Source organism: Microbacterium sp. NFH-22A-Y (assembly GCF_021401375.1).
GTDB lineage: Bacteria > Actinomycetota > Actinomycetes > Actinomycetales > Microbacteriaceae > Microbacterium > Microbacterium hominis.
In genome coordinates this window covers 680,847-766,880 of record NZ_JACBGF010000003.1, presented here as the reverse complement: position 1 = coordinate 766,880, position 86,034 = coordinate 680,847, and the positions used below count along the sequence as shown (strand labels likewise).

Genomic DNA, 86,034 nt, shown 5'->3' with positions numbered 1-86,034 from the left:
GCGTCGCGTGACGCGGCCGTCGTCGTCGCGGCGACTATCGTGGAGGTATGTCGATGGATGGCGACGACCAGCAGCTGCGCCGCGAGGATCTGCTCTCCGCCCTCGAGGTGATCGAGGAGCAGCCCCTTCGCGAGCGCGCCTCCGCCTACGCCGCCCTGCACGACGAGCTGGCGCGCCGCCTCGAATCCGGCCCGCGCGACGGCGGCCAGTGACGGTGCGGTTGGATGCGGCCCTCGCCGCGCGAGGGCTGTCGCGTTCTCGCACCCAGGCCGCGCGGGACATCGAGGCCGGTCTGGTCACCGTCGACGGTGTGCCGGTCGTGAAGCCGTCGACGCCGGTCGCGGACGATGCGGTCCTGGCGGTCGCCGGTGCGGACCACTACGTGAGTCGTGCCGCGCACAAGCTCATCGCGGCCCTCGACGCCTTCCCGATCCGCGTCGACGGACGGCGGTGCCTCGACCTGGGGGCGTCTACGGGCGGCTTCACGCAGGTGCTCCGCGAGCGCGGGGCGGCGCACGTCCTCGCCGTCGACGTCGGACACGGGCAGCTCGCGGCCTCCGTCGCGGCCGACCCCGGCGTGACGGTCGTCGAGGGCTTCAACGTCCGCTACATGACGCCGGCAGCGCTGGCCGCGGCATCCGGCGACGATCGTGTGCCCGAGGTGGTGGTGGCCGATCTCTCGTTCATCTCGCTGGGGCTCGTCCTCCCGGCGATCGCGACGCTGGTCAGCGCCGCCACCGACATCGTGCTGCTGATCAAGCCGCAGTTCGAGGTCGGTCGGACGGGGGTGCGAGAGGGCCTGGTCACCGACCCGGCCGCCCGCGCCGACGCCGTCGCGGGCGTGCTGTGGGCGGCGTGGGACCTGGGGCTCGGCACCGCCGGCCTCATCGCCTCGCCGCTGGCGGGCACACACGGCAACCGGGAGTACCTCGTGCACCTCCGGCCGATCGCCGCCGCCTCTGTGGACCGCCCGGCGATGCCCGGCAATCCGTCAGAATGGCTGAGGACGATCGATGAGCTGACGGGAGCGGCATGACCGACGCGACACGTACGCGCGACATCCTGGTGGTCGCCCACGCCCGGCGAGACGACACCGTCGCGGCCGCTCGTCGCGTCATCGCCGCGCTGACCTCGGCCGGTGCGCGGCCGGTGCTCGCCGTGGACGATCCCGAGCTGGTCGCGGCCCTGACCGATCTCGGTCCGCTGGCGGCCCTGGGCACGGATGTGCACGTCGCCGACGTCGACCTCGCCATCGTGCTGGGCGGTGACGGCACCATCCTGCGTGCGGCCGAACTGGTGCGCGACGGCACGGCGCCGATCCTCGGCATCAACATGGGCCATGTCGGCTTCCTCGCCGAGATCGAGCCGGACGACATCGACGACGCCATGCGCCGCATCATCGCGCGCGACTATCAGGTCGAGGAGCGGATGACCCTCGCCGTGCGCGTGAAGGATGCCGACGGCGCCGTGATCTACGACACGTGGGCGCTCAACGAGGCCACCGTCGAGAAGGCCGCGCGCGAGCGCATGATGGAGGTCGTCATCGAGATCGACCGCCGCCCGCTGTCGAGCTTCGGCTGCGACGGCGTGGTCATCGCGACTCCCACGGGCTCGACGGCGTACAACTTCTCCGCCGGAGGGCCGGTGATCTGGCCCACCGTCGAGGCGATCGCGGTGGTCCCGCTCTCGGCGCACGCCCTGTTCGCGCGCCCCCTGGTCGTCGGCCCCGAAGCGACGGTGGCGATCGAGGTCCTCGCCCGCACCGACGGCACCGGCATCCTCTGGTGCGACGGGCGGCGGTCCCACGACCTGCCGCCGGGCGCGCGCGTGGTGGTGAGCCGATCCGCTCAGCCGGTGCGGCTGGCGCGTCTGCACCCGGCACCGTTCACCGATCGGCTGGTGCGCAAGTTCCAGCTCCCCGTGACCGGCTGGCGGGGCCCCGCCGAAGGGTCGGCGGCCGTCGCGACGGGGGAGGGCTCGACGTGATCGAGCAGATGACGTTGCGCGATCTGGGCGTGATCGCTCAGGCGACCCTCCCGATGGGGCCGGGGTTCACCGCGATCACCGGTGAGACCGGTGCGGGCAAGACCATGGTGGTGACCGGACTCGGGCTGCTCCTCGGCGCCCGCTCGGACTCGGGCGTCGTGCGCGCGGGGGCCGGTCAAGCGGCCGTAGAGGGCGTGTGGGTCGTGCCGGATGCCGGTGCCGTGGCCGACCGCGTCGCGGAGGCGGGCGGCGAGGTGGAGCCGATCGGCGACGGCCTCGCCGAGCTCTACCTGGCGCGCACCGTGACGGCGGAGGGTCGCAGCCGCGCCAGCGTCGGCGGGCGTACGGCGCCGGCCGGCGTGCTCGCCGACCTCGCCGAGCAGCTTGTCGTGGTGCACGGCCAATCCGATCAGCTGCGTCTGCGCTCCGGCGCCGCCCAGCGCGACGCCCTCGACCGCTTCGGCGCCGCGGAGATCCTCCCCGCGTGGGAGGCATACCGCGAGGCATACACCGCGTTGCGCGAGCTGTCGGCGCAGATCGCGGACATCACCGGCCACGCGGCGGAGCGCGCCGCGGAGGCCGAACGGTTGCGCGCGGAACTCACGGAGATCGAGCAGGTCGATCCGCAGCCCGGCGAAGACCTCGAGCTGGCGCAGCGCGCCGAGAGACTGGCCAACGTCGAAGAGCTGCGACAGGCGGCCGCGATCGCCCACGATGCCCTCTCCGGCGGCGGCGAGGCGCCGGATGTCACGCTGCTCGTCACGGAGGCGCGGCGCGCACTCGACCGGGCCGCGCGCAGCGACACGATCCTCGCGGGTCACGCGGCGAGCCTCGACGACATCTCGTACCGCGTGGCCGACCTCGCCACCGAGCTGAGCGCGTACCTCGCCGACCTCGACGACTCGGGGCCGCACGAGCTCGCCGCGGTCGAGGAGCGCCGGGCCGCCGTCACCGCCCTGGTGCGCGCGCACGGCACCCTCGACGCCGCGCTCGAGCTGGCGCGCACCGGTGCGTTCCGTCTCGCCGAGCTCGACGACGACGGTGAGCGCATCGCCCGCCTGCGGGAGGAGGAGGCCGAGGCCGCCGCCGCCCTCGACGCCCTCGCGTCCCGCCTCACCGCCGCGCGCCGCGCCGCGGCCGTGCGCCTCGCCGACGCGGTCACGCAGGAGCTGCACGCGCTCGCCCTTCCCGACGCGCGCGTCGTCGTCGCCGTCGAGGAGGCGGCACCCACGGCATCCGGCCGCGACGACGTCACGATCCTGCTCGCGCCGCATCCGGGCGCGGAGCCCCGTCCCGTCGCCAAGACCGCCTCGGGCGGCGAGCTCAGTCGCGTCATGCTGGCGATCGAGGTCGTCATCGCGGGCTCCGGCGGGGTTCCGACGTTCGTGTTCGACGAGATCGATGCGGGCATCGGCGGCGCGGCGGCGATCGAGGTCGGTCGACGCCTCGCGCGGCTCGCCGAGACGAGCCAGGTGATCGTCGTGACCCACCTCGCGCAGGTCGCCGCGTTCGCCTCCAACCACCTGAGCGTCGTGAAGTCCGGCGACGGCTCGGTGACGGCGTCGAGCGTGCGTGCGCTCGTGGGCGCCGATCGGGAGGCCGAGATGGCGCGCCTGCTGTCCGGCCTGTCGGATTCGACCACCGCTCTCGACCACGCCCGGGAGCTTCTGAGCCTCGCCCACTCCGGGCTGATAGGATGAAAGCCCGTGACGGACACTCATTCAGCAGGTAAGACGGCGGGCAAGACTTCGAACGACACCACCAAGCACATCTTCGTGACGGGCGGTGTCGTTTCGTCGTTGGGGAAGGGCCTGACCGCCGCCTCCCTCGGGAATCTGCTGACGGCGCGCGGACTGCGCGTGGTGATGCAGAAGCTCGACCCGTATCTCAACGTCGATCCCGGGACGATGAACCCGTTCCAGCACGGTGAGGTCTTCGTCACCGACGACGGCGCGGAGACCGACCTCGACATCGGCCACTACGAGCGCTTCCTCGACATCGAGCTGAGCCAGGCGGCCAACGTCACGACGGGCCAGATCTACTCCCAGGTCATCGCGCGCGAGCGCCGCGGCGAGTACCTGGGCGACACGGTTCAGGTCATTCCCCACATCACCGATGAGATCAAGCGTCGGATGCGCCTGCAGGCCGACGAGACGCCGAAGCCCGACGTGATCATCACCGAGATCGGCGGCACCGTGGGCGACATCGAGTCGCAGCCGTTCATCGAGTCGGCGCGCCAGATCCGCCACGAGCTCGGACGCAAGAACGTCTTCTTCGTGCACGTCTCCCTCGTGCCGTTCATGGGAGCCTCGGGTGAGCAGAAGACCAAGCCCACGCAGCACTCCGTGGCGGCCCTGCGCTCCATCGGCATCCAGCCGGACGCCCTCGTGCTGCGCAGCGACCGTCCCGTCACCGAGTCGAACAAGCGCAAGATCGCGCTCATGTGCGACGTCGACGAGGATGCCGTCGTCAACGCGGTCGACGTGCCCTCGATCTACGACATCCCCACCATGCTCAACGAGCAGGGACTCGACAGCTACATCGTCGACGCGCTGGGGCTGTCGGGCAAGGCCGCCGAGGTGGACTGGACGCGCTGGAGCAAGGTGCTCGACGCCGTCCACAACCCCAAGCACGAGGTGACGATCGGCCTCGTCGGCAAGTACATCGACCTGCCCGACGCCTACCTGTCGGTCACGGAGGCGCTCAAGGCCGGAGGCTTCGCACAGGAGACGAAGGTCCAGGTGAAGTGGATCGCGTCCGACCTCTGCGAGACGCCGGAGGGTGCGGAGAAGGCACTGGGCGCCCTCGACGGCATCGTCGTGCCCGGCGGCTTCGGCATCCGCGGCATCGAGGGCAAGCTCGGTGCGCTGCGTTTCGCGCGCGAGCAGGGCATCCCCACGCTCGGCATCTGCCTGGGCCTGCAGTGCATGGTGATCGAGTACGCGCGCCACGTCGCCGGCATCGAGGGCGCCTCCTCGAGCGAGTTCGACCCCGACACCACGCACCCCGTGATCGCCACGATGGCCGAACAGGTCGACATCATCGACCGGGGCGACCTGGGCGGCACGATGCGGCTCGGCCTGTACGAGGCCGAGCTCGCCGAGGGGTCGCTGGCCGCCGAGGTCTACGGCGCGGGCCGCGCGAGCGAGCGCCACCGGCACCGCTACGAGGTCAACAACCGCTACCGCGACCAGATCGCCGAGGCGGGCATGTGGTTCTCGGGGCTGTCGCCCGACCACGGGCTCGTCGAGTACGTCGAGCTGCCGCGCGACGTGCACCCGTACTACATCGCGACCCAGGCCCACCCGGAGCTGCGCTCGCGCCCGACCGAGGCCAACCCGCTGTTCCGCGGCCTCATCGCCGCGGCGCTGGAGCGGCACCGCGCCAGCGAGCTGTTCGAGGTCGAGCGTGACTGACGCGTCACCGCTCGCGGACGACCCGGTCGAGGCCGCGGTCGTCCGCACCGAGACGCCGTTCGTCGGACGGGTGTGGAACATCCGCCGCGACGAGGTCTCCTACAACGGCGAGTCCATCGTGCGCGAGTACATGGACCACACCGGGGCCGTCGCGGTGCTCGCGCTGGACGATGAGGACCGCGTGCTGCTGATCAAGCAGTACCGGCATCCGGTGCGCCTGCGCGACTGGGAGATCCCGGCGGGCCTGCTCGACATCGCGGAGGAGTCGCCGCTGGTCGCGGCGCAACGCGAGCTGGCCGAGGAGGCCGACCTCGTGGCGGCATCCTGGCACGTGCTCGGGGAGTTCATGACCTCGCCCGGCGGCAGCGACGAGGCCATCCGCATCTACCTCGCACGCGACCTGCGCGCAGCCGACGAGACGTTCGCCCGGGAGGCCGAGGAGGCCGACATCGAGGTGCGCTGGGTCGCGCTCGACGAGGTCGTGGACGCCGTCCTCGACCGGCGCGTGCAGAACCCGTCGCTCATCGTGGCTGCCCTCGCGGCGCAGGCGTCGCGCGCGCGGGCGTGGTCGACGCTGGCGGCGGGAGACGCTCCGTGGCCGCGGCGTCCGCGGGCCATCGGCGAGAGCGGACCCGCGGTCTCGCGGTGAAGGTCGACCGCGCGATCGACGCCTACCTGAGGCACATCACGATCGAGCGCGGCCTGTCGGAGCATACCGTCGCGGCGTACCGCCGCGACCTGTCCGGCTACCGCGCGTGGCTGTCCGCGCAGGGCGTCGAGGAGACGGCGGAGGTGACGCCGGCGCTCGTGGCGGCCTTCGCCGCGGAGCGCGCGTCGGCCGTGCCCCCGCCCGCGGCGACGTCGCTGGCGAGGCTGCAGTCGTCGGTGCGTGGGCTGCATCGCTTCCTGGTGCGCGAGGGGATCGAGCAGGCTGACCCGAGCGATCGGCTGCGGCCGCCGAAGACGCCGCAGCGACTGCCGAAGGCGCTGTCCATCGACCAGATCGAGGCGCTGCTGGATGCCGCGGGCCCCGCGCCCGGAGCCACCGGCGACACCGACATCATCCGGCTGCGCGACCGGGCCTTGCTGGAGCTGCTGTACGCGACCGGCGCGCGCGTCTCGGAGGTCATGCAGCTCGACGTCGACGACGTCGCGGGCTCGGGCGGCGAGGTGATCCGCGTGCGCGGCAAGGGGCGCAAGGAGCGGATCGTGCCGGTCGGCTCGTACGCGCGGGCGGCCCTCGACGCGTATCTCGCCCGCGCCCGCCCGGAGCTGTCGCGGCGGGGTCGCGCGACCGCGCGCCTGTTCCTCGGTGCGCGCGGCGCGCCGCTGTCGCGGCAGGGGGCGTGGCTGATCATCCAGGACGCGGCGGGGCGCGCCGGTCTCACGGCGCACGTGTCGCCGCACACCTTCCGGCACTCGTTCGCGACGCACCTGCTGCAGGGCGGTGCCGACGTGCGGGTCGTCCAGGAACTCCTCGGCCACGCGTCGGTCGCCACGACCCAGATCTACACCCACGTCACGGTCGACGCACTGCGCGACGTGTATCTCACCTCCCACCCCCGCGCCCGCTGATTTTCTCCGGCGCATCGGGCGGTTCCCGCCGCGGACGGCGAGGGACGATGGCGGGATGAACCGCGAGAGCATCCCCGCCGTGCACCGTCCCGGACGCGCGCTGTCCGTCTGGTGGATCGTGGCCGGTGCGACCGGCGGCATCGTGGCGTTCCTGCTCTACCTGGAGTACATCGGCCAGCTGACGGGGGCCACGCCCCTGATCAGCTGCAGCATCAGCCCGATCGTCACGTGCGGCCCCAACCTGCTCTCGCCCGGCGGCAACCTGCTGGGGTTCAGCAACTCGATCATCGGCATCATGCTCTTCTTCGGCCCCATCTACGCGGGTGCCGCAGCGTTCGCCGCTCCGGCGGGTCTGCGGTCGTGGTTCTGGCGCGTGTACGGGCTGTTCGTGGCGGGCGCCTTCGTGTTCGTGCACGTCCTGGCGTACCGGAGCGTCTTCGAGTACGGCTCGCTGTGCCCCTGGTGCATGGTGATCTGGCTCGTCACGATCCCGCTCTTCTGGACCGTCGCCGGCTGGACGCTCCGCGACGGGGTGTGGGGGAGCGGGCCCGGTGTGCGACGCGTCGGGGCGGCGGTGCTGTCGTGGCTGCCGCTGATCGTGGTGGCGGACTACCTGGTGATCGCCGTCGCCGCCCAGCTGCGGCTGGACGTCATCGGCAGCCTCTTCTGAGGCCGGAGCCGGGTCGGCGCTCGATCTTTCACGGCGGAAGAGGCGGCGCACGGCCGGGTGGTCCGACCACAATGGGCCGCATGGATGCCGCCGGTCGCCCCGAACGCAAGGGCCTGTTCGGCAGACGCGGTCGCGGCGCCGACGCGCAGCGAGACGCCGCCGCCGAGGCCCGACCCGGGTTCGCCTATCTTCCCGAGGGCGAGGTCTACCTCGATTCCGCGTGTCAGACGCTGCGGCCGCAACCGGTCATCGACGCCGTGCAGGACTACTACCTGCACAGCAACGCGTGCGGCGGACGCGTGCGGTACGACGCCGGCCGGCGGGTGGATGCCGAGGTGGCGCGCACGCGCGAGCGGACCCTGGCCGCCCTCGGGCTCACGTCGCGGCGGCACGCCTGCGCCTTCACGCTGAACACGACGTACGGTCTCGGGCTGCTCCTGGCGAGTCTGCCCGCGGGAGGGCACGCCCGGATCGTCACGACGGCCACCGAGCACAACGCCGTGTTCCTGTCGACCATCGCGGCCGCGCGTCGCCGCGGCATCCCGCGCATCGTCCTGGAGCGCGACGACGAGGGCCGCGTGCTCACCGACGAGGAGGGCCTTCGGGACGCGATCGTCGTCGTGTCGGCGATGGACAACGTCGCGGGCGTCGTCACCCCGGACCTGCCGGAGCTGATCGCGTCGGCGCATCGCGTCGGCGGCATCGTCATCGTCGACGCCGCCCAGGCGGCCGCCCATGCCCTCGAGACCCTCCGCGGTCTCGACGCCGACGCGGTCTGCTTCTCGGCGCACAAGATGTACGGTCCCTCGCTCGGCGTCGTCGTCGCCACGCGGGAGCTGCTCACCGCGTTGGATCCCGTCATCGTCGGCGGCGGCCAGGTGAGCGCCGTCTCGGCCGACGACTTCACCCTGCTGCCCGATCCGCACACCCGCCTCGAGCCCGGCCTGCAGGCGTGGGCCGAGATCATCGGTTTCGGCGCCGCCCTCGACTGGCTGGCCGGGTTCCGCAGCGCCGCCGGCGAGTCGCTCGAGGTGCACGAGCAGCGTCTCGCGACGCGCCTGTACGACGGGCTCGCCGCCCTGCCGCGGCTGCGCATGATCGGCGACGCGCCGACGCCGGTGATCTCGATCCTGCCGGAGCGGGTCGACGGACACCGGCTGGCCGCGTTCCTGGCGCACGCCGGCATCTCCGTGCGCAGCGGGTCGTTCTGCGCCCACCACTGGTTGATCGAGCGGCGGGGGTTCGGACCCCTCGTGCGCTTCAGCCTCGGGGCGCACAACACCGACGCCGACGTCGATCGCACGCTCGAGGTCATGACCGCGATGATGGCGGGGTTGTGACGTGGTCTGCATCGTCGCCTTCATCGTCGTCCTGGTGCTGTCCGCGGTCTCCGCGAAGTACCGCCGGCTGCTCGGTAAGGCATGGGGGTGCGCGTGGCGCCGGGTGACGCTGCGCCCCTGCGACACCACGTTCCGCGACGACGTCAAGAACTCGCTGCTGGCTCCTCTGGCGGTGCGCGCGCCGCGGCTCGTGCGCCCGGCGAGCATCGCCATCGAGGTCGTCGCCTGGATCATGGTCCTGAGCCTCATCGTCAGTCTCTATCTGCTCGGCCGCAGCGGTCTCAACCTCTTCGTCTACGGGACGTGCGACAAGCAGAACGCCCAGGCGTGCACGCTCGCCGCGCAGGCCTGCTCGATCGACGCCGTCGAGCCGGGCTTCTGGGAGTCGATCGGCACCGGCGACGTCCTCGGCGCGTTCGGCCGCGAGTTCGCCTCGGTCGGAGACACGATCGCCACCGTCCCGAGCCGGCTGCGCACGTGGGATGCCGAGGACTTCGCGTCGCCCGACGCCACCTACCTCGGTGGTCGCGTCGACGGACGGCCGACGGCGCTCGACGTCCTCGACCCCGGATGCCGCTTCTGCGCCGAGCTCTTCCGCAACATGCGGGAGGCGGGCTTCGACGAGACGCACAACGTGACCTACCTCGTCTATCCGATCCGCGGCGGCTTCGGCGACAAGTTCGCCAACTCGCACCTCATCGCGACCTACCTCACGGCCGTGCGCGCCTTCGAGGCGCAGCGGACGGCGGCGGACGCCGCGGCCGACACAGCGGAGGTCGAGACGGGCGACTGGTTCATCCTCGAGCAACTGTTCACGACCGAGACCGCCGACGGTCAGCCGACGCAGGAGTGGATGAACGCCGCGTCCGCGGAGGCGGCGACCGCCCGCCTGCACGAATGGCTCGGCCTCGACGGCTACACCCCCGCGCAGATCGAGCAGATCGCGCAGCTCACCACCTCGCCCGAGGTCGCGGCATCCCTCGCGCACACCCGTGACGTCGTCGAGGACCAGATCCGCACCGTCTCGATCCCGTCGCTGATCGCGGGAGGCGGCTTGCACGCGGGCCTCATGGACGTCGACACCCTGCGGGGCCTCGGCTGAGCCGACCCCACCCTGTGCGAGAATCGAGGAGCACGGCGGCGCACGTCCGCCAGGCCCTGGGAAGGGCATCACGGAGCAGGAGTGTCGGTGGCGGAGAAGACGCGGGGGACGAAGAAGGCCCTCTCGGAGGACGTTCCGATGGGTCCGACCGGTCGGCCATACCACGGCTTCCCGACCCCGCCCGCGCTCACCGGTCACGGCCCCGCCCGCATCATCGCGCTGTGCAACCAGAAGGGCGGCGTCGGCAAGACGACGACGACCATCAACCTGGCCGCCTCCCTCGCGCAGTACGGGCGCAAGGTGCTCGCGATCGACTTCGACCCGCAGGGTGCGCTGTCGGCCGGTCTCGGCATCGCCACCCACGACATCCCGACGATCTACGACCTGCTGCTGGACACCAAGCGCGACCCGCACGAGACGATCGTGCACACCTCGGTGGACGGTCTCGACGTCATCCCCGCCAACATCGACCTGTCGGCCGCCGAGGTGCACCTCGTCAACGAGGTCGCCCGCGAGACGATCCTGGCGCGCGTGCTGCGCAAGGTCGCGGGGGAGTACGACGTCATCCTCATCGACTGCCAGCCCTCGCTCGGCCTGCTCACGGTCAACGCCCTGACGGCGAGCCACGGCGTGCTCATCCCGCTGGAGTGCGAGTTCTTCGCGCTGCGCGGAGTGGCGCTGCTCATCGAGACGATCGACAAGGTGCGCGACCGCCTCAACCCCTCGATCGAGCTGGACGGCGTGCTCGCCACGATGTACGACCCGCGCACGCTCCACTCGCGCGAGGTGCTCGAGCGTGTCGTCGAGGCGTTCGGCGACGACGTCCTGGAGACGGTGATCGGGCGCACGGTGAAGTTCCCCGACGCGTCGGTGTCGGGCGTTCCGATCACGACGTTCGCCCCCGAGCACGCCGCCGCCCAGGCCTACCTGCGCCTCGCGCGGGAGCTGGTGGCTCGTGGCGCCGTCGCCTGACGAGCCGGACGTCGCGGCGGCCGCGCCGGTCGCAGACGCGGCCGCGGAGGCCGACGACACCGGATTCCGCGTCTCGCTCAGCAACTTCGACGGTCCGTTCGACCTGCTGCTGACGCTGCTCGGCAAGCACGAGCTCGACATCACGGAGATCTCGCTCAGCAAGGTCACCGACGAGTTCATCGCGTACCTGAAGGGCCTCGACTCCGACGACGATCTCGATCAGGCCTCCGAGTTCCTGGTCGTCGCCGCGACGCTGCTGGACATGAAGGTCGCGGGGCTCCTCCCGCAGGGCGAGCTGGTGGATGCCGAGTCGGTCGCGCTCCTCGAGGCACGCGATCTGCTGTTCGCCCGTCTGCTGCAGTACCGCGCGTTCAAAGAGGTCTCGGCCTGGTTCGAGCGCAGCCTCCGGCGCGAGGACCGGCGCCACGTGCGCGCCGTGCGCCTCGACGAGAAGTACCGCCGCGCGGTGCCGGAACTGGTCTGGACGCTGTCGAAGGAGGACTTCGCGGCGCTCGCGATGCTCGCCTTCGCGCCGAAGGAGATCCCGCACGTCGGGCTCGACCATCTGCATGCGCCGCTGGTGTCCATCCGCGAGCAGGCCGCGATCGTCGTCACCCTACTGCGCGACGCGGGAACCCTCAACTTCCGGGAGCTCGTCGCCGGGGTCGCCCAGACCGGCGTCGTCGTCGCCCGCTTCCTCGCGGTGCTGGAGCTGTACCGCCACGCCGCCCTCTCGTTCGAGCAGCTGGAACCGCTCGGCGAGCTCACCCTGCGCTGGACCGCCGAACGCTGGTCCGAAGAGAACCTCGCCACCCTGGGAGCCGATTATGACCGCTGACACCGAGACCGACACGAACGCGCCGCCGCGCTCGCCGGAGCCCGCCGACGTCGCGCGCCGGATCGAGGCGATCCTGCTGATCGTGGACGAGCCGCAGAGCCTCGTCGCGCTCGCCGCCGCCGTGGGAGCGCCCGTGCCCGCCGTCCGGCAGGCGGTGGCGGGCCTGGTCGCCGACTACGACGGCGAGACCGGCGGTCCGCGTCGCGGCTTCGAGCTGCGCGAGGTCGGCGGCGGCTGGCGCCTGTACGTGCGCGATGAGCACGACGACCTGATCGCGGACTTCGTCGGTGGACAGGCGCCGTCGCGCCTGTCGCAGGCGGCGCTGGAGACCCTCGCGGTCATCGCCTACAAGCAGCCGGTCACCCGCAGCCAGGTCGCCTCGATCCGCGCGGTGAACGTCGACTCGGTCGTGCGCACCCTGCTGGCACGAGGGCTGATCACCGAGCTGTTCACCGATCCGGAGACCGGTGCCATCAACTACGGGACGACCGAGGCGTTCCTCGTGAACCTCGGCATCAACGGGCTCGACGAGCTGCCGCACATCTCGCCGCTGCTCGACGACGGATCCGACGGCTTCGACGCGGAGGTGCTCCGATGACGACGAACACCCCGGATGCCGAGGGCGTGCGGCTGCAGAAGGTGCTCGCGAACGCGGGCGTGGCCTCCCGCCGCGTCTGCGAGCAGTACATCGTCGAGGGGCGCATCCGCGTCAACGGCGAAGTGGTCACCGAGCTCGGGCGGCGCATCGACCCGGCATCCGATCTGGTCGACGTCGACGGCACCGCCATCCAGCTCGACACCACGAAGCGCTACGTGATGCTCAACAAGCCCACCGGTGTCGTGTCGTCGATGAAGGACGAGCAGGGCCGCCCCGACCTCCGCCGCTTCACGGAGGACTGGGACGAGCGGCTCTACAACGTCGGGCGACTGGATGCCGAGACGTCGGGGCTGCTGGTGCTGACCAACGACGGCGAGCTCGCGCACGTGCTCGCCCACCCGTCGTTCGGCGTCACCAAGGTGTACATCGCCAAGGTGACCGGTCGCGTGACCCCGCAGACCATCGCGCGGCTGACGAAGGATGTCGAGCTCGACGACGGCCCGATCGCCGCCGACAAGGCGCGTCTGCTCGACACCTCGGGCGACACGTCGCTGGTCGAGCTGACGCTGCACTCGGGCCGCAACCGCATCGTGCGGCGCATGATGGCCGCCGTCGGTCACCCCGTCGTCGAGCTCGTGCGCCGACAGTTCGGACCGCTCCACCTGGGAACCCTCCCGGCGGGGCGGGCGCGGGAGTTGACTACAGTGGAACGCGGCGCGCTGCTCACGGTGGCGCGTCAGGCGGCGCCCACGCCGCCCGGGGACAGCTGAGGCGGAGAACAGTGACCGAACAGGCCGTTGCCGATGCACGCGCGCGTGCGGCTCGCACCTCCGGCACGGTCCGGATCGTCGGTGCCGGGCTGCTCGGCGCCAGCATCGGCCATGCGTTGCGCGCGCTCGGCGTCGACGTCGCGCTCGCGGATGCGTCGCCGGCGCAGCTGCGGCTCGCCGTCGACTACGGCGCGGGTCGCGCGGCCGCCGACGGTGACCGCCCGCTGCTCGTGGTGGTCGCGGTTCCGCCCGACGTCGTCGCCGACGTCGTCGAGCGCGAGCTGGCCGCGTTCCCGGATGCCGTCGTCACCGATGTCGCGAGCGTGAAGCTCGACCCGCTCCGCGAACTGCGCCGTCGCGGCGTCGACCTCACGCACTACATCGGCTCGCATCCGATGGCCGGGCGCGAGCGGGGCGGCGCCATCTCGGCGCGCGCCGACATCTTCGTGGGCCGCCCCTGGGTCGTGTGCCGTGACGAGGAGACCCCGGCATCCGATCTCGCGCTCGTCGAAGGGCTCGCGCTCGATCTCGGCGCGACGCCCATCGAGATGACGCCCGACGAGCACGACCGCGCGGTCGCGCTCGTGTCGCACGTGCCCCAGCTGGTGGCGTCGCTGCTCGCGGGCCGGTTCGTCGACGCGCCCGACGGCTCGCTGCGACTGGCCGGACAGGGCGTGCGCGACACGACCCGCATCGCGGCCTCGGCACCGGAGCTGTGGGTGCAGATCCTCGGTGCGAACTCCGCACCCGTCGTCGACGTGCTCGACGCTCTCTCCGACGACCTGCGCGCCGTCGCGGACGCCCTGCGCGCCCCCGAGGCCCCCGGCGCGCGGCGTGCCCTCGCCGACACCATCCGCCGCGGCAACGACGGCGTGGAACGCCTGCCCGGCAAGCACGGCCAGAACCGGCGTTTCGAGAGCCTCGTCGTCATGGTCGACGACACCCCGGGCCAGCTCGGCCGCCTGTTCGGAGAGCTGGGGGAGCTCGGCGTCAACGTCGAGGACCTGCGGCTGGAGCACTCACCGGGCGCCCAGTTCGGCCTCGCCGAGATCAGTGTCGACCCGACGATCGTGCGCCAGGCCGAGGAGGGCCTCGTGGCGCGCGGCTGGAAGATTGCGAGCCTGCCCTCATGACCGTCACGATCGCCATCGACGGGCCCGCCGGCTCCGGCAAGTCGAGCGTCTCCAAGCAGGCCGCGCGCGCCCTCGGCTACGGCTACCTCGACACCGGGGCGGCCTACCGCGCCCTCGCGTGGCACGTGCTGGCGCGCGGCACAGGGTCGGCCCAGGACACCGCCGACGAGACGGCCGTCGTGGCCGCCGCATCCGACTTCCCCTACGCGATCTCGCTCGACCCCGACGACTACTGGGTGCGTGTGGGCGACGCCGACGTGACCGCCGCGATCCGCGAGCCGCGGGTGACCGACGCCGTGAGCGGCGTCGCACGCGTGCCCGCCGTGCGGGAACAGGTCAACGCGCTGTTCCGCCGCCTCGTGCGCGAGTCGGGTCGCCCGGGCGTCGTGGTCGAGGGCCGCGACATCACCACGGTCGTCGCGCCCGACGCCCCGGTGCGCATCCTCCTCACCGCCGCGCCCGAGGTGCGCGCCGCGCGTCGCAGCGCGGAGCTGAGCGCGCACGACGCCGACGCGGTCGCCGCGGCGCTGCACCGACGGGATGCCGCCGACAGCACCGTGGTCGACTTCCTCACCGCCGCAGACGGCGTGACGGTCGTCGACTCCACCGAACTCGATTTCACGCAGACCGTGGAGGCCGTCCTCGACGTGATCTCCGCAGTCGCCCCCACTGCACAGGAGAATCCCGATGGCCGCTGAAGACGACTACGAGGCCGGACCCGACCAGATCGAGGAGAAGCTCGCGAACCTCGATGAGGAGCTCGCCGAGCAGCGGGCCGCGGCGCTGCGCGCCTCCCTCGCCGACTACGAGCTCGACGAGGAGGACGATGAGCTGCTCGCGGGCTTCACCGCCGGCGGCGAGGTCGTCGAGATGCTGCCGGCGCTGCCGGTCGTCGCGATCGTAGGACGGCCCAACGTCGGCAAGTCCGCGCTGGTCAACCGCATCCTGGGCCGTCGCGAGGCCGTCGTGGAGGACACCCCCGGTGTCACGCGCGACCGCGTGACGTACAAGGCCGAGTGGATGGACCGTCGCTTCAGCCTCGTCGACACCGGCGGGTGGGAGCCCGACGCGCGCGGCATCGACCGCTCCGTCGCCGCGCAGGCCGAGGTCGCGATCGAGCTGTGCGACGTCGTGCTGTTCGTCGTCGACGCGATGGTCGGCGCGACCGCGACCGACGAGGCCGTCGTCAAGCTCCTGCGCACGACGAAGAAGCCGGTCTTCCTCGTCGCGAACAAGATCGACGACGCCCGGCAGGAGCCCGAGGCTGCGGCCCTGTGGAACCTCGGTCTGGGCGAGCCGCACCCCGTCTCCGCGATCCACGGCCGCGGTGTCGCCGACCTGCTCGACGAGGTCATGAAGGTGCTGCCGGAGGTCTCGGCGGTCGCCAAGGGCGAGCTCGGCGGGCCGCGTCGTGTCGCCATCCTCGGTCGCCCCAACGTCGGCAAGTCGTCGCTGCTGAACAAGGCCGCCGGCGAGGAGCGCGTGGTCGTCAACGAGCTCGCGGGCACGACCCGCGACCCCGTCGACGAAATCGTCGAGCTCGGCGGCAAGCTGTGGCGCTTCGTCGACACCGCCGGCATCCGTCGCCGCGTGCACCTGCAGCAGGGCGCCGACTTCTACGCGTCGCTGCGCACCTCCGCGGCGCTGGAGAAGGCGGAGGTCGCCGTCGTCGTGCTCGACGTGTCGCAGTCGATCAGCGTGCAGGACCTCAACATCATCGACCTCGTGCTCGAGTCGGGCCGTGCGCTCGTGCTGGCGTTCAACAAGTGGGATCGTCTCAACGACGACGACATGGAGAACGCCGACCGTCGCCGCTACCTCGAGCGTGAGATCGAGCAGGACCTCGCCCACGTCACGTGGGCGCCGCGCGTCAACATCTCGGCGCGCACCGGCCGTCACCTCGACAAGCTCGTGCCGGCGCTGGAGACGGCGCTCGAGTCGTGGGATCAGCGCATCCCGACCGGCAAGTTCAACGCGTTCCTGGCCGAGCTGGTGGCCGAGCACCCGCATCCGCTGCGCGGCGGCAAGCAGCCGCGCATCCTGTTCGGCACGCAGGCCGGCACCCGTCCGCCGACGTTCGTGCTGTTCACGACCGGCTTCCTCGACCCCGGGTACCGGCGCTTCATCCAGCGCCGTCTGCGCGAGATCTTCGGCTTCGAGGGCACGCCGATCGTCACCAACATGCGGGTGCGCGAGCGTCGCCAGCGCTGAGCCGGCTGGGCTGCTGCGGGCGGTCTGCGCCGGGGACCGAACTGCAAGGCCTCTGCGCCGACACGCGGTGTGGGGTGCGGATGCCACGGCGTGTCGCCCCGCATCCCTTGCAGTTCGGGCGGGTGGGCGGACGAGCCGCGCCCCGAGCGGGTTCGGCCGAGCCGGCTGGCCTGTCGGCTCGCGGGGGTTGATCACGACTGGTGGGTCGTACCGGTCGTCGAGTGGACGGCGCCGGCCGGTCCGACCCGAACTGCAAGGCCTCTGTGTCGACACGCGGTGTGGTGTGCGGATGCCGCGGCGTGTCGCCCCGCATCCCTTGCAGTTCGGAGGGTGGGCGGACAGGCGCGCGGGAGGACAGGCAGCCGGGCGGAGGTCAGGCAGTTCGGGCGGCCCTGACCCGCTACGCCTGCCCGCGACCGCGACCGCGCCCGGCCAGCGCGACGGCGCCACGCGCGCTCGGCCCCGGTCCCGGTCGTTGAGCGAGCGGCGCAGCCGCGAGTCGAAACGCGGTCCCGTCAGCGGATGACCAGCGAGCGGAACCGCTCCGTCGGCAGGTCGTCGAGCCGGAGCACCGGCGCCTCGGCATCCGCCACACGGGGGAGCGGCTGTCGGGCCCCTGTCTCGCGGAACCGCTGCACGGCCCAGTGGTCGACGCCCGCGTCGGCGAGCCGGCATCCGAGCTCGCGCAGCCCCGCGTCGTCGATCGCCGCGGGGTGCACCGTGGTGCGCACCTCGTAGTCGAGCGGGTGGTCGGAGCCGGCCCGCAGCAGCCGATTGCCCAGCACCAGCTCGAGCGAACGCCACGCGTGGCCGCCGCTGGGGCCGCGACCGGTGACGGCGGCGTAGTCCTCCCGCGAAGCCTTGATGTCCAGGCCCACCCAGTCCACGAACGGCAGCGCCTGCGCGAGCAGCCCGGGATACGCCCCCGCCGTGTGCAGCCCCACCCGGAACCCGAGCGCGCGCACCATCCGCATCGCCGGGACGAGCGCGCGCTGCAGCGTCGGCTCGCCGCCGGAGAACACGACGCCGTCGAGCAGCCCGATGCGTTCGCACAGCAGGTCGGTGACGTCGGCCCAGGTGACGGCGCCCTCGGCGCGCGGGTCGATGAGGGCGGGGTTGTGGCAGTAGAAGCAGTTCCACGGGCAGCCCTGCAGGAACACGGTCGCGGTCATCGTGTCGGGCCAGTCGACGGTGGAGAACGCCGTGACCCCGGCGATGTTCAGCTCACTGGCTGCAGCGGTGCGGACCATGACCCCTCCTGCGGTGTCGCGGATGCCGTCGCCGCGCCGTCGTGGGGCGCGACGAAGTACGTCCTCTCCTGAGCTTCGCCCTTCTTGCCGATGTTGAACCCGGCGATCGGCCGGAAGTAACCCATGACGCGAGTCCACACCTCGCACACGGCGCCGCAGTCGGGGCAGGTCTCGTGCTCGCCGGAGCGGTAGCCGTGGCGCGGGCAGATCGAAAAGGTCGGGGTGATCGTCAGATACGGCAGGCGGAAGCGCTCCAGCGAGCGGCGCACCAGGTCACGGCAGGCGGATGCCGAGGGCAGCGCCTCGCCGAGGTAGAGGTGCTGCACCGTGCCGCCGGTGTACTTCTGCTGCAGCGGCTCCTGCATCGCCATCGCGAGGAACGGGTCGCTCGTGTAGCCGACGGGCAGCTGCGAGGAGTTCGTGTAGTACGGGTTCGCCCGGGTGCCGGCGTGCCGGATGCCGGCGGCGGCACGGTCCGCGCTCGTCGCGGCATCCTGAGCGGAGCCGAAGCGGGCGATGTCCTCCTTGGCGAAGCGGTACGTGGCACCCTCGGCGGGGCTCGCCTCCAGGTTGTACATGTGGCCGGTCTCCTGCTGGAACGCGGTGATGCGCGCGCGTACGTGGTCGAGCAGACGCGTGGCGAGGGTGGCCCCGGCATCCGTCGTGATGTCGTGCGCGTCGCGCGTGAGGTTGCGGACGTACTCGTTCACGCCGTTGACGCCGATGGTGGAGAAGTGGTTCTCGAGGGTGCCGAGGTAGCGCTGCGTGTAGGGGAAGAGTCCGCCGGCGAGGTGATGGCCGATCACCTCGCGCTTGGCCTCGAGGCTGTCGCGGGCGATGTCGAGCAGTTCGTCGAGGCGGGCGAGCGCCGCGGTGTCGTCTCCCGTACCGGTGGAGTGCAGGAAGCCGAGGCGCGCGCAGTTGATCGTGACGACGCCAATGGAGCCGGTCTGCTCCGCCGAGCCGAAGAGGCCGTTGCCGCGCTTGAGGAGCTCGGTGAGGTCGAGCTGCAGGCGGCAGCACATGGAACGGATCATGTGCGGGTCGAGGTCGGAGTTGAGGAAGTTCTGGAAGTAGGGGAGGCCGTACTTCGCGGTCATCGCGAACAGGGCCTCGACGTTCTCACCCTCCCAGTCGAAGTCGCGGGTGATGTTGTAGGTGGGGATGGGGAAGGTGAAGGCGCGGCCGTCGGCGTCGCCCGTGGTCATGACGTCGATGAACGCGCGGTTGATCATCGCCATCTCCGGCGCCAGCTCGCCGTACGTGAACTCCTGCACCCGGCCGCCGAGGAGCGGATGCTGCTCGCGCAGGTCGTCGGGGCACACCCAGTCGAACGTGAGGTTGGTGAAGGGGGTCTGGGTGCCCCAGCGGGAGGGGACGTTGAGGTTGAAGACGAACTCCTGCATCGCCTGGTGCACGTCGTCGTAGCTCAGCGCGTCGACGCGCACGTACGGTGCGAGGTAGGTGTCGAACGAGCTGAACGCCTGCGCACCGGCCCACTCGTTCTGGAGCGTGCCGAGGAAGTTGACGAGCTGGCCGAGCGCGCTGGAGAAGTGCTTCGGCGGGGTGCTGGAGATCTTGCCCGCGACACCGTTGAAGCCCTGTTCCAGCACCATCCGCAGCGACCAGCCGGCGCAGTAGCCGGCGAAGACATCGAGGTCGTGGATGTGCAGGTCGCCCTCGCGGTGGGCCGTGCCGGCGGCGGGGTCGTAGACCTCGTCGAGCCAGTAGTTCGCGACGAGCTTTCCGGCGGAGTTGAGGATCATGCCGCCCAGCGAGTAGCCCTGGTTGGCGTTCGCGTTGATGCGCCAGTCGGAGCGGGCGAGATACTCGTCGATCGTGGCGCGGGCCGAGACGACGGTGTCGCTGGGGGAGGAGGACATGGGGATCCTGCTTTCGATATCTCGTGGGGTGGGCTTGGTCTGACCACAATATGTGGGGTCTGCGGGGGCTGTCGCGCCCAGATGTGGGCGTGTCGGAGAGTGATGCACCGTGCAAAATCTCGTCACGCGGAGGCGGCGGGATGCCGGGGGTGTGACAGGCTGAACGGGTGACGATCGTGCCTCCTGCTCCCGGCGAGCCGCGCCGACCCGACGGGCCGCGCGATCCCGGCGACGCCTGGGTCGTCGCCGACGACGGCGCGCGGTACTGGGGCCGGTTCGGGGCCGCGGGTCTGCTCGCGGTCGACGCCGAGCGAGGGGTGTTGCTGCAGCACCGGGTCGCCTGGAGTCACTTCGGCGACACCTGGGGGCTCCCGGGAGGCGCGCGGCACGAGGGCGAATCGGCGTGCAACGGGGCGTTGCGGGAGTCGGCGGAGGAAGCCGGGGTTCCCGCGTCGGCCGTGCGGCCGCGGTTGATCAGCGTGTACGACGTGGGCGTGTGGACGTACGCGACGGTGGTCGCCGACGTCGTCGAGCCGTTCACGCCGGTGATCAGCGATCCCGAGAGCCGCGAGCTCGCGTGGGTGCCGGTGCAGGCCGTGGACTCGTATCCGCTGCACCCCGGCTTCGCCGCGTCGTGGCCGATGCTGCGCGGACTGCTCGACGTGCGTCCAGCTGTGGTGGTGGATGCCGCGAACGTGGTGGGATCCGTGCCCGACGGCTGGTGGAAGGATCGTGCGGCGGCGACGGGGAGACTGCTCGAACGGTTGCGTCCGCTGGTCGTGGGGGGCATGGCTGCCGCTCGGCTGGAGCTGCCGGGAGATGTCTGGTTCCCCGAGGTGCGCGTCGTGGTCGAGGGCCAGGCGCGGGCCGTCGACGACGTTCCCGGCATCGCGGTCGTGCGCGCGGCCGGAGAGGGCGACGATGCGATCGTCGCCGAGGCGGCGGCGCTCGCCGCGGCGGGTCGGTCGGTCGTCGTGGTCACGAGCGACCGTGAGCTGCGCGAGCGTGTCGCCGTCCACGGCGCGGTCAGTCGGGGACCGTCGTGGCTGGATGCCGTCTGACCGTGCTCCGTCTGCCGCGCGCCGCGGTCAGGAGTCGCTCTCGTCGCCGGGGCCGCTGAGCCCATCCCGCCCGCGGAGGCGATCGATCTCGCGCCGTTCGCGCTTGGTGGGGCGGCCGGCACCGCGATCGCGGACGGCGAGCTGGGCGACGGGCTCGCGCGGCGGTGTGCGGTCTTCGGCGGCGAGTGCCGCGACGGGCGCGCCGACGCGCTTGGTGAGCAGCTGGCGCACCACGAGGATGCGGTCGAATCCCGCGATCCGCACCCGCAGTTCGTCTCCGACGCGCACGGCCTGCGCGGCTTTGGCCTTCTCGCCGCCGATCCGGACGTGGCCGGCGCGGCAGGCGGTCGTCGCGGCGGAGCGGGTCTTGTAGACGCGGACCGCCCAGAGCCACGAGTCCACGCGGACGGACGGTTCGCTCACCTCTCGATTCTGCCGTGTCGAAGCCGCGAGGTCACGCCACCGTCAGCGAGACGATGGGACGCGCCGGTTTCGGGCGGGCGACTTCGACGAATCCGGCATCCACGAAGCTCGAGAGGGCGCCGCGGAAGAGGCTGTTCGACGACGTCTTGCCGGCATCGGTGTCGACCGGGTAGCCCTCGATGACGCGCGCGCCGTGTGCGCGGGCGTGGTCGACGGCCGCGTCGAGCAGGCGGATCGCAAGGCCGTCGCCGCGGAACTCCCGGCGGACGACGAAGCAGGTCACCGCCCACACCGACGCATCGTCGAAGGGCTCCGGCGACTGCTGGAACGCGCGCGTCGTGGCGAGGCGGGGCTGCGCCGGCCGCGGCGACACCTTGACCCAGCCGGCCGCCTCGCCGTCGACGTAGGCGATGAGCGCGGAGGCGGGCGTGGCGGCGAGGTCGCCGCGCAGCAGCTCGCGCCGCTCGGCGGACGTCGCGGACTGGAAGTCCTTGTTGCGCAGCATCCACCACTGGCACCAGCAGGAGGCGCCGTCGCCTCCGCCGGTGAGGGCGTGCTCCACATCGGCGAAGCGATCGGCGGATGCCGGGACGATCTCGATCTGGCTCATGACCAGACCGTACTCCCGGTCACGGACACGCGTTCGCGAGCACTCCGGGAAACCGGTAGGATAGGGGAGTTGTCCGCGAGCGGACGATAGACCGGGATGTGGCGCAGCTTGGTAGCGCACTTGACTGGGGGTCAAGGGGTCGCAGGTTCAAATCCTGTCATCCCGACGGTCTGAAGCCCTGATGAGGAATCGTTTCTCGTCGGGGCTTCGTCGTGTCTGAGGGTGGGCACTGGGTTGTCCAATCGCTCGATCTGCTCGATCCGTCCGCGGATGGAATGCACCGCTCCGCTTCGGTGTCGTTGGCCACAAAGCGCACCAGAATGCGCTGAACGGGTATCGCGCTTCTGCCTGGAAGGGGAGATTTGGGGCCTCCTCCAATCTGACGTATGGTTTCCGCGGCAACACCCAGTACGCAAATCTCCACGTGATCTACCCGAGAATGTTCTGACATGGAACTAACGAATAGCTTCTGGGGTCGTCAGGGCCGAATAGGGCGCGTGACATCTGGCCCTTGGGCCGGCCGCCTTCTGTTCGTCTACCCGGACACCATGATCGAGTGGTGGACGTTGGTGGTGGACCCACCGCCCGTGGCCGGAGTTCCGGGTGACATGTATTTCAAAGGCAACGATGAGGTCGCATCGCTGCTCGATGAGTGGGGTGTCGAGTGGCTGCCCCGCGACTCCGACGAAGTTGAGTTGGAGCGAGCTCGGTTCGGGTGGAGGCCTCTCCGCGGCGGGGTGGAATGGCTACCCAGCTGAACGCGGCTCGCTGCGCATGAGTGCGGCTGATTCGGCTTGCCTTCCGGGACACCTCCGTCGAACGTGCCTGGAATGGACGAGCGCTCTCGGCCTGCCACCGGTACAGGCGGCGGCGTCGTCGTGATGCCGGAATCCGCTCACCGTTGCCGTGTACCGAGATCGATCTCCCTCCCCGTGTTGATTCACCACAAGCGTGAGAATCCACGCGACCCTCGGGCTAGAGCGGCTTGCTCGAAACTGCGTCACCTGTCCGGGCATGCGTGGGCGGTCACGGCCGGCAGGTTCGCCGAGTGATTCACCTGGAGCCAACTGCTTCCGACGCTGGTCCAGTCGACAGCGCTCCAATACACCGTCCGCTCGGACTGTCCGTCGACGAGAAGGGTGTACTCCTGACCGCTTTGTGCAGAGAGCTGCGCGGCATGGGTCAGCTGCATGCCGGCAACTGGTTCGCCGAGCTCAATCTCCTCTCCACGTGTGAACGTGTGCTTCCCTTCGTACTCGGCGACGATCATCCAATCCTTCGACGTGGTGAGGTCGCGGACGCTGAAACTCAATCTGCTTGCGTCTGTTGGGGCACATATGGCGACTCGGATTGAGCCGCCGCTTGCCTGGCGCAGAGCAGCGACTCCATAACCCGCACCCGTCTCGCACCCCGTCAGGCCAAGTGCTCCCGCGGTACAGGCCACCGCCGGGGCCAGGAATCTGCTCAGCATCGGTAGCTGCCGTACTCGACGTTCGCGGCCACCTCGAGGTCGTTGAGACACTGATTTCCTCCACCCAGAAGGTAGTTTGCCCGAGGAGGGGAGGGCAGGGCTGTACGGCACGGTGTCGGTATCATGGCGCATCTCGCTGACGTGATGGGCGACCGGCGCCGCTCGAACTGCGCGGCCTGAAACGTGTCCCGTGGATAGCGATGCGCGGGTGAGGAGGGGGAGGATGCCGGTGCCACGACCCAGTCTGTGGTTGATCGCGGTGGTCGCGTTCGTGGTCTTCGCGGCGATCTTCGTGCTCCAAGGAGTTCCCGATCAGTTCCTCGTCCTTCGCAATGCAGCGACCTTCTCCGCCAGCCAGCGGGAGTACCTGGTCGGGCAGGTTGCGCTCGTCGCCGTCTTCCAGGCTTTCGTCATCGGTGTTCTGCACTGGCATCTGCACGTTCTCGACCGACGCGTGCGCGGGGATCACGTGACCTTTCTCGTGCTCTTCGTGTGGGGCTCGTTGGTGTGGCCGGTGACGGCGTTCGCTGATGCGTACCGGGACTACGAGTATTGGGGCCAGGGGAGCTGGCGAGCTTCCTTCGATCTCGCGTTCTTTTCGGTGCCACTGAGTCTCGTGGCCCTCATCGTGATGATCGTACGAGGGTCCCTGATCGGAAGAAGGGCCCGTGCGTGACTCCTATCCTTTGGAGGATGGGAGTCACGGTCGCCTACGCGCGGACGCCGCCCTGTCTTCCCTCACAGAGGAGCACCAGATGACCACCTACGCCCAGAACCTGAACGAGATCCTCGACCGCGAGGCTCTTCCCGCGGGCGGGGTCGTCTCCGGCGACGTCGACTACGTCGCGGACGGTGTCGCTTTTCGTGGGTACCAGGCCCGTCCCGCCGGGGGCGGCCCCTACCCAGGGATTCTCGTCGTACACGATTGGCTCGGTGTGACCGACTACGTCCGGATGCGCTGCGACATGCTGGCCCGTCTCGGCTACGCGGCGTTCGCCGCGGACGTCTACGGTGCGGACATCCGCCCCGCACCTCAGGATGCCGCCGCCGTCGCCAGTGGCTTCTACCAGGATCGCGCGCTGTGGCGACAGCGGCTCGCGGCCGCGTTCGAGCGGCTGCTCGCCGAGCCGTCCGTCGATCCCGCGCGCACCGCGGCGATCGGCTACTGCTTCGGCGGAACCTCTGTGATGGAGCTGGCCCGGACGGGCGCCTCCGTCGGCGCCGTCGTGAGCTTCCACGGCGGCCTGCTCACCGGTCCGGAGGGGGAGGCGAAGCGAATCACAGCCAAGGTGCTCGTCCTCCACGGGGCGGCCGACCCCGTCGCCCCGGACGATGCGCTGCTCGCCTTCGAGAACGATCTGCGGACGGCTCCCGAGATCGACTGGCAGGTCGTCACGTACGCCAATGCGATGCACGCCTTCACCCTCCCCGACGCGAACGCACCGGAGCACGGCGCCCTCTTCGACGCCACCGCCGAGCGCCGCAGCTGGACGGCGATGAAGTCCTTCCTGGGCGAGGTCTTCGACTGAGAGGCCCGGGTTCGCGTCACTCCCGGGCGTCTTCACGTCGATCCGGCGTGACGACTGAGGTGACCATGGATCCCGGCCGCATCCGATCCTCGGCGTTCGCGATCGCGTTCATGACGGCGGTCAACGAGGCGGTGAGCACAGAACGGTCCTTGCCGGCGACCCATGCGGTACGTGAGCCGTGGCGGTATTCGATGAGGGTGAGGGCTTCGCTGTCTGCTCCGGTGCCGATGCTTGTCTGGGAGAGGCTCAGGATCTCGATCGCGAACCCGTGTCGTGCAAGCGCCGTGGTGAGTGCGTCGACGGGTCCGTTGCCGTCGTGGGTGGTGGTGTCCTCGATGCCGCCGGCGCGGAGGGTGATGCGGGTGTTCGTGTCGGTCGTCACGACGTCGACGAGCTCGATCGGAGCGTCGACGGGGGTGGTGAGGTAGGTGGAGCAGAAGACATCCCAGAGCTGTTCGGCGGTGACCTCGCCGCCGGTGGTGTCGGTGTGATGCTGCATGTGGCGGGCGAAGTCGATCTGGAGCCGGCGGGGGAGCTCGATGCCGAACTCGGTCTGGAGCAGGTAGGCGATGCCGCCCTTGCCCGACTGAGAGTTCACGCGGATGACGGCGTCGTAGCTGCGGCCGATGTCGGCCGGGTCGATGGGCAGGTAGGGAACCCGCCAGGCGATCTCGCTCTCGTCGCGCCCTTCGGCTGCAGCGCGGGCGCGATGCTCGGCGAAGCCCTTCTTGATGGCGTCCTGATGGGTGCCGCTGAACGCGATGTGCACGAGATCGCCGACATAGGGGTGTCGAGGGTGCACGTCGATGCGGTTGCAGTACTCGACGGTACGGCGGATCTCGTCGATGTCGGAGAAGTCGATCATCGGGTCGACGCCCTGCGCGTGCAGGTTGAGGGCGAGGGTGGCGAGGTCGACATTGCCCGTCCGCTCGCCGTTGCCGAAGATGCAGCCCTCGACCCGCTGGGCGCCGGCGAGGACGGCGAGCTCGGCGCAGGCGATCCCCGTGCCGCGGTCGTTGTGGGGATGGACGGAGAGGATGACGCCGTCGCGGCGGGCGAGGTGGGTGTGCATGTACTCGATCTGGTCGGCGTACACGTTGGGGGTGGCGATCTCGACGGTGGCGGGGAGATTCAGGATGACGGGGCGCTCGGGCCTGGCATCCCACAACTCTGTCATCGCGTCGCAGATCTCGATGACGTAGTCGGGCTCGGTGAGGTTGAACACCTCGGGGCTGAACTCGAACCGCACGTTCGGCAGGTCGCCGGCGAACTGGAGCACGTCCCGTCCGCCGGCGAGGATCAGCTCCCTCAGCTCATCGCGGTCCTTGCCGAGCACGGTGTCGCGCCAGGTCGGGGCGGTCGCGGTGTACATGTGGAGGACGACGTCGTTGCGGATGCCGCGGATCGATTCCACGGTCCGCTCGATCAGGTCGCGGCGCGCAGGGGTGAACACGACGATCGTGACGTCGTCGGGGGCGATGTCGGTCTCGGCGATGAGGCGGACGAAGTCGTAGTCGGTCTGCGACGCCGAGGGGTAGCCGACCTCGATCTCGGTGTAGCCCATCCGCACCATCAACTCGAAGAACCGGCGCTTGCGGGTGGGGTCCATGGGCTCCGCGAGGGCCTGGTTGCCGTCGCGCAGATCGACGGGGACCCACAACGGCGCCTGGGTGAGCCGTCGGTTCGGCCATTGCCGGTCGGCGCCCAGGGGCACGTCGACACGGGAGTAGGCGTCGGTGTAGCGGTGCGAGGGCATGCCGGAGGGGCGCTGCCGATTCCAGGAGGGGGCGATCGTGGTGGTCATGACAAGGAGTCCTTCAGGGTCTCGTGGGGAAGACCGGCGCAGTGTTCAGCCCCACGGCGGGGAGCCGGCCCGGCTACGCCCCGCCGTGGCGGCGAAGAAGAAGGAGGTTTGCGGTGAGCACGGGTAGAATCTAGCAGAAGTCCTCAGACAAGTAGAGGAGACGAGATGACTCAACTCAGACGTGTCCCCTTGGCGGATCAGGCCGCCGACGCGCTGTTCGCGCGCATCCGCGCGGGGGAGTGGGCGCTCGGCGCCAAGCTCCCCGGCGAGACGACGCTGGCGCCGCAGCTCGGAGTCGGACGGTCCACCGTACGGGAGGCGATCCGCCAGCTCGCCGGCCGCGGCATCCTCGATTCCCGTCAGGGGTCGGGGGTGTATGTGACGGCGTTGGAGGCGCCCGATGACTGGGAGCAGGTGCTGCGCCGCACCGACATCGTCACCGTGCTCGAGGCCCGCACCGCGATCGAGGTCGAGGCGGCCAGCCTCGCAGCGACGCGCCGCACGCCGTCCGATCTGCGCGCGATCCGACGGGCACTGGACCTGCGCACCGTTCCTGGGCAGAGCGTCGAGGAGCACGTGGATGCCGACATGGCGCTGCACCGCGCGATCGTGGTCGCCGCGCACAACGAGGTGCTGACCGAGCTGTTCGACGGGTTCGTGCCGCGGGTGCGGCGCGCGATGGTCGACATGCTCCGCCTCCGCCCCGTGCCCGACGCGCACGCGGACCACGACGCGCACGTCGTCGTGGTCGACGCGGTCGCCGACCGGATGCCGGATGCCGCGGCCCGCGCCAGCCGCGCCCATCTCGATGCCCTCAAGGCGGGTTTCGCGTGAGTGCGGCGGTCGTCGAGCCCGTCGTGGTGCTTGACGAGGTGACGTTCCGCAGGGCCGGGAGAAGCATCCTGAACCGCGTCTCGCTGCGGATCGCGCCGGGCGAGCACTGGGTGCTGATCGGCCCGAACGGGGCAGGCAAGAGCACGATCCTCGGCCTTCTCGGCGCGCGCGCCTTCCCCACCACCGGCACCGTCGATGTGCTCGGACATCGTGTGGGTCGTGTCGAACTGCTCGCATTGCGTCGCCGCATCGGGCACGTCGACCCGCGGCATCCGCTCGACTCGCCGCTCACCATCACCGACGTCGTCCTCACCGGGGTCACCGGCACCACCGAGCTCATGATGCGCTGGCAGCCCACCGCCGCCGAGCGCCGCCGAGCCGCCGAGCTGATCGACCTGCTCGGCCTCGGCGGGAAGACCGCGGAACGATGGCCGACCCTCTCCCAGGGCGAGCGGGGGCGGGCGCTCATCGCCCGTGCCCTGATGAGCGAGCCCGCGCTCCTGCTGCTCGACGAGCCCTCGACCGGACTCGATGTCGCCGCCAGGGAGCAGCTGCTGGAGACGGTCGACCGACTCGCCGCGAGCGATCCCGATCTCGCGTCCGTGCTGGTCACCCACCACCTCGAAGAGATCCCCGAAGCCGCCACCCACGCCCTCCTGCTCGCCCGTGGCGCCGTCGTCGCCGCCGGTCCCGTGCACGACACGCTCACCACCGACCTCGTGAGTCAGACCTTCGACCACCCCATCGCCGTCGACCACCGTGACGGGCGATGGCGTGCCCGCAGCCTCCGCACGGTTCGCAGCGACTCGCGACGGCCGGCGACGCGCACGACGCGGGAGCGCCTCACAGAGAGCGGCGACGGATGGATACTCCCTCGTGACCGATGACGACGCGCAGCCGACTGTTCTCGCCAGTGCGATGTGGTGGTCGGAAGACCACGCTGTCGTCGCCGTCGTCTCCGATGCGCTCGCCGGCAGAGTGCTCACGCGGGGTTCGTGGCAGGGGGTCGTCGTGAGGTCGGCGCGCATCGTCGAAGACGACGCGGTCGCGCGGCAGGCTGCGTTCGAAGCCTTCCTCCGCGGCGTCGCGAATGCCCTGACCAGCATCCAGGTGCCAGGGCGCCCGGGAGGCGTGCTCGGCGTCGGAGAACTTCGCCTCCATCTGGCGCTCTCGGGCCCAGAACTCGCGCGGGGAGTGCTCTTCGATCCGGACTCGCTCGCCGTGCTCCTGCCGTTCGGACTGTCGCTCTACGTGGATTGAGGCTTCGTCACGGTGAGGACGAGGCGAGCGGTGATGGTGAGTCGGTTGCCGATCATCGCCCGCTCGCCTTCTCCGGGGAGGAAGTTTCCGCCGTGGCACGGGTGGTTGACCGCTCGTCCGGCAGCGGTGCGGGCGACGGACGGCGGAACCGGCCGGTGGCGACGAGGACGATCACGAGGGCGAGGGGCACGATCCAGCCGCTCCAGCCGAGGACGGTCGCCTGCGTGGTGTCGATGCGCTCACCGGCCATCGCGAACAGGAGGTAGGTGCCGCCGGCGCCGTTGAACGCGGCGTGGGCGAGAGCGGCGGGCCAGAGGGAATCGGATCGGAGGCGCAGCCAGCCGAAGATCGCGCCGAAGACGATGCACATCCCGGTCATCGCGCTGAGACCGAGCCAGCCGAGAAGCCCGGGTAGTTGTATCCGAGAAGGATGAGCGGCGCGTGCCACAGTCCCCAGATGACGCCCGAGGTGAGGATCGCGGGGATCGCCCCGAGAGGCATGAGCTTCGGAAGAAGCCATCCGCGCCAGCCGAGCTCTTCGCCGAGCGCCGGGACCAGGTTGATGAACGCTGCCATCGGCAGTGCGAGGAGCTGCAGCAAGACGAGCACGCCGATCGGGAGCGGCAGCTCGTTTCTGCCGAGCGCCTGCAGTTGCGCGGTGATGGTCTGCTGGCCCGAGGGTTCGGGCTTTGCGCGGCGGCCGTTCGACGAAGACCTCCACGGTGAGCGCCGCAAGGGTGGGCGTCGCCATCATGGCGACCGCGATGATCGGGAACGCCGGGCTTGCGAGTCCGTCGCCGAGCCAGAGCGGAAGCGCCACGAGCCAGGCGAGGGCGAAGGCGATCACGACGAAGGTCACGATGGAACGGATGTCGGTTCCGCGGAGCCGGCCCGCTCCGCCCGTGCTCGTGATCGTGACGTCGGCGGCTCGCGTCACGACGGGATCGCCGTGGCTTTCGAAGGCGCCCGAGGTGGCCACGATCTGCGCCCAGGCTGCCGCGAGCGCGTCGTCTGACAGGTTCTCGCGCATCGTCTGGTCGAAGCGCGCGGACACGAGCTGCCATCGGCCCGCGACGAGGTCGTCGATGACGGATCGAGCCAGCTCCGCACCGTCGCTCAAAGGTGTCGTGTTCATGAGTTCTCCCGTCCTGGGGTCGATGGGCTTGCCGAACCGCTGGAACGCCGCCTGCCGGCTCACGCCCAAGGCGCCGCCGATCGCCTGCCAGGTCGCGCCGCGCTCGCGTTGCGCGACCGCGACATCCTCAGCATCCGGCCGGCTCCGACAGCGTTTTACATCACGGAAACACGGCGGTCATTGTTGCGAAAGCGCGCCCGGTATACAGTGTGCTTACTCAGCGTAAACATGCTGTTTAGTGATGAGAGGATCGCCGTGGACGACAGCAATCTCGGTGCCCGGGTGCGTGAACTGCGCATGCTGCGCCAGATGTCGACGCGCGAGCTGGCGCGGCGCGCGTCGATCAGCGCGGGCTATGTCAGTCAGATCGAGAACGGCCAGGCCAACACGAGCCTGGACGTCGTCCGACGGATCGCCGCCGCGTTCGGCGTTCCGTGGACCGAGCTCTTCAGCGCGCAACCCGCGCTGGGCACCGTCCTCCGTCGCGCCGAGCGACCGATGCTCGCGGCAGGCAACTCCGTGCGGCACTTCCGCATCACCCAACCGCCGCTCGGCAACGTCGAAGTGCTCGTGTCGGAGTATGAGCCCGGTCACGGCGAGGGGAGCGAGAGCTACACCCACGGCGACTCGCAGGAAGTCTGCGTGATCCTGCGCGGTCGCTTCCGCTTCCACCTCGGCGACCAGGACTACATCCTCGAGACGGGCGACAGCCTGGACTACCGATCCTCGACGCCGCACAGCATCGTCAACATCGGCGACGTTCCCGGCGAGGCCCTGTGGGTGGTCACCCCGCCCTCCGACGCCCCCCTTCCCGCCGTGGACTGAACCACGTCCTCAGACTCCCGGCGCCGACGCGATGTTCGCACGGCACCGGTGATCGGCGATGCCGAAAACAGCACCGCCACCCGCTTCACCTGCTCCACTACGCACCGCCCCGTCCGAGTTCCATTCCCTCCCCGGATTCCCGGATCCGCGCACCACCCGTCCCGCGCTAGGAGAACATCATGCACGTCCGCCGTACCGCCGCCCTGCTCGCCACCGCAGCCCTCGCCGCCGCCCTCGCCGGGTGCGCGAGCGCATCGCCCGGCGCCGAAAGCGCCTCCACGACGATCCAGTTCGGCCTACCCACCAACATGGGGGCCAACAACTCGCCGATGGCCGTCGCCGAGGCGATGGGATACTTCGCCGACGAGGGGCTCAAGGTCGAGATCGTCGTCACCGGCGACTCGACGTCGATCGTCCAGGGGATCGACGCCGGTTCGCTCGACATCGGCAGCACGCCTCCCGAGCCGATCCTGCAGGCCATGACCAAGGGCAGTGACCTGCAGCTGGTCTACAACTACATCCGCAAGCAGACCGGATCACTCGCGGTGCTCGACGACAGCCCCATCCAGTCGCTCGAGGACTTCCGCGGGGCCGTGATCGGCCAGGCCAGCCTCGGCACCTCGAACATGCTCCTGTCGGAGGGCATCCTCGCCTCGGTCGGGCTCGCTCCCGACGTCGACTACTCGCACCTCGCGGTCGGCACCGGCGCGGCGGCCCTGCAGGCCCTGAAGACGGGACAGGTCGACGCGCTGTCGCTCTGGGACACCGAGTACGCCGCCTTCGAGGCCCAGGGGACGCCGCTGCGCTACTACACGACGGATGAGGTGGCCTCGCTCTTCTCGACGACCTACTTCACGAGCACCGACTATGCGGGAAAGAACGCTGCGGCGATCGAAGGGTTCGGTCGCGCCATGGCCAAGGCCACCCTGTTCACCGCGACGAACCCCGAAGCAGCGCTGCGCATCATGTACGACAAGTACCCCGACACCCTCGTGGCCGGCAACTCCATCGATGACCAGCTCGCGATCGACCTGGTGGCGCTGAAGCGTCGCATCGAACTGCTCACGGCCGGCGACCCGGAGGGCTCTCGCACCTGGGGCGCCTACGACGAGTCGGCGCTGAAGGCCTGGGCGAGCTTCGCCCTCGACGCGGGGATCATCGACTCCGCCGTCGACGCCGTCGCCGCCGCGCCCAACACCTTCGTCGAGGCCTACAACGACTTCGACGGCGACGCCGTCATCGCCGACGCGAAGAACTGGAGCGCTGCCGGATGACGACCCTGACCTACACCGCGGGGGTTCCCGCGATCGACCACCACTCCCACGCCGGTTACGTCCGGCCCGGCGAGGAGCTGGAGGGGATCGACGCCCTCGAACGGGAGAACGCGATGGGACACGTGGAGGCGCAGCTTCCGGTCGACGTGTTCGACGCCTTCGTCGCCGCGCGCGGTCGCCACGACGGGGCGGAACTCGACCGGCTCGACCGGGAACACGGCATCCGGGCGCTGTTCGAGGAGAGCATCGCCTTCCAGGCCACGACCGTGCACGCGGTCGCCCTGGCCGACGGAAGCCGGGCGCTCTACGGCGACATTCCCCACGCGGAGCAGGTGCGCATGAGCGCGGAGCGCCGCCGGGCCGACTTCCCGGGGCTCTACGGGCAGGCGCTGGAGCTCTCCCACACGGCCGCGGTACTCACCGACATCCCCTGGATCGATTCCGCGCTGTGGCCTCACGCGCAGTACAAGCCGGTCGCCCGCATCGATCCCTACCTCTACCCGTTCGGGCACCCGCCCTTCCGGCGCCGCGGTTCGGACAGCCCGCGCTTCCAGCGCGTGTTCGCGTCGATCCTCGCCGATCTGCTCAGCGCACAGGGCCTCGCGTCGCCACCGGCGACGCTGGGGGAGTACGTGGCGTTCGTCCGGTCCTCGATCATCCGCCGGCAGGAGAGCGGTTTCGTCGGGCTCAAGATCGCCTCGGCCTACGTGCGCTCCCTCCACTTCGTCCGGCGGTCGCGGGAGGAGGCTACGGCGGCTTACGAGCAGCTGCGCACCGACCCGGCCGCGCTGCAGGGCGAGGCCCACACGATCGTCGCCGACTTCCTCGTCTTCGCGATCGCCGAGCTGGCCGTCGAGCGCGAGTTGCCGGTGCAGATCCACACCGGCATGGGTCACGCCGAGCCCGGACTGCTGCTCACCGGCGCCGACCCGCGCAACCTCGAGCCGCTGCTGTCCGACCCGGCGCTCAACCGGCTGCGGGTGATCCTCATCCACGGCGGTTACCCGTACACCTCCTACCTGGCGGCGATCGCGCAGGCGCACGGCAACGTGTACGTCGACTATTCGTGGATGCCGTACCTCCACCATCACGCTCTCGAGCGGATGCTGCAGGAGTGGCTGGAGCTGCTGCCCGCCAACAAGATCATGTTCGGCACCGATACCGGCCAGCCCGAGTTCCACGTCGCGGCCACCGCGCGCGGGCGGCTGCTTCTGGATCGCGCGCTCGCCGCCGGGGTGTCCGACCGCCTGTGGAGCACCACGCAGGCCGAGTGGCTGGCGGGCCGCGTGCTCAACGAGAACCTTTGTCGTGTCTATGGGTTGGAGGCTCCGTGAACGACCTCATCGAGATCGCTGATCTGTCGAAGGTCTATCAGACCCGCACCGGCACGGTCACGGCTCTCTCGCACGTCGACCTCAGCATCGGGGAGGGCGAGTTCGTCTCCATCCTCGGTCCGAGCGGATGCGGCAAGACGACGCTGCTGAGGATCCTCGCCGGGCTGGAAGGCCACACCGAGGGTGAGGCCACGATCTCCGGAACGCCCATCGGAGCGCCGCGGGGCGAGGCGGGCATGGTGTTCCAGAAGGCGACGCTGCTGCCGTGGCTGAACATCCTCGACAACGTGCTGCTTCCGCTGAGCCTGAAGCGACGCGTGACGGCATCCGATCGTCGCCATGCCACCGCGCTGCTGACGATGGTGGGGCTCGAGGACTTTCTCCGTAAGCACCCGCACGAGCTCTCCGGGGGCATGCAGCAGCGCGCCGCCATCTGTCGCGCACTCGTGCACGACCCCGCCGTGCTTCTCATGGACGAACCGTTCGGAGCACTGGACGCGATGACCCGCGACGCCCTGAACGTCGAAGTCAATCGGATCTGGCGGGAGACCGGCACCACCGCGGTGCTGATCACCCACAGCATCGCCGAGGCCGTCTTCCTCGCCGAGAGAGTGGTGGTGATGACTCCCCGGCCCGGCCGGATCGCGGAGATCGTCGAGGTGCCGTTCGGCAAGGAGCGTACCCCCGACCTGCTCGGCGACCCCGAGTTCGCCGCTCTGACCTCCCACATCCGACGCCACTTCGAGGTGAACTCATGACCGTCAACACTCAGATCGTGACGACGAGGCGTCGCGCGGTGAACACGCCGACGAAGCGCGCTGTCGGCTCGCTCGGCCTGTTGGCTCTGCTGCTCCTGGTCTGGCAGTTCGTGCCCGGCTGGACGAACACCCCCGAGTACGTGGTGCCGCCGCTGAGCGATGTGCTCTCCGCCCTCTTCGACCCGAGGGCGTTCCCCCGCTATGTGGAGAACGCCGCCTCGACGATGACGATCGTCCTGACGGGGCTCGCGATCGGCGTCGCAGCCGGCCTGGCGTTGGCGGTCGTGTTGGCGCAGTTCCCCACGGTGTACGCCGTGGTGTTCCCCTACATCGTGGCGATCGAGTCCATTCCGAAGGTCGCGATCGCTCCGCTGTTCATCATCTGGTTCGGCTTCGGGATGCCCTCGAAGGTCGTCGTGGTCGTGCTGCTCGCCTTCTTCCCCATGCTCGTCAACGCGCTGCACGGCTTCCGCGGGGTGGATCGCGACCAGGTCGACCTCTTCCGGGTGAACGGTGCCACGCGTTGGCAGATCCAGACGCGTCTCATGCTCCCCGCTGCCCTCCCGCAGATCTTCTCGGGCCTGGAGCTGGCCGTCGCCAACTCGATGATCGGCGCGATCGTCGCCGAGTTCGTCGGCGCACAGAAGGGCCTGGGCGTGCTGATTCTGCAAGCGCAGGGTCGGATGGAGACGGCGGCCGTGTTCGCGCTCCTCATCATCCTGTCGGTGCTCGGCATCGTGCTGAACCTCATCGTGCGGATGCTCCGCAAGGTCGTCGTGCGATGGGAGATCACGTCGAAATGACCTTCAGCATCGTCGCTCGAGACCCGCTGACCGGCGCGGTCGGCGTCTGCCAGGGCACGGGGTCCATCGCACTCGCATCGCGGTGCCCGCAGGTATCGGGGGAGGCGGCGGTGACGAGCCAGTGGCACTCCGACTGGAGGCTGGGGCTCCGGGCGCTGGACCGAGGGCGTGCGGGCCTGGATCCCGTGCTGATCCTCGCGGGGCTGGCCGAAACCGATCCGCACTTCCACTACCGTCAGATCGGCGTCGTCCTCGACGACGGCCGCGTCGCCGCCCACACCGGGGATCACGTCGAGCCCGGCCTGTACGCGGGTCACCGCGTGGGGGAGGGTTATGCCGTCCTCGGGAACGGGCTGGTCGGCCCCGAAGTCCTCGTGGCGATGGAGGAATCGTTCGGAGAGTGCACCGACGTGCCGTTCGAAGAGCGGCTGATGCGCGCCCTGGAGGCGGGACTCGGCGCGGGTGGGGAAGGGCGCCAACACCTGTCGTCGTCGATGATCACAGCCGTCCGCGGACAGCGTCGGCATCGTCTGGATCTCCGCGTCGATCTCGCTCCGCAGGGGCTCGATGCCGTCGCCGAGCTTCGCCGCATCCTCGACGGGTACGCGCCGTTCATCGACTACTACGGGAGCTATTGGCTCGATCATCCCGAGGTCACGGGCGAGCAATGGCTGGCGATGGGATCGCCGACGTCGTGAGCGTCGTTCGGCGCGGGCGGGGCCTCGGGGCGGACGGCGTCCGCGGTCCCGTCTCCGGATTGCGCGGAAATATATAGACCGGTCTATTATCGAGAGGTGACGACCAAAGGCACCCGCACGAGAGCCCGACTCTCGGAATCCATGCTCGAACTGATCCAGACCCACGGCTACAGCGGCACCGGCGTCAACGCCGTGATCGCACACTCCTCGGCCCCCAAAGGTTCCGTGTACTTCCACTTTCCGGACGGTAAGGAAGGGCTCGGTGCGGCGGCGATCGAACTCGCGGCCGCGCAGTTCGAGTCGTTGATCACGGATGCCGCCGCATCCGGAGCCGGAGCTGCCGAGGCCGCCCGCACCGTCATCGCGGGGGTGGCTGATCTCGTCGCAGGCAGCGACTTCCAGCTGGGGTGTCCGGTGTCGGTCGTCACCCTGGAGATGGGAGCGCACAACGAGCGACTGCGCCGCGCCTGTGCCGACGCCTTCGAATCGTGGATCGCGTCGGCGGCGGCACTCCTGGAGGCCGACGGGCTCGCCCCGACCGAGGCGCGGGGAATGGCCACCGTCGTCGTGTCGATGATCGAGGGGGCCGTGATCGTCTCGCGCGCCCTGCGCAGCACGGGGCCGCTGATGGATGCGGCGGACGGCATCGCGGCGTTCATCGCTCAGCGCGTCTCGGCGTCGACCTCGTGAGCGTCCCCGACCACGGTCGACACGCGCTGGTCCTCGGCGCATCCGGGTTCGTCGGCCGCCACCTCCTGCGTGCCCTTGCGGGTGCCGGGGGAGAGGTCACGGCGGCCGTGCGCACGCCCGCGTCGGCAGCTCGCCTGCAGCACTGGCTCCGCGAGCACGGCCTGACACGACCGGTGGCGACCGTCATCGTCGACTTCGCCTCCGCGGAGCTCGTGCCCGGTGACCGGTCGGCTCTCGCCACGGTCACCGAGATCCACAACTGCGCGGGCTCCTACCGATTCGGCATGTCCGCGCAGGAGGCGCGCGAGGCCAACGTCGGCATCGTCGAGAGGCTGATCGACGTCGCCGCGGGGCTTCCCGCGCTGCGCCGCGTCGTCCACGTGTCCGGCTACCGTGTCGGCGGCCAGGATCCCGCGACGGTGCCGTGGTCGGACGACCATCGCGCAGCGGTCTATGCACGCCTCGGCGCCTACGAAGCGTCCAAGGTCGAATCCGACGCGGTCTTCCAGGCGCGCGCGAGCGAGCGTGGGATCCCGTGGACGATCGTCAATCCCGCCAGCGTGATCGGCGACAGCGTCACGGGCGAATCCGACCAGCAGATCGGCCTCGCCGACACGATCCAGCAGCTCTGGCGCGGCAGGATGGCCGCCCTGCCGGGAGGGGACGCGATCTTCCTCCCCGTCGTCACCGTCGATCACCTCGCCGCGTTCATGGAACGCGTGGCCGTCGATCCGGCGGCGGAGAGCCGGGCCTACTGGCTCCTCGACGACGACACCCCGCCGCTCAGCGATCTGCTCTCGACGGTCGGGCGCCACCTGGGTGTGCCGATACCACGGCTCACGGTCCCGGTCGGTGTCATCCGGCGTCTCCCGGCGCGCGTGACCCGCGTCGACCCCGAGACGCTGTCCTTCATGTCTTCCGACCGCTATCCGACGGGGTCCGCCGACGCGCTCGCCGCCGCCCACGGGATCTCGACGCCCGACGTGCGGCTGTCGCTGCACCGGTGGGCGGATCACCTGGTCGCGCACCGGTTCGGCGACGCGCCCGGCGGCGACCGGCGATTCGTCGATGCCGGCGGCATCCGCACGTTCGAGATCGGACGCGCGGGTTCGCGTCGGGTGATCCTGCCGGGCCTGCCCGTGAACGCCGACACCTGGGCGCGGGTCGCCGCAGGCACGGGGGCTCGCGCGGTCGACCTTCCCGGCCTGGGCCTGTCCGGAGGTACCGGTCTTCGGGACTGGACCCGGTGGCTGGCGGGTCTGACGAGCGGGGAGCCGCTCGAGCTCATCGGCCACTCTCTGGGGGCCGCCGCCGCGCTCGCGGTCGCCCGGCGATTCCCCGAGCGTCTCCGGTCGCTCACGCTCGTGTCGCCGTTCTTCCTGCAGGTCCCGCCACACGGTGCGGCACGGATCTCACCTGTCGTGCGCGCGTTCCTGAGGCACGCCGACGCGGTGCGGCTGTCGCGCCGGCTGACCGGGACCGACGCGGGGGCGGCGGCGCTGGAGTCGAGCGTGAGCGACCTGAGGCGTACCGGCGCGAAGCACGCCGCAGCCCAGCTGTCGCGCGCGGGCTCGGCGAGGTGGCGGGCGCAGCTGCGGGACGCGCTGAGGGGGTTCGACGGGCCCGTGCGTATCGTCGTCGGCAGCGAGGATCCGCTGGATGCACGCTTCCGGGATGACCTCGGTCCCCGAGTGGAGATCGTGTCGCTTCCGGGTGCCGGTCACCACCCGCAGCTGACCCATGCGGAGGCCCTCACCGAGGTCCTGTCGCGCCCGGTCGCCTGACCTCGGCATCCGCACTCTCTGGATACCGCTACATCCGTTCCAACGGGTTGGCGGCCAGCTTGGCGACGATGCCGTTGTCGAGCAGCCGCCGCGCGGCCGTGTCGGGCTTGCGCGCGGCCTGGTCCGCGACGCACGCGCCGAACTCCGCCGCGAGTCCACCGCGGGGGTACACCGCGAGCACCTCGCGCACGAACGACTCCGGAAGGGCGTCGGGTCGCGCGCCGGAGATGTCGAGGCCGGTGGCGATCTCAAGGAGGTGGCCCTCGGCATCCATCGCCGGGTCGACCTGCGGCCAGTTGTGCCGCACGATGACCTCGAGCACCCGGGTGCGTCGCTCGGCGGGCCAGCCGGCCCCCGCGGTGAGCGCGACGCCCACGTGTCCGCCGGCGTGCTCGTATGAGACGGTGTGGTTGTCGAACGCGGTCACGGTGCCGATGTCGTGCAGCACCGCCGCGACGTAGAGCAGCTCGTGGTCGACCTCGGCGATGCCGTCGACGCGCGCGAACGCTTCGGCCCAGAGCCACGAGCGCAGCGCGTGGGCCGTGATCGCGGGGGACTGGTACTGGCGGGCGAGCTCGAGCGCTCCTCGCGCGGCGAGGGTGTCGGGTGCGCGGAAGTCGGTGAGGTGCATGCCTCCAGTCTCCGCGCGCCCGATGCGCACCGACCGCCGCGTGGGCGTCGAGCCTCGTCGCATTCCTGCCAGATCGGTGCGCGACGCGCGTGCCTCGCTCTCCGTGCCGGCGTCGGAGATATCGTCGACGCCGTGAGCGTGGGAGCGCGAGTCGGATTCATCGGCCTCGGGATCATGGGGGAGCCCATGGCGCTCAACCTGGTGCGCACTGGCGTGGCGCTGACGGTGTGGAACCGGTCGGAGCGCGCCCGAAGGGTGCTGGTGGATGCCGGGGCGACGGCCGCGGCGGAACCGGCGGAGGTGTTCGCGCGGTCGGAGATCGTCATCCTCATGCTGGCCGGCACGTCGGCGATCGACGACGTGCTGGGTCCCGACGGCGCCCGGCGCGCGGAGATGCTCACCGGGCGCACGGTGGTCAACATGGGCACCGTGCCGCCGGAGTACTCCGCCCGGCTGGCCGCCGAGATCACCGGCGCCGGCGGCGTCTTCGTGGAGGCGCCCGTGTCGGGGTCGCGACGCCCGGCGGAGGAGGGGACTCTCGTCGGCATGCTCGCCGGGCCCGAGGATGCGGTGGCCCGCGTCACACCGATCCTGGAGCCCTTGTGCGGCGCTCTCACCTTCTGCGGGGACGTCCCGTCGGCGTTGACGATGAAGCTCTCCGTCAACGTCTTCCTCATCGCGGTGGTCACGGGGCTGGCCGAGTCCTTCCATTTCGCCGCCCAGCACGGCGTGCCCGCGACCCTGTTGCGGCAGGTGCTCGATGCCGGGCAGATGTCCTCGCCCCTCTCTCGCGTGAAGACCGCCAAGCTCGCGGCGGAGGACTGGACGCCGCAGGCATCCATCCGTGACGTGCTGATGAACAACGAGCTGATCACCGAGTCCGCGCGCACCGCCGGCATCGCGAGCCCGCTCCTCGACGTGACTCGGGAGTTGTACGCCGACGCCGTCGCGCGCGGTGACGGCGACCTCGACATGGCGGCCGTCGTGCGGGCGATCTCCGATCGGTCGGCGGGCGGCGCCTCGCCGGAACTCACAGCCGGCATCCAGCCTGGCGGGACCAAATCGGGCGCATCCTCTGTTTGATCAGGTGACGCCGCAGCCAGCGGTGTCGCAGAGGAGACATCATGTCGAAGGACTACCGCAAGACCCCCGAGGCGCTCGGCCGCCTCACCGATCAGCAGTACGCCGTGACACAGGAAGAGGGCACCGAGCCCCCGTTCCGCAACGCTTACTGGGACCTGCACGACGACGGCATCTACGTCGATGTCGTCTCGGGCCAGCCCCTGTTCGCATCGACCGACAAGTTCGACAGCGGCACCGGATGGCCGAGCTTCACCCGCCCGATCGAGCCGGATGCCGTGGTCACCACGACCGACCGCACGCTGTGGATGACGCGCACCGAGGTGCGCTCGTCGGGCGCCGAGAGCCACCTCGGCCATGTGTTCGACGACGGCCCCCGCGCGGAGGGCGGCCTGCGCTACTGCATGAACTCGGCCGCGCTGAGGTTCGTGCCCGTCGAGGACCTCGCCGCCCAGGGTTACGGTGAGTACCTCGACCGTTTCCCGAACGCCCCCACCACCGACCCCACCCCTCAGGAGGATGCAGCATGACCAGCGGACCGAGCGACACCGGAGCCATCACCCAGCCGGCCGGCACCGAGACGGCCATCCTCGCGGGCGGCTGTTTCTGGGGCATGGAGGATCTGATCCGCCGTCAGCCCGGCGTGATCAGCACCCGCGTCGGCTACACGGGCGGTCAGAACGATCACGCGACCTACCGTCATCACCCGGGGCACGCCGAGGCGGTCGAGATCGTCTTCGACCCGAATGCGACCAGCTATCGCGACATCCTGGCGTTCTTCTTCCAGATCCACGACCCGTCGACGCTGAACCGCCAGGGCAACGACATCGGCACGAGCTACCGCTCCGCCATCTTCCCCGTCACGCCCGACCAGGAGCACGTCGCGCGCGAGACCATCGCCGACGTCGATGCGTCGGGGCTGTGGCCGGCGCCGGCCGTGACCACGATCGAGCCGCTGGGTGCGTTCTGGGAGGCCGAGCCGGAGCACCAGGACTACCTGCTGCGCTACCCCAACGGCTACACGTGCCACTTCCCGCGTGCGGGGTGGGTCCTGCCGTCCCGCGCCGACGCCTGAGCGACGCGCGGGAGTACGCCCCGAAGCTGTGAGGCGCACATCTTCGGGGCGTACCGTCAGGTCATGAGTACACAGAGCACGACGAAGAGCCCGTCCGACAGCGCCGCCCTCGGCCTCGGATCGGTGCTGGCGGGCTCGCTGCCGTCCGCATTGATGACAGCGGATGCCCCGGCCCGCTACACCGTCGAGGCGGTGTTCACCCGTCGGCCGCAGCGCGAGGAGATCGCCGATCTGCTGAGCGACGAGACGCGCGAGATGCTGATCCGCAACGGATACCCCGTGGTCGAGCTGACGGTGTCCGATCGCCGCCTGGAGATCGCGAACACCAACCTCGAAGAGCTGCGCGACGGTCTCGGAACGGTGCTCGCCGACCGGCTCGCGGAGATCAGCGACCGCGCCGTCGAGCGCCGCGACGCGGCCGCCCTGCGCGACGAGAAGACGGCCGAGGGAGAGCGCGAGCGCGCCGCCGCCGTCGTGGCCCTCGCCGCGTCGGTCAGCTTCGAGCGCGTCGTGCCCGCTGCCGGATGATGCCGAACACGACGGTGGCGACGGTCCGATCGACCCGGGACTGAGGCGGTCAGCACTCCCACAGTCCGGTGTGAGACGGTGGACACATGCTCCACTGCGGTGATGGCATACCGACCCGAAAGGAAGGTGCCATGCCAGCGTGGTGGGAAGAAGTGCTCCATGTCGTGACCGGTCGTGTCAGCCGGCACGACGATCTCCCCGATCTGCGCGGGCTCGAGACGCGGCGGGTCGCTCTGGAGAAGACGCACTTCCTCGTCAACGACCGTGAGCGTCGCGGTGAGGAGCGGCGCACCTACGTGATGCGCCACGTCGCCTCGACCCGGCACGACACGACCACGGTGGCCGTGACCTCCAACGGCCGCGGCGTCGGCTCGCTCCCGCGCGAGGTCGCCGCGTCCATCGCTCCGCTCCTGCGCCGTATCGGCGGCGCGGCGATCATCAACGGGGCCGGAGCGCGCCCCGGCAGCCTCCGGCTGTGGGTCGATCTGCCCACCTCCGCCGCCCTCGGCGACTTCGCGCTGCAGCGGGACGGGGCGGCCACGCAGGACTCGTGACGCGTCGCGCCGGGCGCCGGCTCCGCCGCGGAGCACAATGTCCTCATGGCCGACCCCATCTGGAAGAACGACCCCGACGAGCATGACTTCCCCGCGGCGGAGGACTACCTCCGCCTCGTCGCCGATCTCGAGCGGGCCCGTTCTCTCGTCGCGGCCCTGCGCACGCGGGCGACGGTGGTGAAGAAGGCGAAGGACATCCTGCGGGCGGCGAACCTGCCGCTGCTTCCGATCGACAACCCGCACGTCGCCGATGACCTCCGCAAGGTGCGCGCGGGCAAGCCGCTGTCGCCCGTGCTCATCGTCCACGGCGACCTCACGCGCGGGCTGCCCGCGCAGATCGCCGACGGCTATCACCGCGTCTGCGCCAGCTGGTACCTCGACGAGAACACGGAGATCCCGTGCCGCATCGTCGGGCCGGACGCCGCCGCGGCGTGAACGCATGAACCTGCAGACGCTCGCGCTGGTGGGTGCGGTCGCGCTGCTCGGTCCGCTGCTGTCCGCCGGCAGTCGGTGGCGCGTGCCGGTCGTGATCGGCGAGCTCGTCGCGGGCATGGTGATCGGCGTCTCCGGGCTGCACCTGGTCGACCCCACCGACCGCACGTTCAGCTTCCTCGCGACGCTCGGCTTCGGTCTCACGATGTTCGTCGCGGGCACCGACGTGCCGCTTCGCGACGCGCGCCTGCGCCCGGCGCTCGGCCGGGGCGCGCTGCAGGCCGTCGTGGTCGGCGTGGTCGCCGCCTTCGCCGGCTGGGGACTCGCGACGCTGTTCGACACGGGTCACGCCGCCGTCTACGCCGTGGTCATGGCGTCGTCCTCCGCCGCGCTCGTGCTGCCCGCCGTCCAGCAGACGCGTCTCGGAGGTCCGCCGCTGCTGGCCACCATCGCGCAGGTCGCGATCGCCGACACGGCCTGCATCGTCGCGCTGCCCCTCGCGATGGACCCGGAGCGTGCACCGGTCGCGGCCCTCGGCGCGCTCGGCATCGCCGCCGTGGCGCTCCTGCTGGCGCTGGGGCTGCGGTGGGGCGCGCGCGGCGACCGGTGGAAGCGCCTGCGCGAGACCAGCAAGACGCACGAGCTGGCGATCGAGCTGCGCGTCAGCCTCATCCTCGTCTGCGCACTCGGCGCCCTCGCCACCGTCTCGCACGTCTCCGTGCTGCTCGCCGGTTTCGCCGGCGGCCTGGCGGTCGCCAGCGCCGGGGAGCCGCGGCGGCTCGCCCGACAGCTGTTCGCGGTGACGGAGGGCTTCCTCTCGCCCCTCTACTTCGTGTGGCTCGGCGCGTCGCTCTCGCTCGGCAGCCTCGTAGACGCGCCCGCGTACCTCTGGCTCGGTGTGCTGCTCGGGGCGGGTGCGCTCCTCGCACACCTGTCCGGGGTGCTGCTGCGGCAGCGTCCGCTGTGGGCCGTGATCGCCGCCGCCCAACTCGGCGTCCCGATCGCCGCCGCCACGATCGGAGCCGAGACGGGAGCGCTCACCGCGGGGGAGCAGGCGGCGCTCGTGCTCGGGGCGATCGTGACGATCGCGGCGCTGGCGGCATCCACCGCGGTCGCCTCCCGGCGCACGGCGGTTCGTGCCGAGGGCGCGGATGCCGCCGACGGCACGGATTCCGCGTCGAACGTCAGCCCGCCATCGCGCTGACCGCGCCCGCGACGTAGGGGATCAGCCAGATCGCCCAGACGACGATGCTGAAGCGGTGGAACGCGCGCTTCTCGTTCTCGCGGCCCCGCACCAGCACGATGATCGCCCAGATCAGGTGGATCGCCATGAGGACGATCGCGGCGGTGCCGGTCCAGGCCATGAGCGTTCCCGCGGCCGTCTCGGCGACGCCGTCCGCGCGCCGGTCGGCCGCGATCTGCGTCATGAGCAGGGTGCCGGTGGTGTCGGCGGCGAGGCCGAGGGCGAACATGCCGGCGTGCCACCAGCGCAGCGTGCGCTGGATCCGCTCCGCCCAGACGCCGACGCTGTAGAAGACGAGGGCGGCGGTGATGATGACGATGGAAAGTGGAAGCATGCGGCCACTCTACGCCGAATCCTTCAGTTGTGTTGAAGGTTTTCGGGGGCGCGCCACAGCTGCTCGATCGGCACGCCCGTGCCGAGCACGTTCTGCGCGGCGCGGTGCCCCGAGCACAGCGCCGCCGTGACGGTCGCCGGGTCGTCGGTCCACGTCGCCTCGCCGGCCAGGTGCAGCACACCGCCGACCGGGGTGGACAGGGTGTCGTGGTCGTCGGTCGTCGACCCCGGACGCATGTAGGCGTACGAGCCGCGCGCGTAGGGGTCGTCCTGCCATGCGGTGCGCTGGACGGCCACCGGATCGGGGACGTCGCTCCCGTACAGGCGTCGCAGCTGCGCCATCACGGAGGCGACGACCTCCGCATCCGCCTCGTGCCGCGTCGCGACCGCCGCCGGTCCGGCGGCGAAGGTCAGCAGCGTCGGCTCGCCGTGCAGCGCGGTCAGGTCGTACCAGGAGTGCCACCACCGCCCCTGGGGCCCCTGCTGGCGGACGGCGTACACGTCGGCGTCCCAGAACCGCTCCGGGAAGCGCAGGAACAGCTTCTCGAACGCGTTCATGCGCAGCCGGCCGAGCGCGCCGGCCACCGGCTCGGGCAGGGGCGGCTCGATCGCGAACGAGGCCGATTGCAGCACGCCGACCGGCACGGTCACCACGACATCCCGGCTGGTGAACGCACCCCGGTCGGTCGTCACCGTCACACCCTCGGCGCCCCATCGCACGCGGGAGACGACGTGGGCGAGCCGGATGTCGAGCCCGCGCGCCAGGCCCGTGGCGAGGGCGTCGTAGCCGTCGGGGAAGACGACCTCGTCGCCGTCGATCTGGTCGTCGTCGAGGCCGTGGGCCGCGAGATCGCCGATCGCCGCGCCGTACTGCTCTTCGCTGCGGTGCGCCAGGTACTCGCGCACGCGCTCTGCCCGTTCCGCCTCCCAGCCCTGGGCGGCGAGGGCCGCCTCGGTCACGTCGCGGTAGGTGGCGTCGGGCGCGGATGCCGCGATCAGCGGCACCAGGGCGGCATCCACGGCACGGATGTCGGCCACGTACGCGGCCGCCTCGTCGGTGCGCAATCGCCGCCCGTCGGGGGAGTAGTGCGCGATCGGTCGACTGTCGGGCTGGTAGCCGCCGACCGTGAACTCCACGGTGCGCATGCCGAATGCGCTCGCCGCGGCGGCCACCGGACTGTCGGTGATCCCGTGGATCCACGAGGCGCCCCGGTCGGTGACGCGCCCGTCGGACCGATCGGTCCAGACGCGGCCGCCGATGCGATCGCGCGCCTCGAGGACGACGGTGCGCCGTCCGGCATCCGTCAGCAGGCGCGCCGCGGCGAGCCCCGAGATCCCGGCACCGATGACGATCGAATCGAATGCGGCCACGGCGCGTCCCTTCCTCCCGGCGGCGCCTCCCTCGGCGTCGTAGGAGCGACGTTAGCGCGCGGGCCCGCTCATCCGGTGCTGCGCACGTCGTCGAGGGCCGCGTCGAGGGTCGCGAGGATCGCCGCGCACCGCTCGACGTCCTCTCGCGTGCCGGACAGCTCGAACTCGAACAGCACGGGCCGGCCCGACGTCTGCGACAGCTGGCGGGCGGCGGCTTGGTAGTAGTCGCCGAAGTTGCGGTTGCCCGACCCGATGATCCCGACCATTCGTCGGCGCGTCATGGGCGAGCGCAGGAACGCCCGCACCCCCGCGGGCAGGGTCACCTCTTCGGCGTTGCCCGCCTTGTACGACGGCGTGAGCAGCACCCACGGTCCGGTCGGCTCCGTGCGACGCACGTCCGAGCGTGCGAGGTTGAGCACCCGTCGGCCGTCGATCCGCGCGAGCGCCTCGGCGAACCGGCCGGTCAGGTTCGACGACGAGGAATAGTAGTACACGGGGATCTTCCGCATGTCGACAGTCTGATCGGACGTCGTCACGCGTGCTGGCCGCATCGGCGTGACAAACCCGCTTCGTCGGCACACTCGCCTGTGCACAGTGCACAAGGGGCGGGCGGTATTGGGTCGTTTCTGCCGATGGCTGGTTTTTCACGGCGGCTTACTCTGACGTGACCACCCGCTGTCAATGTCGACGAGGAGGACGACCCATGACCGTGCACCCCCATTCGCGTCTGCCGCAGCTGCCCTGGAACGGTCCCGCGGCCGGAACCGATGCCCCGGCCGTCCGCGATGTGCGTCGTGAGCTCACCTACCGAGGCCTCGAGCGGGAGGCGGCGGGGTTTGCGGAGCAGTTGCGCTCCCTGGGTATCGGCGACGGAGCTGTCGTCGCCGTGATGCTGCCCAACTCGATCGAGCTGCTCGTCGCCATCCTCGGCGCGTGGCGCGTGGGCGCGGCCGTCACCCCCATCAACCCGACCTTCACCGCCCGCGAAGCCGGCTATCAGGTGGCCGACTCGGGAGCCCGGATCCTGGTCGGCCCCGCCCTGGACGGCATCGAGGTTCTCCGCCTCGGCGCCGACGACCTCCAGCGCGAACCGCGGTTGCCCGTCGCCGATCCGCGTATCCAGCCGAGCCGTGTCGCCCTTCTCGTCTACACGAGCGGCTCGACCGGCCAGCCCAAGGGGGTCATGCTCGACCACGAGAACCTCGAAGCGATGGCGACGCAGATGGCGACGCACTTCCAGCTGAGCCCCCGCGACCACGCGCTTCTGGTCCTCCCGCTGTTCCACGTCAACTCGATCTGTGTCACGTTCCTCGCACCACTGAGTGTCGGTGCACAGGTGACAGTGCTGGAGAGGTTCGCCCCGGCAGTTTTCATCGACGCCGTCGAGCGATACCGGCCGACGTACTTCTCGGGGGTGCCCGCGATCTTCGCCCACCTGTCGGTGCTGCCCGACGAGGTCGCTCTGGACGCGTCGAGCCTGCGCTTCGCGGTGTGCGGCGCGGCCCCGGCATCCGCCGAGCTGCTGGCGCGCTGCGAAGAACGCTTCGACATCGCGATCACGGAGGGCTACGGACTCACCGAGGGCACCTGTGCGTCCGCGTGCAATCCTCCCCAGGGCCTTCGAAAGCCCGGCACGGTCGGACCCGCCCTGCCCGGGCAGCAGATCCGCATCGTCGACGAGCAGGGCCGAGAGCTGCCGGTCGGACAGCGCGGCGAGGTGGTCATTTCTGGTCCCACGGTGATGCGGGGTTACCTCGGGCGTCTCGATGCGACGGCGCAGGCGATTCGTGACGGGTGGCTGCACACCGGCGACATCGGGGTGCTCGACGCCGACGGCTATCTGACGATCGTCGACCGCATCAAGGACATGATCATCCGCGGTGGCGAGAACATCTACCCGAAGGAGATCGAGTCGTTCCTCGCCACGCACCCCGCCGTGCTGGAGTCGGCCGTCGTCGGCAGACCCGACGCCGTCCTCGGCGAAGTGCCGGTGGCGCAGGTGGTGCTGCGTCCGGATGCCGCGGACACGACCGTCGACGAACTGCTCGCGCACTGCGCGACGGGGTTGACGAAGATCAAGATCCCGGTCGCGCTCGAGATCGTCGACGCGCTGCCGCGAAACTCCGTCGGCAAGATCGACAAACCCGCCCTCCGCCTCATGCTTCTCGCCCAGGTCTGACCTGCGCCGACGCGTCTCGGATGCCGCTGCGGCGGCACCCGATGCTCGCGCGCGCGTCACCGGGCTTCACCACATCCCTTCCATACCTCGAAACCCATCACCGAAGGAGTTGACATGGGATTCAAAACCGGCGACTTTCCGCCCGTCGATCTCGACACGTTCCTGCACCGTCCGCTGCGCGACCGTGTTCGCACCCTCGCCCTGCACTGGGCGGAGTACGGCTTCGGCTCACCCCGAATGATCGCGACCACCTATATCGCGAAGGTGGTGTTCGTCTGGGGCCTGCTCGGTGCGGTGATCATCACCGCGACCAGCGGCGTGGGGTGGTTTTGGCAGGTCGAGCTGTGGTGGAACCAGCCCATCGTCTACCAGAAGGCCATCGTCTGGACCATGCTCCTCGAGGCGATCGGTATCGCCGGATCGTGGGGCCCGATGGCGGGCAAGTTCACGCCCATGACGGGCGGGATCCTGTTCTGGGCGCGGCCGGGAACGATTCGGTTGCGGCCGTGGCGCTGGGTTCCGGGCACCGCTGGTGACACCCGCACAGTCCTCGACGTCGCGCTCTACCTCGGCTTCCTTGCCGCCCTCGCCACCGCGCTGTTCATGCCCGGCACGCCGTCTGCGTCGCTGGCGGCGATGCTTCCCGAGAACACGAGCGGTCTGGTCCAGCCTGCGCCGGTGATCGCCGCCATCGTGCTGCTGGTGCTCGTCGGAGTGCGCGACAAGACGATCGCGCTCGCCGCGCGTATCGAGCAGTACCTGCCGGCGCTCGTGATCTTCGTCGTCCTGCCGTTCACCGACATGATGATCGCGCTGAAGATGCTGATCGTCATCGTGTGGGTGGGAGCGGCGGTCTCCAAGTTCGGCAAGCACTTCGTCAACGTCATCCCGCCCATGCTCTCCAACACGCCCTTCTGGCCGCCGCTGTGGCTCAAGCGCGCGCACTACCGGGACTTCCCGCGCGATCTTCGCCCCTCGAAGCTCGCCGGCTTCATGGCGCACGTGATGGGCACCACCGTGGAGCTCGTCGTCCCCCTCGTGCTGCTGTTCTCGACCAACCGCATCGTCACCCTCGTCGCGGTGGTCATCATGGTCGGATTCTGCCTGTTCATCGTGTCGACGTTCCCCCTGGCCGTGCCCCTCGAGTGGAATCTGCTGTTCGCGTTCGGGGTGGTGACGTTGTTCCTCGGATTCCCCGCATGGCAGGGTTACGGGGTGTTCGACTTCTCGGCCGCGTGGATCGGCGCCGCCGTCGCCATCGCGCTGCTGTTCTTCCCGATTCTCGGCAACCTGCGTCCCGACAAGGTGTCGTTCCTGCCCTCGCTGCGTCAGTACGCGGGCAACTGGGCATCGGCGATCTGGGCCTTCGCGCCGGGCGCCGAGGCGAAGCTCGATGCGGTGGTGCGGCCGACCCGCAACCAGATCGATCAGCTGCAAGCGATGGGCTACCCGTACGCCGTGGCCGAGATCACGATGCAGCAGACGATCGCGTGGCGGTCGATGCACAGCCAGGGCCGCGGGCTGTTCTCGTTGGCCTACCGCACCCTTCCCGACATCGAGACGCGCACGATCCGCGAAGGCGAGTTCGCGTGCAACTCGCTCATCGGATTCAACTTCGGCGACGGTCACCTGCACAACATCGACCTCATCCGCGCTCTGCAAGCGCGCTGCCGTTTCGAGCCGGGAGAGTTCATCGTCTTCTGGGTGGAGTCGCAGCCCATCCACAAGACGACGCAGGCGTATCAGATCATCGATGCCGCTCTCGGCGTCATCGAGCGAGGAACGTGGAAGGTCGCCGATGCCGTCGCGGCGCAGCCATGGCTTCCCGATGGTCCCATCCCGATCGAGGTGCAGTGGCGCGCTCAGACCGTGCCGGCGACCTCGGCGACCAACAGCACGCACGTTCCCGCGTCCGCTGACGGTCGCGACGTCCGGGCGAGAGCCTCGCAGTCATGACCGGCGCGGTGGTGGTCGGCAGCGGGCCCAACGGGCTTGCGGCCGCCACCGTGCTCGCGCGCGCGGGCGTCGAGGTCACGGTCTTCGAAGCCGATGACGTGCTGGGCGGCGGCGCCCGTTCCGGTCCGAGCCTGGTTCCCGGACTCGTCCAGGACCACTGCTCGGCGGTGCACCCGATGGCCGCGGCGTCCTCCTACATCGCCTCCTGGCAGCTTGACGAGCGCGGCGTTCGGTGGGCGCGGGCGCCCTACGATGCGGCGCATCCCTTCGACGACGGCGATGCGGCGCTGCTCAGCCAGTCGATCGAGGAGACCGCCGACCGGCTCGGCATCGACGGGCGGGCATGGCGCACGATGTTCGCTGCACCGTCAGGTCGATTCGACGATCTGACCACCGACATCTTCCAGCCCATGATTCGGATGCCGCGCCACCCGCTGCTGCTGGCGCGCTTCGGCGCCGTCGCTGCTTTCCCCCCCACCTGGACGGCGCGGGCGCTGCGCACAGAGAGGGCCCGCGCACTCTTCACAGGTGTCGCCGCGCACGCGATCAACCGCATCGACGTGCCGCTCGTCGGCGGCATCGGAGCCGGGATCATCACGGCTGGGCATGCGGTCGGGTGGCCGGTCGTCGCCGGAGGCACCGGCGTGCTGACCGATGCCGTCATCGCGGGCCTTCGCGAGCTCGGGGTGCGCTTCGAGACCGGTGTGCGGGTGAGGAGTCTGCGCGATCTTCCCCGTCACGAGGTCGCGATGCTCGACGTTCATCCTCACGAAGCCGCGCGCCTGCTGGGCGAACGGATGCCGCGGGCCGCGCGCTCGGCGTACCTTCGCTTCCGCCCCGGGCCGGCTGCGTTCAAAGTCGACTTCGCCGTGCACGGTGCCATCCCCTGGCGCAACCCCGAGGTCGGGCGCGCGGGAACCGTGCACCTCGGCGGGACGGCACGCGAGATCGCGGACGTGGAGACGGAGATCGCGAAGGGCCGCATGCCCGAGCGCCCGTTCGTCCTCGTCGGACAGCAGTTCGTCGCCGACCCCACGCGCGCCGCCGGCGACATCGTGCCCGTGTACGCCTACGCCCACGTTCCCGCGGGATACACCGGCGACGCGACCGCGGCGATCATCGCGCAGATCGAACGGTTCGCCCCGGGGTTTCGGGAGCGCATCGTCGCCACGGGTGTGGTCACCGCCACAGAGATGGCCCAGCGCAACCCGAACTTCGTCGGGGGCGACATTCTGACCGGCGCGAAGACCCCGCTCCAGTTCCTGTGCGGGCCCCGGCTGAGCCCGTTCCCGTACGATACCGGGGTGCCCGGCAGTTACCTCTGCTCGGCGGCGACGCCGCCCGGACCCGGCATCCACGGGATGAGCGGGGTCAACGCCGCACGTCGCGCACTGCGATGGGCGCGGTCGCAGTGAGCGCGAACGCGACGGCAGCCGCGGATCGGGAAGATCTCCGGCCTTACCTCGCCCAGGTCGCGTCGCAGCTGGACGGGCGGCTCCCCGAGATCGTCCGTGAGATGCGCGACCTGCTGGCCAACAGTATCGGTCCCCTCGGCGGAGATCCGCAGCTCGTGGAGATGCTGCAGGCGAGCATCGAGGGCAACGTCTCGACGATCTGCCATGTGCTCGGCAACGACATCAGCCTGGAGAACCTGCAGCCCACGACTGCGGCCGTCGAGTATGCGGCGCGACTGGCTCAGCACGACGTGCCGGTGTCCGCTTTGACTCGTGCGTACTACCTCGGCCAGAGCATGTTCCTGCGACTCGGGATCGACGCCGTCGAGAAACTGCCCGTGCGCGACGACCAGCGGATCGAGCTGGTGCGCAACGTCGCCGACGTCGTGCACCGCTACATCGACTGGATCCTGCAGTACGTCTCCACCGTGCACGAGGCCGAGCGGCGCCGTTGGTGGAATGCGCGTGCGACCATGAACGTCGCCGCGGTCATGAAGATCCTCAACGGCGATGTGCGCACGGTCCATGCCTTCGAAGCAGAGACGGGCTACGCGCTGGATCAGACGCACGTCGCCGTTATCGCGTGGGTCGACGGCGTCGCGGACGATGCCGACCAACAGCGCATCGAGCAGACTGTGCGACGCATTGCCGCCGAAGCGGGCACGCCGCAGGCGCCGCTGTCCGTCGCCGCGGACCGGGGGACCGCATGGGCGTGGATCGCGACGCGCGCGTCGGTCGCCGAAGTGCGCGCCGCCGCAGAGCGAGTCGCGGCGCAGTGGCCGCGCCTGCGGCTCGCCATCGGCGGCGCCGGAGTCGGCGTGCGAGGCTTCGTGGCCTCGCACGAGGCCGCGGCAGCGGCACGGTTGGTGGCGCTGTCGACCGTTCAGGGCCGAGAACGCGCGGTGGTGGCCCACACCGACCCCGGTGTGGTGCTGCTGGGACTGTTCGCGGCCGACCCCGGCGCCGCGCGATCCTGGGCCGCGGGAGTCCTCGGCTCCCTCGCCGAGCCGGGAGAGCAGGCGGCGGTTCTGCGTGCGACGCTCGCCGGCTACTTCGCGAATGGTGAGAACGTCATGCGCACCGCCGACGCGCTCGGCCTCCACCGCAACACGGTTCGCGCGCGCGTCTCGCGCTGCCTCGACGACCGAGCGGAACCCTACGATTCCATCGAGATCGCGCTGGCGCTCAGACTCTTCGACGCGTTTCCCATCGATCAGCTGACTGCTCGCGCCTCATGGCAGTAGCCGCAGCTGTGACCGGCAGCAATCGGTCGCATCCGGCCCACGGCAGGGGCCTGCACTGACCGCATGCAGCGGTCCGACTCACCCGATGTCCGGCACCGCCGCGCCGGGGTGTCGCTGGGGGTCGCCCTCGTCGTCGCCGCCCTCACCGCGTGCGCGCCCGTGCCTCCCCCGCCCGCCCCTGCCCACATCAGCGTCTCGGTGCAGCAGGACAGGCTGGACATCGCGCGCGGCAAGATGTCGGTCGTCGTGCACAACGACGGCGCCGCTGCGGTGACGCTCACTTCTCTGACGTACGCCGACCCGCGTTGGGCGTCCGTGCTGGAATGGACCGGCGCGCTGCCGGTGCCGGCGGGTCGTGGCCGCTCGGTCACGGCCGATCTGTTGTCGCCCGCGTGCACAAGCCCGACGGATGCCGCGGGCACGGCGCATCTGGTCTTCCAGACCGACCGCGGCGCGGCATCCGACGACTACGCCGTCGACGACCCCTTCGGCTTCGTCGCGCGCGCCGTACAGCAGAGGTGTTTTGCGAGCCGGTTCGCCGCGACGGCCGCCGTCGATCTCGTCGACGTCGCCACCGTGACCCGCGACGGTGCCGCGGTGGCGGAGCTCACCGTGCGCATCGCCAACCACGGCGCCACGCCCGTACGGCTCGACACCGTCAAGAGCACCACGCTGCTGCAGCCGGCCGCCGGCGGATGGCTGTGGCAACCGGCCCAGGTCGTGGCGGCGGGGGAGAGCGTCACTCTTCGCATCGACGCCGCGCCCGCTCGCTGCGACATGCATGCGATCGCCGAAGACAAGGTCGGCACCCGCTTCGACGCGGCGGTGTCGGTGCTGAGCGACCCGATCGACAGCGGCACCCTCACCCTTGCCGCCAGCGACGAGCAGCGCTCCCGCCTGTACGACTTCGTCGCCTCGGCCTGCGGCTTCGCCCCCTGATCTGCGGAGCTGGGCGGCTCGCGGCGGCTCGCGGTGGCCGCCGGCGCGCCTCCATCCCGGTTATTCATGGCCGACGTGCACCGCCGGAATCACGCGGCTCTTGTGTGGTCAGACCACACGTGTCATACTGATCTCAGACAGGCCCGAGAGCCCTCGGACCCGGAAAGCGATGACGCGGACACCGTGTCCGCGCCGGGTAGGAGACCCACAATGTCCACCTCGATCGATGCTCTGGTCGAAGGCGCACAAGCCGCGCTCGCAGAGTACGCATCTTTCACCCAGGAGCAGGTCGACCAGATCGTTCGCAAGGCGAGCGTCGCGGCCCTGCACTTCCACGGCGAACTCGCCCTCATGGCTGTCGAAGAGACCGGTCGCGGTCTGTTCGAGGACAAGGCCGTGAAGAACATGTTCGCTTGCGAGCACGTGACGAACTCGATCATCAACCAGAAGACCGTCGGCGTCATCTCGCACGACGAGATCACCGGCATCACCGAGATCGCCGACCCCGTGGGCGTCATCTGCGCGCTGACGCCGGTCACCAACCCGACCTCGACCGCGATCTTCAAGTCGCTCATCGCGCTGAAGACCCGCAACCCCATCGTCTTCGGCTTCCACCCCGCCGCCCAGAAGTGTTCCGTGGCCGCGGCGAAGATCGTCCGGGACGCCGCGGTCGCCGCCGGCGCCCCCGAGAACTGCATCCAGTGGATCGAGGAGCCCTCCATGGAGGCCTCCGGCGAGCTCATGAACCACCCGGGTGTGGCGCTCATCCTCGCCACCGGCGGCAACGCGATGGTCCGCGCCGCCTACTCCTGCGGAAAGCCCGCCCTCGGCGTCGGCGCCGGCAACGTGCCCGCCTTCATCGAGCGCACCGCCAAGGTGGGTCGCGCCGTCAACGACATCGTCCTGTCGAAGTCGTTCGACATGGGCATGGTCTGCGCCAGCGAGCAGGCGGTCATCCTCGACGAGCCGATCGCCGCCGAGGCGCTCGCCGAGTTCGCCCGTCTGCACGCCTACATGGCGACCGCGGACGAGAAGCGGATGCTGGAGGAGTTCATCTTCGGCGTCACCGCCGGCAGCGAGAACTGCGCCGGCGCGAAGCTCAACCCCACCGTCGTCGGCCAGTCGCCGCAGTGGATCGCCGAGCACGCCGGCTTCACGGTGCCCGAGAACACGTCGATCATCCTCGCCGAGGTCTCCGGGGTCGGTCCCCACGAGCCCCTGACGCGGGAGAAGCTCGCACCCGTGCTCGCCGTGCTGCGCGCCTCGAGCCCCGCCGAGGGCATCGATCTGGCCCGCCAGATGGTCGACTTCGACGGTCTCGGCCACTCCGGCGCCATCCACTCCAACGACCAGGACGTCATCGCCGAGTTCGGCAAGGTCGTCAAGGCCGTCCGCATCATCGAGAACAGCCCGTCGGCACTCGGCGGCATCGGTGACATCTACAACGCCTTCATGCCGTCGCTCACCCTCGGCTGCGGCTCCTACGGTCACAACTCGGTCTCCAACAACGTCTCGGCGGTGAACCTCTTGAACGTCAAGCGCATCGGTCGTCGCAACAACAACCTGCAGTGGTTCAAGATCCCCGCGAAGACCTACTTCGAGCCGAACGCGATCCGCTACCTCGCCGACATGCGCGGCCTCGAGCGCGTCACGATCGTGACCGACGCGACCATGACCAAGCTCGGCTACGTCGACAAGATCATGGATGTGCTGAACCGTCGCGAGAACCGCGTGCAGGTGCAGCTCATCAACACGGTCAAGCCGGAGCCCAAGGTCTCCGAGGTGCGTGCCGGCGCCGACCTGATGCGTCAGTTCCAGCCCGACACGATCATCGCCCTCGGCGGCGGGTCGCCGATGGACGCCTCCAAGGTGATGTGGCTGCTCTACGAGAACCCCGAGGTGGAGTTCTCCGACATGTGCGAGAAGTTCTTCGACGTGCGCAAGCGCGCGTTCAAGTTCCCCGAGCTCGGCAAGAAGGCGAAGCTCGTCTGCATCCCGACCACGTCGGGCACGGGCAGCGAGATGACCCCGTTCGCCGTCATCACCGACGATGAGAGCGGCATGAAGTACCCGCTCGCCGACTACGCGCTGACCCCGTCGGTCGCGATCATCGACCCCGTGCTCACCAAGGTGCTGCCCGGCTTCCTGGTCGCCGACGCCGGCTTCGACGCCCTGACCCACGCCACCGAGGCGTTCGTCTCCGTCTACGCCAACGACTACACCGACGGCCTGTGCCTGCACGCGATCAAGCTCATCTTCGAGAACATCGAGCGCAGCACGAAGGCCCAGCCGAACTCGACGGATGCCGAGGACATCAAGGCCCGCGAGAAGATGCACAACGCGGCATCCATCTCGGGCATGGCCTTCGGCAACGCGTTCCTCGGGATCGTGCACGCGATGGCGCACGTCACCGGTGCGACGTACCACCTGGTGCACGGCCGCACGAACGCGGTCTACCTGCCGCACGTCATCCGCTACAACGGCACCGTCCCGACGAAGCTCACCAGCTGGCCGAAGTACGAGCGCTACATCGCCCCCGAGCGGTTCCAGGAGATCGCCAAGCACCTGGGCCTGCCGGCATCCACCCCGGAGGAGGGCGTCGAGAGCTACGCCCGCGCCGTCGAGGAGCTGCGCGACCGGGTCGGCATCGAGCGCTCGTTCCAGCAGCAGGGCGTCGACGAGACCACCTTCATCTCGGGCCTGCAGGATCTCGCCCTGGCCGCCTACCGCGACCAGTGCGCCCCGGCGAACCCGCGGATGCCGATGATCGAGGACATGAAGACCCTCATGGAGGCGGCGTACTACGGCACGTCGTTCGCCGAGGTCCGCGCCGCGCGGAAGGTCGCGCACGCGGAGAGCGAGGCCGTGACGGGAACCGTCCGCACGGCGCCCGCCAAGGGAGCGGCCAAGAAGGCCAAGGCCAGCGCCTGATCGACGCTGCGGAACGAGGGGGGTCGGGGGAGCATACCCGGCCCCCTTCTCCGTGCCCGCACGATCTCCGTACCCTGGACCCATGCACAGGCCGCGCCGCGTACGGGTCGGGGACATCGCCCCCTGGGTCGTGACGGCGCTCGCCGTGGTCGGCGGCATCGCCGTCGCGACCGCCGTCGCGGTGGCGGGGACGGCCGGCGAGGACCCGCGCCCCACCGCGGACGCCGCTCCACCCGCGGCGACGGCGCCGGCCGCGACGCCGGCGGGCACAGCGGCGACGGATGCTCCCGCGGATGCCCCGGAGAACACGACCGCCTACGACATCGCCGCCCTGCCCCAGATCGACGTGTGGTCGGTGACGCCCGGCATCCCCGTCGACGATGCGCCCTTCGCGCCGATGACCGGAGAGCTCGCGCGCCCCGTGACGGCGGCGCCGATCTTCGCCGATCCCGCCGGCGAGCCGCTGGGATACCTCCCGCGCGACGCCGCCTACGGCGGGACGACGGTGCCGGTCGTCGTCCGCCAGCAGCACTGGGTCAAGGTCCTGCTCGCGGGCCGGCAGGGCGTTCCGCCGGACGGCGACCCCGCGCAGACGGTCGGCTGGCTCCGCGCCGCGGATGTCGAGCTCACGCCCGTGACCGCGTACGTGGAGGTGCACCTGGCACAGCACACGATCGACATCGTCTCGGCATCCGGTGTCGAGCGGGTCGCCGACGACTTCGCGTGGGGCAAGCCGTCGACGCCCACGCCGGTGGGCCGCACGTTCGTGATGCTGACGCGCGTCGTGCCGGAGTTCGCGTACACCCAGGGCCATCCGCTCGTCTACCTGGGCGTGCAGTCGTCGTCGATGGCCGGATTCGACGGCGGCACGGTCGCGGTGACCGCGTTCCACTACTACCGGGAGCGCTCGGGAGCGACGTCGTTCGGCTGCATCTATCTGGACGGGGCCGCGACCGATCGGCTCGCGCAACTGCCGCCGGGAACGCCCGTCATCGTCTCCCCGTAGGACGCCTCGCGCGCGCTGCGGTGTGCGGGCCCGCGGGGTTGTGCACAGGCGGACGGAGACCCCGAGGCGAGGTCGCTACGATGACCGCGTGCGCTTCGACTTCGACGGTGAGATCTTCCGCTGGTCCACCCGGCGGGAGGACTGGTACTTCGTCGAGCTGCCCGCCGCCGTCAGCGCCGACATCCGCGAGCTCCCGCGTCCGCCGCGCGGATTCGGCGCCGTGCGCGTCGACGTGGTCATCGGCGGCTCGCAGTGGCGCACCTCCGTCTTCCCCGACGCGGAGCGCGGACGCTACGTGCTGCCGCTGAAGCGAGCGGTGCGTGAGGCGGAGGGCATCGACACCGCGGGCAGCGTGCGTGTCCGACTCGACGTGCTCCATGGCTGACGCGGCCGTGGTGCTCGTCGCGGCGGCCTACCTCGGGGCGGCAGTCGTCGGCGTGGTCCTCGCCGTCGTCGACCTGCGCACGCATCGCCTGCCGAACGCCATCGTCCTTCCCGCGCTCGCCGTCACCGTCGCGCTGCTCGCGGCATCCTGCCTGCTCGGCGCGCCCTGGAGCGCGCTCCTGCGTGCGCTCACGGCCGGCGCCGTGCTGTTCGTGCTCTTCCTCCTCCTGCGCATGCTCGGCGGCGGGGCGATGGGCGGAGGCGACGTCAAGCTCGCCGCGCTGGTCGGCGTCCTCCTCGGCTGGGCCGGGTGGTCGGCGGTCGTGCTGGGCGTCCTCGCGGCCTTCCTGCTGGGCGGCGTCGTCGCCGTCGCGCTGCTGGTGACCCGCCGGGCGAGCCGGTCGACGCGCATCCCCTTCGGGCCCTTCCTCGTCGCCGGAACCTGGATCGGGGTCCTCGCCGAAGGGGTGTGACCCCGGCCGGTCGCTGTCAAGGCCCCGCGGCCGGCGGAGGTCGCCGCCTATCCTGGCGGGATGGACATCTCCCGCGTCATCGCCCGCGCGCTGTCGCTGACGCCCGTCCGCGCGTTCCTGCGCTACGGCGAGCGGCGCGGCGCGATGCTGGCCGACAGCGTCACCTATCGGACGCTCTTCAGCGTCTTCGCGGCGGCGCTGCTGGGCTTCTCCGTCGCGGCCCTGTGGCTCTCCGGCGACCCGCAGGCGTGGCAGGCGCTCATCGCGGCGGTCGACCGGGCCATCCCCGGCCTCGTGGGCGAGAACGGCCTCATCAAGGTGGACGAGATCGACCTGTCGGTCGGCCTCTCGGTGGCCGGCGTGCTCTCGCTCATCGGTCTCGTGGGCGCGGCGATCGGTGCCATCGGGTCGCTGCGCACGGCGATGCGCGTCGTGTGCGACAAGCTCACCGATGACGTGCCCATCTGGATCGTGCTCCTCCGAAACGTCGGTCTCGCCGTGGCCGTCGGCGGCGCCCTGCTCGCCTCCGCGGTCGTCACGATGCTGGGGACCGCCGGCCTGGACGTCGTGGCGCAGTGGCTCGGCCTCACACGCGAGGACCCCGCCATCGCCTGGGGCACCCGAGTGCTCGCGATCGTGGTGACCTTCGTGCTGGATGCCGCGGCGGTGGCGGTCCTGTTCCGCGTGCTCTCGGGTGTGCGCGCCCCCGCGAAGGCGCTCTGGACGGGCGCCCTCCTGGCCGCGGTGGGGCTCACGGTCCTCCAGCAGCTGTCCGGGCTGTTCGTCGGCGGCGCCGCGTCCAACCCGCTTCTCGCGTCCTTCGCGGCGCTGATCGCGCTGCTGCTGTGGATCAACCTCTCGGCGCAGGTGATCCTGATCGCCACGGCGTACATCTTCACGCTCGTCGAGGAAGGCGACGACCGCGTACGTGCGCGCCACGGCGCCGCGACGTTCGCTCAGCGACGCGTGCGCTCCGCGGAGAACGTCCTCGCTCTCGCGGCCGCCGAACTCGAGGAGGCCCGGCGGGCGGAGCAGAAGGAACGTGACGGCGCCGGGGCGTCCTGACGGTCGCGTGTAACGGCCAGGTAAGAGCCGCGTGAAAAGACCCCCGCCGATGTGCATCGGGCGGGGGCGCACGTTAGCGTGTGAACTGTGTCAGAACCCGAATCTGTGACCGGTCCCACCTCCGCGCCCCACCCGCTCCACGCGACGCACCCGCTGGCTCTCGCGCCGGTGACCGGTCCGGCGAGCTCGGTCGACGGATTCGTCCGCCAGTTCCTGCGGAACCTCAACTACGAGCGGGGCGTGCCGCTGTCGGCATCCAGCCCGAACGACCGCTACTTCGCCTTCGCGATGACCGTGCGCGACTACCTCATGGCGCGCTGGCTGGAAGACCTGCGCCGTCAGCGCGTCGCGCAGGCGAAGGGCGTGTGCTACCTCTCGGCGGAGTACCTGCTCGGCCGCCAGCTCGACAACAACCTGCTCGCGAGCGGTCTGACCGAGATCGCCACCGAGGCGATGGCCGCCTGCGGCATCGACATCGACGAGCTGCGGGCGCAGGAGGTGGAGCCGGGCCTCGGGAACGGCGGTCTGGGACGCCTCGCCGCGTGCTTCATCGACTCGCTCGCGACGATGGGCGTGCCGAACGTCGGCTACGGCATCCGCTACGAGTACGGCATCTTCCGTCAGACCTTCGTCGGCGGTCAGCAGGTCGAGCAGCCCGACGCGTGGCTCACCCTGGGCTCCCCGTGGGAGTTCCCGCACCCCGAGGCCGCTCGCCGCATCTCCTTCGGCGGACACACCGAGACCTACGACGACGACGGCGTCATCCGCAACCGCTGGGTTCCGGGCTGGCACGTTCAGGCGGTGCCCTACAACTACATGGTGCCCGGATACCTCAACGGCCGCGTCAACACCCTGCGGCTGTGGAGCGCGAAGGCCACCGATTCGTTCGACCTGCGCGTCTTCAACTCCGGCGACTACGAGGAGGCCGTGCGCGCCCAGACGTTCGCCGAGAACATCTCCAAGGTCCTCTACCCGGAGGACTCCACCCCGCAGGGCAAGGAGCTGCGCCTCCAGCAGCAGTACTTCTTCGTCGCGGCATCCATCGGCGACTTCCTGGAGAACACGCTGCCGGACGACTTCGACCTCGAGAAGCTGCCCGATCGCGTGATCTTCCAGCTCAACGACACCCACCCCGTCATCGGCGTGCCCGAGCTCATGCGCGTGCTCATCGACGAGAGGAAGCTCGAGTGGGATGCCGCGTGGGCGATCACGCAGCAGTGCTTCGCGTACACGTGCCACACGCTGCTGCCCGAGGCGCTCGAGGTGTGGTCGGTCGACCTGCTCGGTCGCCTGCTGCCGCGGCATCTGGAGATCATCTACCGCATCAACGAGGAGTTCCTCGACGCGGTGCGCGAACGCTACGGCGACGACGAGATGCGCATCCGCAACATGTCGATCATCTCCGAGTTCCCCGAGCGGAGCGTCCGGATGGCGTACCTGGCGACCGTCGCGGGCGCCAAGGTCAACGGCGTGGCCGAGCTGCACTCGCAGCTGCTGCGCGACAAGGTGCTGCCCGACTTCAACGACTTCTTCCCGGGCAAGTTCACCAACGTCACCAACGGCATCACGCCGCGCCGTTTCGTGCGGCTCGCGAACCCGGGGCTCTCCGAGCTGATCACCGAGGCCATCGGTACCGGCTGGCTCACCGATCTCGAGCGCCTTCGTGAGCTCGAGACGTACGCGGAGGATCCGCAGTTCCGTCAGGCCTTCGCCGACGTGAAGGCGGCGAACAAGCGGCGCCTCGGCGAGGTGCTGCGCGCCCGCGACGGCTTCGAGATCAGTGACGGCCACATGCTCGACGTCATGGTCAAGCGCCTGCACGAGTACAAGCGCCAGATGCTGAAGCTGCTCCACGTCGTCACGCAGTACGAGAGCATCGTGTCGGGCCGGGTCGCGGCATCCGAGATCCTCCCGCGCACCGTGATCTTCGGGGCGAAGGCGGCTCCGGGCTACGTGATGGCCAAGCGCATCATCCACCTCATCAACGCCGTCGGCGAGGTCGTGAACGCCGACCCGCGGGTCGAGGGGCGCCTGAAGGTGCTCTTCCCGCCGAACTACAACGTCACCCTCGCCGAGCGGCTGATCCCGGCTGCCGATCTGTCCGAGCAGATCTCGCTGGCCGGCAAGGAGGCCTCGGGCACCGGCAACATGAAGTTCGCGCTCAACGGCGCGCTGACGATCGGCACCGACGACGGCGCGAACGTCGAGATCCGCGAGCTGGTCGGCGACGAGAACTTCTTCCTCTTCGGCATGAGCGAGCCCGAGGTGGAAGCGTTGTGGGCCCGCGGCTACAAGCCGGCGGACTTCTACCAGCGGGACGAGAACCTCCGCCGGGCGATGGATCTCATCGCCTCCGGCGCGTTCTCGGGCGGCGACCGCAGCGTGTTCGAGCCGATCGTGTCGAACCTGCTCTACGACGACCGCTTCATGGTGCTCGCGGACTATTCCTCCTACGTGGCCGCGCAGGCACGGGTGGATGCGGCCTACACCGATCAGGATGCCTGGACGCGCTCGGCGATCCTGAACGTCGCCCGCTGCGGGTTCTTCTCGTCCGATCGCTCGATGCGCGACTACATCGAGCGCATCTGGCACACCCCGCCGATCCTCTGACGCGGGTGCGTCTCGACTCGCTGCGCTCGCTCGACGACCGGCGTGCCCCGCGTCCCGGTCGTTGAGCAGGAGCGCAGCGATGAGTCGAAACGCCCCGCCCCCTCCCGTCCTCAACTGCAAGGCGCTCTGACCGACACGCCGTGTCCGCGGGGGATGCGGCGGCGTGTCGCCCGGCATCCCTTGCACTTCGGCTCGCGGCCGGGCCACGGCACACAGCCGCGCCACGCCCACGCCCCCCGCCCCGGTCGTTGAGCGAGGAGCGCAGCGACGAGTCGAAACGCAGTCTCAGCGGGCGTAGCGCTCGACGAACGCGCGCAGGAGGGCGCCCGTGTGCACGACGGGCAGCCGCCGCACGGCCGCGAGCGTGAGGTCGAGCTCGCCGGGGCCGAAGTAGCCGTAGTCCGCGTAGGCGCGGATGCGTGTCGAGATGCCCTCGACGTCGCATTCCGGGTGGAACTGGGTGGCGTACACGTTCCGGCCCACCCGGAACATCTGCACGGGGCACGCCTCGCCACGCACGAGCAGGGTGGCCGACTCCGGCAGTCGCGAGATCGCCTCCTTGTGCCCGACGAACGCGGTGAACCCGTCGGGCAGCGTCGCCAGCAGCGGGTCGTCGCGCCCGGCATCCGTCTTCTCCACCTCGATCACACTGATCGGCTCACGGTAGGTGCCGTCGATCACCGCTCCCTGGTGCGCGCCGACCGTGCCGACGCCGTAGCAGGCGCCGAAGAACGGGAAGTCGCGGGCCACGACCTCGTCGAGGAGCCCCGCGATCTCCGCTTCGACCCGCCGCTGCACGGGGGACTTCTTCTCGATCGGGTCGGAGGCGTTGAAGGGGCCACCGCCGACGAAGACGCCCGAATACTCGTCCAGATCGACCTCGCCGAGGGGCCCCGCCTCCATCCGCACCCGGACCAGCTCGTTCGCCGACAGTCCCGTGAAGCGGAGGAAGAGGGCGTACTCCTCGTCGGCGGGCAGATCCTCCGCCCGCGTCGCCAGCAGCAGGAACGGCTTCATCGCCGGCCCTGCTCGATGTAGGCCGTGATCGCCGCGAGCGTCGCCGCGACGGCGGGGTTGCGCGGGCCCTCGTCGCGCGCGACGGCCCAGTACGCGAGCGGGTGCGCGTAGGCGCCGTCGAGCACGCGCTCGAGACGGGGGTCCGCATCGCCGAGGAAGTCGGGCAGGATGCCGACGCCCGCCCCGGCCGCGGTCGCCTCGACATGCGCGAAGACGCTCGTCGAGCGCACCGACGCGGGGGAGTCGGGCAGCTCCTGGAGGGCGCGATCGAGCTCATCGACCTGCAGCGAGCTCTCCACGTAGTACACGAGCGGGTGGGCGGAGAGGTCGGCGACGGCGGCGGGGGTGCCGTGCGCGGCGAGGTAGTCGGGGGCGGCGTACAGACGCAACGCGTAGGAGCACACCGGCGTCGCGTACGCGCGCAGCACCTGCGGCCGGCCGACGACGATCTCCAGGTCGACGCCGGAGCGGTTCTGGCGCACGCGCTGCGTCGCCGACAGCAGCTCTACCGCCAGCTGGGGGTGCTCGCGTCGGAGCGCGGTCATCGCGGGCGCCAGGAACACCGACGTGAAGGCGTCGGGGGCGGAGATGCGCACCATGCCGTGCACGGCGTCGGCGTCGTCGCCGTCGACGAGCTCCCGCAGCGAGGCCTCGATGCGCTCGGCGATGGTCACCGCGCGGTGACCGAGGTCGGTGACCTCCCATCCGCCCACCGTCCGCACGAGCACGCGCCCGCCCATCGCGCTCTCCAGTGCCGCGATCCTGCGGGAGACGGTCGAGTGGTTGACGCCGAGCACCTCGGCGGCGGCGGTGTAGCGGCCGAGGCGCGCGACCGAGAGGAAGGTCATCAGCGCGTCCAGCGGCGGGTCGGGGGGAGCGAGGGGCATGCCGACGAGTGTGCACCAGTGCACATCAGTGGTGCAAGTTTGCCGCTGACGTGTGCATTGATCGATGACTCGCGGCTGCCTACGCTGGCGGTGGCGGCCCTCGAGGACGACGGCCGCCGCCCGCGACGATGACCGTCGCCGGTCGAAGGGAGCTGTCATGTCCACGATCGCCTTCATCGGACTCGGCCATATGGGCGCCCCCATGTCGGCCCACCTGGTCGCCGCGGGTCACACCGTGCGCGGCGTCGATCTCAACCCCGCGGCCGCAGCGTCCGCCGCCGGGCGCGGGGTGCAGATCGTCGCGTCCGTGGCCGCGGCGCTCGACGGCGCGGATGCCGTGATCACGTCCCTCCCCAAGCCGGAGCACGTCCGTGCCGTGTACGGGGGAGCCGACGGCATCCTCGCGCACGCGGCGGCATCCACTCTTCTGCTGGACACCTCCACGGTCGATGTGGAGACCTCCCGCTGGTGCCACCGGGAAGCTGCGGACCGCGGTCTCGCTTTCGTGGACGCGCCGATCTCCGGCGGCACCGCGGGAGCCGAGGCGCACACGCTGACCTTCATGCTCGGGGGCGACGCCGCCGACGTGGAGCGGGCCCGGGGGATCGTGGCGCCGATGGCCGGCAACGTCATCGCCTGCGGCGAGGCCGGTGCGGGCATCGCCGCGAAGCTCGTGAACAACATGATGCTCTTCATCTCGGTCATGGCGGTGTCGGAGGGTTCTCAGCTCGCCGAGCAGCTGGGGCTCGACCCGCAGGTGTTCTGGGACGTCGCCCGCGTCTCGTCCGCCGACTCGTGGGCGCTGCGCACCTGGTACCCGGTGCCGGGCATCGTGGAGAAGGCGGCCGCGAACAAGAACTTCGACGCCACGTTCTCGGTCGACCTCGCCCGCAAGGACTGCGGCCTGGCCGTGCAGGCCGGCGACGACACCGGCGTGCACCTGCCGGCGGCGCGTCTCGCGCTGAGCCAGCTCGACGAGCTCATCGCCGAAGGACTCGGAGGCAAGGACTGCACGCTCGTCGCGCGCTTCGCCTCGCCGGACGGCACCCTCCGCGGCTACGACCCGGCGCGCGACGGCGCGGCCGCCGTGGCCTGACCCCCGTACCTGCCCGCCACCGATCCCGAGAGAGCATCCTCATGAGCATCGCCTCCACCGCCTCGTCCACCGCCTCGTCCACCGCCGGGACTCTCACCGCCATCCCGCACGTCGTCGGCGGCGCACGCGTCACCGGCGACGGTCGGACCGGTCCCGTCTTCAACCCCGCCACCGGCCGGCAGACCGGAGAGGTCGCCCTGGCCTCGGCCGCCTTCGTGCACGAGGCGGCGCGCGTCGCCGCGGCCGCGCAGCGCGGATGGCGCGACACCGGTCTCGGCAAGCGCCAGCAGGTGATGTTCCGCCTCCGCGAGATCGTCGCGGCACGCGCCGAAGAGCTGGCGCGCCTCATCACCGCCGAGCACGGTAAGACGGTCGACGACGCGCTCGGCGAGGTCGCGCGCGGACTCGAGAACGTCGAGTTCTGCACGAGCCTCATGCATCACCTCAAGGGCGACTACTCCGAACAGGTCGCCTCCGGCGTCGACGTCCATCAGGTGCGCCAGCCCGTCGGGGTCGTCGCGTGCATCACGCCGTTCAACTTCCCGGCGATGGTTCCGCTGTGGATGGTGACGACCGCGATCGCCGCCGGCAACGCGGTCATCCTCAAGCCCAGCGAGCGCGACCCCTCGGCCGCGGTCTGGCTGGCCGAGGCGTTCGCGGAAGCCGGTCTTCCCGCCGGCATCCTCAACGTCGTCCACGGCGACAAGGAAGCCGTGGACGCCATCCTGGACGATCCGATCGTGCGCGCCGTGTCGTTCGTCGGCTCGACGCCGATCGCGAAGTACATCTACGCGCGGGCCGCCGAGAACGGCAAGCGCGTGCAGGCGCTCGGCGGGGCGAAGAACCACATGATCGTCATGCCGGATGCCGACCTCGACGCCGCCGCGGACGCCGCGGTGTCCGCCGCCTACGGCTCGGCGGGGGAGCGTTGCATGGCGGTCTCGGTGGTCGTCGCGGTCGGCGACGTCGCCGATCCGCTGATCGCGAAGGTCGCCGAGCGCATCGGCGGACTCGTCGTCGGCGACGGCACCGACCCCGACAGCGACATGGGGCCGCTGATCACCCGCGACGCCCTCGACCGCGTGAGCGGGTTCGTGGCGGGCGCCGCCGGCGAGGGCGCGCGCGTCGTGGTCGACGGCCGCGACCTCTCCGTCGACGCGGACGGGTTCTTCATCGGCCCCTCGCTCGTCGACGGCGTCACGCCCGGGATGCGCGTCTACGACGAGGAGATCTTCGGCCCGGTGCTGTCGGTGGTCCGCGTCGCGAGCTACGACGAGGCGGTCGCCCTGGTCAACGGCAACCGCTACGCGAACGGCACGGCGGTGTTCACCCGCGACGGCAAGACGGCGCGACAGTTCGAGTACGACATCGAGGTGGGCATGGTCGGGGTGAACGTCCCGATCCCGGTCCCGATCGGCGCCTTCTCGTTCGGCGGCTGGAAGGACTCGCTCTTCGGCGACACGCACATGTACGGGCCGGAGGCGTTCAACTTCTACACGCGTCGCAAGGTCGTCACCACGCGCTGGCCCGACCCGAGCGAGAGCCAGATCAGCCTCGGCTTCCCGACGCACTGAGCCCCCGGCGATAGGCTGGGAGTCCACATTCCGCTTCATCGTCGGAGGTACACCATGGCGATCGCACGACTGCACGGAGGCCCGCTCGACGGGCAGGTCCTTCCCCTGGACGACGAGAGCCAGGACCGCCTGATCATGCCCTACAGCGAGACCCAGATCGTCTACGAGCGCGCCGGGGCCGCGGAGAACACGGGCGAGGGCGACGGCCCGACGTCGGCCGACTTCCACTTCGTCGAGGCCGAGGACGACATCGATCCCGACCCCGACGGCCGGGACGAGTGAGCACGGAGCCCTCCCGCTCGCTCGAGATCGAGCTCACCTTCGACGTCCACGGCGACACCCCGCTGCCCGACCTGTCGGGTCTGCCGGGTGTCGCCGTCGTCGACGGTCCGGATCGGCGCGAGCTCGACGCCCGCTACCTCGACGTCGAGGGCTACGCGCTCGGTCGCGCCGGCTATGCCGTCCGTCGCCGCACGGGAGGTCCCGACGCCGGCTGGCACATCAAGGGGCCGAAGGGGGCCGACGGCGGCCGCATCGAGACCCACTGGCCGCTGGACGGCGCCGGCCTCGACGACATCGCGGTGCCGGATGCCGTGGCATCCGCCGTCGCACACCTCGTCCCGGGGGCTCTCGCGCCCATCGCGCGGATCCGCAACGACCGCCACGCCTATCTGCTGCGCGACGCCGACGGCGGCGTCGTCGCCGAGTTCGTCGATGACCACGTGATCGCCACCGATGAGCGCCGGCGCGTGGAGACCAGGTGGCGCGAATGGGAGTTCGAGCTCGGCCCCGCGGCGCCGACGGCACCCGCCGCCCGCGCCGCCCTGCTCGCGGCCGCCGCCGCCGCGGTCGCCGCCGCGGGCGGCCGCCCCGCGGCATCCGACTCGAAACTCGCCCGCGCGCTGGGTCTCTGACGCGCCTTCGTCCGTCCCGTGTGGGCGGTATCGCGCCGCGGTCGCGACATCACGGGACGGACGAACGCGCACGGATGCCGGAAACCACTGACGCCGCCCCCGGCTTCGGATGGGGCGGCGTCAGTCGCAGGAGTCAGCGTACTCCTGGGCTCACAGGTTGATCATGTGACCGGCGAGGCCGTGGAAGGCCTCCTGGAGCGCCTCCGACAGGGTCGGGTGGGTGTGCACGTTGCGCGCGAGCTCGAGGGCCGTGAGGTCCCACTTCTGCGCCAGCGTCAGCTCGGGCAGCAGCTCCGACACGTCGGGGCCGATGAGGTGGCCGCCGACGAGCTCGAGGTGCTCGGCATCCGCGATGAGCTTCACGAAGCCGACCGGCTCGCCCAGGCCGTGGGCCTTGCCGTTGGCCATGAAGGGGAACGTCGCGACCTTGTACTCGCGGCCGGTCTCCTTGTACTGCGCCTCGGTGTAGCCGAACGAGGCCACCTGCGGCGAGCAGAAGGTCGCGCGCGGCATCATGCGGTAGTCGCCGAGCGCCATGGTCTCGGCGCCGCCGATCGTCTCCGCGGCCACGACGCCCTGCGCCTCCGCCACGTGGGCGAGCTGCAGCTTCGCGGTGACGTCGCCGATCGCGTAGATGCCCTCGACGTTGGTGCGCATGAAGTCGTCGATCTCGATGGCACCGCGGTCGGTGAGCTTCACGCCCGTGTTCTCCAGGCCGAAGCCCTCCACGCGGGGGGCGAAGCCGATCGACATGAGCACCTTGTCGGCCTCGATCGAGCCCTGCGCACCGCTCTTGTTGTCGGTGTAGGTGACCGTGACCTTGTCGCCGCTGTCGACGACCGACTCGACCTTGGTGGAGACGAGGATGTCCACGCCCAGGTTCTTGTACTGCTTCGCGATCTCCTTCGAGACGTCCGCGTCCTCGTTCGGGAGGGCGCGGTCGAGGAACTCGATGATCGTGACCTTCACGCCGTAGTTGGTGAGGACGTAGGCGAACTCCATGCCGATGGCACCGGCGCCGACGATGACGATCGATCCCGGCAGGTCGCGGGTGAGGATCTGCTCCTCGTACGTCACGACGTTCTCGCTCAGCGTCACGCCGGGCAGCAGGCGAACGGTGGAGCCGGTCGCGATGATCACGTTGTCGAAGGTGACCTCTTCGGTCGACCCGTCCGACTTCGTCACGGTGATGGCCTTGGGGCCCGTGAAGGAGCCGCGACCCTCGAACTCGGTGACCTTGTTCTTCTTCATCAGGTAGTGGATGCCCTTGACGCGGCCGTCGGCCACGACGCGCGAGCGATCCCACGCCTTGCCGAAGTCGAGCGTGAACTCACCCGAGATGCCGAAGAACTCGGACTTGTGCTTCAGGGTGTGGGCGATCTCGGCGTTCTTCAGGAGCGCCTTCGAGGGGATGCAGCCGACGTTGAGGCAGACACCGCCCCAGTACTTCTCTTCGATGATGGCGACGGACTGGCCGAGCTGAGCGGCGCGGACCGCCGCGACATAGCCACCAGGGCCGGCACCGAGGACGACGACGTTGAAATGAGGCATGGTTCCAGCCTAGTCCTCGGGGGTGGGCGCGGACCGCCGCAGGAGCACCGCCACGAGTGCTCCGAGCGCCGCCGCCACGGCGATGCCGAGGACGATCCACACCAGCACCGGAACGCCCCCGTCCGCCTCCGCCGACACCGCCGTGGAGGGCGAGGCCGCGGGAATGCTCGGTGCCGTCTCCGACCCCGCCCCGGCGGTGCCGACCGTGAAGCTGTACTGGCCCGAGACGGGATGGCCGTCGCTGGACACGACGCGCCAGATCACGGTGACGGCGCCGCTGGCCGTGCCGGACAGCGGCTGCGTCAGTCGCGTGCCGTCGAGGCGGGGGTCGCCGTCGGTGAGCGAGGAGCCCGCGGCATCCGTCACGACGACCTCGGTCGCTCCCGGCTCGTCCAGCAGCACCCCGCTGAAGGTCATCGTGAGCTCGTCCGGCATCGCGTCCACCTGGGCGCCCGCGGCGGGGGAGGAGCCGATGAGCTCGTCGTGCGCCCACGCGGGCGTGGCGACGGCGAGCGACAACAGGCCCGCGAGCAGGGCGGAGAACGCGAGGGCGAGCGGGCGGAACGTGTGAACTCTGTGTGACATCACCCTCCTGAGCCTATCCGCGGGTGTCGCCGGGGCGCCCCGCGTCCTAGCATGGCGGCAGGCGGGCACGCCGCTCGCCGTGACCGGGAGGACGGTGCGTGATGGACGCCAGGATGATGGATGCCATGTCGGCGGAGATGACCTCGATGTCGGGCATGCCGGAGATGGATGCTGCCGTGATGCAGGCGTGTATGGACGCCTGCGCTGCGTGCGAGCAGGCGTGCACGATCTGCTCGGTGCAGATGATGGACGGGTACATGATGGACTGCGCCCCGGCCTGCATGACCTGCGCCGACATGTGCAACACGATGATGCGCGCGATGCTGCGGATGCCGGGGATGACGCCGGCGTCGATGATGGCGATGCTCGACGCCTGCATCGCGATGTGTCAGACCTGCATGGACATGTGCATGATGCACGCGGACCAGAGCCCCGTGTGTGCGATGTGCGCCGAGGCCTGCCGGGCGTGCATGGATGCCTGCATGGCGGTCAAGGACGCCATGATGGCGGCCGCCTGAGCGGCCCCGCTCTCCCGCAGAGGTCTAGAGGGGCAGGGCGTTGAAGAGGCGACCGCCCGCGTTCAGCACGTGGTAGCGGCGGTGGTACGCGACCGGTGAGCCGGTCGGGAGCTCCGCCGCAGCCCCGGCGCCGTTCCACAGCTCGATGACGTCGCCGTCGAGCGAGGCGACGACGACCGTGCCGTCCGCATCGGCGTGCGTGACGATCGCGTCTACCCACTCGGTGGGCGTCGCGGAGACCAGGCGCGCCTGGATGAGGTGCACGGCGTGGCCCGGGGCGAACGAGGAGCAGGCTCCGCCCGTCGCGCACATGCAGATCGCGTCCTGACGCACCGGGGCGGGCGTGAGGCGGTTCTGCGGCGTGGACACGGGGTGTTCCTCTCTTCGGGCGCCGACGCGGGAATGCGGAGGCGGTCGTGCCAGATTAGGTCGGTCCTCCCGCGGACGCCCGCTCGCCGTCACACGACGACACACGGGGCGCCCCGGATGCGGGTCGATCGACGAAACCGACTCGCGGTCGGGGGTTCGCAGCGCGAGCCGATCCGTTAGGGTGAAAGAGAAGGAGGCCATGGTGGAAGAGAATGCGCGAGACGCTGGTGGCAGCGGCATCCGACGCGACGCCGGGGACGGTGGTTCCGCCGACTCGACGCAGACGTTCGGCCATGACTCCGACCTCTCCTTCGTCCCGTTCGGCACCGATCTGACCGATGTCGAGCGCGAGGCCATCGAGGCCCTCCCGGCTCGTGCGGGACTGCTGCTCGTGCGGTCGGGTCCGACCGCGGGCGCCCGGTACCTCCTCGACGCCGACGTCACAACGGTCGGCCGGCACCCCGAGGCGGACATCTTCTTCGACGACGTGACCGTGTCGCGTCGTCACGCCGAGATCACCCGCACCGGCAGCGTCTTCGAGCTGGTCGACCAGCGTTCACTCAACGGCAGCTACGTCAACGGGGAGCGCGTCGACCGCGCCGTGCTCGTCGACGGGTCCGAGGTGCGCATCGGCAAGTTCCGACTGAACTTCTTCGCGTCGCCCGTCGACCGTGCACAGGTGACGAGCGGGTGAGCCCGGCCGCATCGCCCCGTGGACGCGCGTCGTCCACGGGTTACCTCAGCATCGGTCAGGTCCTCGCCCGCCTCACCCCGGAGTTCTCCGACCTCAGCGCGAGCAAGCTCCGCTACCTCGAGGTCCAGGGGATCGTCACGCCCCTGCGGACGGAGTCGGGCTACCGCAAGTTCTCGCCGCTGGACGTCGACCGGCTGCGCACGGCGCTGACGCTGCAGCGCGACCACTACATGCCGCTGGCCCGCATCCGCGAGTACCTCGACGAACAGCAGCAGGGCGGGACGGTGGCGCCGCCCGCACCGGCGTCGATCGTGACCGCGCCGCGCCGCTACCGCCGCGACGAGCTGCTGCAGGCGGCCTCGGCGCCCGCAGCCCTGCTCAACGACGCCGTGCGCGCCGGCCTGGTCCCGGCCTCCGAGAGCTACGACGAGAAGGCCCTGGGCGTGCTGCGCGCACTCGTGGCGCTCGACGGCCACGGCATCCAGCCCCGACACGTCCGCGGCGTCCGCCAGGCCGCCGAGCGGGAGGTCGCGCTCGTGGAGAGCGCGTTGACCCCGCTGCTGCGGCGCATGGATGCCGCGTCTCGCGCCCGGGCGGGCGAGCTCGCCCCGGAGCTGCTGCGACGACTCGACGAAGTGCGGACGGCGTTCGTGCACGCGGCCCTCGACCGCATCGTGCCGTGACGCGCGCGCGACACGCCGCGGCCGTGGAAGCGGATGTCGTTGCCGCGGGCACGGTGCTGATCTACCGTGGAGGAAACGACAGACAGATCGGTGGGAGGCGAGCATGACCGCGCACGACGATGCGCCGGGCGACATCCGGTTCGCCACCGACCTGCTGTTCACCGACGGCCTGCCGCAGATGGACGACGAGGTCGGCTACCGCGGAGCCGTCGCCGCCCGCGCCGCCGGCATCACCTACCGTCAGCTCGACTACTGGGCACGCACCGAGCTCGTGCAGCCGACCGTGCGCGGTGCGAGCGGCTCGGGATCGCAGCGGCTGTACGGCTTCCGCGACATCCTCGTGCTGAAGCTCGTCAAGCGCCTGCTCGACACCGGCATCTCGCTGCAGCAGATCCGCACCGCCGTCGATCAGCTGCGCGCCGCCGGTATCCGCGACCTCGCCGGGACCACCCTGATGAGCGACGGGGCGTCGGTGTACCTCTGCACCTCCAACGACGAGGTCATCGACCTCGTCAGCCGCGGTCAGGGCGTGTTCGGCATCGCGGTCGGCAAGGTGCTGCACGAGGTGGAGTCGACGCTGTTGGACTTCGACCCGCAGGCTCCCGACCCCGTCGACGAGCTCGCCGCCCGCCGCGCGGTCAAGTCCGCCTGAGACGCGTCGACGCGGAGGCGTTTCGATGCGGGGGCGTTTCGATGCGGGCCGTTTCGACTCGCTGCGTTTCGACTCGCTGCGTTTCGACTCGCTGCGTTTCGACTCGCTGCGTTTCGACTCGCGCCTGCGGCGCTCGCTCAACGACCGGTGGGGCGCTCGCTCGACGACCGGTGGGGCGCTCGCTCGACGACCGGGTAGGCGCTCGCTCGACGAGCGGGCGGGTGAGGGTCAGGCGCGCTGTTCGCCGGCGGTGATGCGGCCGGTGCGCATGACGCGGTCCAGCAGCGCGTCGAAGTCGCCCGCGAGCTCCTGAGCGGAGTCGCCGGGCCAGATGTGCAGCGGCTTGGCGGCGCCCTGGGCCTGCTGCAGCGAGGTGCGCTCCGGCAGCTGCGGCGACAGCACGAGCGGGCCGAACATGTCGCGGAGCTCCTTGATGCGGAACTGGTGCTCGATCGACTGCGGCCGCACCCGGTTCACGACGATGCCCAGAGGCTGCAGCCGCGGCGAGAGGCCGCGGCGGATCTCCTCGATCGCGCGCAGGGCGCGGTCGGCGGCGGCGACCGAGAACAGGCCGGGCTCGGTGACCACGACGACGCGGTCGGATGCCGCCCAGGCGGTGCGCGTGAGCGCGTTGAGCGAGGGAGCGCAGTCGATGAGAACGAGGTCGTAGTCCGCCTCGATCGTCGCGAGGGCCTCCTCGAGCTTCCACACGTCGCGCACGCTGGGGTGCGGACCGTCGAAGTTGATCGCGGACGGGCTGCCGATCATCACGTCGATCGTGCCCGGATGCACCTTGGCCCACCCGCTGGAGGTGATGGCCTGACGGACCACCTTCTCCTTCGGATTGGCGAGCACGTCGGCGACGTTGAGGCGTCCCGCGACCTGGATGTCCATGCCCGTCGACACGTCAGACTGCGGGTCGAGGTCGACGACGAGAGTCCGCACTCCCCGAGCGAACGCCGCGGAGGCGAGGCCGAGAGTCACGGTGGTCTTGCCGACACCCCCCTTGAGCGAGGAGACGGAGAGTACGTGCACGAGGCTCTACGTTACCGTCCCCTAGGCTGTGAGGACACTCAGGCCCTCGTGAAAAGTGGGCCCGTCGGGGAATCAGGGTCTCTCGGCACGCGAGGGCCGCTCGGAGAAGAGGTGCGCATGTTCCGCAAGATCCTGGTGGCCAATCGCGGAGAGATCGCGATCCGGGCGTTTCGCGCGGCGTTCGAGCTCGGCGCGCGCACCGTCGCGGTGTACCCCTACGAGGACCGTTACTCCCTCCACCGTCTGAAGGCCGACGAGGCGTATCAGATCGGCGCCGCCGGTCAGCCGGTGCGGGCCTACCTCGACGTGGACGAGATCATCCGCGTCGCCGAGGAGTCCGGCGCCGACGCGATCTACCCCGGGTACGGATTCCTGTCCGAGAACCCCGAGCTCGCCGCGAAGGCGGCCGAGAACGGCATCGTCTTCATCGGGCCGCCGTCGCGGGCGCTGGAGATGGCCGGAAACAAGGTCACGGCGAAGGAGCACGCGATCGCCGCGGGCGTGCCCGTGCTGCGCTCGACCGCGGCATCCGACGACGTCGAGCTGCTCGTCAGCCAGTCCGACGGCATCGGCTTCCCCATCTTCGTCAAGGCCGTCGCCGGCGGTGGCGGCCGCGGCATGCGTCGCGTGGAGAAGAAGGAGCAGCTCGCACCGGCCATCGCCGAGGCGATGCGCGAGGCGGACAGCGCGTTCGGCGACGCCCGGGTCTTCCTGGAGCAGGCCGTCCAGCGGCCCCGCCACGTCGAGGTGCAGATCCTCGCCGACAAGACCGGTGAGACGGTGCACCTGTTCGAGCGCGACTGCTCCGTGCAGCGCCGGCACCAGAAGGTGATCGAGATCGCCCCGGCGCCCAACCTCGCCGACGACGTCCGCGAGAGCCTGCACCGTCACGCGGTCGCGTTCGCCCGCTCGATCGGGTACGAGAACGCTGGCACCGTCGAGTTCCTGCTCGAGACGGCGGGGCCGCGGGCGGGCGAGGTCGTCTTCATCGAGATGAACCCCCGCATCCAGGTCGAGCACACCGTGACGGAGGAGGTGACCGACGTCGACCTCGTGCAGTCGCAGATGCGCATCGCCGCGGGGGAGAGCCTCGCCGACCTCGGGCTGCACCAGGAGGACATCCGTCTGCGCGGAGCCGCCCTGCAGTGCCGCATCACGACCGAGGATCCGACGCAGGGCTTCCGGCCCGACACCGGCAAGATCACCACGTACCGCTCGCCCGGAGGCGCCGGCATCCGCCTCGACGGCGGCACCACCGCGGCCGGCTCGCAGGTCAGCCCGCACTTCGACTCGATGCTCGCCAAGCTCACGTGCCGGGGACGTGACTTCGCGGCGGCCGTCGTGCGCTCGCGGCGCGCTCTCGCCGAGTTCCGCATCCGGGGGGTCTCGACCAACATCCCGTTCCTGCAGGCGGTGCTCGACGACCCCGCGTTCGTGGCGGGCGATGTCAGTACGGCGTTCATCGACGAGCGGCCGGAGCTGCTGCGGGGGCGGGAGTCGAAGGACCGCGGATCGAAGATCATCGCCTGGCTCGCCGACACGACCGTCAACCGGCCGAACGGCGAGAACCCGCTGACGGTCGAGCCGGCGACGAAGCTGCCGCGCATCGACCTGTCGGCCGCGCCGGTCGCCGGCTCCCGCCAGCGCCTGCGCGAGCTCGGCCCCGCCGGCTTCGCCCGGGCCCTGCGCGAGCAGACCGCCCTCGCGGTGACCGAGACGACGTTCCGCGACGCCCACCAGTCGCTGCTCGCCACGCGCGTCCGCACGCGCGACCTCGTGACGGTCGCGCCCTACGTGGCCCGGTTGACCCCGCAGCTGCTGTCGGTCGAGGCCTGGGGAGGCGCCACGTACGACGTCGCGCTGCGCTTCCTGGGGGAGGACCCCTGGCAGCGTCTCGACGCGCTCCGACAGGCGCTGCCGAACGTCGCGATCCAGATGCTGCTGCGCGGACGCAACACCGTGGGCTACACGCCGTACCCCACCCGGGTCACCGACGCCTTCGTCCGGGAGGCCGCGGCATCCGGCGTCGACATCTTCCGCATCTTCGACGCGCTCAACGACGTCTCCCAGATGCGTCCCGCCGTCGATGCCGTGCTCGAGACGGGCACCGCCGTCGCGGAGGTCGCCCTCTGCTACACCGGCGACCTGCTCTCGCCGTCGGAAGACCTCTACACCCTCGACTACTACCTGCGCCTCGCCGAGCAGATCGTGGATGCCGGGGCGCACGTGCTCGCCATCAAAGACATGGCCGGGCTCCTGCGCCCGGGGGCGGCCGCGCGCCTCGTGCGCGCCCTCCGCGAGCGCTTCGACCTCCCGGTCCACGTCCACACGCACGACACGGCGGGCGGACAGCTGGCGACGCTGCTGGCCGCCGGCGCCGCCGGTGCCGACGCGGTGGATGCCGCGGCGGCCCCGATGGCAGGCACGACGAGTCAGCCGTCGCTGTCGGCCCTCGTGGCCGCCCTGGCCCACACGGAGCGCGACACCGGGCTCGACCTCGACGCGGTCTCCGACCTGGAGCCGTACTGGGAAGCCGTCCGCCATCTCTACCGTCCCTTCGAGTCGGGCCTTCCCGGACCCACCGGGCGGGTGTACCGCCACGAGATCCCCGGCGGGCAGCTGTCCAACCTCCGGCAGCAGGCGATCGCGCTGGGCCTGTCGGACGACTTCGAGCTGATCGAGGACATGTACGCCGCCGCCGACGCCATCCTCGGACGCGTTCCGAAGGTCACACCGTCGTCGAAGGTCGTCGGCGACCTGGCCCTCCACCTCGCCGCCGTCCGCGCCGACCCCGCCGACTTCGAGCAGAACCCGGAGAAGTACGACGTGCCCGACTCCGTCGTCGCCTTCATGGCCGGCGAGCTCGGCGACCTGCCCGGAGGCTGGCCCGAGCCCTTCCGCACCAAGGTGCTGCGCGGCCGCGAGGTGCGCACGGGGGTCACGGAGATCTCGCCGGAGGAGGCCGCCGCGCTGGATGCCGACTCGGCGACGCGACGCGCCACCCTCAACGGCCTGCTCTTCCCGGCGCCGACGGCCGCGTTCCGCGAGGTGCGCGAGACCTACGGCGATCTCAGCGTCCTCGACACCGCCGACTACCTCTACGGCCTCACGCCGGGCACCGAGCACGTCGTGCAGATCGAGCGCGGGGTGCAGCTCTACGTCGGGCTCGAGGCGATCGGCGAGGTCGACGACAAGGGCATGCGAACCGTCATGACGACCCTCAACGGCCAGTTGCGTCCCGTGTTCGTGCGCGACCGCGCGATCGCGGTCCAGACGCGTCAGGCGGAGAAGGCCGACACGTCGATTCCGGGCCAGGTCGCCGCGCCGTTCTCGGGGGTCGTGACCCTCGTGGCCGGGATCGGGGAGCGGGTGACGGCCGGGCAGCCGGTCGCCTCGATCGAGGCGATGAAGATGGAGGCGGCGATCACAGCGCCGGTCGACGGCGTCGTGGAGCGGTTGGCGATCGCGTCGCCGGCTCCCGTCGAGGCGGGCGACCTTTTGCTCGTCGTCCGACCCGCCGAGTAGCCTGGGTCGGGGGCGCGTGACGTCCCGCGAGCCATGGGGGTCGGGGATCGACCCGTCGATCGGGCGGCGACGCCGCGATCGCGCGGTCCTCACGAGGGCCCCGAACCGGCCGACGCCCGCCGCGGTGACGGCCTGAATCTGGAGTGTGCATCCGTGCCTGACCGCAACGAGAACGCGACCGAGGACGTCGACAACGGCGTGCTGGAGACGCCTGCCGGCATCGACACGACGGGCATCGGCATCGTCGACGGTGCGACCGCTCAGGTGGATGTCGCCCTGCCCGTCGCGGCCGACGAGGACGACTACCTCGACGACGACGACGTCGTGCTGGACGACGACCTGACCCGCGCCGCCGCGGCGCCGGCGAGCGTCGAGGCTTCCGATGTCGTCGCCGACGACGAGGTCCACGAGGCCGTCGTGGACGACGACGACGATGATGACGACGACGAGGAGCACCCGTCGATGACGGCCGAGGAGCCGTCCGAGGCTCCGACGGTCGAGGACGCCGACGAGATCGCCGCCGTCACGGTCGCGGTCGCGGCATCCACCGATCTCGCGCATCACGAACGCGTGCGTCCGCGCACATCCGAGGTGACGCTGCAGTCGCGCCGGCTGGGCGACTTCGAGGCGGGCCGCGAGAGCTCGGACCTGCTGACCGCCGACCGTCTGCTCGACCCCGCCCGCGCGACGCGGCCCGAGCCGGAGGGCACCTGGCAGCACCTGGTGTACACGCTGTCGGGGCGGCGCATCAACCTCGGTGACGGCAAGCGCGCCCGGGCGCGCAAGGATCTCGATCGCCGGATCGCGGCTCCGCTGCACGGAGGAGCCAAGTTCGTGCCGGTGCTCTCGCGCAAGGGCGGCGTCGGGAAGACGACCGTCACGACGCTGCTCGGGATGGCGCTCGCGGATGCGCGGGAGGATCGCGTCATCGCCGTCGACGCCAACCCCGACCGCGGCACGCTCGCCGAGCGCATCGGCCGCTCGAGCGGCAAGACCGTGCGCGACCTCGTCCGCGCCCACGCCGACGTGCGCGGGTTCAACGACATCTCGGAGATCGTCGCCCGCGACCACACCCGGCTCGACGTCATCGCGTCGGACACCGACCCGCACGTGTCGGAGGCGTTCAACGACTCCGACTACAACGCGGTCGCCGACGTCGCCGCGCACTTCTACTCGCTCGTGCTCACCGACACCGGCACCGGCATCGTCCACGCGGTCATGGGCGCGACGCTCGACCGCGCCGACCAGATCATCGTGGTCGCCGGATTGAGCGTCGACGAGGCGCGGCTCGCGTCGGAGACCCTCACGTGGCTGGAGAGCAACGGCTTCGCCGATCTCGTCCGCGGAGCGGTCGTCGTGCTCAACACGGCCCGCCCGGGGGCGCCGCTCGTGCGCGCCGACGAGCTCGAGGCGCACTTCGCCACCCGCGTGGGGCGCGTCGTGCGGATGCCGTACGACCCGCACATCGCGTCGGGCAGCGCCATCGTCTTCCGCGACCTGCAGCCCGAGACGCGGGCGGCCGCGCGCGAGCTCGCCGCGATCGTCGTCGAGAGCCTGCGTCAGCGGGCCGCCGCCTGATGGCCGTCCGGCCGATCCGCCTGTTCGGCGACCCGGTGCTGCGCGCACCCAGCGCGCCCATCGAGGTCGTCGACGACGGCATCCGCGGCCTCGTGCAGGACCTGCTCGACACCGTGGAGCTGCCGGGGCGGGCCGGTGTGGCGGCGCCGCAGATCGGCGTGGGGCTGCGCGCGTTCAGCTACAACATCGACGGCGACATCGGATACGTGCTCAATCCGGTGCTCACGGACGTCGCCGGCGAGCCGCAGCTCGTCGGCGAGGGCTGCCTGTCGGTGCCCGATCTGTGGCACGACACGCTGCGCTACCCCTGGGCCCGCGTCGTGGGCATGGACCTCGACGGTGCCGAGCTCGTCCTCGAGGGGGAGGGGCTGATGGCCCAGGCGCTGCAGCACGAGACCGATCATCTCGACGGGATGCTCTACATCTCGCGTCTGAGTCCCGAAGAGCGCAAGATCGCGATGCGCCGGATCCGCGAGTCGAACTGGTTCTGACGAGGAAGGGGCCGGTCGTGAGCGACCGGCCCCTTCCTCGCGGACGCGACGCTCAGCCGAGCGAGACGTTCGTCGTGGTGACCGGCACGGCGTAGATGTCGTCGACGGCATCGGCGAAGTCGCTGAGGATGACGTTCCGCTTGATGCTCATCTTCGGAGTCAGGTGACCGCTGGCCTCGGTCCACTCCGAGCCGAGGATCGTGAACTTGCGGATCGACTCGGCGCGCGACACGTTCTTGTTCGCGATGTCGACGGCCCGCTGCACCTCCTCGCGCACCTTCGGGTTCTGTGCCGCCTCCGCGAGCGACATGTCGGCGGGCAGCCCGTTGTTGGCCAGCCACGTCGGCAGCATCTCGGGGTCGAGCGTGACGAGCGCCGAGATGAAGGGCTTCTGGTCGCCGACCACCACGACCTGCCCGATGATCGGGTTGGCGCGGATCGGGTCCTCGAGCGCGGCGGGGGCGACGTTCTTGCCGCCCGCGGTGACGATGATCTCCTTCTTCCGGCCCGTGATCGTGAGGAAGCCCTCGCTGTCGAACGAGCCGATGTCGCCGGTCTTGAACCACCCGTCGTCGAAGGCGGCGGCCGTCGCCTCGTCGTTGCGCCAGTACTCCTTGAACACGTTGATGCCGCGGACCTCGATCTCGCCGTCGTCGGCGAGACGCACGCCCACGCCGGGGAGCACCGGACCCACGGTGCCGATCTTCGACTTCGTGGCGAGGTTCACGGTCGCCGGCGCGGTGGTCTCGGTGAGGCCGTAGCCTTCGAGGATCGTCACCCCGAGACTGTGGAAGAAGTGGCCGAGACGCGGGCCGAGCGGCGCGGAACCGGACACGGCGTAGGTGACGCGGCCTCCCATCGCCTCGCGGAGCTTCGAGTAGACGAGTCTGTCGAACAGGGCGAACTTGATCTTGGTGCCGAGCGGGATCTTCTTGCCGTCCTGCAGCAGGCGGGAGTGCTCGATCGCGGTGTGGGCCGCGGCGCGGAAGATCTTGCCCTTGCCGCCGGCCTCGGCCTTCTGCTCGGCGGAGTTGTAGACCTTCTCGAACACGCGGGGGACGGCCAGCAGGAACGTCGGCTTGAACGAGCCCAGCGCGGGCAGCAGCTGCTTCGTGTCGGGCTGGTGACCGGTTTTCACGCCCGCGTGGACGTCGAGGATCGAGATGAACCGTGCGAAGACGTGTGCGGTCGTGATGAACAGCAGCGTCGATGCGCCGCCCGGCGTGTTCATGACCTCGGCGAGGGCCTTCGCCGCGTTGCGGGACAGCTCCACGAAGTTGCTGTGCGTGAGCACGCATCCCTTCGGCCGTCCCGTCGACCCGGAGGTGTAGATGAGCGTGGCGATGTCCGAGCCCACCGCGATGCTCCGGCGGCGCTCGATCTCGGCATCCTCGATGCCCGTCCCGCCGGCGCGCAGCGTGTCGAGGTCGCCGTCGGCCATGGTCCAGACGTCGCGCACCAGGGGCACCTCCGACCGGATCTCGGCGATGCGGGCGGCGTGCTCGGCGGATTCGGCGATCACGGCGATCGCGCCGGAGTCGGAGAGGATCCAGCTGATCTGCGCCGCCGAGCTGGTCTCGTAGATGGGCACCATGACGGCGCCCGTGAAGAAGAGGGCGAAATCGACGAGCGTCCACTCGTAGGTGGTGCGGGCGACGAAACCCACCTTGTCGCCGGGGGCGATGCCGGCCGCGGCGAAGCCCTTCGCCAGCGCGATCACCTCACGCTCGAACGCGGCGGCGGTGATGTCGCGCCATCCGTCACCGTCGGGGACGGCGAAGAGCGCGAGGGACGGCGTGGCCTTCACCCGCTCGACGAGCAGGTCGGCGACATTGGCCTGCGGGTCTGCGGGCACGACCGCGGGGACTTCGAACTGTACGGCGCTCATGGGCGGCAACTCCTTCGGTACCGGGTGGCGTCGGCGATCGACGGCTGGAATCGAGTCTAACTGCTGGTGACACTCAGTCCCACAGTGGACAGGGTCCGTCCCAAAAGCACGGTCTGCCCGGACCGTAGGTCTGTCCTGTCCACACTAGACTCTCGGATGCCGTGCCGCCCGGGCCGGCCGGAAGGGAGCGCCGTGCTCAACGTCGGCATCGACATCGGCGGGACGAAGATCGCCGGAGGTGTCGTCGACGACACCGGTGCGATCATCGAGCGCACGCGCGTCGCGACGCCCGTCGACACCGGCGCCCTCGCCGAGGCGGTCGCGGCGATGGTCCACGACCTCGCGTCACGGCACGACGTCGGCGCGGTGGGCGTCGCCGCCGCGGGCTACATCGACCGCACGCGGTCGGTCATGCTGCACTCGCCGAACATCGACTGGCACAACGAACCGCTGCGCGCCGAGTTCGAGGCGCGGATCGGCCGTCCGGTCACCCTGGAGAACGACGCGAACGCCGCCGGCTGGGGCGAGTACCGCTTCGGGGCGGGCCGGGGATCGACCGACATGGTCATGGTCACCCTCGGCACGGGCGTCGGCGGTGCCGTGATCAACGACGGGCGACTGCTCATCGGCGCGAACGGCAGCGCCGCGGAGCTCGGCCACCTGCGCTTCGTGCGCGGCGGGCGCCCCTGCGGGTGCGGACAGAACGGCTGCCTCGAGCAGTACGCGTCCGGCCGTGCGCTCCAGCGGGAGCTGGGCGACATCGCCGACGGCGGCGGAATCGGCGCCCGGCTGGCCGCGCATCGCGGCGCGGACGGGATCGTCCCCGCGGCCGATCTCGCGCTCCTGCTCAGCGAAGAGGATGCCGGGGCGGTCGAGGCCGTGCGCCGTGTCGCCACGGCGCTCGGCGAGGCCTGCGGCGCCTTCCAGGCGGTGCTCGACCCCGACCTCTATGTCATCGGCGGTGGGGTGGCGGATCTGGGCGAGGTGCTGCTGGAGCCGACGCGGATCGCCTACGAGACGTCGCTTCCCGGCTTCGGTGATCGGCCGACCGCTCGCTTCACCGTGGCCACGCTCGGCAACGACGCCGGGCTCGTGGGCGTCGCCGACCTCGCGGGCCTGCGGAGCCGATGAGACGCCCACGCCGATGAGCGGGGGAGGAGCCTGATGTTCTACTGGGTCATGAAGTACATCGTGATCGGGCCGATCGTGAAGGCGATCTTCCGCCCGTGGATCGTGGGCCGCTCCCACGTGCCGTCCTCCGGTGCGGCGATCCTCGCGAGCAACCACCTGTCGGTGAGCGACTCGATCTTCCTGCCGCTCATGATCGACCGGCCCATGAGCTTCCTCGCGAAGAGCGACTACTTCACAGGGACCGGGCTGAAGGGCTGGGCCACCCGGATGTTCATGAAGGCCACGGGCCAGATCCCGGTGGATCGCACGGGCGGCAAGGCGTCGGAGGCCTCGCTGAACACGGGCCTGCAGGTGCTCGGCCGCGGCGACCTGCTCGGGATCTACCCCGAGGGCACGCGCAGCCCCGACGGCAAGCTCTACCGGGGTCGCACCGGTCTCGCGCGCATGGCGCTGGAGGCCCGTGTGCCCGTCATCCCCGTCGTCATGGTCGACACGGATGCCGTCATGCCCATCGGTCGTTCCATTCCGCGCGTCGGTCGCGTCGGCATGGTGATCGGCGAGCCGCTGGACTTCTCGCGGTTCCACGGCATGGAGTCCGATCGCTACGTGCTGAGGTCGGTGACCGACGAGATCATGGTGGCCCTCCAGCGGCTCGGCGAACAGCAGTACGACGACGTGTACGCGTCGACGGTGAAGGAGCGCGCGGCCCGCGCCTGATCTGCGCGAGCCGCCATGCCGCGGCCGAGCCGCCATCCTTCGGGCGGGCCGCGTGATGGCGGCTCGGCCGAAGGATGGCGGCTCGCGAAAGGGTGGCGGCGCGCGGGGCCGCGGCATCCTGGCGCGCCGCTAGACTGAGCGGATGCCCACCCTGCACGCCGATCTCGATCACTGGCGCACGCTCCCGATCAAACAGCAGCCCTCCTGGACCGACCTCGACGCCGTCGCGGCCGTCTCCGCCGAGCTCGCGACGCTGCCTCCTCTCGTCTTCGCCGGCGAGGTCGACAACCTGCGCGATCGCCTGGCCCGCGCCGCCTCCGGGCGTGCATTCCTGCTCCAGGGTGGGGACTGCGCCGAGACGTTCGCCGGCGCGACGGCGGAGCAGATCCGCAATCGCATCAAGACCGTGCTGCAGATGGCCGTCGTGCTGACCTACGGTGCGTCGATGCCCGTCGTGAAGATGGGGCGGATGGCCGGCCAGTTCGCCAAGCCGCGCTCCAGCGACACCGAGACCCGCGGCGACGTCACCCTGCCCGCGTACCGCGGCGACATCGTCAACGGCTTCGACTTCACCGAGGCCTCGCGCACCGCCGACCCCCAGCGACTGCTGAAGGGGTACCACACGGCGGCGTCGACCATCAACCTCATCCGCGCCTTCACACAGGGCGGCTTCGCCGACCTCCGCGAGGTCCACAGCTGGAACAAGGGGTTCGCCCAGAACCCCGCCAACCAGCAGTACGAGCGTCTCGCCACGGAGATCGACCGCGCCATCAAGTTCATGGAGGCGGCGGGCGCCGACTTCGACGAGCTGCGCCGCGTCGAGTTCTACACGGGTCACGAGGGCCTGCTTATGGACTACGAGCGCCCCATGACGCGCATCGACTCCCGCACGGGCACGCCGTACAACACCTCGGCCCACTTCCTGTGGATCGGGGAGCGCACGCGGGAGCTCGACGGCGCCCACGTCGACTACTTCTCCAAGATCCGCAACCCCATCGGCGTGAAGCTCGGCCCGTCGACCTCGCGGGAGACGGCGCTCGAGCTGATCGACAAGCTCGATCCCGAGCGCGAGCCGGGCCGGCTGACCTTCATCACGCGCATGGGCGCCGGCAAGATCCGCGACGCGCTGCCGCCGCTGCTCGAAGCCGTCCGCGATTCCGGTGCCACCCCCCTGTGGGTCACCGACCCGATGCACGGCAACGGCATCACCACGCCCACCGGCTACAAGACGCGTCGCTTCGACGACGTCGTCGACGAGGTGCGCGGGTTCTTCGAGGCGCACCGCGCGGTCGGCACGTTCCCGGGCGGCATCCACGTCGAGCTCACCGGCGACGACGTCACCGAATGCCTCGGCGGATCGGAGCACATCGACGAGGCCACGCTCGCGACGCGTTACGAGAGCCTGTGCGACCCGCGTCTGAACCACATGCAGAGCCTCGAGCTCGCCTTCCTCGTCGCCGAAGAGCTCGAGAAGCGCTGACCGATCGCGTCTGGGCGCGGCCGCCGTGCCCAGGCGCGGGGTGAGCGCCTGAGCGCCCCGGCGCGCCGCCGCGCGTGCGTCAGCCCGTCGAGCGGACGGTGATCTTGGTGCCGGGCAGCTGCATGGTGCCGCCGGCGGGGCTGGTGCTGGACACCGTGAAGATGCCCCAGACGATCTCGGGTAGGGCCGTGCCCGGCTCGAATCCGGCCGCACGGAGCTGCTCCATCGCCTGGGCCACCGTCTGACCCGTGACGTCGGGCACCTCGATCGGCTGCGGTCCCTTCGAGACGACGAGGGTCACGGTGTCGCCGGGGCGGAAGAGCCCGCCGCCGTCGCGGTCCGCGATGCGGATGACACGACCTTCGGCGACGTCGTCGTCGTAGGCCTGCGTCGTGGTCACGCCGAGCTGAACGGCTTCGAGCGCGGCGGTGGCCTTGTCGACACTCTGGCCGGCGACGTCGGGCACCGGGCCGAGCGAGATCTCGAACGATGCCGTCGATCCCTCCAGCGCCGTGCATCCCTGCGAGCAGTCCACGGCCTCGCCGCCGCCGGGCGGGGTGATCGAGGCGCTGACCACGGTGTCGCGCGCGGCATCCGTGAACACCTGCGCCGGGTCGCCGGACGGGGAGATGTAGATCTCCGACAGCGACGACGTCGCCGCGTCGAGGCTCTGCCCGGCCAGGGCGGGGATCTCGTGGGATGCCGGGCCCAGCGAGACCACGACGGTCACCGCGCTGTTCTTGTCGACGCGCGTCCCGGCGCCGGGGTCGGTGCGGATGACGGCGTCGATCGGCACGGCGCGGCTGAAGTCCTGCGCGGGCACCGCGCTGAGTCCGAGCTCGGCCAGTTGCGAGGTCGCCTCGTCGAGCGAGGACCCCGAGACGTCGGGAACGCCGACGAGCGAGCCCGGCCCGGATCCGAACCACCAGCCGGCACCGCCCGCGACCGCCGCGAGCAGCAGCACGAGCACCACCAGCCAGCCGCCCGCCCGTGCGCGCCGCCGCGACCGCACGCGCAGCCGCGTGGCGTTGTCGACCTGCTCCGTCACGGTCGGGGCCGTGAACGTGCCGGGCATGACCTTCGTCAGCTCGCCGGAGTCCACGCCGTCGTCGACCGCGACGATGCCCGGGCTCGGCGCCCGCACGACGTGCGGGAACACCCCGAGCTCCTTCTCGATCTCGCGCAGGCGGTCGAGCATCGCGCGCGCATCGACCGGGCGCTCGTCGGGGTTGCGCTCCGTCGCCCACATCACCAGCTCGTCGAACTGCTCCGGGATGCCGGGGTTGCGTGCGCTCGGACGCGGCACCGAGTCGGTGGCGTGCTGGTAGGCGATCTGCATCGGCTGCTCGCCCTTGTAGGGCTGCTCGCCGACGAGCATCTCGTAGAGCATGATGCCGAGGGCGTAGATGTCGCTGCGGGCGTCGGCGGTGCCGCGCGTGACGAGCTCCGGCGCGAGGTACGCGATCGTCCCGAGCAGCATCTGCCCCGTCGCGGTGTTCGCGCTGGTGGCGCGGGCGAGCCCGAAGTCGCCGATCTTGATGCGGCCGTCCTCGGCGAGGAGCACGTTCTCGGGTTTGACGTCGCGGTGGACGATGCCCGCGCGGTGCGCGGCGGCCAGGCCCGACAGCACGGCATCCATGATCGTGATCGTCTGCGGGATGCTGAGTCGCTTCTGCTCGCGCAGCAGCTCGCGCATCGTGATGCCGGGCAGGTACTCCATGACGAGATAGGCCATCTCGCCGTCCTGGCCCTGGTCGAACACGTTGACCACGTGCGGGTCGGCGAGGCGGGCCGCGGCGCGTGCCTCCTGGATGAAGCGGCTCTGGAAGACCGTGTCGTCGGAGAGGTGGCTGTGCATCACCTTCAGGGCGACGCGGCGCTCCAGTCGCAGGTCCGTCGCCACGTAGACCGTGGCCATCCCTCCGCGGGCGATGCGAGCACGCACGCGGTATCGGCCGTCGACGAGACGGCCGATCAGCGGGTCGGTCTGCTGACTCGTGCTCACTCTGTGATTCTAGGGAGCCGAAGCGCCGTGTCCCGGGAGCGCCTCACCCCTCACGGCATGTGCGCAGCGACCACGGGGGTGCGGCGCACGCCGCCGGGGTCAGCCGAGTGCAGCCAGCC

At 70.6% G+C, this 86,034-nt stretch carries 85 protein-coding genes, 1 tRNA gene and 1 pseudogene (1 of these 87 cut by a window edge); 65 read left to right on the top strand and 22 right to left on the bottom strand.

Annotated features, from left to right (window positions below; genetic code table 11):
* Positions 1 to 47 precede the first annotated feature (47 nt).
* From L0965_RS14720 to der, 17 genes are all read left to right on the top strand, one after another.
* Entirely contained in the window at positions 48 to 212 is a 165-nt protein-coding gene (locus L0965_RS14720) for a hypothetical protein (RefSeq protein WP_157831621.1), read from the top strand.
* Positions 209 to 1,036, top strand: coding sequence for a TlyA family RNA methyltransferase (locus tag L0965_RS14715; protein WP_101306539.1), 828 nt, complete (start codon positions 209 to 211; stop codon positions 1,034 to 1,036). The genes L0965_RS14720 and L0965_RS14715 overlap by 4 nt, the downstream gene beginning before the upstream one ends.
* Positions 1,033 to 1,986 carry an NAD kinase gene (locus tag L0965_RS14710; protein WP_101306538.1) on the top strand — a complete coding sequence of 318 codons (954 nt, stop codon included), beginning with the start codon at positions 1,033 to 1,035 and terminating at the stop codon, positions 1,984 to 1,986. Before L0965_RS14715 ends, L0965_RS14710 begins: the two co-directional genes overlap by 4 nt.
* On the top strand, positions 1,983 to 3,686 hold the full coding sequence (gene recN, locus L0965_RS14705) for a DNA repair protein RecN (RefSeq protein ID WP_101306537.1): 1,704 nt from the start codon (positions 1,983 to 1,985) through the stop codon (positions 3,684 to 3,686). Before L0965_RS14710 ends, recN begins: the two co-directional genes overlap by 4 nt.
* Before the next feature lie 6 nt (positions 3,687 to 3,692).
* Positions 3,693 to 5,402, top strand: a complete 1,710-nt coding sequence (locus tag L0965_RS14700) for a CTP synthase (protein WP_060960706.1) — start codon at positions 3,693 to 3,695, stop codon at positions 5,400 to 5,402.
* Positions 5,395 to 6,051 (top strand): NUDIX hydrolase, encoded by a 657-nt coding sequence (locus L0965_RS14695; RefSeq protein WP_060960705.1) that lies wholly within the window; start codon positions 5,395 to 5,397, stop codon positions 6,049 to 6,051. The genes L0965_RS14700 and L0965_RS14695 overlap by 8 nt, the downstream gene beginning before the upstream one ends.
* Positions 6,048 to 6,977, top strand: a complete 930-nt coding sequence (gene xerD, locus L0965_RS14690; RefSeq protein ID WP_101307248.1) for a site-specific tyrosine recombinase XerD — start codon at positions 6,048 to 6,050, stop codon at positions 6,975 to 6,977. Before L0965_RS14695 ends, xerD begins: the two co-directional genes overlap by 4 nt.
* 55 nt (positions 6,978 to 7,032) lie before the next feature.
* Positions 7,033 to 7,647: a vitamin K epoxide reductase family protein gene (locus tag L0965_RS14685; RefSeq protein WP_060960704.1), complete on the top strand. Its 615-nt coding sequence runs from the start codon at positions 7,033 to 7,035 to the stop codon at positions 7,645 to 7,647.
* An 80-nt stretch (positions 7,648 to 7,727) separates the two neighbouring features.
* A complete protein-coding gene (locus L0965_RS14680) occupies positions 7,728 to 8,987 on the top strand; it encodes an aminotransferase class V-fold PLP-dependent enzyme (protein WP_060960719.1) in 1,260 nt (419 codons plus the stop codon).
* A gap of 1 nt (position 8,988) precedes the next feature.
* The gene (locus L0965_RS14675; protein WP_101306536.1) at positions 8,989 to 10,089 is read left to right on the top strand and encodes a hypothetical protein; all 1,101 of its coding nucleotides are present in this window, start codon (positions 8,989 to 8,991) and stop codon (positions 10,087 to 10,089) included.
* A gap of 138 nt (positions 10,090 to 10,227) precedes the next feature.
* Positions 10,228 to 11,061: a ParA family protein gene (locus L0965_RS14670; RefSeq protein ID WP_061782522.1), complete on the top strand. Its 834-nt coding sequence runs from the start codon at positions 10,228 to 10,230 to the stop codon at positions 11,059 to 11,061.
* Positions 11,045 to 11,899 carry a ScpA family protein gene (locus L0965_RS14665; protein WP_060960701.1) on the top strand — a complete coding sequence of 285 codons (855 nt, stop codon included), beginning with the start codon at positions 11,045 to 11,047 and terminating at the stop codon, positions 11,897 to 11,899. The genes L0965_RS14670 and L0965_RS14665 overlap by 17 nt, the downstream gene beginning before the upstream one ends.
* Complete coding sequence (scpB, locus tag L0965_RS14660; protein ID WP_101306535.1) at positions 11,889 to 12,497, top strand: SMC-Scp complex subunit ScpB; 609 nt, start codon at positions 11,889 to 11,891, stop codon at positions 12,495 to 12,497. The genes L0965_RS14665 and scpB overlap by 11 nt, the downstream gene beginning before the upstream one ends.
* Positions 12,494 to 13,267, top strand: coding sequence for a pseudouridine synthase (locus L0965_RS14655; RefSeq protein ID WP_101306534.1), 774 nt, complete (start codon positions 12,494 to 12,496; stop codon positions 13,265 to 13,267). The genes scpB and L0965_RS14655 overlap by 4 nt, the downstream gene beginning before the upstream one ends.
* Positions 13,268 to 13,278: 11 nt before the next feature.
* Complete coding sequence (locus L0965_RS14650; protein ID WP_061782524.1) at positions 13,279 to 14,400, top strand: prephenate dehydrogenase; 1,122 nt, start codon at positions 13,279 to 13,281, stop codon at positions 14,398 to 14,400.
* Positions 14,397 to 15,098: a (d)CMP kinase gene (gene cmk, locus L0965_RS14645; RefSeq protein WP_101306533.1), complete on the top strand. Its 702-nt coding sequence runs from the start codon at positions 14,397 to 14,399 to the stop codon at positions 15,096 to 15,098. The genes L0965_RS14650 and cmk overlap by 4 nt, the downstream gene beginning before the upstream one ends.
* Complete coding sequence (der, locus tag L0965_RS14640) at positions 15,088 to 16,611, top strand: ribosome biogenesis GTPase Der (RefSeq protein ID WP_101306532.1); 1,524 nt, start codon at positions 15,088 to 15,090, stop codon at positions 16,609 to 16,611. Before cmk ends, der begins: the two co-directional genes overlap by 11 nt.
* A gap of 515 nt (positions 16,612 to 17,126) precedes the next feature.
* On the opposite strand, the gene L0965_RS14635 is transcribed toward der, so the two are convergent.
* Both L0965_RS14635 and L0965_RS14630 read right to left on the bottom strand, forming a co-directional pair.
* Positions 17,127 to 17,861 (bottom strand): anaerobic ribonucleoside-triphosphate reductase activating protein, encoded by a 735-nt coding sequence (locus tag L0965_RS14635; protein WP_101306531.1) that lies wholly within the window; start codon positions 17,859 to 17,861, stop codon positions 17,127 to 17,129.
* Complete coding sequence (locus L0965_RS14630) at positions 17,831 to 19,744, bottom strand: ribonucleoside triphosphate reductase (protein WP_101306530.1); 1,914 nt, start codon at positions 19,742 to 19,744, stop codon at positions 17,831 to 17,833. The genes L0965_RS14635 and L0965_RS14630 overlap by 31 nt, the downstream gene beginning before the upstream one ends.
* 167 nt (positions 19,745 to 19,911) lie before the next feature.
* On the opposite strand from L0965_RS14630, the gene L0965_RS14625 reads away from it, so the two are divergent.
* Entirely contained in the window at positions 19,912 to 20,805 is an 894-nt protein-coding gene (locus L0965_RS14625) for an NUDIX domain-containing protein (protein ID WP_101306529.1), read from the top strand.
* A 27-nt stretch (positions 20,806 to 20,832) separates the two neighbouring features.
* Here L0965_RS14625 and L0965_RS14620 read toward each other — a convergent pair whose 3' ends face one another.
* Complete coding sequence (locus L0965_RS14620) at positions 20,833 to 21,228, bottom strand: RNA-binding S4 domain-containing protein (RefSeq protein WP_101306528.1); 396 nt, start codon at positions 21,226 to 21,228, stop codon at positions 20,833 to 20,835.
* Positions 21,229 to 21,259: 31 nt separating this feature from the next.
* The gene (locus L0965_RS14615) at positions 21,260 to 21,838 is read right to left on the bottom strand and encodes a GNAT family N-acetyltransferase (RefSeq protein ID WP_101306527.1); all 579 of its coding nucleotides are present in this window, start codon (positions 21,836 to 21,838) and stop codon (positions 21,260 to 21,262) included.
* Positions 21,839 to 21,930: 92 nt separating this feature from the next.
* Here L0965_RS14615 and L0965_RS14610 point away from each other — a divergent pair.
* Positions 21,931 to 22,004, top strand: a tRNA-Pro gene (locus L0965_RS14610).
* A gap of 834 nt (positions 22,005 to 22,838) precedes the next feature.
* On the opposite strand, the gene L0965_RS14605 is transcribed toward L0965_RS14610, so the two are convergent.
* Positions 22,839 to 23,108, bottom strand: coding sequence for a hypothetical protein (locus L0965_RS14605; protein WP_101306525.1), 270 nt, complete (start codon positions 23,106 to 23,108; stop codon positions 22,839 to 22,841).
* Positions 23,109 to 23,538: 430 nt separating this feature from the next.
* Here L0965_RS14605 and L0965_RS14600 point away from each other — a divergent pair, with 430 nt between their 5' ends.
* Positions 23,539 to 23,985: a hypothetical protein gene (locus L0965_RS14600; protein ID WP_157831620.1), complete on the top strand. Its 447-nt coding sequence runs from the start codon at positions 23,539 to 23,541 to the stop codon at positions 23,983 to 23,985.
* Between the two features lie 79 nt (positions 23,986 to 24,064).
* Positions 24,065 to 24,838, top strand: coding sequence for a dienelactone hydrolase family protein (locus L0965_RS14595; RefSeq protein ID WP_101306523.1), 774 nt, complete (start codon positions 24,065 to 24,067; stop codon positions 24,836 to 24,838).
* A gap of 16 nt (positions 24,839 to 24,854) precedes the next feature.
* Here the strand turns inward: L0965_RS14595 and L0965_RS14590 are convergent, their stop codons facing one another.
* On the bottom strand, positions 24,855 to 26,642 hold the full coding sequence (locus tag L0965_RS14590; RefSeq protein ID WP_101306522.1) for a 2-isopropylmalate synthase: 1,788 nt from the start codon (positions 26,640 to 26,642) through the stop codon (positions 24,855 to 24,857).
* Between the two features lie 165 nt (positions 26,643 to 26,807).
* Between L0965_RS14590 and L0965_RS14585 the strand changes: the two genes are divergently transcribed.
* From L0965_RS14585 to L0965_RS14575, 3 genes are read left to right on the top strand one after another with little or no spacing between them, the layout of a single operon-like run.
* Positions 26,808 to 27,476, top strand: a complete 669-nt coding sequence (locus L0965_RS14585) for a FadR/GntR family transcriptional regulator (RefSeq protein ID WP_101306521.1) — start codon at positions 26,808 to 26,810, stop codon at positions 27,474 to 27,476.
* Positions 27,473 to 28,363, top strand: coding sequence for an ABC transporter ATP-binding protein (locus L0965_RS14580; RefSeq protein ID WP_101306520.1), 891 nt, complete (start codon positions 27,473 to 27,475; stop codon positions 28,361 to 28,363). Before L0965_RS14585 ends, L0965_RS14580 begins: the two co-directional genes overlap by 4 nt.
* Positions 28,353 to 28,736, top strand: a complete 384-nt coding sequence (locus L0965_RS14575) for a hypothetical protein (protein ID WP_101306519.1) — start codon at positions 28,353 to 28,355, stop codon at positions 28,734 to 28,736. Before L0965_RS14580 ends, L0965_RS14575 begins: the two co-directional genes overlap by 11 nt.
* 52 nt (positions 28,737 to 28,788) lie before the next feature.
* Here L0965_RS14575 and L0965_RS14570 read toward each other — a convergent pair whose 3' ends face one another.
* The gene (locus L0965_RS14570) at positions 28,789 to 29,115 is read right to left on the bottom strand and encodes a CPBP family intramembrane glutamic endopeptidase (protein WP_234057995.1); all 327 of its coding nucleotides are present in this window, start codon (positions 29,113 to 29,115) and stop codon (positions 28,789 to 28,791) included.
* Complete coding sequence (locus tag L0965_RS14565; protein WP_234057994.1) at positions 29,112 to 29,312, bottom strand: CPBP family intramembrane glutamic endopeptidase; 201 nt, start codon at positions 29,310 to 29,312, stop codon at positions 29,112 to 29,114. The genes L0965_RS14570 and L0965_RS14565 overlap by 4 nt, the downstream gene beginning before the upstream one ends.
* Between L0965_RS14565 and L0965_RS14560 the strand changes: the two genes are divergently transcribed.
* Entirely contained in the window at positions 29,299 to 29,751 is a 453-nt protein-coding gene (locus L0965_RS14560) for a hypothetical protein (RefSeq protein ID WP_234057993.1), read from the top strand. The genes L0965_RS14565 and L0965_RS14560 overlap by 14 nt on opposite strands.
* Here L0965_RS14560 and L0965_RS16800 read toward each other — a convergent pair.
* A pseudogene (locus tag L0965_RS16800) lies at positions 29,716 to 29,871 on the bottom strand (hypothetical protein); the annotation flags it as partial. The gene L0965_RS14560 and the pseudogene L0965_RS16800 overlap by 36 nt on opposite strands.
* A gap of 255 nt (positions 29,872 to 30,126) precedes the next feature.
* Here L0965_RS16800 and L0965_RS14555 point away from each other — a divergent pair.
* From L0965_RS14555 to L0965_RS14520, 8 genes are all read left to right on the top strand, one after another.
* Positions 30,127 to 30,696 (top strand): helix-turn-helix domain-containing protein, encoded by a 570-nt coding sequence (locus L0965_RS14555; RefSeq protein ID WP_060958805.1) that lies wholly within the window; start codon positions 30,127 to 30,129, stop codon positions 30,694 to 30,696.
* Between the two features lie 179 nt (positions 30,697 to 30,875).
* The gene (locus L0965_RS14550) at positions 30,876 to 31,970 is read left to right on the top strand and encodes an ABC transporter substrate-binding protein (protein ID WP_101306518.1); all 1,095 of its coding nucleotides are present in this window, start codon (positions 30,876 to 30,878) and stop codon (positions 31,968 to 31,970) included.
* On the top strand, positions 31,967 to 33,304 hold the full coding sequence (locus tag L0965_RS14545; protein WP_101306517.1) for an amidohydrolase family protein: 1,338 nt from the start codon (positions 31,967 to 31,969) through the stop codon (positions 33,302 to 33,304). Before L0965_RS14550 ends, L0965_RS14545 begins: the two co-directional genes overlap by 4 nt.
* Positions 33,301 to 34,062 carry an ABC transporter ATP-binding protein gene (locus L0965_RS14540; RefSeq protein ID WP_198553625.1) on the top strand — a complete coding sequence of 254 codons (762 nt, stop codon included), beginning with the start codon at positions 33,301 to 33,303 and terminating at the stop codon, positions 34,060 to 34,062. Before L0965_RS14545 ends, L0965_RS14540 begins: the two co-directional genes overlap by 4 nt.
* On the top strand, positions 34,059 to 34,865 hold the full coding sequence (locus L0965_RS14535; RefSeq protein ID WP_101306515.1) for an ABC transporter permease: 807 nt from the start codon (positions 34,059 to 34,061) through the stop codon (positions 34,863 to 34,865). Before L0965_RS14540 ends, L0965_RS14535 begins: the two co-directional genes overlap by 4 nt.
* Positions 34,862 to 35,563 carry a DUF1028 domain-containing protein gene (locus tag L0965_RS14530; protein ID WP_060958800.1) on the top strand — a complete coding sequence of 234 codons (702 nt, stop codon included), beginning with the start codon at positions 34,862 to 34,864 and terminating at the stop codon, positions 35,561 to 35,563. Before L0965_RS14535 ends, L0965_RS14530 begins: the two co-directional genes overlap by 4 nt.
* 141 nt (positions 35,564 to 35,704) lie before the next feature.
* On the top strand, positions 35,705 to 36,253 hold the full coding sequence (locus tag L0965_RS14525) for a TetR/AcrR family transcriptional regulator (RefSeq protein ID WP_101306514.1): 549 nt from the start codon (positions 35,705 to 35,707) through the stop codon (positions 36,251 to 36,253).
* The gene (locus L0965_RS14520) at positions 36,250 to 38,037 is read left to right on the top strand and encodes an alpha/beta fold hydrolase (RefSeq protein ID WP_101306513.1); all 1,788 of its coding nucleotides are present in this window, start codon (positions 36,250 to 36,252) and stop codon (positions 38,035 to 38,037) included. Before L0965_RS14525 ends, L0965_RS14520 begins: the two co-directional genes overlap by 4 nt.
* Positions 38,038 to 38,065: 28 nt before the next feature.
* Here the strand turns inward: L0965_RS14520 and L0965_RS14515 are convergent, their stop codons facing one another.
* On the bottom strand, positions 38,066 to 38,668 hold the full coding sequence (locus L0965_RS14515; RefSeq protein ID WP_101306512.1) for an HD domain-containing protein: 603 nt from the start codon (positions 38,666 to 38,668) through the stop codon (positions 38,066 to 38,068).
* Positions 38,669 to 38,800: 132 nt separating this feature from the next.
* Here L0965_RS14515 and L0965_RS14510 point away from each other — a divergent pair, with 132 nt between their 5' ends.
* From L0965_RS14510 to L0965_RS14480, 7 genes are all read left to right on the top strand, one after another.
* Positions 38,801 to 39,751, top strand: coding sequence for an NAD(P)-dependent oxidoreductase (locus L0965_RS14510; RefSeq protein ID WP_232783912.1), 951 nt, complete (start codon positions 38,801 to 38,803; stop codon positions 39,749 to 39,751).
* Positions 39,752 to 39,792: 41 nt separating this feature from the next.
* Positions 39,793 to 40,278, top strand: coding sequence for a peptide-methionine (R)-S-oxide reductase MsrB (gene msrB / locus L0965_RS14505; RefSeq protein ID WP_060958796.1), 486 nt, complete (start codon positions 39,793 to 39,795; stop codon positions 40,276 to 40,278).
* Positions 40,275 to 40,823: a peptide-methionine (S)-S-oxide reductase MsrA gene (gene msrA, locus L0965_RS14500; protein WP_060958795.1), complete on the top strand. Its 549-nt coding sequence runs from the start codon at positions 40,275 to 40,277 to the stop codon at positions 40,821 to 40,823. The genes msrB and msrA overlap by 4 nt, the downstream gene beginning before the upstream one ends.
* Positions 40,824 to 40,886: 63 nt before the next feature.
* The gene (locus tag L0965_RS14495) at positions 40,887 to 41,351 is read left to right on the top strand and encodes a hypothetical protein (RefSeq protein ID WP_101306511.1); all 465 of its coding nucleotides are present in this window, start codon (positions 40,887 to 40,889) and stop codon (positions 41,349 to 41,351) included.
* 131 nt (positions 41,352 to 41,482) lie between these two features.
* On the top strand, positions 41,483 to 41,905 hold the full coding sequence (locus tag L0965_RS14490) for a hypothetical protein (protein WP_036321705.1): 423 nt from the start codon (positions 41,483 to 41,485) through the stop codon (positions 41,903 to 41,905).
* Positions 41,906 to 41,950: 45 nt separating this feature from the next.
* Positions 41,951 to 42,340, top strand: a complete 390-nt coding sequence (locus L0965_RS14485) for a hypothetical protein (protein ID WP_101306510.1) — start codon at positions 41,951 to 41,953, stop codon at positions 42,338 to 42,340.
* Positions 42,341 to 42,344: 4 nt separating this feature from the next.
* Positions 42,345 to 43,541, top strand: a complete 1,197-nt coding sequence (locus tag L0965_RS14480) for a cation:proton antiporter (RefSeq protein WP_101306509.1) — start codon at positions 42,345 to 42,347, stop codon at positions 43,539 to 43,541.
* On the opposite strand, the gene L0965_RS14475 is transcribed toward L0965_RS14480, so the two are convergent.
* The 3 genes from L0965_RS14475 to nrdI form a co-directional block, all read right to left on the bottom strand.
* Positions 43,522 to 43,914: an HsmA family protein gene (locus L0965_RS14475; RefSeq protein WP_036321710.1), complete on the bottom strand. Its 393-nt coding sequence runs from the start codon at positions 43,912 to 43,914 to the stop codon at positions 43,522 to 43,524. The two genes, L0965_RS14480 and L0965_RS14475, sit on opposite strands and share 20 nt — an antisense overlap.
* A 23-nt stretch (positions 43,915 to 43,937) precedes the next feature.
* Positions 43,938 to 45,284: an NAD(P)/FAD-dependent oxidoreductase gene (locus tag L0965_RS14470; protein WP_101306508.1), complete on the bottom strand. Its 1,347-nt coding sequence runs from the start codon at positions 45,282 to 45,284 to the stop codon at positions 43,938 to 43,940.
* Between the two features lie 68 nt (positions 45,285 to 45,352).
* Positions 45,353 to 45,793, bottom strand: coding sequence for a class Ib ribonucleoside-diphosphate reductase assembly flavoprotein NrdI (gene nrdI / locus L0965_RS14465; RefSeq protein WP_060958790.1), 441 nt, complete (start codon positions 45,791 to 45,793; stop codon positions 45,353 to 45,355).
* A gap of 194 nt (positions 45,794 to 45,987) precedes the next feature.
* Between nrdI and L0965_RS14460 the strand changes: the two genes are divergently transcribed.
* The 11 genes from L0965_RS14460 (at position 45,988) to L0965_RS14410 (ending at position 61,525) form a co-directional block, all read left to right on the top strand.
* Positions 45,988 to 47,463 (top strand): class I adenylate-forming enzyme family protein, encoded by a 1,476-nt coding sequence (locus L0965_RS14460; protein ID WP_101306507.1) that lies wholly within the window; start codon positions 45,988 to 45,990, stop codon positions 47,461 to 47,463.
* A gap of 114 nt (positions 47,464 to 47,577) precedes the next feature.
* Positions 47,578 to 49,419, top strand: coding sequence for a DUF3556 domain-containing protein (locus L0965_RS14455; protein WP_101306506.1), 1,842 nt, complete (start codon positions 47,578 to 47,580; stop codon positions 49,417 to 49,419).
* Positions 49,416 to 50,834: an NAD(P)/FAD-dependent oxidoreductase gene (locus L0965_RS14450; protein WP_101306505.1), complete on the top strand. Its 1,419-nt coding sequence runs from the start codon at positions 49,416 to 49,418 to the stop codon at positions 50,832 to 50,834. Before L0965_RS14455 ends, L0965_RS14450 begins: the two co-directional genes overlap by 4 nt.
* Positions 50,831 to 52,117 carry a CdaR family transcriptional regulator gene (locus L0965_RS16785; RefSeq protein WP_157831619.1) on the top strand — a complete coding sequence of 429 codons (1,287 nt, stop codon included), beginning with the start codon at positions 50,831 to 50,833 and terminating at the stop codon, positions 52,115 to 52,117. Before L0965_RS14450 ends, L0965_RS16785 begins: the two co-directional genes overlap by 4 nt.
* A 63-nt stretch (positions 52,118 to 52,180) precedes the next feature.
* Positions 52,181 to 53,056, top strand: coding sequence for a hypothetical protein (locus L0965_RS14440; RefSeq protein ID WP_157831618.1), 876 nt, complete (start codon positions 52,181 to 52,183; stop codon positions 53,054 to 53,056).
* Positions 53,057 to 53,266: 210 nt separating this feature from the next.
* Entirely contained in the window at positions 53,267 to 55,987 is a 2,721-nt protein-coding gene (adhE, locus tag L0965_RS14435; protein ID WP_101306502.1) for a bifunctional acetaldehyde-CoA/alcohol dehydrogenase, read from the top strand.
* Between the two features lie 82 nt (positions 55,988 to 56,069).
* Positions 56,070 to 56,993, top strand: a complete 924-nt coding sequence (locus L0965_RS14430) for a L,D-transpeptidase family protein (RefSeq protein ID WP_101306501.1) — start codon at positions 56,070 to 56,072, stop codon at positions 56,991 to 56,993.
* An 88-nt stretch (positions 56,994 to 57,081) separates the two neighbouring features.
* Entirely contained in the window at positions 57,082 to 57,378 is a 297-nt protein-coding gene (locus tag L0965_RS14425) for a DUF1905 domain-containing protein (RefSeq protein ID WP_101306500.1), read from the top strand.
* The gene (locus tag L0965_RS14420) at positions 57,371 to 57,850 is read left to right on the top strand and encodes an A24 family peptidase (protein ID WP_060958785.1); all 480 of its coding nucleotides are present in this window, start codon (positions 57,371 to 57,373) and stop codon (positions 57,848 to 57,850) included. Before L0965_RS14425 ends, L0965_RS14420 begins: the two co-directional genes overlap by 8 nt.
* A 60-nt stretch (positions 57,851 to 57,910) precedes the next feature.
* Entirely contained in the window at positions 57,911 to 58,915 is a 1,005-nt protein-coding gene (locus L0965_RS14415) for a YihY/virulence factor BrkB family protein (protein WP_060958784.1), read from the top strand.
* A 105-nt stretch (positions 58,916 to 59,020) separates the two neighbouring features.
* Positions 59,021 to 61,525, top strand: coding sequence for a glycogen/starch/alpha-glucan phosphorylase (locus L0965_RS14410; protein ID WP_101306499.1), 2,505 nt, complete (start codon positions 59,021 to 59,023; stop codon positions 61,523 to 61,525).
* A gap of 285 nt (positions 61,526 to 61,810) precedes the next feature.
* On the opposite strand, the gene L0965_RS14405 is transcribed toward L0965_RS14410, so the two are convergent.
* Positions 61,811 to 62,542 carry a glutamine amidotransferase gene (locus tag L0965_RS14405; RefSeq protein ID WP_101306498.1) on the bottom strand — a complete coding sequence of 244 codons (732 nt, stop codon included), beginning with the start codon at positions 62,540 to 62,542 and terminating at the stop codon, positions 61,811 to 61,813.
* Positions 62,539 to 63,390, bottom strand: coding sequence for a LysR family transcriptional regulator (locus tag L0965_RS14400; RefSeq protein ID WP_101307246.1), 852 nt, complete (start codon positions 63,388 to 63,390; stop codon positions 62,539 to 62,541). Before L0965_RS14400 ends, L0965_RS14405 begins: the two co-directional genes overlap by 4 nt.
* Positions 63,391 to 63,586: 196 nt before the next feature.
* Here L0965_RS14400 and L0965_RS14395 point away from each other — a divergent pair, with 196 nt between their 5' ends.
* From L0965_RS14395 to L0965_RS14380, 4 genes are read left to right on the top strand one after another with little or no spacing between them, the layout of a single operon-like run.
* Positions 63,587 to 64,525 carry an NAD(P)-dependent oxidoreductase gene (locus tag L0965_RS14395; protein ID WP_060958781.1) on the top strand — a complete coding sequence of 313 codons (939 nt, stop codon included), beginning with the start codon at positions 63,587 to 63,589 and terminating at the stop codon, positions 64,523 to 64,525.
* A 41-nt stretch (positions 64,526 to 64,566) separates the two neighbouring features.
* Positions 64,567 to 66,099 carry a CoA-acylating methylmalonate-semialdehyde dehydrogenase gene (locus L0965_RS14390; RefSeq protein WP_101306497.1) on the top strand — a complete coding sequence of 511 codons (1,533 nt, stop codon included), beginning with the start codon at positions 64,567 to 64,569 and terminating at the stop codon, positions 66,097 to 66,099.
* A gap of 54 nt (positions 66,100 to 66,153) precedes the next feature.
* Positions 66,154 to 66,381: a hypothetical protein gene (locus tag L0965_RS14385; protein WP_060958779.1), complete on the top strand. Its 228-nt coding sequence runs from the start codon at positions 66,154 to 66,156 to the stop codon at positions 66,379 to 66,381.
* Positions 66,378 to 67,013 (top strand): CYTH domain-containing protein, encoded by a 636-nt coding sequence (locus L0965_RS14380; protein WP_101306496.1) that lies wholly within the window; start codon positions 66,378 to 66,380, stop codon positions 67,011 to 67,013. The genes L0965_RS14385 and L0965_RS14380 overlap by 4 nt, the downstream gene beginning before the upstream one ends.
* 150 nt (positions 67,014 to 67,163) lie before the next feature.
* On the opposite strand, the gene lpdA is transcribed toward L0965_RS14380, so the two are convergent.
* Positions 67,164 to 68,564, bottom strand: coding sequence for a dihydrolipoyl dehydrogenase (gene lpdA / locus L0965_RS14375; RefSeq protein ID WP_060958777.1), 1,401 nt, complete (start codon positions 68,562 to 68,564; stop codon positions 67,164 to 67,166).
* A gap of 9 nt (positions 68,565 to 68,573) precedes the next feature.
* A complete protein-coding gene (locus L0965_RS14370; RefSeq protein ID WP_101306495.1) occupies positions 68,574 to 69,149 on the bottom strand; it encodes a copper resistance CopC family protein in 576 nt (191 codons plus the stop codon).
* Positions 69,150 to 69,250: 101 nt separating this feature from the next.
* Here L0965_RS14370 and L0965_RS14365 point away from each other — a divergent pair, with 101 nt between their 5' ends.
* Positions 69,251 to 69,667, top strand: coding sequence for a hypothetical protein (locus L0965_RS14365; protein WP_101307245.1), 417 nt, complete (start codon positions 69,251 to 69,253; stop codon positions 69,665 to 69,667).
* 24 nt (positions 69,668 to 69,691) lie between these two features.
* On the opposite strand, the gene L0965_RS14360 is transcribed toward L0965_RS14365, so the two are convergent.
* Positions 69,692 to 70,036 carry a hypothetical protein gene (locus tag L0965_RS14360; RefSeq protein WP_101306494.1) on the bottom strand — a complete coding sequence of 115 codons (345 nt, stop codon included), beginning with the start codon at positions 70,034 to 70,036 and terminating at the stop codon, positions 69,692 to 69,694.
* 199 nt (positions 70,037 to 70,235) lie between these two features.
* Between L0965_RS14360 and L0965_RS14355 the strand changes: the two genes are divergently transcribed.
* The 3 genes from L0965_RS14355 to L0965_RS14345 all read left to right on the top strand — a co-directional run bounded on the left by L0965_RS14355 (position 70,236) and on the right by L0965_RS14345 (position 72,065).
* On the top strand, positions 70,236 to 70,730 hold the full coding sequence (locus L0965_RS14355) for an FHA domain-containing protein (RefSeq protein ID WP_174524643.1): 495 nt from the start codon (positions 70,236 to 70,238) through the stop codon (positions 70,728 to 70,730).
* Positions 70,727 to 71,413, top strand: a complete 687-nt coding sequence (locus L0965_RS14350) for a MerR family transcriptional regulator (RefSeq protein ID WP_061781703.1) — start codon at positions 70,727 to 70,729, stop codon at positions 71,411 to 71,413. Before L0965_RS14355 ends, L0965_RS14350 begins: the two co-directional genes overlap by 4 nt.
* 103 nt (positions 71,414 to 71,516) lie before the next feature.
* Positions 71,517 to 72,065 carry a MerR family transcriptional regulator gene (locus L0965_RS14345; RefSeq protein ID WP_060958772.1) on the top strand — a complete coding sequence of 183 codons (549 nt, stop codon included), beginning with the start codon at positions 71,517 to 71,519 and terminating at the stop codon, positions 72,063 to 72,065.
* Positions 72,066 to 72,293: 228 nt separating this feature from the next.
* On the opposite strand, the gene L0965_RS14340 is transcribed toward L0965_RS14345, so the two are convergent.
* Entirely contained in the window at positions 72,294 to 73,100 is an 807-nt protein-coding gene (locus L0965_RS14340; protein ID WP_060958771.1) for a ParA family protein, read from the bottom strand.
* A 117-nt stretch (positions 73,101 to 73,217) separates the two neighbouring features.
* Between L0965_RS14340 and L0965_RS14335 the strand changes: the two genes are divergently transcribed.
* Genes L0965_RS14335 through L0965_RS14325 form a run of 3 tightly spaced genes read left to right on the top strand, consistent with a single transcriptional unit; the run spans position 73,218 to position 78,694 of the window.
* Positions 73,218 to 76,625 carry a pyruvate carboxylase gene (locus L0965_RS14335; protein WP_101306493.1) on the top strand — a complete coding sequence of 1,136 codons (3,408 nt, stop codon included), beginning with the start codon at positions 73,218 to 73,220 and terminating at the stop codon, positions 76,623 to 76,625.
* Positions 76,626 to 76,658: 33 nt separating this feature from the next.
* Positions 76,659 to 78,203 carry a MinD/ParA family protein gene (locus tag L0965_RS14330; RefSeq protein ID WP_101306492.1) on the top strand — a complete coding sequence of 515 codons (1,545 nt, stop codon included), beginning with the start codon at positions 76,659 to 76,661 and terminating at the stop codon, positions 78,201 to 78,203.
* Positions 78,203 to 78,694 (top strand): peptide deformylase, encoded by a 492-nt coding sequence (locus tag L0965_RS14325; RefSeq protein ID WP_060958769.1) that lies wholly within the window; start codon positions 78,203 to 78,205, stop codon positions 78,692 to 78,694. Before L0965_RS14330 ends, L0965_RS14325 begins: the two co-directional genes overlap by 1 nt.
* A 52-nt stretch (positions 78,695 to 78,746) precedes the next feature.
* On the opposite strand, the gene L0965_RS14320 is transcribed toward L0965_RS14325, so the two are convergent.
* Positions 78,747 to 80,582: a long-chain fatty acid--CoA ligase gene (locus tag L0965_RS14320; RefSeq protein WP_101306491.1), complete on the bottom strand. Its 1,836-nt coding sequence runs from the start codon at positions 80,580 to 80,582 to the stop codon at positions 78,747 to 78,749.
* A gap of 192 nt (positions 80,583 to 80,774) precedes the next feature.
* On the opposite strand from L0965_RS14320, the gene L0965_RS14315 reads away from it, so the two are divergent.
* The 3 genes from L0965_RS14315 to L0965_RS14305 all read left to right on the top strand — a co-directional run bounded on the left by L0965_RS14315 (position 80,775) and on the right by L0965_RS14305 (position 83,910).
* Entirely contained in the window at positions 80,775 to 81,713 is a 939-nt protein-coding gene (locus L0965_RS14315; protein WP_060958767.1) for an ROK family protein, read from the top strand.
* Positions 81,714 to 81,746: 33 nt separating this feature from the next.
* The gene (locus L0965_RS14310; RefSeq protein WP_060958766.1) at positions 81,747 to 82,430 is read left to right on the top strand and encodes a 1-acyl-sn-glycerol-3-phosphate acyltransferase; all 684 of its coding nucleotides are present in this window, start codon (positions 81,747 to 81,749) and stop codon (positions 82,428 to 82,430) included.
* A gap of 142 nt (positions 82,431 to 82,572) precedes the next feature.
* Positions 82,573 to 83,910 (top strand): class II 3-deoxy-7-phosphoheptulonate synthase, encoded by a 1,338-nt coding sequence (locus L0965_RS14305; protein WP_061781705.1) that lies wholly within the window; start codon positions 82,573 to 82,575, stop codon positions 83,908 to 83,910.
* A gap of 79 nt (positions 83,911 to 83,989) precedes the next feature.
* Here L0965_RS14305 and pknB read toward each other — a convergent pair whose 3' ends face one another.
* Complete coding sequence (gene pknB, locus L0965_RS14300; RefSeq protein WP_101306490.1) at positions 83,990 to 85,915, bottom strand: Stk1 family PASTA domain-containing Ser/Thr kinase; 1,926 nt, start codon at positions 85,913 to 85,915, stop codon at positions 83,990 to 83,992.
* Positions 85,916 to 86,014: 99 nt separating this feature from the next.
* Positions 86,015 to 86,034: the final stretch of a LysM domain-containing protein gene (locus L0965_RS14295; protein WP_232783910.1), read on the bottom strand. 946 nt of this gene lie beyond the right edge of the window; the window shows 20 of its 966 coding nt (coding positions 947–966); the start codon falls outside the window, past its right edge; the stop codon is at positions 86,015 to 86,017.

Excerpts from the sequence above, each read along its gene's own strand:
- adhE (WP_101306502.1), top strand. The coding sequence starts at position 53,267 with ATGTCCACCTCGATCGATGCTCTGGTCGAAGGCGCACAAGCCGCGCTC.
- L0965_RS14655 (WP_101306534.1), top strand. The coding sequence starts at position 12,494 with ATGACGACGAACACCCCGGATGCCGAGGGCGTGCGGCTGCAGAAGGTG.
- L0965_RS14585 (WP_101306521.1), top strand. The coding sequence starts at position 26,808 with ATGACTCAACTCAGACGTGTCCCCTTGGCGGATCAGGCCGCCGACGCG.
- L0965_RS14415 (WP_060958784.1), top strand. The coding sequence starts at position 57,911 with ATGGACATCTCCCGCGTCATCGCCCGCGCGCTGTCGCTGACGCCCGTC.
- L0965_RS14320 (WP_101306491.1), bottom strand. The coding sequence starts at position 80,582 with ATGAGCGCCGTACAGTTCGAAGTCCCCGCGGTCGTGCCCGCAGACCCG.
- L0965_RS14615 (WP_101306527.1), bottom strand. The coding sequence starts at position 21,838 with ATGAGCCAGATCGAGATCGTCCCGGCATCCGCCGATCGCTTCGCCGAT.
- cmk (WP_101306533.1), top strand. The coding sequence starts at position 14,397 with ATGACCGTCACGATCGCCATCGACGGGCCCGCCGGCTCCGGCAAGTCG.
- L0965_RS14545 (WP_101306517.1), top strand. The coding sequence starts at position 31,967 with ATGACGACCCTGACCTACACCGCGGGGGTTCCCGCGATCGACCACCAC.
- msrB (WP_060958796.1), top strand. The coding sequence starts at position 39,793 with ATGTCGAAGGACTACCGCAAGACCCCCGAGGCGCTCGGCCGCCTCACC.
- L0965_RS14400 (WP_101307246.1), bottom strand. The coding sequence starts at position 63,390 with ATGACCTTCCTCTCGGTCGCGCGCCTCGGCCGCTACACCGCCGCCGCC.
- lpdA (WP_060958777.1), bottom strand. The coding sequence starts at position 68,564 with ATGCCTCATTTCAACGTCGTCGTCCTCGGTGCCGGCCCTGGTGGCTAT.
- L0965_RS14495 (WP_101306511.1), top strand. The coding sequence starts at position 40,887 with ATGAGTACACAGAGCACGACGAAGAGCCCGTCCGACAGCGCCGCCCTC.
- L0965_RS14370 (WP_101306495.1), bottom strand. The coding sequence starts at position 69,149 with ATGTCACACAGAGTTCACACGTTCCGCCCGCTCGCCCTCGCGTTCTCC.
- L0965_RS14450 (WP_101306505.1), top strand. The coding sequence starts at position 49,416 with ATGACCGGCGCGGTGGTGGTCGGCAGCGGGCCCAACGGGCTTGCGGCC.
- L0965_RS14440 (WP_157831618.1), top strand. The coding sequence starts at position 52,181 with ATGCAGCGGTCCGACTCACCCGATGTCCGGCACCGCCGCGCCGGGGTG.
- L0965_RS14635 (WP_101306531.1), bottom strand. The coding sequence starts at position 17,861 with ATGGTCCGCACCGCTGCAGCCAGTGAGCTGAACATCGCCGGGGTCACG.
- L0965_RS14630 (WP_101306530.1), bottom strand. The coding sequence starts at position 19,744 with ATGTCCTCCTCCCCCAGCGACACCGTCGTCTCGGCCCGCGCCACGATC.
- L0965_RS14385 (WP_060958779.1), top strand. The coding sequence starts at position 66,154 with ATGGCGATCGCACGACTGCACGGAGGCCCGCTCGACGGGCAGGTCCTT.
- L0965_RS14325 (WP_060958769.1), top strand. The coding sequence starts at position 78,203 with ATGGCCGTCCGGCCGATCCGCCTGTTCGGCGACCCGGTGCTGCGCGCA.
- L0965_RS14305 (WP_061781705.1), top strand. The coding sequence starts at position 82,573 with ATGCCCACCCTGCACGCCGATCTCGATCACTGGCGCACGCTCCCGATC.
- nrdI (WP_060958790.1), bottom strand. The coding sequence starts at position 45,793 with ATGCGGAAGATCCCCGTGTACTACTATTCCTCGTCGTCGAACCTGACC.
- L0965_RS14595 (WP_101306523.1), top strand. The coding sequence starts at position 24,065 with ATGACCACCTACGCCCAGAACCTGAACGAGATCCTCGACCGCGAGGCT.
- L0965_RS14570 (WP_234057995.1), bottom strand. The coding sequence starts at position 29,115 with ATGACCGGGATGTGCATCGTCTTCGGCGCGATCTTCGGCTGGCTGCGC.
- L0965_RS14395 (WP_060958781.1), top strand. The coding sequence starts at position 63,587 with ATGTCCACGATCGCCTTCATCGGACTCGGCCATATGGGCGCCCCCATG.
- L0965_RS14550 (WP_101306518.1), top strand. The coding sequence starts at position 30,876 with ATGCACGTCCGCCGTACCGCCGCCCTGCTCGCCACCGCAGCCCTCGCC.
- L0965_RS14560 (WP_234057993.1), top strand. The coding sequence starts at position 29,299 with ATGAACGCTGCCATCGGCAGTGCGAGGAGCTGCAGCAAGACGAGCACG.
- L0965_RS14565 (WP_234057994.1), bottom strand. The coding sequence starts at position 29,312 with ATGGCAGCGTTCATCAACCTGGTCCCGGCGCTCGGCGAAGAGCTCGGC.
- L0965_RS14475 (WP_036321710.1), bottom strand. The coding sequence starts at position 43,914 with ATGCTTCCACTTTCCATCGTCATCATCACCGCCGCCCTCGTCTTCTAC.
- L0965_RS14455 (WP_101306506.1), top strand. The coding sequence starts at position 47,578 with ATGGGATTCAAAACCGGCGACTTTCCGCCCGTCGATCTCGACACGTTC.
- L0965_RS14460 (WP_101306507.1), top strand. The coding sequence starts at position 45,988 with ATGACCGTGCACCCCCATTCGCGTCTGCCGCAGCTGCCCTGGAACGGT.
- L0965_RS14525 (WP_101306514.1), top strand. The coding sequence starts at position 35,705 with ATGCTCGAACTGATCCAGACCCACGGCTACAGCGGCACCGGCGTCAAC.
- L0965_RS14710 (WP_101306538.1), top strand. The coding sequence starts at position 1,033 with ATGACCGACGCGACACGTACGCGCGACATCCTGGTGGTCGCCCACGCC.
- der (WP_101306532.1), top strand. The coding sequence starts at position 15,088 with ATGGCCGCTGAAGACGACTACGAGGCCGGACCCGACCAGATCGAGGAG.
- L0965_RS14590 (WP_101306522.1), bottom strand. The coding sequence starts at position 26,642 with ATGACCACCACGATCGCCCCCTCCTGGAATCGGCAGCGCCCCTCCGGC.
- L0965_RS14605 (WP_101306525.1), bottom strand. The coding sequence starts at position 23,108 with ATGATCGTCGCCGAGTACGAAGGGAAGCACACGTTCACACGTGGAGAG.
- L0965_RS14420 (WP_060958785.1), top strand. The coding sequence starts at position 57,371 with ATGGCTGACGCGGCCGTGGTGCTCGTCGCGGCGGCCTACCTCGGGGCG.
- L0965_RS14405 (WP_101306498.1), bottom strand. The coding sequence starts at position 62,542 with ATGAAGCCGTTCCTGCTGCTGGCGACGCGGGCGGAGGATCTGCCCGCC.
- L0965_RS14680 (WP_060960719.1), top strand. The coding sequence starts at position 7,728 with ATGGATGCCGCCGGTCGCCCCGAACGCAAGGGCCTGTTCGGCAGACGC.
- scpB (WP_101306535.1), top strand. The coding sequence starts at position 11,889 with ATGACCGCTGACACCGAGACCGACACGAACGCGCCGCCGCGCTCGCCG.
- L0965_RS14685 (WP_060960704.1), top strand. The coding sequence starts at position 7,033 with ATGAACCGCGAGAGCATCCCCGCCGTGCACCGTCCCGGACGCGCGCTG.
- L0965_RS14485 (WP_101306510.1), top strand. The coding sequence starts at position 41,951 with ATGGCCGACCCCATCTGGAAGAACGACCCCGACGAGCATGACTTCCCC.
- L0965_RS14720 (WP_157831621.1), top strand. The coding sequence starts at position 48 with ATGTCGATGGATGGCGACGACCAGCAGCTGCGCCGCGAGGATCTGCTC.
- L0965_RS14335 (WP_101306493.1), top strand. The coding sequence starts at position 73,218 with ATGTTCCGCAAGATCCTGGTGGCCAATCGCGGAGAGATCGCGATCCGG.
- L0965_RS14530 (WP_060958800.1), top strand. The coding sequence starts at position 34,862 with ATGACCTTCAGCATCGTCGCTCGAGACCCGCTGACCGGCGCGGTCGGC.
- msrA (WP_060958795.1), top strand. The coding sequence starts at position 40,275 with ATGACCAGCGGACCGAGCGACACCGGAGCCATCACCCAGCCGGCCGGC.
- L0965_RS14515 (WP_101306512.1), bottom strand. The coding sequence starts at position 38,668 with ATGCACCTCACCGACTTCCGCGCACCCGACACCCTCGCCGCGCGAGGA.
- L0965_RS14430 (WP_101306501.1), top strand. The coding sequence starts at position 56,070 with ATGCACAGGCCGCGCCGCGTACGGGTCGGGGACATCGCCCCCTGGGTC.
- L0965_RS14535 (WP_101306515.1), top strand. The coding sequence starts at position 34,059 with ATGACCGTCAACACTCAGATCGTGACGACGAGGCGTCGCGCGGTGAAC.
- L0965_RS14490 (WP_036321705.1), top strand. The coding sequence starts at position 41,483 with ATGCCAGCGTGGTGGGAAGAAGTGCTCCATGTCGTGACCGGTCGTGTC.
- L0965_RS14330 (WP_101306492.1), top strand. The coding sequence starts at position 76,659 with ATGGGGGTCGGGGATCGACCCGTCGATCGGGCGGCGACGCCGCGATCG.
- L0965_RS14345 (WP_060958772.1), top strand. The coding sequence starts at position 71,517 with ATGACCGCGCACGACGATGCGCCGGGCGACATCCGGTTCGCCACCGAC.
- L0965_RS14670 (WP_061782522.1), top strand. The coding sequence starts at position 10,228 with ATGGGTCCGACCGGTCGGCCATACCACGGCTTCCCGACCCCGCCCGCG.
- L0965_RS14355 (WP_174524643.1), top strand. The coding sequence starts at position 70,236 with ATGGTGGAAGAGAATGCGCGAGACGCTGGTGGCAGCGGCATCCGACGC.
- L0965_RS14390 (WP_101306497.1), top strand. The coding sequence starts at position 64,567 with ATGAGCATCGCCTCCACCGCCTCGTCCACCGCCTCGTCCACCGCCGGG.
- L0965_RS14310 (WP_060958766.1), top strand. The coding sequence starts at position 81,747 with ATGTTCTACTGGGTCATGAAGTACATCGTGATCGGGCCGATCGTGAAG.
- L0965_RS14365 (WP_101307245.1), top strand. The coding sequence starts at position 69,251 with ATGGACGCCAGGATGATGGATGCCATGTCGGCGGAGATGACCTCGATG.
- L0965_RS14480 (WP_101306509.1), top strand. The coding sequence starts at position 42,345 with ATGAACCTGCAGACGCTCGCGCTGGTGGGTGCGGTCGCGCTGCTCGGT.